General features: G+C 57.9%; 103 protein-coding genes and 2 pseudogenes (2 of these 105 cut by a window edge). 42 read left to right on the top strand and 63 right to left on the bottom strand.

The features are described 5' to 3' along the window. Positions 1–206, top strand: the end of a protein-coding gene (locus ACIOVD_RS02500; RefSeq protein WP_401125937.1) for an SGNH/GDSL hydrolase family protein. The gene continues 1,630 nt to the left of window position 1, outside the view; only the last 206 of its 1,836 coding nucleotides appear in the window; its start codon lies off the left edge, out of view; the stop codon is at positions 204–206. A 25-nt stretch (positions 207–231) separates the two neighbouring features. Beyond that, on the top strand, positions 232–975 hold the full coding sequence (locus ACIOVD_RS02495) for a hypothetical protein (protein WP_401125935.1): 744 nt from the start codon (positions 232–234) through the stop codon (positions 973–975). Between the two features lie 102 nt (positions 976–1,077). On the opposite strand, the gene ACIOVD_RS02490 is transcribed toward ACIOVD_RS02495, so the two are convergent. After that, positions 1,078–1,812 (bottom strand): hypothetical protein, encoded by a 735-nt coding sequence (locus ACIOVD_RS02490; RefSeq protein WP_401125933.1) that lies wholly within the window; start codon positions 1,810–1,812, stop codon positions 1,078–1,080. A gap of 168 nt (positions 1,813–1,980) precedes the next feature. On the opposite strand from ACIOVD_RS02490, the gene ACIOVD_RS02485 reads away from it, so the two are divergent. Then, complete coding sequence (locus tag ACIOVD_RS02485; protein ID WP_401125932.1) at positions 1,981–2,637, top strand: glycoside hydrolase family 19 protein; 657 nt, start codon at positions 1,981–1,983, stop codon at positions 2,635–2,637. A 143-nt stretch (positions 2,638–2,780) separates the two neighbouring features. Further along, positions 2,781–3,476, top strand: a complete 696-nt coding sequence (locus ACIOVD_RS02480; protein WP_401125930.1) for a CatB-related O-acetyltransferase — start codon at positions 2,781–2,783, stop codon at positions 3,474–3,476. Positions 3,477–3,595: 119 nt separating this feature from the next. Here the strand turns inward: ACIOVD_RS02480 and ACIOVD_RS02475 are convergent, their stop codons facing one another. The 3 genes from ACIOVD_RS02475 to ACIOVD_RS02465 are packed head-to-tail and all read right to left on the bottom strand — an operon-like array spanning position 3,596 to position 6,850. After that, positions 3,596–5,470: a glycosyltransferase family 4 protein gene (locus ACIOVD_RS02475; protein WP_401125928.1), complete on the bottom strand. Its 1,875-nt coding sequence runs from the start codon at positions 5,468–5,470 to the stop codon at positions 3,596–3,598. Between the two features lie 16 nt (positions 5,471–5,486). Continuing rightward, positions 5,487–5,756 carry a hypothetical protein gene (locus tag ACIOVD_RS02470; RefSeq protein WP_401125926.1) on the bottom strand — a complete coding sequence of 90 codons (270 nt, stop codon included), beginning with the start codon at positions 5,754–5,756 and terminating at the stop codon, positions 5,487–5,489. A gap of 2 nt (positions 5,757–5,758) precedes the next feature. Next, positions 5,759–6,850, bottom strand: coding sequence for a hypothetical protein (locus ACIOVD_RS02465; RefSeq protein ID WP_401125924.1), 1,092 nt, complete (start codon positions 6,848–6,850; stop codon positions 5,759–5,761). Positions 6,851–7,251: 401 nt separating this feature from the next. Between ACIOVD_RS02465 and ACIOVD_RS02460 the strand changes: the two genes are divergently transcribed. Further along, a complete protein-coding gene (locus tag ACIOVD_RS02460) occupies positions 7,252–7,482 on the top strand; it encodes a hypothetical protein (protein ID WP_401125922.1) in 231 nt (76 codons plus the stop codon). Here ACIOVD_RS02460 and ACIOVD_RS02455 read toward each other — a convergent pair. The 8 genes from ACIOVD_RS02455 to ACIOVD_RS02420 form a co-directional block, all read right to left on the bottom strand. Next, complete coding sequence (locus ACIOVD_RS02455; protein ID WP_401125920.1) at positions 7,479–8,174, bottom strand: SOS response-associated peptidase family protein; 696 nt, start codon at positions 8,172–8,174, stop codon at positions 7,479–7,481. The genes ACIOVD_RS02460 and ACIOVD_RS02455 overlap by 4 nt on opposite strands. A gap of 2 nt (positions 8,175–8,176) precedes the next feature. Continuing rightward, positions 8,177–8,497 (bottom strand): hypothetical protein, encoded by a 321-nt coding sequence (locus ACIOVD_RS02450; RefSeq protein ID WP_401125919.1) that lies wholly within the window; start codon positions 8,495–8,497, stop codon positions 8,177–8,179. Positions 8,498–8,582: 85 nt separating this feature from the next. Further along, a complete protein-coding gene (locus tag ACIOVD_RS02445; protein ID WP_401125917.1) occupies positions 8,583–8,792 on the bottom strand; it encodes a hypothetical protein in 210 nt (69 codons plus the stop codon). Positions 8,793–9,383: 591 nt separating this feature from the next. After that, entirely contained in the window at positions 9,384–9,821 is a 438-nt protein-coding gene (locus tag ACIOVD_RS02440; protein ID WP_401125915.1) for a glycine zipper domain-containing protein, read from the bottom strand. Positions 9,822–10,301: 480 nt separating this feature from the next. Beyond that, on the bottom strand, positions 10,302–11,465 hold the full coding sequence (locus ACIOVD_RS02435; protein WP_401126172.1) for a tyrosine-type recombinase/integrase: 1,164 nt from the start codon (positions 11,463–11,465) through the stop codon (positions 10,302–10,304). Continuing rightward, positions 11,351–11,737, bottom strand: coding sequence for a hypothetical protein (locus tag ACIOVD_RS02430; RefSeq protein WP_401125913.1), 387 nt, complete (start codon positions 11,735–11,737; stop codon positions 11,351–11,353). The genes ACIOVD_RS02435 and ACIOVD_RS02430 overlap by 115 nt, the downstream gene beginning before the upstream one ends. Positions 11,738–11,814: 77 nt before the next feature. Then, a complete protein-coding gene (locus tag ACIOVD_RS02425) occupies positions 11,815–12,006 on the bottom strand; it encodes a hypothetical protein (RefSeq protein ID WP_401125911.1) in 192 nt (63 codons plus the stop codon). Positions 12,007–12,197: 191 nt separating this feature from the next. Next, positions 12,198–12,545 carry a phage protein NinX family protein gene (locus ACIOVD_RS02420; protein ID WP_401125909.1) on the bottom strand — a complete coding sequence of 116 codons (348 nt, stop codon included), beginning with the start codon at positions 12,543–12,545 and terminating at the stop codon, positions 12,198–12,200. 169 nt (positions 12,546–12,714) lie between these two features. On the opposite strand from ACIOVD_RS02420, the gene ACIOVD_RS02415 reads away from it, so the two are divergent. From ACIOVD_RS02415 to ACIOVD_RS02400, 4 genes are all read left to right on the top strand, one after another. Then, the gene (locus ACIOVD_RS02415; protein WP_401125907.1) at positions 12,715–14,595 is read left to right on the top strand and encodes a hypothetical protein; all 1,881 of its coding nucleotides are present in this window, start codon (positions 12,715–12,717) and stop codon (positions 14,593–14,595) included. Positions 14,596–14,676: 81 nt separating this feature from the next. After that, a complete protein-coding gene (locus ACIOVD_RS02410) occupies positions 14,677–15,186 on the top strand; it encodes a glycoside hydrolase family 104 protein (RefSeq protein ID WP_401125905.1) in 510 nt (169 codons plus the stop codon). Between the two features lie 9 nt (positions 15,187–15,195). Continuing rightward, positions 15,196–15,681, top strand: a complete 486-nt coding sequence (locus tag ACIOVD_RS02405) for a DUF1353 domain-containing protein (protein WP_401125903.1) — start codon at positions 15,196–15,198, stop codon at positions 15,679–15,681. Between the two features lie 102 nt (positions 15,682–15,783). Further along, a complete protein-coding gene (locus tag ACIOVD_RS02400) occupies positions 15,784–16,230 on the top strand; it encodes a hypothetical protein (RefSeq protein WP_401125901.1) in 447 nt (148 codons plus the stop codon). Between the two features lie 31 nt (positions 16,231–16,261). On the opposite strand, the gene ACIOVD_RS02395 is transcribed toward ACIOVD_RS02400, so the two are convergent. Together ACIOVD_RS02395 and ACIOVD_RS02390 are read right to left on the bottom strand one after the other, a co-directional pair. After that, positions 16,262–16,468 (bottom strand): hypothetical protein, encoded by a 207-nt coding sequence (locus ACIOVD_RS02395; protein WP_401125899.1) that lies wholly within the window; start codon positions 16,466–16,468, stop codon positions 16,262–16,264. Positions 16,469–16,839: 371 nt separating this feature from the next. Next, positions 16,840–17,163 (bottom strand): hypothetical protein, encoded by a 324-nt coding sequence (locus ACIOVD_RS02390; RefSeq protein ID WP_401125897.1) that lies wholly within the window; start codon positions 17,161–17,163, stop codon positions 16,840–16,842. 678 nt (positions 17,164–17,841) lie between these two features. On the opposite strand from ACIOVD_RS02390, the gene ACIOVD_RS02385 reads away from it, so the two are divergent. From ACIOVD_RS02385 to ACIOVD_RS02375, 3 genes are read left to right on the top strand one after another with little or no spacing between them, the layout of a single operon-like run. After that, positions 17,842–18,882: a hypothetical protein gene (locus ACIOVD_RS02385; protein WP_401125895.1), complete on the top strand. Its 1,041-nt coding sequence runs from the start codon at positions 17,842–17,844 to the stop codon at positions 18,880–18,882. Beyond that, positions 18,879–19,982, top strand: coding sequence for a hypothetical protein (locus ACIOVD_RS02380; protein WP_401125893.1), 1,104 nt, complete (start codon positions 18,879–18,881; stop codon positions 19,980–19,982). The genes ACIOVD_RS02385 and ACIOVD_RS02380 overlap by 4 nt, the downstream gene beginning before the upstream one ends. Further along, positions 19,982–20,680, top strand: a complete 699-nt coding sequence (locus ACIOVD_RS02375) for a hypothetical protein (protein WP_401125891.1) — start codon at positions 19,982–19,984, stop codon at positions 20,678–20,680. Before ACIOVD_RS02380 ends, ACIOVD_RS02375 begins: the two co-directional genes overlap by 1 nt. Here the strand turns inward: ACIOVD_RS02375 and ACIOVD_RS02370 are convergent. Then, positions 20,658–20,872 (bottom strand): annotated as a pseudogene (locus ACIOVD_RS02370) (site-specific integrase); the annotation flags it as partial. The gene ACIOVD_RS02375 and the pseudogene ACIOVD_RS02370 sit on opposite strands and share 23 nt — an antisense overlap. A 251-nt stretch (positions 20,873–21,123) precedes the next feature. Then, positions 21,124–21,333, bottom strand: coding sequence for a hypothetical protein (locus ACIOVD_RS02365; RefSeq protein ID WP_401125889.1), 210 nt, complete (start codon positions 21,331–21,333; stop codon positions 21,124–21,126). 381 nt (positions 21,334–21,714) lie between these two features. Here ACIOVD_RS02365 and ACIOVD_RS02360 point away from each other — a divergent pair, with 381 nt between their 5' ends. Continuing rightward, positions 21,715–21,849, top strand: a complete 135-nt coding sequence (locus ACIOVD_RS02360; RefSeq protein ID WP_401125887.1) for a hypothetical protein — start codon at positions 21,715–21,717, stop codon at positions 21,847–21,849. 12 nt (positions 21,850–21,861) lie between these two features. Here the strand turns inward: ACIOVD_RS02360 and ACIOVD_RS02355 are convergent, their stop codons facing one another. From ACIOVD_RS02355 to ACIOVD_RS02325, 7 genes are all read right to left on the bottom strand, one after another. Next, positions 21,862–22,251 carry a hypothetical protein gene (locus ACIOVD_RS02355; RefSeq protein ID WP_401125885.1) on the bottom strand — a complete coding sequence of 130 codons (390 nt, stop codon included), beginning with the start codon at positions 22,249–22,251 and terminating at the stop codon, positions 21,862–21,864. Between the two features lie 64 nt (positions 22,252–22,315). Next, on the bottom strand, positions 22,316–23,110 hold the full coding sequence (locus ACIOVD_RS02350; RefSeq protein WP_154860589.1) for an SDR family oxidoreductase: 795 nt from the start codon (positions 23,108–23,110) through the stop codon (positions 22,316–22,318). A gap of 59 nt (positions 23,111–23,169) precedes the next feature. Further along, the gene (locus ACIOVD_RS02345) at positions 23,170–24,408 is read right to left on the bottom strand and encodes a thiolase family protein (RefSeq protein WP_401125883.1); all 1,239 of its coding nucleotides are present in this window, start codon (positions 24,406–24,408) and stop codon (positions 23,170–23,172) included. Positions 24,409–24,580: 172 nt separating this feature from the next. Then, positions 24,581–26,137 carry a class I adenylate-forming enzyme family protein gene (locus tag ACIOVD_RS02340; protein ID WP_401125882.1) on the bottom strand — a complete coding sequence of 519 codons (1,557 nt, stop codon included), beginning with the start codon at positions 26,135–26,137 and terminating at the stop codon, positions 24,581–24,583. A gap of 21 nt (positions 26,138–26,158) precedes the next feature. Further along, positions 26,159–27,289, bottom strand: a complete 1,131-nt coding sequence (locus ACIOVD_RS02335) for a trans-acting enoyl reductase family protein (protein ID WP_159995030.1) — start codon at positions 27,287–27,289, stop codon at positions 26,159–26,161. 40 nt (positions 27,290–27,329) lie between these two features. After that, positions 27,330–28,610, bottom strand: a complete 1,281-nt coding sequence (locus ACIOVD_RS02330; protein ID WP_159995032.1) for an acyl-CoA dehydrogenase family protein — start codon at positions 28,608–28,610, stop codon at positions 27,330–27,332. Between the two features lie 61 nt (positions 28,611–28,671). Next, on the bottom strand, positions 28,672–29,646 hold the full coding sequence (locus ACIOVD_RS02325) for an NmrA family NAD(P)-binding protein (RefSeq protein ID WP_401125879.1): 975 nt from the start codon (positions 29,644–29,646) through the stop codon (positions 28,672–28,674). A gap of 161 nt (positions 29,647–29,807) precedes the next feature. Here ACIOVD_RS02325 and ACIOVD_RS02320 point away from each other — a divergent pair, with 161 nt between their 5' ends. The 8 genes from ACIOVD_RS02320 to ACIOVD_RS02285 all read left to right on the top strand — a co-directional run bounded on the left by ACIOVD_RS02320 (position 29,808) and on the right by ACIOVD_RS02285 (position 43,461). Continuing rightward, positions 29,808–30,662: a helix-turn-helix domain-containing protein gene (locus ACIOVD_RS02320; RefSeq protein WP_401125877.1), complete on the top strand. Its 855-nt coding sequence runs from the start codon at positions 29,808–29,810 to the stop codon at positions 30,660–30,662. Between the two features lie 181 nt (positions 30,663–30,843). After that, on the top strand, positions 30,844–33,510 hold the full coding sequence (locus tag ACIOVD_RS02315) for a LuxR C-terminal-related transcriptional regulator (protein ID WP_401125875.1): 2,667 nt from the start codon (positions 30,844–30,846) through the stop codon (positions 33,508–33,510). Positions 33,511–33,682: 172 nt separating this feature from the next. Then, on the top strand, positions 33,683–34,846 hold the full coding sequence (locus tag ACIOVD_RS02310; protein WP_401125873.1) for a thiolase C-terminal domain-containing protein: 1,164 nt from the start codon (positions 33,683–33,685) through the stop codon (positions 34,844–34,846). A 68-nt stretch (positions 34,847–34,914) separates the two neighbouring features. After that, positions 34,915–36,744 carry a DUF1302 domain-containing protein gene (locus tag ACIOVD_RS02305; RefSeq protein WP_401125871.1) on the top strand — a complete coding sequence of 610 codons (1,830 nt, stop codon included), beginning with the start codon at positions 34,915–34,917 and terminating at the stop codon, positions 36,742–36,744. A 33-nt stretch (positions 36,745–36,777) separates the two neighbouring features. Continuing rightward, positions 36,778–38,139: a DUF1329 domain-containing protein gene (locus ACIOVD_RS02300; RefSeq protein WP_159995044.1), complete on the top strand. Its 1,362-nt coding sequence runs from the start codon at positions 36,778–36,780 to the stop codon at positions 38,137–38,139. Between the two features lie 77 nt (positions 38,140–38,216). After that, complete coding sequence (locus tag ACIOVD_RS02295) at positions 38,217–39,281, top strand: WD40/YVTN/BNR-like repeat-containing protein (protein WP_401125869.1); 1,065 nt, start codon at positions 38,217–38,219, stop codon at positions 39,279–39,281. 38 nt (positions 39,282–39,319) lie between these two features. Then, positions 39,320–41,755 (top strand): RND family transporter, encoded by a 2,436-nt coding sequence (locus ACIOVD_RS02290; RefSeq protein WP_401125867.1) that lies wholly within the window; start codon positions 39,320–39,322, stop codon positions 41,753–41,755. Between the two features lie 71 nt (positions 41,756–41,826). Then, positions 41,827–43,461: a 3-(methylthio)propionyl-CoA ligase gene (locus tag ACIOVD_RS02285; protein WP_401125865.1), complete on the top strand. Its 1,635-nt coding sequence runs from the start codon at positions 41,827–41,829 to the stop codon at positions 43,459–43,461. Positions 43,462–43,465: 4 nt separating this feature from the next. Here the strand turns inward: ACIOVD_RS02285 and ACIOVD_RS02280 are convergent, their stop codons facing one another. The 15 genes and pseudogenes from ACIOVD_RS02280 to pchA all read right to left on the bottom strand — a co-directional run bounded on the left by ACIOVD_RS02280 (position 43,466) and on the right by pchA (position 60,932). Then, positions 43,466–44,734 (bottom strand): anaerobic sulfatase maturase, encoded by a 1,269-nt coding sequence (locus ACIOVD_RS02280; protein ID WP_401125863.1) that lies wholly within the window; start codon positions 44,732–44,734, stop codon positions 43,466–43,468. Between the two features lie 58 nt (positions 44,735–44,792). Beyond that, the gene (locus ACIOVD_RS02275) at positions 44,793–47,156 is read right to left on the bottom strand and encodes an arylsulfatase (protein WP_401125861.1); all 2,364 of its coding nucleotides are present in this window, start codon (positions 47,154–47,156) and stop codon (positions 44,793–44,795) included. Positions 47,157–47,235: 79 nt separating this feature from the next. After that, complete coding sequence (locus ACIOVD_RS02270; RefSeq protein ID WP_223509257.1) at positions 47,236–47,712, bottom strand: 2,4'-dihydroxyacetophenone dioxygenase family protein; 477 nt, start codon at positions 47,710–47,712, stop codon at positions 47,236–47,238. Between the two features lie 261 nt (positions 47,713–47,973). Then, positions 47,974–49,362, bottom strand: a complete 1,389-nt coding sequence (locus ACIOVD_RS02265) for a DUF1254 domain-containing protein (protein WP_401126170.1) — start codon at positions 49,360–49,362, stop codon at positions 47,974–47,976. A 110-nt stretch (positions 49,363–49,472) separates the two neighbouring features. Next, entirely contained in the window at positions 49,473–50,285 is an 813-nt protein-coding gene (locus tag ACIOVD_RS02260; protein ID WP_401125859.1) for a transporter, read from the bottom strand. A gap of 24 nt (positions 50,286–50,309) precedes the next feature. Next, positions 50,310–50,768, bottom strand: a complete 459-nt coding sequence (locus ACIOVD_RS02255) for a glycine zipper 2TM domain-containing protein (protein WP_159995060.1) — start codon at positions 50,766–50,768, stop codon at positions 50,310–50,312. Between the two features lie 62 nt (positions 50,769–50,830). Next, the gene (locus ACIOVD_RS02250) at positions 50,831–51,508 is read right to left on the bottom strand and encodes a DUF3313 domain-containing protein (protein WP_401125856.1); all 678 of its coding nucleotides are present in this window, start codon (positions 51,506–51,508) and stop codon (positions 50,831–50,833) included. Between the two features lie 151 nt (positions 51,509–51,659). After that, positions 51,660–53,138 carry a DUF1254 domain-containing protein gene (locus tag ACIOVD_RS02245; RefSeq protein ID WP_401126169.1) on the bottom strand — a complete coding sequence of 493 codons (1,479 nt, stop codon included), beginning with the start codon at positions 53,136–53,138 and terminating at the stop codon, positions 51,660–51,662. A gap of 95 nt (positions 53,139–53,233) precedes the next feature. Further along, positions 53,234–54,493, bottom strand: a complete 1,260-nt coding sequence (locus ACIOVD_RS02240; RefSeq protein WP_401126167.1) for an OmpP1/FadL family transporter — start codon at positions 54,491–54,493, stop codon at positions 53,234–53,236. Between the two features lie 306 nt (positions 54,494–54,799). Next, positions 54,800–55,828 (bottom strand): AraC family transcriptional regulator, encoded by a 1,029-nt coding sequence (locus tag ACIOVD_RS02235; RefSeq protein ID WP_401125854.1) that lies wholly within the window; start codon positions 55,826–55,828, stop codon positions 54,800–54,802. Positions 55,829–56,517: 689 nt separating this feature from the next. Further along, positions 56,518–56,727 (bottom strand): annotated as a pseudogene (locus ACIOVD_RS02230) (hypothetical protein); the annotation flags it as partial. A 55-nt stretch (positions 56,728–56,782) separates the two neighbouring features. Then, positions 56,783–58,351 carry an FAD-binding oxidoreductase gene (locus ACIOVD_RS02225; RefSeq protein ID WP_401125852.1) on the bottom strand — a complete coding sequence of 523 codons (1,569 nt, stop codon included), beginning with the start codon at positions 58,349–58,351 and terminating at the stop codon, positions 56,783–56,785. Positions 58,352–58,364: 13 nt separating this feature from the next. Beyond that, positions 58,365–59,057 carry a hypothetical protein gene (locus ACIOVD_RS02220; protein WP_401125850.1) on the bottom strand — a complete coding sequence of 231 codons (693 nt, stop codon included), beginning with the start codon at positions 59,055–59,057 and terminating at the stop codon, positions 58,365–58,367. 10 nt (positions 59,058–59,067) lie between these two features. Next, positions 59,068–59,403 (bottom strand): cytochrome c, encoded by a 336-nt coding sequence (locus ACIOVD_RS02215; RefSeq protein WP_320334205.1) that lies wholly within the window; start codon positions 59,401–59,403, stop codon positions 59,068–59,070. A 53-nt stretch (positions 59,404–59,456) separates the two neighbouring features. Beyond that, entirely contained in the window at positions 59,457–60,932 is a 1,476-nt protein-coding gene (gene pchA, locus ACIOVD_RS02210; RefSeq protein WP_401125847.1) for a 4-hydroxybenzaldehyde dehydrogenase, read from the bottom strand. Between the two features lie 347 nt (positions 60,933–61,279). On the opposite strand from pchA, the gene ACIOVD_RS02205 reads away from it, so the two are divergent. Further along, positions 61,280–63,127: a sigma 54-interacting transcriptional regulator gene (locus ACIOVD_RS02205; protein WP_401125846.1), complete on the top strand. Its 1,848-nt coding sequence runs from the start codon at positions 61,280–61,282 to the stop codon at positions 63,125–63,127. A gap of 75 nt (positions 63,128–63,202) precedes the next feature. Here ACIOVD_RS02205 and ACIOVD_RS02200 read toward each other — a convergent pair whose 3' ends face one another. The 4 genes from ACIOVD_RS02200 to ACIOVD_RS02185 all read right to left on the bottom strand — a co-directional run bounded on the left by ACIOVD_RS02200 (position 63,203) and on the right by ACIOVD_RS02185 (position 66,497). After that, positions 63,203–64,138 (bottom strand): transporter, encoded by a 936-nt coding sequence (locus ACIOVD_RS02200; RefSeq protein ID WP_401125844.1) that lies wholly within the window; start codon positions 64,136–64,138, stop codon positions 63,203–63,205. Positions 64,139–64,407: 269 nt separating this feature from the next. After that, on the bottom strand, positions 64,408–64,950 hold the full coding sequence (locus ACIOVD_RS02195; protein WP_401126165.1) for a histidine phosphatase family protein: 543 nt from the start codon (positions 64,948–64,950) through the stop codon (positions 64,408–64,410). Between the two features lie 68 nt (positions 64,951–65,018). After that, positions 65,019–66,074: an SDR family oxidoreductase gene (locus ACIOVD_RS02190; protein WP_095169180.1), complete on the bottom strand. Its 1,056-nt coding sequence runs from the start codon at positions 66,072–66,074 to the stop codon at positions 65,019–65,021. A gap of 3 nt (positions 66,075–66,077) precedes the next feature. Further along, positions 66,078–66,497 (bottom strand): ester cyclase, encoded by a 420-nt coding sequence (locus ACIOVD_RS02185; protein WP_401125842.1) that lies wholly within the window; start codon positions 66,495–66,497, stop codon positions 66,078–66,080. A gap of 116 nt (positions 66,498–66,613) precedes the next feature. Here ACIOVD_RS02185 and ACIOVD_RS02180 point away from each other — a divergent pair, with 116 nt between their 5' ends. Continuing rightward, a complete protein-coding gene (locus ACIOVD_RS02180; protein WP_401125840.1) occupies positions 66,614–67,501 on the top strand; it encodes a LysR family transcriptional regulator in 888 nt (295 codons plus the stop codon). A gap of 84 nt (positions 67,502–67,585) precedes the next feature. On the opposite strand, the gene ACIOVD_RS02175 is transcribed toward ACIOVD_RS02180, so the two are convergent. The 6 genes from ACIOVD_RS02175 to ACIOVD_RS02150 form a co-directional block, all read right to left on the bottom strand. Next, positions 67,586–68,614, bottom strand: coding sequence for a LacI family DNA-binding transcriptional regulator (locus tag ACIOVD_RS02175; RefSeq protein ID WP_401125837.1), 1,029 nt, complete (start codon positions 68,612–68,614; stop codon positions 67,586–67,588). Positions 68,615–68,689: 75 nt separating this feature from the next. Next, positions 68,690–70,189, bottom strand: coding sequence for a glycoside hydrolase family 32 protein (locus ACIOVD_RS02170; protein ID WP_401125834.1), 1,500 nt, complete (start codon positions 70,187–70,189; stop codon positions 68,690–68,692). Continuing rightward, on the bottom strand, positions 70,186–71,331 hold the full coding sequence (locus ACIOVD_RS02165) for an ABC transporter ATP-binding protein (protein WP_401125832.1): 1,146 nt from the start codon (positions 71,329–71,331) through the stop codon (positions 70,186–70,188). The genes ACIOVD_RS02170 and ACIOVD_RS02165 overlap by 4 nt, the downstream gene beginning before the upstream one ends. A 27-nt stretch (positions 71,332–71,358) precedes the next feature. After that, positions 71,359–72,201 carry a carbohydrate ABC transporter permease gene (locus tag ACIOVD_RS02160; protein WP_401125829.1) on the bottom strand — a complete coding sequence of 281 codons (843 nt, stop codon included), beginning with the start codon at positions 72,199–72,201 and terminating at the stop codon, positions 71,359–71,361. Beyond that, positions 72,198–73,160 carry a carbohydrate ABC transporter permease gene (locus ACIOVD_RS02155; protein ID WP_095169172.1) on the bottom strand — a complete coding sequence of 321 codons (963 nt, stop codon included), beginning with the start codon at positions 73,158–73,160 and terminating at the stop codon, positions 72,198–72,200. The genes ACIOVD_RS02160 and ACIOVD_RS02155 overlap by 4 nt, the downstream gene beginning before the upstream one ends. 20 nt (positions 73,161–73,180) lie before the next feature. Continuing rightward, complete coding sequence (locus ACIOVD_RS02150) at positions 73,181–74,455, bottom strand: ABC transporter substrate-binding protein (RefSeq protein WP_095169171.1); 1,275 nt, start codon at positions 74,453–74,455, stop codon at positions 73,181–73,183. 169 nt (positions 74,456–74,624) lie between these two features. Between ACIOVD_RS02150 and ACIOVD_RS02145 the strand changes: the two genes are divergently transcribed. Together ACIOVD_RS02145 and ACIOVD_RS02140 are read left to right on the top strand one after the other, a co-directional pair. Then, complete coding sequence (locus ACIOVD_RS02145; protein WP_401125826.1) at positions 74,625–76,190, top strand: carbohydrate porin; 1,566 nt, start codon at positions 74,625–74,627, stop codon at positions 76,188–76,190. Between the two features lie 104 nt (positions 76,191–76,294). Continuing rightward, positions 76,295–77,212, top strand: coding sequence for a carbohydrate kinase (locus ACIOVD_RS02140; RefSeq protein ID WP_095169169.1), 918 nt, complete (start codon positions 76,295–76,297; stop codon positions 77,210–77,212). 16 nt (positions 77,213–77,228) lie between these two features. Here ACIOVD_RS02140 and ACIOVD_RS02135 read toward each other — a convergent pair whose 3' ends face one another. From ACIOVD_RS02135 to ACIOVD_RS02110, 6 genes are all read right to left on the bottom strand, one after another. After that, positions 77,229–78,257: a peptide ABC transporter ATP-binding protein gene (locus ACIOVD_RS02135; protein ID WP_401125823.1), complete on the bottom strand. Its 1,029-nt coding sequence runs from the start codon at positions 78,255–78,257 to the stop codon at positions 77,229–77,231. After that, a complete protein-coding gene (locus tag ACIOVD_RS02130; protein WP_159993740.1) occupies positions 78,257–79,225 on the bottom strand; it encodes an ABC transporter ATP-binding protein in 969 nt (322 codons plus the stop codon). Before ACIOVD_RS02130 ends, ACIOVD_RS02135 begins: the two co-directional genes overlap by 1 nt. Positions 79,226–79,235: 10 nt before the next feature. Continuing rightward, positions 79,236–80,147 carry an ABC transporter permease subunit gene (locus tag ACIOVD_RS02125; protein ID WP_159993742.1) on the bottom strand — a complete coding sequence of 304 codons (912 nt, stop codon included), beginning with the start codon at positions 80,145–80,147 and terminating at the stop codon, positions 79,236–79,238. An 11-nt stretch (positions 80,148–80,158) separates the two neighbouring features. Beyond that, positions 80,159–81,169 carry an ABC transporter permease subunit gene (locus tag ACIOVD_RS02120; RefSeq protein ID WP_159995088.1) on the bottom strand — a complete coding sequence of 337 codons (1,011 nt, stop codon included), beginning with the start codon at positions 81,167–81,169 and terminating at the stop codon, positions 80,159–80,161. 206 nt (positions 81,170–81,375) lie between these two features. Continuing rightward, positions 81,376–82,977 (bottom strand): ABC transporter substrate-binding protein, encoded by a 1,602-nt coding sequence (locus ACIOVD_RS02115; RefSeq protein ID WP_401125819.1) that lies wholly within the window; start codon positions 82,975–82,977, stop codon positions 81,376–81,378. A 260-nt stretch (positions 82,978–83,237) separates the two neighbouring features. Then, positions 83,238–83,804, bottom strand: coding sequence for a helix-turn-helix domain-containing protein (locus ACIOVD_RS02110; protein ID WP_095170098.1), 567 nt, complete (start codon positions 83,802–83,804; stop codon positions 83,238–83,240). Between the two features lie 159 nt (positions 83,805–83,963). On the opposite strand from ACIOVD_RS02110, the gene ACIOVD_RS02105 reads away from it, so the two are divergent. The 3 genes from ACIOVD_RS02105 to ACIOVD_RS02095 all read left to right on the top strand — a co-directional run bounded on the left by ACIOVD_RS02105 (position 83,964) and on the right by ACIOVD_RS02095 (position 87,832). Then, the gene (locus ACIOVD_RS02105; RefSeq protein WP_095170099.1) at positions 83,964–85,181 is read left to right on the top strand and encodes a Xaa-Pro peptidase family protein; all 1,218 of its coding nucleotides are present in this window, start codon (positions 83,964–83,966) and stop codon (positions 85,179–85,181) included. A gap of 554 nt (positions 85,182–85,735) precedes the next feature. Further along, positions 85,736–86,794 carry an aromatic ring-hydroxylating dioxygenase subunit alpha gene (locus tag ACIOVD_RS02100; protein ID WP_095170100.1) on the top strand — a complete coding sequence of 353 codons (1,059 nt, stop codon included), beginning with the start codon at positions 85,736–85,738 and terminating at the stop codon, positions 86,792–86,794. A gap of 87 nt (positions 86,795–86,881) precedes the next feature. Continuing rightward, positions 86,882–87,832 (top strand): PDR/VanB family oxidoreductase, encoded by a 951-nt coding sequence (locus tag ACIOVD_RS02095; RefSeq protein ID WP_159995096.1) that lies wholly within the window; start codon positions 86,882–86,884, stop codon positions 87,830–87,832. A 9-nt stretch (positions 87,833–87,841) separates the two neighbouring features. Here ACIOVD_RS02095 and ACIOVD_RS02090 read toward each other — a convergent pair whose 3' ends face one another. The 4 genes from ACIOVD_RS02090 to mhpT form a co-directional block, all read right to left on the bottom strand. Beyond that, positions 87,842–88,558: a GntR family transcriptional regulator gene (locus ACIOVD_RS02090; RefSeq protein WP_095170102.1), complete on the bottom strand. Its 717-nt coding sequence runs from the start codon at positions 88,556–88,558 to the stop codon at positions 87,842–87,844. An 83-nt stretch (positions 88,559–88,641) separates the two neighbouring features. Continuing rightward, the gene (locus tag ACIOVD_RS02085; protein WP_401125814.1) at positions 88,642–89,892 is read right to left on the bottom strand and encodes an OprD family porin; all 1,251 of its coding nucleotides are present in this window, start codon (positions 89,890–89,892) and stop codon (positions 88,642–88,644) included. A gap of 66 nt (positions 89,893–89,958) precedes the next feature. Further along, entirely contained in the window at positions 89,959–91,293 is a 1,335-nt protein-coding gene (locus ACIOVD_RS02080; protein WP_401125811.1) for an MFS transporter, read from the bottom strand. A 494-nt stretch (positions 91,294–91,787) separates the two neighbouring features. Then, positions 91,788–93,005, bottom strand: coding sequence for a 3-(3-hydroxy-phenyl)propionate transporter MhpT (gene mhpT / locus ACIOVD_RS02075; RefSeq protein ID WP_401125808.1), 1,218 nt, complete (start codon positions 93,003–93,005; stop codon positions 91,788–91,790). Positions 93,006–93,337: 332 nt separating this feature from the next. Between mhpT and ACIOVD_RS02070 the strand changes: the two genes are divergently transcribed. Next, the gene (locus tag ACIOVD_RS02070) at positions 93,338–94,660 is read left to right on the top strand and encodes an OprD family porin (protein WP_401125805.1); all 1,323 of its coding nucleotides are present in this window, start codon (positions 93,338–93,340) and stop codon (positions 94,658–94,660) included. 48 nt (positions 94,661–94,708) lie between these two features. Here the strand turns inward: ACIOVD_RS02070 and ACIOVD_RS02065 are convergent, their stop codons facing one another. Beyond that, complete coding sequence (locus tag ACIOVD_RS02065; protein ID WP_095170107.1) at positions 94,709–95,197, bottom strand: MarR family winged helix-turn-helix transcriptional regulator; 489 nt, start codon at positions 95,195–95,197, stop codon at positions 94,709–94,711. A gap of 211 nt (positions 95,198–95,408) precedes the next feature. Between ACIOVD_RS02065 and ACIOVD_RS02060 the strand changes: the two genes are divergently transcribed. The 5 genes from ACIOVD_RS02060 to ACIOVD_RS02040 all read left to right on the top strand — a co-directional run bounded on the left by ACIOVD_RS02060 (position 95,409) and on the right by ACIOVD_RS02040 (position 102,895). Next, positions 95,409–96,239, top strand: coding sequence for a p-hydroxycinnamoyl CoA hydratase/lyase (locus tag ACIOVD_RS02060; RefSeq protein WP_095170108.1), 831 nt, complete (start codon positions 95,409–95,411; stop codon positions 96,237–96,239). 108 nt (positions 96,240–96,347) lie between these two features. Further along, positions 96,348–97,796 carry an aldehyde dehydrogenase gene (locus ACIOVD_RS02055; RefSeq protein ID WP_320334224.1) on the top strand — a complete coding sequence of 483 codons (1,449 nt, stop codon included), beginning with the start codon at positions 96,348–96,350 and terminating at the stop codon, positions 97,794–97,796. Positions 97,797–97,945: 149 nt separating this feature from the next. Next, positions 97,946–99,829, top strand: a complete 1,884-nt coding sequence (locus ACIOVD_RS02050; RefSeq protein WP_401125801.1) for a feruloyl-CoA synthase — start codon at positions 97,946–97,948, stop codon at positions 99,827–99,829. Positions 99,830–99,837: 8 nt separating this feature from the next. Next, on the top strand, positions 99,838–101,079 hold the full coding sequence (locus ACIOVD_RS02045; protein WP_401126163.1) for a thiolase family protein: 1,242 nt from the start codon (positions 99,838–99,840) through the stop codon (positions 101,077–101,079). Between the two features lie 61 nt (positions 101,080–101,140). After that, positions 101,141–102,895: an acyl-CoA dehydrogenase family protein gene (locus ACIOVD_RS02040; RefSeq protein ID WP_401125798.1), complete on the top strand. Its 1,755-nt coding sequence runs from the start codon at positions 101,141–101,143 to the stop codon at positions 102,893–102,895. 89 nt (positions 102,896–102,984) lie between these two features. On the opposite strand, the gene pobA is transcribed toward ACIOVD_RS02040, so the two are convergent. Beyond that, the gene (gene pobA / locus ACIOVD_RS02035; RefSeq protein ID WP_095170112.1) at positions 102,985–104,169 is read right to left on the bottom strand and encodes a 4-hydroxybenzoate 3-monooxygenase; all 1,185 of its coding nucleotides are present in this window, start codon (positions 104,167–104,169) and stop codon (positions 102,985–102,987) included. Between the two features lie 169 nt (positions 104,170–104,338). On the opposite strand from pobA, the gene ACIOVD_RS02030 reads away from it, so the two are divergent. From ACIOVD_RS02030 to pcaC, 7 genes are all read left to right on the top strand, one after another. Then, entirely contained in the window at positions 104,339–105,190 is an 852-nt protein-coding gene (locus ACIOVD_RS02030) for a helix-turn-helix domain-containing protein (RefSeq protein ID WP_095170113.1), read from the top strand. 32 nt (positions 105,191–105,222) lie between these two features. Further along, a complete protein-coding gene (pcaQ, locus tag ACIOVD_RS02025; protein WP_095170114.1) occupies positions 105,223–106,152 on the top strand; it encodes a pca operon transcription factor PcaQ in 930 nt (309 codons plus the stop codon). Between the two features lie 116 nt (positions 106,153–106,268). After that, entirely contained in the window at positions 106,269–106,988 is a 720-nt protein-coding gene (gene pcaH / locus ACIOVD_RS02020; protein WP_095170115.1) for a protocatechuate 3,4-dioxygenase subunit beta, read from the top strand. Between the two features lie 12 nt (positions 106,989–107,000). Next, positions 107,001–107,603, top strand: a complete 603-nt coding sequence (gene pcaG, locus ACIOVD_RS02015) for a protocatechuate 3,4-dioxygenase subunit alpha (protein WP_159995150.1) — start codon at positions 107,001–107,003, stop codon at positions 107,601–107,603. Positions 107,604–107,671: 68 nt separating this feature from the next. Then, a complete protein-coding gene (locus ACIOVD_RS02010; RefSeq protein ID WP_401125794.1) occupies positions 107,672–109,021 on the top strand; it encodes an MFS transporter in 1,350 nt (449 codons plus the stop codon). A 37-nt stretch (positions 109,022–109,058) separates the two neighbouring features. Next, positions 109,059–110,420, top strand: coding sequence for a 3-carboxy-cis,cis-muconate cycloisomerase (locus ACIOVD_RS02005; protein ID WP_095170118.1), 1,362 nt, complete (start codon positions 109,059–109,061; stop codon positions 110,418–110,420). Positions 110,421–110,443: 23 nt separating this feature from the next. Continuing rightward, positions 110,444–110,833 carry a 4-carboxymuconolactone decarboxylase gene (pcaC, locus tag ACIOVD_RS02000; RefSeq protein ID WP_095170119.1) on the top strand — a complete coding sequence of 130 codons (390 nt, stop codon included), beginning with the start codon at positions 110,444–110,446 and terminating at the stop codon, positions 110,831–110,833. 49 nt (positions 110,834–110,882) lie between these two features. Here the strand turns inward: pcaC and ACIOVD_RS01995 are convergent, their stop codons facing one another. The 3 genes from ACIOVD_RS01995 to ACIOVD_RS01985 form a co-directional block, all read right to left on the bottom strand. Then, positions 110,883–111,623, bottom strand: a complete 741-nt coding sequence (locus ACIOVD_RS01995; protein WP_401125790.1) for an SDR family NAD(P)-dependent oxidoreductase — start codon at positions 111,621–111,623, stop codon at positions 110,883–110,885. 29 nt (positions 111,624–111,652) lie between these two features. Next, complete coding sequence (locus ACIOVD_RS01990; RefSeq protein ID WP_401125787.1) at positions 111,653–112,483, bottom strand: shikimate dehydrogenase family protein; 831 nt, start codon at positions 112,481–112,483, stop codon at positions 111,653–111,655. Between the two features lie 266 nt (positions 112,484–112,749). Then, positions 112,750–113,463 (bottom strand): FadR/GntR family transcriptional regulator, encoded by a 714-nt coding sequence (locus ACIOVD_RS01985; RefSeq protein ID WP_095170122.1) that lies wholly within the window; start codon positions 113,461–113,463, stop codon positions 112,750–112,752. Between the two features lie 284 nt (positions 113,464–113,747). Here ACIOVD_RS01985 and ACIOVD_RS01980 point away from each other — a divergent pair, with 284 nt between their 5' ends. Beyond that, a protein-coding gene (locus tag ACIOVD_RS01980) for a branched-chain amino acid ABC transporter substrate-binding protein (RefSeq protein WP_095170123.1) crosses the window boundary here: on the top strand, positions 113,748–113,934 show its 5' portion. It continues 1,055 nt past the right edge of the window; 187 of the gene's 1,242 nt are visible here — the first part of the coding sequence; it begins with the start codon at positions 113,748–113,750; its stop codon lies off the right edge, out of view.

Below are 113,934 nucleotides of genomic sequence, written 5' to 3'. Positions count from 1 at the left end.
TGGCCGATCCCAAGCTGATCGTGGCGCCGACCTGGGCGCTGACTAACCCAGAAGCTGGCTATGCCTTTTCAGCGGCATCGCCCGGTTTTGACGGGTTTTACAGCGGCGATTGGACGGACGCGATCCACCCGATCCAGTCAACGCGACAGCGCTTGTACGAGGTCGTCGGCGCGTATGCCGCTGCGGCTTCCCAAAACATCATCTAACCAACTCAAGCAAAAGGAATAAATCATGGGCGCAGCAATTATCACTGACGGTGCAATCACTCCGACACTTAAGGTCATCGCGAACGTTGACCGGGGGCTTGAGGGTTGGTTCGAGTTTGATACCAGCGTTTCAAACTTCAATCTGAACAGGGCCCCGAACAAGCCCAATGCGGTGATCATCGGTTCGCCATCGGCCTATTCATCCCACGGCCGCTTCAAGGGGCTGACAAACTTCATTCAGACACCAATCGGTGATTCTGATGAGGTCACGATCATTGTGGTGGCCAGGACCGTCCTCACGCCTACTGGTAACGCCGATGGCTCCATTCTGGTTGGCGGGTACACAGGAACTTCGGTAACCTCAGGTATTACCGGGTCGGCGGCGGGCGCGAACATTTACTTGGCCAACCCAACGTCAGCTACTGGTTCTGCGAGTCGCAATGATGGCGCAGGAGTTGCAACCGCGGCCGGTGTAAGCGGCAACGGAATTATTCCTACGAGCTGGGCTATTCGCTCTGTTCGCGCGAAAACAGGATCCCCTACCATTTTGACCGACCATACGGCTGGCCTATCTTTTACTGGAACCAGCATCCTTCAGCGCGCACTGAACGGTAATAAATACCGTATTGGTTCGGGAACTTCGAGTTTCATAGGCGAGTGTGATATCTCGATGGCGGCCATTTTTTCGGCTTACCACAGTGATGCGGAACTTCAGGCGAACTTAGACATGATCCGGTTGCGACTTACCCGAATCGGCATAAACGCTTAGTGAGGAATACGGATAGGAGCTGCATATATGCTTCTATCCATTTTCTCTTTTGAGGGCGTCAGATGTTAGAGGCTTCTTGTGTGCAGAAGCCTTTGAGTGGTGTCAGGCGGGGTTCGGGAATTTGGTATGTATCCTTCCTGTCATAGCGCGCTGCGTTAGGACAGCGTCCACCATAATATTCAATCCTTTGAGGCCCTCATAATAATACTTATGCTCTGTATCATAAAGGTTGGCCAGTATTAGACCAATGCCTTGAATCTTTCCGCACATGGAAAGAAGAGTGTCGCGGTTTGCAATGTCCATTGGGTGCTGTCCAATGAATGCGCAAATTACAGAGGCCCTTGACTGGTATGGCAGATTATCAATGTTGTGTTTGTTCGGTATAGCGTCAAAGAAGCCGCGCAACTCATTCCATGCATGAGGTCGGCTCACGTCAAAGTTTAATTGCGGGTTGTTAGTGACAGCGTTGGCATTGAAATGCAGCGCCAAATCAATGGCTGCGTATCCAGCCATGGATGCACCGAAAAACACGACGTTTTCCGGAGCGTAGCCTTCCATGGCCTTAGCGAGAACTGCCTTCATGTGGGAGCCGCCATCCTCCCTTAAGTAATAACTGTTTGTGGGGTCTGTTACGCATACGATGTCACCTGGGAAGTGTCGATAGTAACTCAATAGCCCCCCGTATACTCCGTTATTCTTTAATGTAGCCATTGTGATCAAAAGAGTTTTCGAAGGCTTGCTTCTTTTTATATAGATAATATTCTCTCCGAGAATATTTATCTGATGTTTTTCTACGACCTGATCGTAATCCAAATCATTGCAAACATCTTCTAGCATCTAGCTTTCCTGACTCATAAATAATGTATCCGAATGCAAGCGAGCACCTTGGATTGCGGCTGATGGTGCAGCTTTTTAGCCCGCCAGTCTATCTGATGCTGCTGTCAGCATCTACGAGTAAGGGGGCGCTTTATCCGCCCAACCTCAGGATTTTTTACTGGAGAGAATATGCCAATCACCGAGCAGCAGTTGCTTCAGCTCCTCCCTAATGCCCGCCCAGTCGCGTGTATTTTTTTGCCTGCACTGAACCAGGCCATGACCCGCTACAAAATCGACAGCCCCGTGCGTCAGTCGGCATTTTTGGCGCAAGTGGGTTATGAGTCAGGTCAATTGCGCAACTTGGTTGAGAACCTGAACTACAGCGTCGAGGCCCTGCTGATGAAGTTCAATCGTGAACGAATCCGCGAGGCGGATGCCAAAGCCTATGGCCGCGCCGCCGGGCGAGCGGCCAATCATCAGGCCATAGCCAACTGCGTTTACGGCGGTGCCTGGGGCGCGAAGAGTCTCGGCAACAAGAAGCCGGGCGACGGATGGTTGTACCGAGGCCGTGGCCTAATCCAGATCACTGGCCTGGTGAACTACACCCCATGCGGTGCAGCGCTGGGCCTGGATCTTATTAATCATCCTGAGTTGCTTGAGCAGCCGGAGCACGCGGCGATGTCAGCGGCCTGGTGGTGGGCGAGCCACGATCTGAACGAACTTTCGGATGCTGGCCGTTTCCAAGACATCGGCAGCGTCATCAACACCGGCAAGCCGGGACGGTTGCCGCATGGTGCCGACGAACGCAAGGCGTTGTATGACCGGGCGTTGCGGGTGCTGGTGTGATCGGGAATTCACCGAGCTTCAGGTTAGCCCTGGTGCTTAATATAGGGGTTTTCCAGATGGTGCGGGTCGGGGCGTTGCACTCAAAATAGTGGCTTTTCGGGCCATGATATAATCACTATCTGTACGAGATACTAAGGCAGGACATGAAAAGCGAAGATCTGCACCAGCGTGAGAAGCCAGTTGGAATGGGACGGGGGAGGTTGGAGGTCGAGCTTCCTTGCGTTATCGACAAGATTAGTTTCCGCGGTAACCTGAACAGGTTTGGCGCGTTCAGCTATGGCAACGTTGGCGCGGTTCTATACGATGCAGATGTTGCTCGCTATTGCTCAATAGCTCATGAAGTTATGGTTGGCCCTACTGAGCATCCTGTTGACTGGATGTCATCTCACTGCTTTGTTTTCAACGATCGCGGGACCCTTGGTCACTCTTCTGATTTCTTGGATATTGTGTCGGATAATAGTTTTGCGGCGAATAATGCCAGAACTATCATTGGCAATGATGTTTGGATTGGGTATCGCGCTTTCATTCGTCGCGGAGTTGTTGTTGGTAACGGTGCAATAGTGGCGGCAAATGCAACTGTCGTGAAAGATGTGGAGCCGTACACGGTTGTCGGAGGCACCCCTGCGAAAGTGATCCGAAAAAGATTTGATGACGTGACCATAAAGCGCTTGCAGGCTTTGCAGTGGTGGGGTTATTCGATGAGCAAGAAAGCTTTAGGGAGTCTCGATTATGCCGATGTATCGAAGTCTCTGGATGCAATAGAGCGGGCTATTGAAGATGGGCGCCTGAAGGTGCTTGAGCCGAGCTGTGCTATTTTTGTTGATGGAAAACTCGATTAATTAATTTGGTGCTGGTGCTGGTGCTGGTGCTTGGGTACCAGGGGAGGCCAGAAGCAGGCAAACTTTCGCAAAAACTAGAGTAGTTCTCAAAGAGCGAAAGTTTGCTGTTTCTTTGGTTGTTATGCGGCTCGCGACTTAAGGTTGTCTAGCAGTACATCTAGGATGATGAAATGATCCTCCCACCGCGGCGGGGTATAGCTGCTAAGCGCCTTCACTGCGTCGTCGTGAACGTTTTTACTCGGGTCGCTGAAATCAAGGATTGTTTTCTGCCAAGTAATGGCGTCGAGAGGGTTAATGAAGGTGGCCAATGCCGAGCTGGCTTCGTGAAAAACAGGTATGTCAGAGCAAATGACTGGGGTTCCCATCGCCTGAGTCTCAATCAGTGGCATACCCCAGCCTTCGCTGAAGGATGGGAACAGCATTGCTTTTGCTCCGCGAATGACCCGTTTCAGCCCGGCGTCACTGAGATCGCTTAGCTCAACAACATACGGTTTTATGGCCTCGCACTGGTCAATAAAATTGAAAACATTCTGATTTTCCCAGCCTCGTTTTCCAACAATGACTAGTTTTGGAGGCGTGATGCCACGCAAAATCCAGTCCCTCCAGATTTGAAGCAGGAAGAGATGGTTTTTGCGTGGTTCAATCGTGCCGATATACGTGAAATAACTTTGTTGGTCCAACGTCTCAAGCGCAGGAGAGAATTCTTCCGCAGGGCTCTCGAAGAAGCTTTCTTCAACACCAATGTAGGCAACCTCGCATTCCGGCAACCGGAGCTCTTGGCTTTCGCACCAGGACAGGAAGGAAGTTTTAGTCGCTTCGGAGTTGACAATAACCATATCCGCACAGAATGAAACGGTGTCCATTCTTTTTATATGGTCGCTGTAACCGCTTGCGCGTACGTACTCGGGGAAATCAATCGGAATCAAGTCATGGATGTAAAATGCGAACTTCAAGCCAAGCTTCATCTTTAGGGTAAAGAAGCCGTCCTTGTTTGAAATTCCGTGATGAGACGTGTTTAAGTATACAGAGTTTCCGCGCGGGTAAGAGTTGATCAGTCGCGCCAAAGGCCTGCTGCAGTACTTCAAAACCTCATCGTCAATTTCTCGACGATCGCTGGGCGATGATAGGTTTGTATTTTTCAGTTGCTCAGGCTTTTGGTTTCTGTGTAGCGGAAGTAGACTTGAGTACGACTCAGTCAAGTCTTTCGAACTTAATGGTAGCAGAGTTTTGGTTATAAGTTCGATAAAGTCGTTGTAAGATAGCTCCGGCAAGTCACTAAGTGTTTGGCCTGAGGTAACATTCTCAACGAAGGATAACGTTTCAAACTTTAATGGGTTGAAGAATAGGTCTTCCAGCTTTTCTGCAAAAACCTTTGTGCAGCTATCTACGACTATGGAGCCTGGCTTAGTGGTGAATGCGTAGTCAAATGCAGTGTCTGAAGTGTTGTTTTTTGAGTTGTTGATGAGCACCGTGGTGGAAGCCGGGTTCTCATCTTTGTACTCGTTCAATTGATTTGATACGTCAGCAAATTTTTTCTGTAGTATGAACAGGGTTTTGTTTGCTTGGGGGAGTTTTAGAAGTGAAGAACCACTGTGCCGTGTTTGCTTTTTTGACAACTCAATTTGCAGTTGGGACAGGTGTTTAGCGTCCAGTATAAACTGCGTATTGCAAAGAGTGTCGTCTCCTAATCGAAGATAGTTTTCATTGTTGAATGTTAAGATGTCATAGGGTACGGCGGAAATGCCAGAGTCTTTAAACCAGTCATTGGCTTCTTTGGTCAGATACCTCGAGAGGACCAATATTACTACGCTCTTATTAGCCTTAAGGAAATTTGATTTCCCGGTCAGCCAGGTGAGAGGGGCGAAAGTAATTTTGACGGAAGGCAGTCGCGCTGAAATGAAGGCGTGCTTGTCTGGTGGGCAAGCGACAATCATAAGCTCGCTTGCCACTTGATCGTTTTGAGCGACCAATAGGGGGGATGCAATTTCTGTCATTGGATTGGCCGCTTATTTATTCTAAGGCATCAACTGGAATTGAAGGAGGAACTTCCTTCTCTCCGTGATTCCATCGGTTGGCGATGTTTTTAATAAACTCTCTGCTCGACGCATCGTCTAGCAGCACTAATCGAACGCCGTCCTGTCTGACGAATGCTACGTCTTTACCTTCAGCGTTAAACAGTTCAAGCGCATACCTTAGATCCACGCGGTCAATACCAGTTGGGGTCTCAGCATTCCTGCGAGCAATTAACCGTGTGAGGTCGTATACAACCAATTGATTCATGATTACCGTCCCCATTTCTGGTTGATCATGAACTTCATCGCGTCGGAGGGAAGCGGGACGCCTGGGTTCAATTGTTCCTCTGAACCAGAGAATAGGTAGCGCCAAAATGCGGGCGTGAGCGAGATTCCAGATACAGGTAGATAGGTTGTGCTGCGTTCACTCGGTGGAACGTCCGACGGTTTCACTCCCTGCGAAGATGGAGTCTTGCTCAGGCGCAATGTGGTTTTTCCAAAAAGCTCTGCTTCGATGAGGGAACCGGAGGAAATAGAACAGAATGTGATATTTTTATCCATGACAAACAAGTCGTAGATGTTCACATCCAAGATGCTGATGTTGTGCGATTTCAACTCTGCTTCAAAGGGTTGTCTGTTTTTGAAGTGGGGGTGGAACTTATAGTAGACTTTTGGGAAGTAAGATTTGAGTTCGATCAGCGTGGCAATGACTTCCTTCGGCGTAATCATTTTTTTGCCGTCAATCAAAGAAGAGTCGACGTCAATTTGCCCCAGAAATACTGCGGAACCTGGTGAAACGGTTACATTTCGGAAGACGCGCGCGCTACGTCCGAGAGACATGCGTGCATGCGAAACAATATCCTCATGAGGGATTGTCATGGCAGCAATCCGCTCTTGGAATTCTGGAACGTTGGTGCGCATGCCGAACACATAGTCAGGCAAGAAACGAATCGCGTGAAGTGTCAGGTCGACGTAATGTATTGAGGCCTTGTTTAACGCATTTATCAGCAATGGAGAAAGTTCAAAGCCGAAAAAGAGATGGTTTTTATAAGGCTTCAAGGCTTCTGCGATATAATCTGCTTCGTCTTCATCCGAGTGAAACGCAGATGCCCAGCCGGAGCTGTCGAACGGAAGCTGGAAGTCGGAGTAGAATTTAAAACGATTCAATGGATCGCTAGGTTCTGTGCCAGTTAAGGTCGAAATTTTGCAGTTCAGTATTTCTGAGAAAGTGGTACCAAACAAAGAGAAAAGCCAGTCGCTATGAATTTCCTGTGGGTTTTCATATTTTTTATCGGACCGATCATCAACTTTCAGAACATCTGTTGTGAAAACTACACCGTCGTACAGTTTTTCCGTGGACATCAACAAACTCCATGTGTACATATAAATTGCAAGTGCTACCAGGTTGAGATCAGAAAACTGACAGTCGATCTGAAATTGTGTGGCTTTCACTCTGCTGATTATGGCGATTTGCGCCTTCTCAATTTTACCTGTAACGGGGGGGCAATTGGAAGCGAGGGGCGTGCGTGCCCACAGTGTGGTTGGTGGGCGTTACCCCAGAAAGAAGGGGCCGCGAGCGATCTTCTATGCCTTGGCATGGATTGGCGCTACCGTGTCATTTAGCTCAAAACCGCGCTACCCCAGCGAACATCTTGGTGTGAATGCATCACCTTCCTGTGGGGAGAAGGCATGTTTGCCTGTCTGCAACCATCAAGGAAGTATGCCGCTATTCTGCAGCCGATCGTTCAAATAAAGGTGGTGGGATGGAAGGTGTAGAGCTGAGCCCAATGATTGAGCGCGAAGCCGACAAGCTTCTTGCTCAGATTGCCTTGGCGGATTCAATGATTGTTGCGGCGAAAGCGGGCGCACGCGCTGATGGGTTTGTGCTTGGCCTGGAATCCGCCCGCGCCCTGAGTGAGTCGACCATTGATCGGCTCTATGTCATCTTCGATTCGGCGACTGAAGAGCGGTTGAGATCGCTGACCGCAACTTAAAGCCGGCCTTCTTCCTCGGCTGGTTTGATCAAATAAGGCCCCTGATTGCGCACGTTGCCTATTGCCCGATCCACCTTGAACCACTCGAACGCCTCGGTCGGTTCGCCTTGCAGCAGCACCATTTGCTCGGCGCGTTCTTTCGGCGTTGCCGGGTCGAGCCATTCCCGGGCGAGCTCTGGCGATAGCGTCACAGGTCGGCGGTCGTGGATATCGACCATACCGCCAGCGCTGTCGGCGGTGATGATCACGAAGCCGTCGTGTTCGCTGGGCTCATGCTCGGCGTTCGGATATTGGCCGATCGCAGCGCACAGGATTGGCGACCGGTCCCGCCGGCGGATCAGGTAGGGTTGCTTCTTTGGTCCGCCTTCATCTACCCATTCAAACCAGTTGTTGATGGCGATGATTGCCCGATGCGGCCAGATTGCGCGAAAGAAGGGGCCGTGTGCGACTTTCTCCACCCTGGCGTTGATTGGTGCTGCGCGGTCCTTGGCCCAATGCGGGCGCCATCCCCAGCGCACCATATCGGCGTGCAGATATTCGCCTTCCTGGTGAAAGATGGCGAGCTGGGTTGTCGGAGCGGCGTTGTACCGCTCGAAAGGCCGGTCGCCGGTGCTGTTGACCAGAGGGTTGGGCATGCTGAGTGCCGCCACGAATTCGTGGATGCCATCGTATTGGGAAAGTCGTCCGCACATGTTCAGCTCCTCTGATTGCCAGCTTGCAGATCGCGAATGATCCTTTCTTTTTGATCCAGGACCAGTGTCAGGCTTCGGATCTTGAAAAGCTGGTCGGTGGTTTCCGCCTCCAGGTTCGCCATCCATGCCCGCTTCTTTTGGAGTTCGGTCGACAGCTGGTCGTTCATTTCCACCAGGGTGGAAATATTTTCCTTTGCCGCCTTTAGCTGACGCTTTAGATCCTGGACGTCTTCCTCAAGCATGCTTGCGTAATGCTTGACGGTCTCCAGCCTGGTCGGACTGCCGAGCCATTCGCTAGTGTCTTCGATTTCGTAGGGGTCCACGGTGATGCCTTACGGATACTGTTTGGATATACAGTAAGCGAGCCCGGGGGCGATGGCGAATGGCGGCGACGGAATGCAAAGCAAGTCACTCAGGCGTCATCAGCACCGCGAGCGTCAGCTTGATGAATTCTTCGTTCTTATCGATCGTGTCCAAGGCGCCGCGGACGTTATCGGCGACGTCGGCCGCACCGCGTTGCTCAACCCAGTTCGAAAGCTCCAGGATGGCGGCCTCAAGGGCGAGCTGGTTTTCGTTGATCTTGAAGAGCAGGGAAGGGAGCAGGTCTGAGTTCGGCATGGGATTTCCTCTATGTCGGAAATCAGCGTAGCAGCCGACGATGCATTGGCTTGAGGGGAGAGGGGGCGCATTCGGCAGAACGCCGGTAGAAAGGTGAAAAACCTGTCTAAAACTACCTCTGGCTTGCTCGGTTTCATTGACCCGAAAGGCGCCAAAGTCGGGCTAGAGTTTTAGACAATCCACAATGCATATCCTTGAAACACAAGCCCTCTAGGATATTTCCATAAGTACTGCTGCATCAGTGGTGTGTTGGCTTGGATGGTCGTTCGGCAGGACGCCGGTGGTGGGATTTCTTCTGTGGATTTCTTCCCCAAAACGCAACCGTTTGGACCAATGTTTATTGGGTTCTGAACAGTCGCAAAAGTGGGTGGATTTCGGGAGGTATTTCAGGCTCAAGGCCTTGATTATAAAGGCCTTTGGCGATTCCTATGCGGCATCCCAGGCTTTGACACCGCAATTGGCGAGCCGCAAAGTCAGTGCAGAAAGGCGCTCCAATGAGTGCTCGGCTTGAAAGATGAACAAAAGGGAGGAGCCACGTCCACTCCCTTTTGAAATAAAGCAATTCCAATTGCTCAATCGAGGAATCCGATATCAGTCGTCATGTTTGTGTTTATGTTTGTTCTTGTGCTTCTTTTTATGCTTGTGGTCGTAGTGGTCGTTATCGTTATCGTTATCGTTGGCCAGATTGTTGCCGATAGCACCACCTGCTGCGCCGCCCAGTCCAGCGCCGATCAGGCCGCCAGTGGAACCACCAACACTGTTGCCGATTACCTGACCACCCGCTGCACCGAGCCCGCCGCCAATGGCTGATTCGGTCTTGTTGCCACTCTTCGCGGTCATTGCGCCCCCAGCTGCGCCACCTACGCCGGCTCCGATCGCAGCGCCGGTGCTACCCCCCATAGCCTGGCCGACAACGCTTCCAAGGGCTCCACCGACACCGCCACCGATAGCTGTGTTGGTGGTTTCGCCAGCGAGGGAGTACTGCGATACAAGAAGGCTTAATGCAACGACAGTGAATGATTTACGCATCAGACAAACCTATAGAAATACACAGGAAAAGAAAAGTTTGTTGGTACGAATCAGTCAGGTCAACAGATAATTGACGGTGCATAAATTTGGATCAACCAATCTGTGATTAGCGCAGCCTTTTGTTGATCAATTATGACCTTGTTGGCACTCCCCCATAGGCCCTTTGCTTGTCGCTAGATGGCAGTGTGATGAGCTCTTCGTTCGGTCGGCAGAACGCCGTGAGGATTGTGCGCAAAACCTCCTCTGGAGGCCGCGTGTTTTCGTTTGCATAAGCACAAAAAAGCGGATGTTTTGCCACTACCAGAAAGGGTTTTTATCCTTATAAAACAAGTGCTTGGGTCGCTATGGTCCCCAGCATGGGGTGCTAGGGGTCGAGTGTTCGAATCACTCCGTCCCGACCATATAATTCAATGACTTAGGCCAATGTTCACAGCATTGGCCTTTTTCATGTGCGTGACATTTGCGTGACTCCTCGATTTTTCACGCCTGCTTCCTCTTCAAGATTGTCAGGACCGGTCCACGCGAATCGGTTGCTGATACCATGTTCGCAGCTTCAATCAGATGCCCGAGCTCAGCGCCCGAGTAGTGACTGGTGATGCTGCCGTTCTTGTGGCCCAGAAGTGCCTTTCGGTCTTCCTCGGTGACGCCAGCTGCGCGCAGCCGACGGCCAAATGTGTGTTTGAGGTCGTGGATCCTTATGGATGCATAACCTGGGTGAGCGGGGCGAAGGTTTTCCTCCTGCCAGAGTTTCGCCGCTCTCACTCGCGCCTTCTTCCAAGCCGAGTCGTTCATTCGGTGCATTGCGTTGCCGTTGTAAGGAAAAACCCATTCCTTGCTCAGGCCGCGCTGCTGATCAATTATCGACTTGGAAACGCTGTTCAGCACCACCAGGCGCTCGTCGCCATTCTTCACGCCAGACCGTTCGTGTCTGCCGCCAAAGTCAGCCGGGATTAGGAACACACTGGTACCGAGCTCCGGCACCGAAATCTCCCAGCCCCACCTCAGCTTGCAAACTTCCTGCTCGCGACAGCCAGTGTTCACCTTGAACAGCGCCATCGTCTGAAGGTGGGCCGGCAACTCCCCGAAAAGAATCGACTGTTCCTCCCACGACATCGGATAGGGCTTACGACTCGATTTCTTTTCTTCCAGCTTCGTGAGCATTGGCACGCTATCCAGCCATGGCCGCCGCTCATCATCTCGCCACTTCCTGGCACACAACGACAAAACCCGAACCACACGCTCGATCGAGATATTCACCGTCCTGTTGCTCACACCTTTCTTCACCCTGCCATCCGGCAGCGTCTTGGTCGCCAACCTGTCCTTAATGAAAGGCCCGAGGGCTTGGTCATCAATATGGGTTAGCGGCATGTCGCCGATGAATTCGTCCAGCTGTGAAAGATGGTGAGCCGAAAGCTTGATCGAAGGCTGATCCTTAAATTCGACCAAGAAGCGTATCGCCGCATCCCGCCACGTTCTGACCTGCCGAACGCCGTAGACCTTCTCCTGCCGGATCTGCTCCAGTCGGTGTATCAGGTAGCGCTCTGCTTCTTGCCGGTCACTTGTTCCAGTAGATTCGTAAAGTCTTTCGCCGTTGATTTTCTTGTCGATATGCCAGAGACCTTTCCTTTGGGAGAGGCCTGTGATCGTTTTTCGCGCCATTGTGTTTCTCCTTTCTGGCGCTCGCTGCGGGGCAATTGTTGCTCCGTCGCGCCCTTTTTATCAATTGCCTTGGCTGCCACGTAAGACGATGCCCACGCATCAAGCTCCTGCCGATCGAAGCCGACACCGCGTTCCCCGATCGGGAACTCATTCACGAACGGCCTGACGATTTCGTTAAACAAAGGCAAATTCATGCTCAAGTAGGCCGGCGCCTCGCCGGCGCGGATAAAGCGTGGCTGCAATTTTTGTGCGCCCATACAGCATCCTTTTCCCCTGATGGGGCAGTTAAATGATGATGTTCCATGCCGCGCGTTGCGGCAGAAGGTGAGAACGGTTAAAGGGTGACGACTTGGCTATTGGGGTCGAATTGCTTCCCATCAGGGTCAGGCACCAATTTCGGCACATGCTGCTGGATGAATTCTTCGAAACATTTTGGGCAGTAACTGGCTTGTGTGGTCAGGCGCAGTTCGTGCCCGGTGTAGTCGCATTTAGGGCACTTGACGGCGGCTGGAATATTGAAAGCCATACGGATTCCTCGCCCGCCGTTCACCGGCAGGTCACAAGTAGAATTGGTAGCTCTAATTCAGTTGGTGTATCGTTTCTGCATTTCCCCTGCCGCCAACTCTTTACCAGTCCATGGATGGCGAGGTTGTGCGTGCAGGGCGAACACTTTCCCTCTCCCGCCGCTCACCGACTGGCTGGTAGGTGGAAGAGGGGTTAGATGAGTTCCGTCGGGATGTCGATGACGTCGCCCAGGCTGGCAACTGCGATAGCGCGGCAAGCTGCGATGGTGATGGTTGGTCCGCCGGCGACGGTTTCGCCAACCCTTGCGGCCCACTGATGGCCTGGCAGCCAAACGTCAAAACGGACGCAGTGCCGCAGTATCGCCAGCGTCCCCGCCTTTTCATCCGTGGCTGGATTGATCTTTCCGTAAGTGCTTCCGCCCAAGGCAAGGCAAACACCGCTCTTGGTGATCCTGGCCTGCTTCCCTTCGGCCAGGGCCATTGCCCAGTTCAGGGCTTGGCCGATCAGATCGGCCGTCTTCACTCTGACATGTGTATTCATCGCCGCGGCCCCTTGTAGCAGTACACGTAGGCGAATCGCCCGCTGGAGCATAAACGGGTAGCTGAGTCGCGCGATACCAATGCCGCCTTGAGCGGTTTTTTTGTGCCCGAAATTTAATGGCTCGTCGAGTGCAAGTTTTTATGCCAATAGAAATGGAGTAACTAGAGTGATGGACGTAAACAATATGCATGACATTGTTTCGGTAATGGATTTTGGCGCAATTGGGGATGGTGGCTATCATCCTGTGTCTGAATGGTATACCCATGGGACTAGCACCTATCGTGGTTACGCGAACTTGGCCGAAGTGCAGGCTGACTACCCTCATGTCACTTCGGGTGAACAATCTATTGATTGGGCGGCTGCGCAGGCCGCGCTCAACGCTGCAGCAATTTCTCCGCGATATATCGACCTGCATGATCTGAAACTAGTCACTTCAGAAACGCTGATCTGGAAAGGCGGTGCGTTTTTGAAGGGGGTACCAGGCCGAGCTGTAATCAAACTCATGGCGGGTGCTAACTGCACCATTCTGGAAAGCGACCGGTTTGACTACTGGGCTGCCTGGAAAAACGGCTCCAACTTGGGCTACCCCATGGATGGTGGGATTGAGGGTGTCATCCTGGATGGCAACGCAGGCGAGCAGGGCGATGTTTCAAACTCCCTGGAAGATCTGGTTTACGGGATGCGTATTCACTCGCACCGTTTTGGCATCGGTTGGTTGCAAGTCCGACGGATCAAAGGAGTAGGCATCCTAACGCAGTACAACACTGCGCTGATGTACAGCTTCCGCACTGATGGTGTGGATGACTACGGCTTGCAAGGGAGCCCTCTCGGCAGTCCCTCCCCGTATGACTTCCGGCAAATCAACGTGATCGATACGTTGTACGAAGCGTTTGTATTCAAGGGGCCTGCAGATATTCCAATCTGGCATTTGACCACTAACTACTGTGGCTGGCTCGACAACTCCACAATCCCGACCGTCCCGCGTACTTCATTGCTCTACCCGGGGGAGGAGATACACTCTGTTCGAGTACAGACAGCATGCAAAATCGGATACCTAAACTCTAACGGTGCGCTGTATGGACGTTCGCTGTACGTGGCTCCGTTTACCCGATTCCATGGGGATACCATTATCGTCACCGGATCGTGGGGCGCATTACTGATGGATGGAAGTGCTTTCGGCAGCATTGCAGCCCTCAGCATTCAGCAGAATGCCTTTGCTTGGGGTGGGGTGTACAAGCCTGGGCTCGAGATCACGTTTGGTAATGGAAGCGTGATCAATAAAAACCGCTTCTCTTTCCCCCAAGTGTCGCTGAGGCGTCTGACGACGCCCGCGAATCCAAACGCGATTGGCCCTGGAATCGTAGATAGAGCCGGCGCCCAGTTTGGGATCATTGATGGAATTGATAGCAACTCGGTTGCAGGTCACGGTTTAGTGATCGGTGCGACCAATCGTGGTGGTATTTACGAGTCAGTAAACTTCGACAGCATCCAAGGCACCTCACATGACGGAACAGAGAGTGCTGCGGTGATGATCGAGGCTGGGGCGAGGGATTGGCGTATCGCTGAACTGCGCCTCACGAACTGCAATCGCAATCTTGTCAATTTTGGCGAGAACATGCGTGGAGTCGTGCGTGATGGCACTATCGAGATCAATCAGAACCTTGTGACAGGACAAATTGCCCTCGAAGGAGTGGTGCCCGCGAGCCAGCTCAATTCTGTAGTACCGGGTAGTGGGAATATCGCAATCGACAATATCAGTTCATGGGGGCTAGAGATTCTGGATGGGACTAAACGCTACTACAACCGTTCCAAAATCACGGTGACTTTCGACGGTAGCATCGCCGGGGCTCATTCCACCGCTGAAGTTCCGCATGCTATGTGGAGGAAACCACATCTGCGTGATGTTAAGCAGGGGCTTTTTTGGAGCGGAGCTAACTGGCCGAACATCCATGCAGGCGTCCGTACCTTAGAAGCAGGATCATTTTCGGCGGCGGCATTCGTGCACGCTATTGCACCAGGAACGCTTACGTTGACGGTTGATCTTGGGTAAAAAATTCGGCCATTTATTGTGGTTTAAACAAACTCTTTTGAGCCCGCCAACCGCGGGCTTTTTTTCGCCTGGAGAAAAACAATGGCAAGACTTTCAGAGAGCAGGGCAGGGAGCCGCAACGCGCTCGCCTTCCTCGATATGCTGGCTTGGGCAGAGGGTACCGGTACTTCCCCGGCCACGGCCATGGATGGTTATGACGTGATCGTCACTGGCATCGACCGCAAGCCGGAGGTGTTCAAGGACTTAACCGATCATCCGTTCGCCCGAGGCCGCAAGTCCAAGGTGATCAACAGCAAGGGTCTGACCTCGAACGCATCCGGACGGTATCAGCAGATGCTCAAGGACTGGCCGCATTACCGGGCGCTGCTCAAGCTGCCGGACTTCAGTCCGATCAGCCAGGATCTGCTGGCCCTGCAGCACATCCGCGAATGCCGAGCGCTGCCGGATGTGCATGCCGGTCGGGTCGAAACCGCTATCAAGAAGTGCCGAAACATCTGGGCCAGTTTGCCTGGGGCAGGGTATGGCCAGCGCGAGCACCGCCTAGAGGACTTGATCAAGCAATTCCGCCTGGCGGGCGGCACGTTATCGTGAGGGGTAGGGATGCAGTCATTTACCGCCCCGCTGGATATCCGTTACGACGCCGAGGCCAGCAAGATCCTCGGTGCTGATCACTGGCGGGTGATCACGCCATTTCGCTACTACCTGGGCAACAAGTACAGCGAGCAGTGGGTCACCGTGCCGGCGGGTTATCTCACCGATGGGGCCAGCGTACCGCAGCTGGTGTGGAACCTGATTCCGCCATGGGGAAGCTACGGCCAGGCTGCCGTTGTGCACGACCTGCTGTGCGAATACCTGGCGATCGTGGTTGCGGGCGAGCTCGTGAGTATCACGCGTGAGCGCTGCGACGAGATCTTCTGCGAGTCCATGGGCGAGCTTGGTGTGCCGGAACGGAAGCGTTGGGCGATCTTTCAGGGCGTTAGCCTGTACAGAAAGCTGGCTCGCGTCGATAAGCCTTCAACCACTCCGCTGAAGCGCAAGCTCGAAGCGACCTGGCGTCCGACCCTGAAATGGCCTACAGAGAGTTAAGTCATCCCTGCCACTCGTTAGACCTATTCAGCAAGACATAGGCTAGTCTATAAGTCGCGGGCTCGGCGTCCTAAGCTAGATTGGTTCGTTAGGAGAAAAATCATGTCGCAGGAACTTGTAGGTGAACTATCAAAGGAAATAGATCATTGCCAAGTATGGGCGCGGCGCAACTATAACTATGCTCATCTTGTTTTTGGTATTACCGTTATGGCCAGCTTTATTGCGGCGATATTGATTGGTTCAAATGCGAAAGACTGGCCCGAAGTCGGCTTGGGTGAAACAGGATTTCGAATTTTGTTGACCGCTCTTACGGCGATGCCGGCGGCGCTTCTTCTGATTAACAATACACTTCGGTTTGAGGAGCGTTCAAAGTGGTTTTGGCGAAAATGTCGAAAAGCTCAGCGGCTTCTGAGAAAAATGCGAGATTCTAGAAATCCAGATCCAGAAGTTTTAAGTGACGAATTCAGTAAAATTTCAGAAGAAATGGAAAACGAATGGCCAGCCTTCGGCTCTTCTCCTTCCCAGCCAAAAAAAACGGGCCTTGATTAGAGACTGATTGAGCTCAAGTTGATATGGGTTATTAGGGCGCCAGAAGCACCGCCAGAGTCAGCTTGATGAACTCCTCGTTGCGGTCGATGGTATCCAGGGCACTGCGGACGTTTTCGGCGACCTCGGCCGATCCGCGCTGCTCTACCCAGTTAGACAGTTCCATGATGGCGGCTTCCAGAGCGAGCTGGTTTTCGTTGATCTTGAAGAGCAGGGAAGGGAGCAGGTCAGAATGTGACATCGCGAATCCTCGGCTATGGGGTCAGCGTTGCGGGGGCGTTTGAGGTCGGCAGAACGCTGGGGAGGAGGCAAAAAACTGAGTTACTGGTGCATGTGCGAGCCCAGGGCGCCGCGGCGCTGGTCGACCAATAAACTGAACGACCTAGCTGGCGCCGGGCGATTTCAGAATATCGGCAGCCTGATCAAGACCGGCAAGCTGAGGTGTGTTCCGCATGGCGCATCCGAGCGCAAAGAGCTGTATGACCTGCACTGAAAGTGCTCGCGTGAGCTCTGGGCCCCTGCTGGCCGAGCGCCGTCAGCGGATAGGATGTGATAAGAAGTTGGAAGCAGCGGCCAGGGCTGACGATGACCGCGGCCTCCATTGACGAATCCCTAATTAAGGTCCTCCATCAAGTCCTGCTCGGCAACATTGTACTGAGACAGGAAGAGCTCTTTGAGCCAAGCGTAGCCGACATCTTCAAACTCAAATTGGAATAGCTCTCCACCCACAGTGGCGAAAAAAATGACACCTCTACTTGTGTCTGCGTAAGTGTCGACGTCGAATTGGCCAATGTGCTTACTGTGGTATACGGCAATATCTGGTGTTTTAAAGTAGCTTTCAGCATGTAGCTTTGTTCTCGCTGGAACCATCCAGTCACCTAGTGGACCATGTCCGTTACGAGTTTTTATATGGTAGAACCTTGACTTTTTTGCCATGTCGCCATCCTGATCGTTTGGGTGAGTTTTGCTTCACCCTCAGGTCCAATGAGTTGTCAGTGGGAGGGTTGATGCCAAGATGGTGGCATGATGGCCGGATTTCAAGGTGTGTCATGTGAACCTTTCAGGCAAGCAGCTCCACCGATCCTAGGGGGATTTTGGGGTAGTTAGTCCCCTGAATACATTTGAAGGAGCGTTGGCATGCCGAGGTCGCCGAAGATTATCTTCATCGGTGTTTACTGACTTCTTCCGTGCTGGGTTCTGGTTTTATATACAGTGGTTAGACGCGGCGGATTTGTCGAATCGGGGCGACGAGACGCATAGGGGCTTCTGGCAACGCTGCCATTAAGCTAGCACTGCAGAGCCAAAACAGCCCATTTGGACACAAAAAGGCAATTGCGATTATCGCTAAGCGTCTGATTTGTTTCGCTTGTTTGGTGGAGTAGAGGGGGGTTGAACTCCAGGCTAGCCTTTGTATTTCGTGGCTTTCAGTGCCAAGACTTCCATTTTGCTGTCATTCGTTGAGCAGCCTGTTGAACTGGCATGCGAGAACTTTCTTGAGACATAGCAACGCTTAGTCTACTGTCGCTCCTCTAGCATGACGAGGTAGGCAGGAGGCCAGAAAACACCGCCGACAACGTCCTCTAAGGTCACGATTACAGCTATTAAGGAATTGGTATGTCAGGCGGTGAGTTATCGAACATTGGAAGAATAGCGGAAAAAATTTCAAATGAAATATTTTCTTTTTTTAAATGGAAAGTTGTAGGTCCGACTAACCTAAATTACAAGTGTGAGAAAAAAGATCTTCACTCTAAAATAAAAGATGGGGAGCACCATCACCCTACCGATGTGGTTTTTAAATATTTCGACCCGTATGCGAATAAAGAAATTTACATGCATACTGATCTCAAGAGCTATGCTAAAGGCTCAATTAGCTCCACTGAGATAAAAAAAGCGTTGGTTTCATTAGCTCGCTCAATTGAATGTGCGCATGTAAGCACTGAGTGGCGCGACCGGTATGTGGCAATAAAAAGTGAGCGCCGCGTCGTCAAAGGACTATTATTCGTATTTAATCATGATGATCAATATGATCGTGATTTTTATGATCATTTTCAAAATCTCCGCTTTGAGACTATGCATGTCAGGGAAGGGCAACAGTTACATATCGCAGAGCCTGCGCTGATAAATCATATGGCAACTCTTCGTCAGGATATAAACTCTCTAATAGCAGCTGACACCTTCCCCCGGCATCGATACACATTTTTATATCCTGAGATGGTTTTGCACAAACCATCCGGAGACTATTGGTCGAGACCTGCAACTATGGAGTTGATAGCCGCACCTTACATGATAATTCATCATGGTGCTGTTACGTCGGAATCTATTGAAGGTGTTCGATCACAAACTCATAGTGAAGGATACATAATATATTACCGTCGATCGGGTGAGTCTGAATTCGAGTTCATGTATTTGTTCGACGCTCTATCTAGGTTTCAGCTTCTAAAGGGCGATAAGGATTTGAAGATCCGTATTCGTGTGATTTGTCGCAATTCAAGCGCAAACCTTCGCAGTAACTACATGAGTGCTATTGCAAGCTACGTTCGAGACTGGAACGAGGACGAGCACCGGCGTGCTATCTTGGAGCGTATAGAGCTTGAAATAGTTAATATGGCGGTTCACAATTACAAGGCTGAGCAGATAGGGTGGGATCGCGCATGAAAATTGGCAGCATTTATTATGCGTCTGATAAAGCGATGTTTGATGCGCTAACTCAGCGCAAGGTCACTATCGCACACTTGCGCGAGTTGTTTCTTTCTAGAGGTATAATTATTTCTCCTGATACTGACAAAGAAGCTTTGGCGCGACAATTCAGCAGCTTTTTCCATGATTACGCGGACTACCAAAAACTGTCTCTCTTAATCGGCGCTCACAGTGTTAGAGAGCGGACTACCAACATAAGTATTACGACCGCTGTCACTGCCGATGACATGATGAAATCCCTGGAGTCGACTAAGGAGCTTTTCGAAGCAGAAGAGCACGACGTCATTGACATCTCGTCTGTGAATGGGGTTATTACGTGCACTATTCACTACCAGAAAACTGATTTTGGTCAGTCTGAATTTAGGCAGGTAGTTCAGAAACAAGCGGTTATAACGCTCGAGCCGCTTCGCAAGGGTTGGAAAGTTAGCGGTCCAATGAACGATAAATTCAAAAACCTAAGTGCTCAGTTGCAAAGCCAAATTGAAGTTATGACTTCAAGTGAAGTAACAGTCTCGGAAATATCTCTTTCTGCATACCCCGATCCGGAGCTCCGCACCCGCTTCTTTAGAGAATTGATTGAGCGGTTGCCTAAATTTAAGCAAGTCGATGTCATCGATGTGGCTACATTCAATCCTAAAATTAAAGAGGTCGACTTGACTGTCGACGACCTACAGGAAGACGAAGATGAAGAACTTCCACTTGAAAGTCCACGTCCAACTACACATATAACTAAAGCTCAGCTAAGTGGGCAGGGAGTTTTAGAATCTGAGCAGTTGTTGGCGCTTGAGGCTCAAGGTTTTTATATTTGCAAGATTTTATGGCATGCCAAGGATAATAATCAGGTTGATTCCGATATATATGTAATAGAGTCTCAGTTCGGAAATAAGTCGGCTTGTTCTGATTTCTCTTATATACTCAAGGGTGTTAAGCACTATCAGAGTCATGGAGTTTATGGCGCAAGGGTTAAAGCTTCACCCCCGGAGGAAGATCGGATAAAGAAGCTGATCGTTCGCGCTGCGGAAGATACCATTAAATTTCTCACCATAGGGAAAACATAATGCGAAATGTCAGGCTTCGTGCTTTCTCACTGCGCATTGGTGCGGAGGCAGATAAAATTGTCTCCATGCTCAATTCAGCGTCTTTCAGCATCGAAGAAGGCTCAGGTGTTGAGCTAATCGATCAGGAGCTTGGCTTTTCTATATTCAGGTATCACGAGCAGAGTGAAATTATTGATAACATCACCGATGTCTATGGTGAGCCACAGCGTAATGCATATCTTCAATACATTAGTTTCAAGTTTTATTTGGTTCAGATATCTGATGGCTTTCATCACGTTTTCATTGAATCGTCACCGAAAAGCCTCAAACAGTTTGTATCTACGCTACGTCGTGCATTTTCGGGGCCATTCTCGTTCGAGCCCGTGAAGCTTGATGTTTATGAATGGTACAAAAAATTTCAAACATTTCCTGATATTACAAGAGTTCGCATTCTGAAAGCGCAGTCCTCAATCATAAATATTGATGGGGATTCATCTTTTAGAATCGCAGTGGAGTCATCGTCGAACGCAATTATACAAATGGAAAGCATCGTTGGTGATAAAAAACTGTCTTTGGATAAGCTGAGACTATCATTTTTCTATCACCACACTGAAAGAGTTGTTGACCTGTCAGGCGCGTTTAATTTGGCGGTGGTCGGCTGGAAGGCACCTGAAGCATTAAAGTTTATTATGTCTGTCAGGTCTTGCGAGTTAATTTAGTGAGCATTGGTGTGACTCTGGCGAAAGCTCTTTCAGCTTTAAACCCTTTGTCCTCATTACCCGATGGCATCCAACGCCTATAAACCCGGGCGATCATTGTCCAGTCCGATTGCCCATTTGTTTAGCCACCCACATCGGGGGCTCTCCGGCAGACAGCATCATCAATAAGTTGGTGTACCGTGTTTGATACGGTCACATTCCAAGTCAGAATTACTATCGAGCGTTAAGGGTTTGACCTAGGCGTGGGCGATCAAGTGCATCGGATTTGGGGATGATGAACAGTCGGCAGGGCTCTAGATGAGGGAGTTAATCTCGTACCACTTTTTGTACCAAACGTTCGTTTTTTAGGGTGGGGTAGCGGGTGCAACACCCCCTGAAAGCCTTTAAAACCCCAGGACCAAAAAACGCCAGCAAATCCGCACAACATTCCTTGATGTCCATGCTTACTCCGGCGAAATCAACACCGCAAGCGTCAGCTTGATGAACTCTTCATTTCGGTCGATCGTGTCCAAGGCACCACGGACGTTTTCGGCGACGTCAGCCGACCCGCGAGCCTCCACCCAGTTGGATAGCTCCATGATGGCGGCCTCGAGGGCGAGTTGGTTCTCATTGATCTTGAACAGCAGGGAAGGGAGCAGGTCAGAATTTGGCATCGCGAATCCTCCGTGGAGTTTTCAGCGTAGCAGGGGGATTTGGAGTGGTGTTCGTTCGGCAGGACGCCGGGGAGGGAAATGGGTTGCGTGACTTTTGCGTGACTTGTCGTGACTCTATGTTGATCTATAGCTATTCGATTGCAGCGAGCGCCATAGAAATCAACCATGTACCAAGGGTTTGCTAGAGTTCTGCGTGCATGGGGTGCTAGGGGTCGAGTGTTCGAATCACTCCGTCCCGACCATATAATTCAAAAGGGTCGCGAGATTTTATCTCGCGACCCTTTTTTATTTTTGGTCGTTTTTACCCCTACAAAACGACTGGCTCTCAGTGGAATCCTCACTGCGTTCGCGTGAATTGATGCCTTATCTGGCAGTCGTCTCATGAGCAAGGCTGGAGAAAATTTACGCTATTTAGCCGTACCGGCGATGGATATGCATGCATGGATGATCGCCCAGCGTCATCTGGCGTCGACGCAGCAGGCGAGTGAAATCGATCAGTTACTGCCGCATCAGTGATAACCGGTTTAGTTACGCAAGGCATGATGGCCGGACGCATACGTAATAACGCCAGAACAGTAATGCATAGACGATGTCGCCCGATGCCGCTACTGGCAATGGCCAGGGGATGCTGCCCGCCAGCCAGTGACCATAGACCACCACAACAAACAGTACTTTCAGGATTATCCCGAGCAGGATATAGGGACGATACTGCAGCGGATCGCGAGCGATCATCCAATAGGCCCAGCCGAATATGATAACCAGGCACGTGGTGAGTTGAATGAAGAGGGTTGAGGTAGGGGTAATTTGCAGCCCCAACAGTGCAGCTACGGGTTGTAGGGCTACGAGTAATGGAAGACCTGCGAATACGTTGAAGCAGGCGGCAGAAATAAACAGCTTGCGTGTATAACTGTCGGTCATGGAATTGTTCCTGAGAGGTGGTGACGCTTCGCGTCGCGCTGAGACATCTTGTAACTTCCGGGCCTCAGCCAAGCAGCTTGAGTAATGCCGGATAGCTATTGGGGAACAGCCTGCTTATCCAGAACAAGGTGCTCGACTTGTTCCCTGTGATAATGCGTTTGGTTCCTTTGCGCAGCCCCTTGATGATGTCGCCGGCACAATCTGCCGCTGGCGTCAGTAGCATCTTGTCGGCAAGCGCTTTGAACCTTTCTTCTGTACTACCGGCGGCTTTACAGCGTCGTCCGGCCTTTTCAATATTGGTTTTGATTCCGCCAGGGTGCACACACACGGCGCGCACGCCGCTGCCCTCAAGTTCCGACCATAGTGCTTCGGTGAGACCCCGTACGGCGAACTTCGACATGTTGTAAGCGCTTTGCATCGGGAAACCTACCAGGCCAAATACGCTGGAAATGTTGACGATGCAGCCTTCCCGCTGGGCCTGCATCATCGGCAGGAACGCTTTGGTGCCGTACAGCACGCCCCACAGGTTGATACCGAGTTGCCACTCGTACTCATCGATGGAGGTGTTGGCAACTGTCCCGATGACTGCGGCACCTGCGTTATTGATGACGAAGTGCGCCGTGCCAAAATCTCGCTTTACCTCGTCGGCATGGGCCTGGAAGGCGTCCCAGGACGATACGTCCAGGAGGTAACCTTTGGCTTTACTGGCGTCAGGCAATAGCTTCATGGTTTTGTCGAGACCAACCTGGTTGATGTCCGACAGGGCGACGTGCGCGCCAGCTTCCACCATCTGGATAGCCAACTCCCGACCAATGCCTGATCCTGCGCCGGTGATGACGACTACTTTGTTTTGGAACATGTTTTTTATCCTTCTTGTTTTGATTGGTTTGGCCACTACAAGTTTTTGGCTGACAACAACTATTTGCTGAGAATGTGGATCGCGACGGCTGCCTCCTCAATACCCTGCAAACCGCCGCCGTTCTCCTGGATTGCATGGCGTGCGCCATGTACCTGGCGTGCGCCAGCCTCTCCGCGCAGTTGCGTCACCAGTTCGTAGAGTTGTCCGATCCCGGTAGCGCCGAGTGGATGGCCTTTCGATTCCAGGCCACCTGAGGTATTGATCGGGATGCGCCCGCCCAGCGTGAATTCGCCACGTTCAGCCGCAGGTCCGCCCTGACCGAACGGGACCAGGCCCAGGTTTTCGACCTGAATGATTTCGCCCATCGCCGAGGCGTCATGGACTTCGGCGACATGCATGTCTTGCGGCCCCAGGCCCGCCTGTTCATAGGCCTGGTTAGCTGCCAGGTGACCGACGTTCAGTTCCGGCTGATCGAGCCGTCGATGGCTAAAGCTACGGATGACACTGGCCGCTACCTTGATGCAGCGGCTCCTGTCGGCACCGATGCGTGCGAGTCCTTCCTCGGTGCACAGGATGGCGGCTGCTGCACCGTCCGACAGCGGCGCGCACATTGGCAGGGTGAGCGGGTAGGTGATCGGAGGGGCGGCGAGGATTTCGTCGATACCGAAGGCTTTGCGAAATTGTGAGTAGGGGTTATGGACCGAGTGAGTGTGGTTTTTTGCCGACACCGCTGCGATCTGCCGCTGCGTGGTGCCGTAGGTTTTCATATGCTGACGGCACAATGCGGCATAGATGGCCATGAACTTACTGTAAGGCTTGTCCGATTCCGACCCGGCAGGCGGCACCACGCCTTCGCCCATTTTCACCAGCGTCTGATAATTCTCTTCGGCGCGAGAGACGTCCCAACCAGCCTCGAACAGCGAGAGGGCCTTCAGTTTATCCGGGATGTTCATCTTTTCCGCACCCAACGCCAGCGCGATACTGGCTGTACCGGCCTTGAGACTTTGCACGGCCAAATTGAAGGCTGAGCTACCCGAAGCGCAGGCATTCTCGATGTTATAGATAGGAATGCCTTCAATACCGATCTTGCTGAACACGACCTGACCCGGGATCGAGAGCTGACCTTGCAATGGGCCATTGGTCATACCGGCATAAAACGCGATATCGAGATCGGCGGCAGTGCAGTGGGCGTCCTTCAGTGCGCCCTGGAAAGCCTCACGTGCCAAGTCGTCGAGGCTGCGTTCGATGTGGCGACCGAAGACGGTCATGGCGATGCCGGCGATATAGATATTGCTCATTGAAAATTCCTTATATTCAGTGGGTCAGTGTCCAGTTCGCACCCCACGGCGTGGTTGACGTTGGGTGCGCCTGGGCAGCGGCTTACTGAAGTTGCTGGTCGTTACCAGGATCAGGCAGGCGTATCTCGGCCACGTGCGGACCGAGGTTGAGATCGACCTCGATTTTTTCCCGTCAGATCTTCCGAGCTGATTTTTCCCAATAAGGCTGGCGCAGATCTTTCTTCAGCACCTTGCCCACCGGACTACGTGGCAGGCTGGTAGTGAAGTCGACCGACTTCGGTGCCATCACGCTGCCCAGCCTGGCCTTGCACAGCTCGATAAGCTCCTGCTCGGTGGTTTCCTGGCCTGGGTTGAGCTCGACCACGGCCTTGACGGCCTCGCCCCATTTTTCATCGGGCACGCCAATCACGGCGCAGTCCTGAACGGCCGGATGTCCCCACAGCACTTGCTCGACCTGGCTGGGATAGACGTTGAAACCGCCGGAAATGATCATGTCCTTTTTGCGATCGGTGAGGTGTAGATAGCCTTCGGCATCGATATGGCCGATGTCGCCGGTATGCAGCCAACCGTCGACGATGGTCTCGGCGGTCTTCGCCGGCTGCTTGTAGTAACCCTTCATGATCAGGTCGCCGCGCACGCATATTTCACCGGTTTCACCGCGCGGCAGGATCTGGTGGGTGTCGCTCATCACTTCGACGCGGACCAGCGGGTTAGGGCGGCCGACCGAGGAAAGGCGTTCGTCGTCGGCGAATTGGTCACCCACCAGATGTTCGTCGGGACGAAAGTTGGCGATGCTGGCCGGTGCTTCGGTCTGACCATAGCCGCCGGTCATGACCGGGCCGAAAATCTCGATAGCTTTCTTCAGCTTGTCTACCGACATGGGAGCCGCGCCGTACATCAGGTACTTCACCGAGGAGAAGTCCAGCTTCTCGATACCGGGAATCTCCAACAGCCTGTAGATCACCGTTGGCGGCAGAAAGAGCTCGCTGACCCTGTGCTGCGCAATGGCGTTCAACATCAATGCCGGATCGGGTTTGGTAATGACCACTACAGTGCCACCTTGCGCCGTGCAGGGTACGGACAACAGGCCGGCAGTGTGGGTCATCGGTGCGGCGGCCATATTCACCGGCTTTTCACCATTGCGATAAGCACAGGTCAGCATGAAGTGGGCGATGAACGTCTGCACGCTGCGGTGGGTGTTCATCACGCCCTTTGGCGTGCCCGTAGTGCCACCAGTGGGTGAGACCGCCACCACGTCGTCCATGTCATAAGCGACTTCGGGACGGCTGGCCGGCTGGCCGGCACTCCATAGTTCCAACGAAGGTGCATCGACAGCGTCGGCATCGATACAGATCCAGTGTTTGATCTTAGGCAGCCTGGACCGTAGCTCGGTGATGATTTGCGCGAAATCGTTCTGGTAGAACATCACCTCGCAGTCGAATGCGTCGAGGATGTAGTGATTCTCTTCGCTCGAGTTGCGCGCATTGACTGGAATCCAGGTCATGTTGGCGCGCCATAGACCCAGTGTGCAGGCCCAGGCGGTGACGTCGTTACCTGACCAGACGGCACCCTTGGTTTCCTTCGGCAAGCCCAGTGCGAGCAACTTGTTGGCGATGCGACACGAGAGCTCGCCGATTTCGTTGAAGGTGTAAGCGCGCTCGCCCTGGATGTAGGCGACCCCGGCAGGGTTGATGCCCCAGCCGCGATCGTAAAAGTCGATGATGGCCATAAGTGGTTCCTGTGCCGGTAATCAGAGTTTGGTAACGGTGGCACGGGCCAGGCCGCGTTCTTCCAGGAAACCGAGCAGATACCGGTGTCCAAAAGCCTTGGAACCGGAAGCGAAGCCGACCTTGTTGGTGTCGTCGTCGAGCAGCCTGATCGCCGCCGCGGCCTGTAGGGCACCGGTGGAAATATAGGGTGTGACGCCATGCACGGTAGCGCGCACGGCGGCCAGGTGACCGCGGCCGATAGCGATGTCGACGCTGCGTTGCAAGGTGGTGCGTTCGCGGGGCGGCATGCTCGGCGTGGTGGCCTCTACCAGGCTCTTCACCACCGCGTCCTGCTGCTCCTTGGACAAGTGCTTGTATTCCGCTTCCCACTTCTGGCTCAGGCCATGCACCATCGGCATCACATTGTTGTCGTAGAAACCGACTGCGGAGGTGCAGGCGCGCACGCGCGGATCATGCTCGAAGTAAATTGGCAGCGAGGTTCCCCCCCAAGGCAGGCAGAAAACCGGTTGCATGAAGTTGGGGTCGACAATGTTGAACGAAGCGGTGGCTGGGTGCTGCACCAGCTTGTTTTCCCACAGGTAGAACTGCTCCCGGTGGAACAATTCGAAAATCGAGGCCGCCGAGCCCAGGCTGACCCCGGCGACATCACGCGGGCCGCGGCACAGGGCGGCGGTTTCCAGCACGTCGATGCCGGGGGTTTCCAGCGCCAGTTCGGCGGCGATCTCGGAGAAGCTGAACATGTAGGACAGCGATGGCGAAACCAGCAGGCCAGCCTGACGATAGAGCTCGCCAAATTGCTCGCGAACCTGACGGACGTAGCTTTGCTCGCCGGTGGTATCTATGTGGTGGCAGCCGGCCTTGAGCGCGGCCTCGACGGTGGTCAAACCGAAGTTGACGAAGGGGCCAACGGTGTTGCAGACCACTTTGGCCCCCTTGAAGGCGGCGCTCAGCGATTCGACGTTGTGCTCGGCCTCGATGATTTCATAGGTCGCGGACTCCAGGCGTACCACACGTTGCGCCATCATTTCCTGCGCGCGCTTGGCATCGCGCGCCACAGCGGTGAAGGGGATGTTCTGGTCGATCAGCCAGTCCATGGTCAGCATGCCGGTGTAGCCACTGGCGCCATAGACAACTACGGGATACTTAGCCATTTCTATTGTCTCCAAAGTTTATTGTTAGTCGGGTTTGGGATCAGTACTGGGGCCAGCCGTCTTCGTAGAGCTCCTGGACAAGGAAGCCAAGGCGGGTGGTGAGCATCATGTTCTCGCCGTCTTCGATCAGCGCGGCGCGGGCATCGCGGAACAACTTCTCCATGGGGTACTCGCGGGTCAGGCCGTTGCCGCCGAACATCTGCAAGGCATCGCTGACTACGCGCATGGCCTCTTCGGTCACGGTGACCTTGCTGGAAGCCGTGGCACAGGGGTGCCCCTGCGGGGACAGGCGCGCATAGGCCAGGGAGCGGCGGGCGACAGCCCGGCAAAGCTCGACACGACGCATCATGTCGCCGATGCGGTAGCGGGTAAGCTGGTGGTTGATCAGCAGTTGGCCACCCTGCTTGCGCTCATGGCAGTAAGCCAGGGCCAGTTCGAAGGCGGAACGTGCCACGCCAGTGAACCATTGCGCCATGTGGGTGCCAGCGAACGACCAGGTCGAAACGACGTTGCCGTAGTACTCGTCCTGCAGGGCTACGGCGAAGCGCTTGGGAATCCGCACGTTGTCGAAATACACCTCGCCCTGGGGCAGGGCGCGCTGACCGATCTTCTCCAGTGGCTTGCCCTTGCTGACACCGGGCAAGTCCAGGGGCACGATTACAGAGATGCCATAGGGCAAGCCATTGGCATCGTAGAAGCCGTTGCCATAGTCGGCGGTCATGTAGGCCAGAGCCACCTGGGCCACCGCGCCGTTGGACACCCAGGCCGAGCACTGGCCGTTAATGACGATCTCGTGCTCGCCGACCTTGGCGAAGAGATTGCCCTTGTTGCCTAACTGCCCCGGCACCCAGTCGCGCTGCATGTCGAAGGCGCCGGCGTCAGTACCCTTGTCCGGATGGGTAATCATCCAGCAGCCGATTTTCCCGGCACTCAGATCGATCAGCTCCTGGTTCCCTACGGCTTTGGCCATCTCGTTCGGGAAGGTGCTGACGCCCAGGGAAACCGCCAGGCCGGCATCGCCCCAGCCCATTTCCTCGCCGATCATGGATTCGACGCGTACAGCCGTTTCCGGCGGCAGTTCGGCCAGCAGATCGGAATCCAGGCCCAGCTTGGCGGCTTCGCTGAACACGCTGTAGTACGGCGAGCCGGGGGCGACCACCTGCTCTGCGGTCATCTTGTCGAGTTCCTGACCCAGGGGGCGCATGAAATCCTTGGCAAAGCGATGCACGCTGTCCTGGATGCCGCGCTCGACCTCGTTCAGGGGCGTTTCAAAGCCGGTTATTGAAATGTCAGGCAGGTTGATCCGGTTACTTAGTTTCATGATGGGCCTCGTCATATCACTCGGTTTTTCTTATGGCCTGCACTTTGGTTTTCGAGATGCGTCAGGCGTCGGCCGGCAGTTCGCCGGCGGCGATCAGCGTGGCGCGCGTGGCCTCGACGAAGGGCTCAACGGTGTCGACGAACAGCTCTTGCAGCGGCGTCCCCTTGAACTCGGGGAGGAAGGTCTTGTTCCAGTGGCCGCACAGCGACATGCCCGCTGGGGTATCGACCATGGCGACGCCGATCGCCAGCAGGGTCTGGATGGCACCGGGACGGGAAGCCGCGTAGGCTGCGCGCCACTGCTCGGGCGTCAACTCGTTACGCTCGATCGGGCGCCCCATGGCTTGTTCGCGCGCGGCCAGCAGCTCGTTCCACGAACACCAGGCCGTGGCCGCGACTGGACAGATCGCATTGCGCGAGGCCGGGTGGGCCAGCACATGCGCAATGATGCGACCGACATCCGCGCCGGTCGACCAGGCCAGCTTGACGTCGGGATCGCCCATCACCATCACCGGCTCGAGCATGTAGTACTCGATCCAGGCACCAGCCGGAATGATGGTGTAGTCCATGCCGGCCAATTCGATCATGCGCCGGATGAACGCCTTCTGCCGGGCCATCAAGCGGTGCGTGGTGTCGGTTTGCCAGAACTGTTCGAATTCGTAGATCGCGCCGTACTCGGATGGCACGAAGCGTTCGACCCCGGCTTCCTTGGCGGCAAAGATCAGCGGCATCTGCGATTCGGTTGCATAGAGCGGCACGCAGGACACCAGGTAGTCGGTGCCGCGCAGCGCCGGGACCAGCGCTTCGGTAACGGTGACGTCGACCTCCTTGATGGTCACGCCCTGACGCGCCCATTCGGCGTACTGCAGCTGTTTTTGCGCCTCACTCTTGCTGATGCCCGACGATGAGCGTTCCACCTGGCCGGAGCGGCGCGCCAGTACATTGATATTGACCAGGCCCTGGCGAATGAACTCATTGACGCAGGCGATGCCCGCAGTCCCGGTGGCGCCGAATACAGTGACGGTCTTCTTGCTCACGCTGTTCTCCTGGCTGTGATCAGTTATGCGGGCGAGCGGTTGTGCCCGCCTCGCATTAAGGCGAGTGGCGGAATATTTGGCCGATTATTGTTCTTCCCGACATCGACAACTCACCTGAAAAGCGGTCATATTTGTCAAAATATGCTCATCCCGAGATGCCCATGAATCCGCAGCAACAGGTCCATGAAACACTGGGATTGCCCTTGCTGGGCGGCCTGGTGTGCAGGGAAATCCCCTTGTATGCGGAGCGCTACTTCCTGCATACGACTGATCTATCCGTCCCGCCCGTTGACTTCATGGCCCTGTTGACCCAGTTCGGTGGCTCGCGGGCGGATGAGGGGGCAGGGGGCGAGTTGCGCTCAACCTCGATGCCCCGCTTGTCGATGCTGCTGCCTGCAGGTTGTGCCACTCAATGGCACTATTCCGGCAGCATTGATTTCGCGGTCTTTTATCTGCCCGAGCGCACTGATGGCGTGTTTCGACAATTGCGTGAACTATGCGCTGGCGCGCAGGCACCATTGCCCGTCAGTGATGGCTTGGTGAGCGCAGCGGCCCGGCAATTGATGGATGAGCTAAGTCTTGGGAAAGGGGCTGATCAGGGGTTCATGGCAAGATTGGCCATGGTCATGCTTGAGCAGGTGTATCGTGCGTTACGGGTTGACGCGAGCAGAGGTATTTATCCGCCGCATATTCATCTGGCGCGCCTGCATACGGTACTGGTCTACATTCGCGAGCATCTGGGGCAGGAACTCTCGATCAGCACGCTGGCTGGCCAGGCGGGTGTCAGCCCGGCTCATTTCCGACGGCTGTTTCAGCGTGCCATGGGTATGCCGCCCCATCGCTATGTGATGAATCTACGACTGGAACATGCACGTGATCTGCTCATGCAGACCGATCTACCCATTTTGCATGTGGCATTGGAGTGTGGCTTCAGCTCCCAGAGCCACCTGACTGCAGCCTTCAAGGTTGCGCACGCCAGTACGCCGGCCGAATACAGAGTCCTGGCTGGACGGTAGCGGGTTCTTTGGCGTAGCGAGCAGGTCACTCCGCCGAAGTACGCAAGCGGCTTGTGTTGGATTGCACCGGTGTTCAAGTCATCGGACTATTCCATGGTAGTGTTCGGCCGTTTGGAACTGTATCCAGCGATCTTCAGACGCTCCTTGGGTAAGCGTCGCTCAACCACTCAGGTCTGAAACAATGGACTGCATAGAGCCCCAACTGATCCTCAAAACGACACCGCCGCGTAGTCAGAAATCAGCACGGATGCGAAACCGCCTGGGTCTCCATACCCAGGAACTGACCGACAAAGTGGTGATCGCCGTTCAAGCGCCGGCAGGCTTTGGCAAAACTTTTCTGCTGACCCAGTGGCGCCGTGAATGTTTATCTCACGGCGCCGTGGTGGCCTGGATGACGCTGGATGCACAGGATGATAGTGCGCGTTTTGTCCAGGGGCTGGGAGTTGCCATGGCAATTGGCAGCGGTCGGCCGTCGTTTGCCCGCGCATTCGAGCCTATTGCGGGACTGGGGCGTGACGAACAGGAAGGGCTGACGCAGTGGTTGGCGGAAGTGGCTGATCTGGGTAGTGAAACCGTATTGATTCTGGATGAAGCGGATACCTTGCCCGAGCTGACGATCCGTCACTCCCTGACGTACCTGTTGCACAACGCGCCGGCCAATTTGCGCATCATAATGGCCTCTCGGGTACGGTTGAATCTGCAGGTGGCGGACCTCGCGGCAAGAGGGCTTTTCACGACGATCATGACAGCAGCTTTACGACTGAATGTGGAAGAGGCGCTCGCCATCCTCAATGACCGTTTCGGTGCAAGGGTCGATGCCGACCTCTGCGTGCGGTTGCACGAGATAACCGAAGGTTGGCCGCTTGGCCTGCAATTAGCGATTTCGGCGTTGGAGAAGAGCTCGAATCGGAGTGCTGCAGTCGAAGAGTTGTCGACTTGTCTGGGGGATATCCAGCGTTATTTCGTCGACAGTCTGTTCGCACATCTTCGGGAGGAGCAGGTTCGCTTTCTGACCGGCATTGCATTGTTGGAAATGGTCCAGCCCTTGTTATGCGAAGCGCTGACGGGTAACGCTCGCTCGGGTGAATTGCTGAAGGAATTGTGTGCCTCGACACCGATTTTTGTTGAAAGTATCGACAGTGACTGGGTGCGCATCCATCCATTGGCGCGGGAATTTCTGCTCGGCCGTTTTGCCGACTTGCCGTTGGAGGAGCGGCAGGGTTATCACCGGCGTGGCGCTGTGTGGCTGGAACAACACGGATTCCTGGAGCAGGCCGCCCGGCAATATCTGTTGGCCGGCATGCCCCAACCGGCCTATACGTTGATCGGCAAATGCCTGTACGAAGTCATGTTGCAAGGGCAGTTCAGTCGGGTGCTGGAATGGGTCGAGGAGCTTGGCCCCGCTGACGTGTTGTCGCATCCGCGCATCTGCCTGGCGGCGGCCTGGACATTGGCATTGGGAGAACGTCAGGCAGAAGCGGCGCAATTGATTGCTGCTATTGAACAGCATCCGTCCGCCGACGAGGCGACACGTTGTGAAGCTGCCGCCATCGCTGCCGCAGCCGCCTACTTTGCGGATCGTCCGGATGAATCGCATGGACTCATCATGCCTTGGGTCGATCGATTGCCTTCGTTCTCGAGCAAGGTGCAAGCCATTGTCGCGACCCAGGTCGCCCGTCTGACGCTATTGCAGGGACAACCGGAGAAAGCCCGGCGAATCTTTCAGCGAGCAGCGCTTTACGCGGGTAGTCCTGGCCTTGATGCCGTACGCGGGTATGGCGAGTGGGTGGTCGGCCTTGCTTATTTATACGAGGGTCGAATGGTGTCGGCGCGCACGGCGTTGCACGACAGCCTGTTGCATGCCGAACGGGACATCGGTCGGCGCAGTCCGGTGGCGGTCATGTTAGCGAGCGCTCTGGCGACGGTGTTGCTGGAACAGGGGGAAGTCCAGGAGACCGCTACGGTGCTGGCGAACAGGCTGGATATCGTTGAGCGATTGGCCTCCCCCGATGCCATTGTGCAGGGTTTCCTCGCGGCCTCTCGACTGGCCTCGCTCCAGGGGCAGGGGCATCGCGGGCAGGATCTGCTCGAAGCGTTATTCGCCCTTGGAGAAGAGCGAAATATTCCACGATTCTGCATTGCCTCCCTGGGAGAGCAAATACGCCTGCATGCCTTGCAGGGACGCAGCGATACCTGCCAGGCATTATGGCGACGACTGGACAGTTTCACGCCGGTTATTGCCCGTGAGCGAGCAGGGTTGCTGGGTCCGGAGCTGGACTTGCTGGCCGGGGTAGCCAACGCTTATGCCTTACTGGCCCAACGTGACTGGGAGGCTATGCTGGCGGTGCTGGACAAGGTTGGCGAAACAGCCGAACACCTGCGTCGTGGGCGAGACATCGTACAGATCAAGCTGCTCAGGGCACTGGCACTGCGGGCGACGGGGCAGGGCGGCACTGATTATTTGCTGGAGGCTGTCAGCCTCGCGCAAGAAAACGGTATGTTACGCGTAGTGCAGGACACCCATCCGGACCTGATCAAATGGGAGCGGACGCTTCAGGGTGAAACGGTCCCATTGCTTACGGCGACCGCTACGCCCGCACCTGTTGCGCGACCGGAACCCACCCCATTGAGCGTGTCCGCGAGTCGTCTCCTGACGCCCAAGGAACGCGAGGTGTTGCAGCTATTGGCTCGCAACCTGTCCAACAAGCAAATCGCCCTGGCGCTGAATGTCGGCGAGGAAACCGTGAAGTGGCACTTGAAAAACCTGTTTGGAAAATTCCAGGCCGGTACCAGACAGCATGTTGTCGCGCGTGCATACATGCTGGGAATTCTCGAGACAGCGGGCTGATGCGAACTCACCACCCGAGGTGATCCGTTCGGATCATCTTTCAATCCCCCCCGCCCCCCCAAAAAAAACGATTTCCAGCCGCCCCCCCAGTCAATGGGGGGGTTCGCTTTTCGACTTCGCAATAGTCTGAACCCACAAATGCGCCAACGTATCGGCGAGTGGGAGCAGGTTTATGTCTGAAAAAGTGCTGATCGCCGGTGCAGCAATGGTGCCGTTTCTACCGCTGGGTGGCTCTGACAGTCATGCGGCGTTGGCGGGGCAAGCCATCCGTGCGGCGCTGGCCGATGCGCGGATCGACTATGACCTGGTCGACCAGGTGTTTACTTCCTGCGTACACGCAGAAGCCGGTGTCGCCGAGCAAATGTTGTCGCAGATTGGCTACTCGGGCGTGCCGATTTTCAGCCTCGGCGATGGCTGTGCGTCGGCCAGCAGTGCTTTCCAGTTGGCCCGCAATAGCCTGCTGTGCGGCCAGGCTGAATGTGTCCTGTTGGTGGGTGTCGAGTGCATGCCGGCAGGCATTTCCAATCGTGAGTTTTTCGGTTTGAAAGATCTCGCTCGCGATGATTTGGCGACGGTCAGGCAGGCTGAGCACCCCATCGGCTTTATCGAGCGTCGACAACAACCGGCACTGTTGTTCGCTGCCCAAACCAGCTGGTTGTTGACACGCATGGGCATTGCTCAAAGCAGCTTCGATCAGGTGCTTGAGCAGGCACGGGCTCAGGCCGGGCGCAATCCCTACGCCGTATTGAACCGCATGCCGGATCGCGACGACTGGCTCGCGCCTTATCTGTGCCCGCCCGCCTGCGGTGCTGCGGCCATCCTGCTCTGTACCCCGGCCTTCGCCCTGCGCTTCGGCGCTCGGGTGGACGTCACCGTGCTGGCCAGTGTCAGGGGCAGTGACAGCGCTTCAGAGCAGGAATCGGGTTGCGTGCTGGATGTGCTCGGACAGGCAACTACCCGACGAGTCGCGCAACTGGCCTATCAGCAGGCGGGCCTCGGTGCGGAAGACATCGACGTGGTTGAACTGCACGACCAAAGCGTCGGCGACTTCATGGTCAATAGCGCCGCGCTGGGCTTTTGCCGGGAAGACGAGATCGATCGATTCGTGCAGCAAGGACGCCGCCTGAAAGGACAGATGAATGCGGTGTGCCCATCGGGTGGCTTGCTGGGACGTGGTCACGCCCCGGGTGCCACCGGGTTGGCGCAACTGGTCGAGTTGGTCTGGCAACTGCGCGGCGTGGCCGAGGGCAGGCAAATTGCTGGTGCCCGCACGGCTTTACAACATAGCACCGCCCTGGGCCGGGCGGTGTCGGTCACCCTTTTGCAGCGCACCTGAGAGGAGGCTCACTACGCCGTTATTCAACCCATGACTTTTCGTAAACCATAGAGCAGGTGGCAAGCTAGATGAACAAAAATAATAAGATCTGCCATGCAAACCTTCGCAAAGGGTTGTTGGCCTCCGCCATTCTCACCGGCCTGGGCATTGCGCCCGTAGGGGCTGTGGAGATCAACACGGGGAATGAAGACTTTGCGGTTCGCTTCGACAACACGCTGAAGTTCAATTACGCCCAGCGCGTGGAAGCCCCCAACAGCAAGTTGGCCAATTCGTGGAACAACAATGACGGGGATCGCAACTTCTCCTCCGGCAGTCCCGTTTCTCAACGACTGGATGTGCTGACCGAACTGGACGTGGTTTACAAAGAAAAAGTCGGTTTCCGTGTCAGCGCCAACACTTGGTACGACCACGCCTACGACGATATTGGCAGCGATAACGCCTCGACCAATCAGCTCAACAACGGTAAGCCGGACTCTCATCATCAAAGCGGTTACGCCGATCGGTATTACAACGGTCCTTCTTCGGAAATCCTTGATGCCTTCGTGTTTGGCAGCACTGAAGTCGGCGATGAGTCACTGCTCAGCGGCAAGCTCGGCAAGCACACCGTTTACTGGGGCGAAAGCATCCTCGCCTTTGCCCATAGCAATAGTTATGGCCAATCCGGCCTGGATATTTCCAAGTCGCTGGCGGTCCCGGGAACAGAAGCCAAAGAACTGTTCATTCCGCGTAATCAGTTGTCCACCAGCCTCACGGTCAACCCGGAACTGACCCTCGCCGCGCAGTACTTCCTGGACTGGGACGCCGCGCGGTTGCCGGAGTCGGGTACTTATCTGGGGTTCAACGACGGCATTCAAAATGGCGGGCACAACCTGTCGTTGATCGGCGGCCGAAACCCGCTGTTCGGTACACCTGGCCCACTGGGTGCCAACCAGTTTTTACGGCTGTCCAACGGGCATACGTTTACCCCGGACAACCAGGGTGACTTTGGCCTGATGGCCAAGTGGAGCCCGGAATGGCTGCAGGGTACGCTGGGTTTCTACTACCGCAAAACCTCCGACATTCTGCCCAACCTGGTGTTGCAGCCAACGGCGGTCGGCCCTGCGCAACTGATCTCCGGCAATGCCGGCAGCTACAACCAGTTCTATGTCGACGACATCAATATCTACGGCATCAGCCTGTCGAAAAGCATCGAAGGTGTCAGCGTCGGTCTCGACCTGAACTATCGCCACAACATGCCGCTGGCCAGCGTGCCGGCAACGGTCAATCCGGTGGCCGGTGCCGCCGGTTTGCCTGGCTTCATCAGCAGCTTTGATGGTGATAACGGCGTGGCCCGGGGCAACACCGTGCACGCGGTGCTCAACGGCTTGACCACTTTCGGTGCGACACCGGTCTGGGACAGTTCGACCTTGCTGGTTGAACTCGCCTACAGCCGCTGGCTGGACGTCACCGAGAACAAGCAGCTGTTCAAAGGCGAAGACTGGTATCGCGGTGTCGATAAGGTCACCAGGGACAACTACGTCCTGGGCGTCAACTTCAACCCGACCTGGTACCAGGTGTTCCCCGGCATCGATATGTACCTGCCGGCCAACTACAGCGTCGGCCTTGCGGGCAACTCGTCGGTTCAGCTCGGGGGTAACAAGGATTCCGGCAGTTACTCGGTGGGCGTTGGCATGGACGTGCACAACCAGTACCGGTTTGACCTGAAGTACGTGGACAACTTTGGTCCGTTCGACACCTGCGGCTCAGCCGGTGGTGCAGGTGCACAGGGCGAGGGTGCCGCACCAGGGGCCAATGGCCAATACAACTGCGTACCGGGGCAGACCACTGCTTTCGGCGGTACTCAGCCTCAGCTCAAGGATCGGGGCATGGTCACTTTTACCTTCAAAACGACCATTTGATCGAAGTCTTTGCTTGATAGCAGGAGTCACTCCATGAAGTTCGTCAATACGCTTTTGTCCACTGCCTTGACCGTTGCCATCGCGGGTGCGGCACACGCAGCCGTGTCCCCTGATGAAGCAAGCAAACTCGGCAACAGCCTGACAGGCGTCGGCGCTGAAAAGGCCGGCAATGCCGACAACACCATTCCGTCCTACACCGGCGGTCTCACCACGGCGCCGGCCAGTTTTCAACCCGGTAGTTCGTTCCGTCCGGACCCTTACGAGGCCGACAAGCCACGCGTCGTCGTCGAAGGCAAAAACCTCAGTCAATACACCGACAAACTGACCGCGACCACGCAAGAACTGCTCAAGCGTTACCCGACGTTCCGGGTCGATGTTTTTCCGACCCATCGCAGCGTTGCGCTACCTCAACGGTTGCTGGACAACACCGCAAAAAATGCCGTCGGCACCAAGACACTCGAAGGCGGGGTAGCACTGGAAAACGCGTTGCCGGGCGTTCCGTTTCCGATCCCGAAAGATGGCTATGAGGCCATGTGGAACCACCTGCTGCGTTATCAGGGTTATGCCACCAATATCAAATATGACTCCTGGAACGTCGACAGTTCCGGCCGGGCGATACTGGCCACGACCGGTAATGGCTATCTGGAGTACCCGCTATACGATCCGAAGCGTACGGAACCGGCGAAAGAGACGGATCTGTTCTTCAAGACCAAACTCTACTACCAGGCCCCGGCCCGTCGCGCAGGCGAAGCTATCCTGGTGCAGGATGCCGTCAACCCTCTGAAGATGGAGCGTCGTGGCTGGCAATACCTGCCTGGTCAGCGCCGCGTGAAACTCGCACCGGATATCGCCTACGACACACCAAACCCTGGCTCGGCCGGTGCTTCGACCTATGACGATGCCTGGGTATTCAACGGCGCAATGGACCGTTACGACTTCAAACTCGTCGGCAAGAAGGAAATGATCATTCCTTACAATACGTACAAGTTGAACTACCACAAGGTCGCTGCGGATATCACCACGCCGCATCACGTCAATCCGGACCTGGTGCGCTGGGAGTTGCACCGCGTGTGGGTGGTTGAAGCCACGCTGAAACCGGGCAAACGCCACATCTACAGCAAGCGCACCTTCTACCTCGACGAAGACAGCTGGATCGCCCTGGCCTCGGATGAATATGACGCCAGCGGCAAGCTGTACCGCGGGTCCTTTGCACATTTGGCATACAGCTATGACGTGCAGGCGCCGAATTCCGATAACCACATGATTTATGACCTGGTCTCTGGCAGCTACAACATCACCGGCATCTACGGCCCGTACGGCGGCGTCAAGTACATCGACCCGCTTTCGAAAGCGCAGTGGGCACCTGAGTCATTGGCCGGCACGGGTATTCGCTGAGCCATAACGCAGGTGTTTTTTTGTCGCCGACAGTGTGTATCGCACTGTTCGGCGGCTTTTTTTGCCGAGTAGACCTCATGAATACATTTAGATGGATTGCGCTCACTGCGCTAATTTTGGCGTTGGCTGCCCCATTCACCAGATCCGTCGTCGCCGCTGACTTTGTCGACGTGCTGTCGAGCCCCGCGATTGAGAGTGACAAGGCGATTGGCGGGGTGTTCACCGGGTTGACCCGTGCAGGTCAGCGCCTGGTCGCCGTGGGCCAACGCGGCCATATTTTTTATTCCGATGACAACGGCGTCCGCTGGCACCAGGCAGACGTGCCGGTGAGTTCCGATCTGGTGGCCGTGCATTTTCCGAGCCCGACGCAGGGGTGGGCGGTCGGGCACGACGGCATTGTGTTGCACAGCGACAACAGGGGTGAAACCTGGAAGCGTCAGCTCGATGGCCGTCAGCTGGGGCAGATCATGCTCGAACATTTTCAGAGGCATGAAGGGCAACAGCCCAATGAGGCGTTATTGGCCGAGGCTCAACGAATGGTCGATGAAGGGGCTGACAAACCTTTTCTGGACGTTTGGTTCGCCAATGATAAAACCGGCTATATCGTCGGCGCGTTCAATCTGATTTTCCGCACTGAAGACGGCGGCCGGAACTGGGTTCCGTTGATGGATCGCACCGACAATCCGGGAGCGCTGAATTTCTACGGGATACGAGCAATCGGCGATGACCTGTTCATTGTCGGCGAGCAAGGCCTGGTATTGAAACTGGACCCGGCAACGCAACGCTTCATCAACCTCCCGACGCCCTACGGCGGCAGCTATTTCGGCATCACCGGCAAGCCGGGCTCGGTGCTCGTTTATGGCCTGCGGGGCAATGTTTATCGCAGCGTCGATCACGGCGTGAACTGGGACAATGTTGAACTGGGGCTGTCCTCAAGCATCACCGCGAGCACGATCACCGCCGACGGCCGAATCATCCTGGTCAGCCAGGCCGGGCATGTGCTTGTCAGCACCGACGACGGCGCCAGTTTCACGCTAAAGCCTCAAGACCGCCTGGGGCCCGCCGCTGCGGCGCAGGCCATCGCATCAGACGTCGTGGTGGTCGCGGGCGCACGGGGCTTGCGCCAGTTGCCCTTCGAATGAGCCCACATCCCACATAATAAAAAGAGACGAGCCATTTCATGGGTAACTACAACCTCGATACGATGCCGGTGATCCGAGAGCTGAAGGGCTTCGATGCACGCTCCGGCAATGTCCTTGAACGCCTGATTTTCAACAACCGCCTGCTGGTGGTGCTGACCTGCCTGATCGTGACGGTAGTGCTGAGCTATTTCGCGGCCACTGGGCTGACGCTCAATGCCAGCTTCGAAAAGATGATTCCACAGAGTCAGCCGTACATCAAAAACTACCTTGAGAATCGCCAGTCGTTACGCGGTCTGGGCAATACGGTTCGGGTGGTGGTGGAAAACACCGACGGCGACATCTACGACCCGAAATACCTGGAGGTGCTCAAGCAGGTTAATGACACGTTGTTCCTGACCCCGGGCGTGGATCGGGCCTGGATAAAGTCATTGTGGACGCCTGCCGTGCGCTGGACCGAGGTCACGGAGGAGGGCTTCCGTGGTGGCCCGGTCATGCCGGACTCCTACAACGGCTCGGCCAGTGGGGTCGAACAACTGCGCTTGAACATCGCCCGTTCCGGGATCATCGGCAGTCTTGTCGGCAATAATTTCAAATCGAGCATGATTGTGGTGCCGCTGCTGGAGAAGGATCCGGTCACGGGCGCCGCCATCGATTATCACCATTTTTCGCGGATGCTTGAAGAGCAGCTACGCAACAAGTTTGAGTTTGCCGGCAGTAGCGCGGTACACCTCGCCGGTGAAGAGGGCAAAGGCCCGATCAAGATCCGCGTGATCGGTTTCGCCAAACTGGTGGGCGATCTGATCGATGGCCTGATGCTGATCATGATGTACTTCGGCGCCGCAGCGCTGATCGCTACTGCCATCATCTTTGGCTTTACCCGTTGCGTGCGCAGTACCGCGCTAGTGATTCTGTGCTCGGTGGTTGCGGTGGTCTGGCAACTGGGCCTGATCACCTTGTTCGGTTATGCACTCGACCCGTTTTCGATTCTGGTGCCGTTTCTGGTATTCGCCATCGGCGTGTCCCACGGTGCGCAGAAAATGAACGGGATCATGCAGGACGTCGGACGCGGTACCCATCAGTTGGTCGCCGCGCGTTACACCTTCCGCCGTCTGTTCCTGGCCGGACTGACCGCATTGCTGGCCGATGCCGTGGGTTTTGCGGTGCTGATGCTGATCGACATTCCGGTGATCCAGGACCTGGCCGTCACCGCCAGCATCGGTGTGGCGGTCTTGATCTTTACCAACCTGGTGTTGCTGCCAGTGCTGCTGTCTTATTGGGGTGTCAGTCCCAAGGCGGCGGCGCGCAGCTTGCGTCAGGAAAGTCAGGAGCTGAAAGGGAAAGGGCTGGGCAATGTGTGGAGCCTGCTTGACCGCTTTACCGAGCGTCGTTGGGCAACAGTGGCGGTGGTGGTGGCCGGGTTGCTGGCGGTAGGTGGCTTCATGGTCAGCACGCAGTTGAAGATTGGTGATCTCGATCCGGGCGCCCCCGAACTCCGTGCCGACTCACGTTACAACCGCGACAACGCCTACATCACTGCCAACTATTCGCTGTCCAGCGACCAGTTTGCGGTCATGGTCAAAACCGCCAGCGAAGGATGCCTGAAGTACGAAACCCTGGTGGAAGCCGATCGTCTCGGCTGGCTGCTGCAACAGCAACCGGGTGTGCAGACTACCGTGTCGCTGGTCAACGCTGTGCGCCAGATCACGGCGGGTTCCTATGAAGGCAACCCGAAAATGCTGACCGTCGCGCGCAATCAGAACGTGTTGAACTACGGCGCGCAACAGGCCTCGGTGAACAACCCGGAACTGTTCGACAGTGACTGTTCGATGATGCCGGTGATCGCTTATCTCTCCGACCACAAGGCCGAAACCCTCGATCACGTGGTCAAAGTGGCCGATCAGTTCGCCCGTGAACACAGCAACGACGATCGGCAGTTCATGCTCGCCGCCGGTAGCGCCGGGATCGAAGCGGCGACCAATATCGTCGTGCGCGACGCCAATCGCACCATGTTGTTCTACGTGTATGGCGCGGTGATCGTGCTGTGCTTCATCACCTTCCGCAGCTGGCGAGCGGTGGTGGTGGCGGTCGTGCCGTTGATGCTGACGTCGATTCTCTGCGAGGCGTTGATGGTCTGGCTGGGCATGGGCGTGAAGGTCGCGACCTTGCCGGTGATTGCCTTGGGTGTCGGCATCGGTGTCGATTACGCGCTGTACCTGCTCAGTGTTCAGTTGGCTCAGCAGCGTGCCGGTCTGTCGTTGACCGAAGCCTACAAAAACTCCGTGGCGTTCACCGGCAAAGTGGTGGCGCTGGTCGGCATCACCCTGGCGGCGGGCGTCATCACCTGGGCGTGGTCGCCGATCAAGTTCCAGGCCGACATGGGCATCCTGCTCACCTTCATGTTCATCTGGAACATGGTCGGCGCCTTGGTGCTGATCCCGGCGCTGTCGCATTTCTTGCTCCGTCGTGCCCCTTGAAACGGCTACCTGTGAGTCTCTGCCGCGTCTGAAACATCGACATCAAACAAGAATAAAAGGAACACAAAACCATGCTGGGCTTGATGCAAGATCAACCGCTGTTGATTTCTTCCGTTCTGGAACATGCGCTGAAGGCGCATCCGCACACCGAAATTGCCTCACGCATGGCAGATGGATCGGTGCATCACTGCACTTATGCCGACATCGGCGAACGCGCTAAACAAGTGGCCAGTGCGCTGGTTGCGTTGGGTGTACAACCCGGCGAGCGAATCGGCACCCTGGCCTGGAACGATTACCGGCACATGGAGTTGTATTTCGGTGTGTCGGGCATGGGCGCGGTACTGCATACGATCAACCCGCGGCTGTTCGCCGAGCAGATCGAATTCATCGCCAACCACGCCGAGGATCAGTACCTGCTTTTCGACCTGTCGTTCGCTGAGTTGGTCGAGCAGATCGCGCCGCGCCTGAAGACAGTCAAGGCGTTCATCGCTCTGTGTGAGCGGGAGCAAATGCCGGCAATCGATGTGCCTGGTTTAATGTGCTACGAAGACCTGATCGCCGGGCACAGCAATGACTTCATCTGGCCTGAGTTCGATGAGCGCACGGCGTCGTCCATGTGCTACACCTCGGGCACCACTGGCAATCCCAAGGGTGTGCTGTATTCGCACCGTTCTTCGATCCTGCATTCGCTGGCGCTGTGTACCTCGGATGGCTTCGGTCTATCGGCGGCGGATTCAGCGTTGCTGGTCGTGCCGATGTTCCACGTCAATGCCTGGGGAATGCCGTATGCCGCCGCAATGTGTGGCGCAAAATTGGTGTTGCCGGGCGCCGCACTTGACGGCGAGAGCCTCTACACGCTGATGCGGGATGAACAGGTGACCCTGGCGCTGGGTGTGCCGACGGTGTGGATGATGCTGCAACAGCATGTTGAGGCGCAGGCTTTGCAACCGGCGACAGAGCTGTGCCTGAACCGGGTGGTGATCGGCGGAGCCGCCGCGCCGCGCAGCCAGGTCGAGACGTTTGAAAGCCGTTTCAATGCGCGTGTGCTGCATGCCTGGGGGATGACCGAGATGTCCCCGCTGGGCACCATCTGTAATCCGCTGCCCAAACACCGTGATGCTCCGCTGGAAGCAGTGCTCGACCTGCAGGCCAAACAAGGGCGGGCGTTGTTTGGGGTGTCAATGAAGATTGTCGATGAGCAAGGCGCTGAACTACCGCGAGACGGCAAGGCAAGCGGTCTTCTACTGGTCAAGGGACCATGGATCGCCAGCCAGTATTACGGCGGCGAGGGAGGGCAGATTCTTGATAGCGAGGGCTGGCTCGATACCGGTGACATCGCAACGATCGACACTGACGGCTACATGCAGATCACCGACCGCGCCAAGGACGTTATCAAGTCGGGTGGCGAGTGGATTTCCTCGATTGATCTGGAAAACGCTGCCGTCAGTCACCCGGCCGTCGCCGAAGCGGCGGTGATCGGCATCCCTCATCCCAAATGGCAGGAACGGCCGTTGTTGGTGGTGGTGCTCAAACCTGGTAGAACCGCGAGCAAAGACGATCTGCTGACGGTGCTGCAAAGCCGCGTGGCGAAGTGGTGGCTGCCGGACGATGTGGCCTTCGTCGAAGCGCTGCCGCATACCGCCACCGGCAAATTGCAAAAGATGAAGCTTCGCGAGCAGTTTCGCGACTTCAGATTTCAGAGCTGAAAGGTTATTTATCCAGGGGCACGATCAGCGGGCCGGTGAAGGCCTGCATGATCAACGCCACGGGTTGGTTGTGGCTGACCAGTTGGGCCATGGCGTTCATGTAGGGCGTCAGGTGACGAAAGTATTTCTTGTAGCTCGGACACAGATAGTTCAGACCCGGCTCGCCGTTGGGCGCGTTCATGAAGCGGTTTTTCGGGCATTCGCCATGGCAGGCGAAGCGGTAATCGCACTGCTGGCAATACGTCGGCAGTGTCTCTTCCTTGGCGGCGCCAAAGGCTTGTTGCGCAGCAGAGGCGAGTAGCACGGCAGGATCATCGGTCTTCAGGTTGCCCAGCAGATACTCGGGATACATGTAGTGATCGCAGGAGTAGACGTTGCCGTCGTGTTCCACGATCGCTGCTTTGCCGCAGCGCGGGCTGAACAGGCACACCGAGGCCGGCAGTTGGCACCATGAGGCCAGTGCCCATTCGAAGTTCATGACATGAACCTCCCCGACATCCTGGCGTACCCACTCGTCGAAAATCGTGATGAGAAAATCGCCATAGGCCTCGGGGGCAACCGTTTGCTGCGTCACCATCGCGGGCTCCGGCACCACGTGCAAGCGCAATTCCGGCGGGATAGCGAAATGCAGACCCAGACTGACCTGTGAGGCGCTTGGTACGCGTTCCACCACGGGATTGAACTGAATATGACGAACGCCCTCAGACTTGAGGAATCGATAGATTTCCAAGGGGAATCTAGCGATATCGCGCGCCACGGTAACCAACACATTGAAGTCGACGCCATGCTGCTTGAGCAGTTTGAGACCGTGCATCACCTCATCGAAACTTGAGCGTCCGCGCTTGTCGGGGCGATAGAGGTCGTGAACGAATCGCGGGCCATCGAGGCTGATCCCCACCATGAAGCGTTCACGGGCGAGGAACGCGCACCAGCCGTCATTGAGTAACGTGCCATTGGTCTGCAGCGTGTTGCGAATGACTTTGTTCCCTGCGAACTGGCGTTGATACAGGACCGCGCGTTGAAAAAAATCCAACCCCAGTAACGTCGGTTCGCCGCCTTGCCAGGTAAATTCGACCTCAGGCGTGGGCTGGGCCTCGATGTAGCGCTGCACATACAGACGCAGCACCTCGTCGGTCATGCTGAAGCGTTCCCTGGGCGGGTAAAGCTGTTCTTTTTCGAGGTAGAAACAGTAGCTGCAATCGAGGTTGCAGATCGGCCCGACGGGTTTGGCCATCAGATGCAAGCCCTGGGGCGGGGTTTCGTGGGTAGGCATGGGGGCAGGGTCCGGGAGTCATCAGTCTACCGCCCGGTTATCCGGGCGGCATTGAGGGTCAAGGCAAATACGTCACGTGTACATCCTTGACCTTGCCATTGAATGCGAAGGGCGCGCGCTCGAAATAGTCCAGGGTGACGGGGGAGCCGAGGTCTTGAGCGACGTCGAAGGTTTCGCTGGCGGTGAACGTCAGTGCCGGAGTGAACGGTGTCACCCCTTTGGCGGCTTCCTGCCCGTCAAGTCGCAGGCTCAGATTGGCCGGCGCTCCGGGCTTTGCTGACGACAGGGTCGTCAGCACTTCGATACTGACTTTGCCTGCGGGTACTCGTTCGGCCGAACGCAGTTTGACTCGAGAGATAGCCAGCGCGTTGTACTCGTAGTTCAGGAAACCGTCATCCATGTACAGGCTGACCCCGCCACCGATACCGCCCAAGGCATACAACACGCCGGTGGCGTTAGCTGGAACCTCGGCGTCGACGACGACTTTACTGTTCTGATTGCGCAGGTTGGGGGCCGCAAACTCCGGAAAACGCTGGACGCGATCACTGAAGTGCCATTCGCGTTGGCTGCTGGAGATTCGTGCAGTCGGATCGAGGAAGGGGTAGAGACCGGCGCCAATCGGATAGACATGGTTTGCCTTGGCCTGCAGGTCAAACTCGGCCTTCAGCTCCGCAAGTTTTTGCGGATTGCTCGCGGCTACGTCGTTGGCCTGGGAGTAGTCGTTTTGCAGGTTGTAGAGCGACCATCGGTCATTCGCCGGATTCCAGCCCATGAACTGCGCGAAGCCTTGCACCCAGGGTTTGCGCGGGCCAAAGACCGAGGCCATCCAGCCATCCTTGTAGACGCCGCGACTGCCGAAGACTTCGAAGTATTGCACCGGTTTTTTCGACTTCACCTGAGCGTCGTTGAAGGTGTAGCGCAGGCTGACGCCATCCATTGGGTCCTGAGCGATACCGTTGACCTCTTTGGGTGGCGTGATCGACAGCACGTCGTAGACCGTCGGGGCAATGTCGTTGACATGGTGGAATTGTCCGCGAACCCAGGCGTCGGCCTTGATCTGTTTCGGCCAGGAAACGGCCAGCGGCGTGCGCGTACCGCCGAAGTAGCCGGCGACCAGTTTAGTGCCTACGAATGGCCCTGATCCTGCCCAGGCCCACGCGGCGTTGTACATGCTTTCAAGTTTGGGACCGCCGAGCGCGGACAAGCCGCCATACATCTCGTCGAGGACTTTCAGCTGCTGCTCCTTGGGAACTGGAATCCCGTTTTGGGCCAACAACTCATTAATCGTGCCCTCCATCCCCTCGGAAGAAGCGCCGTTGTCGCTGAAGACATAAAAGATCAGCGTGTTGTCGCGCTTACCTTCACGCTCCAGTTCGTCGAGGATCTTGCCGGCCTGCGTGTCGGCATGTTCCAGGAAGCCGGCATACACCTCCATCAACCGTGCCTGATACTGTTTCTGTTCGGAAGACAAGCTGTCCCAGGCTGGAAGCTCCGCCGGGCGTGGGGTGAGGACGGCGTCCCGGGGGATAAAGCCCAGGGCTTTCTGGCGAGCGAACGTCTGCTCACGATAGGCGTCCCAGCCTCCGTCGAACTTGCCTTTATATTTATCGGCCCATTGCGCATTCACTTGGTGCGGGCCATGTACGGCACCCGGTGTCCAATACATGAAAAATGGTTTTGCCGGCGCGTAGGTCTGATGGTCTTGCAACCAGTTTACGGCCTGATTGGCGAGGTCTTCGCTGAGGTGATATTGCGGATCTCGCACCGGTTCGATTGGCGTTGTGTCGCGGTACAGGCGCGGTTCGTACTGAGAGGTTTCGCCGGCCAGGAAACCGTAGAAACTTTCAAAACCGTAAGCCGTCGGCCAAGTATCGAAAGGACCGGCCGCCGTGGTGTCCAGGGGGGGCGTGTTATGCCATTTGCCGAACGCGGCGGTGCTGTAGCCATATTGCTTGAGCACTTCGGCCATGGTCGCCGAGCTTTTGGGGATCTTGCCGGTGTAGCCTTCCCAATCGGTGGCCAGCTCTGCGATGACGCCGTTGCCAACCCGGTGATGGTTGCGTCCGGTGAGCAATGCGGCGCGAGTAGCGGAGCTGATGGCCGCGGTATGAAAAGCGTTGTAGCGCACACCGCTGTCGGCGACTCGACTCAGGGTCGGCGTATGGACTGCGCCGCCGACGGTATCGGACTGCGCGAAGCCGGCGTCATCGAGCATGATCACCAGGATATTGGGGGCCTCGGCAGGAAGCCGGGATTGCTGCTGACGTTTCTGGTGTTTCGATTCTTGCAGCGTCGGTTTGGCGTCACTGGCCGAAGGCGTCGGGGGGAAGGGCAGTGAGTCTTGTGCGGATGCGACCGAGCTGGCCAGCAGTGCGCAGAGTTTCAGGGTGAAACGTCCGGCGGGTTGCAGCTTCTGGGACATGGGTGTCTCCGTTTTTTATTCATTGCAACGGCGCAGCCGCCCGGTCGAACACCGGACGGCCGAGAGATTGGAAGGCTGGTCAGACCGCAAAGCTGGTGATGTCTTTGGGCTCGATATCATTGGCTTTGCAGAACGCCAGGTAACGATCCACGCTGGATTTCCAGTTCTCGATGGCCACGACGTTGTTGTTATCGTCGTAATACAGCAGGTCGCCCTGGGTGATGTTCAAGGTGATCAGTTCATCGCCATATTCACTCAGCACGATTGGCGTATGGCTGGAACCTGCGGTTTCGAACACCACGCCGCCCGGTTTTGAGATCCAGTCGTGCTCCAGGTATTTCCAGCCACCCTTGATGGTGTAAACGATGACCGTGCCGGAGTGATGGTGCTTGGGCAGAGAAGACCCGGCCGGGGCCTTGAGCAGGGTGATGGTTTCCCCGCGAATCGGGTCGCACTTGATGTATTTGATGAAGATCTCATCGCTGTAAGGTGCGAACGGAACCCACGGCAGGTCCTCGTCGTTGATGGAGGAGGTGTCGATGTTTTCATAAAACATGCTTGTTGTTCTCTGTTGGACGGTGGAAGGATATACACGGTGCGTCAAGAGCATCGTGAACAGGCCGTGCTCACACCGCCCCCCTCTTGAGGAGGGGGTTCCATCCAATGGCGTTGAATCGCGGCATGCGGAGTGCCGTGCAAATAACGCCAAAACAACAACATCTACGGTTTGCGGCCACCGTCGGCCTTTGGGTATCACTGCGCACGTCAGGGCCTGTGCGAAACCCTGACGCCCGCTACAACCGATCGTCAGGTGAACTCAATTGATTTTAACGATCGCGGGCGGACTCCACGTGCCTTTGCCAGGAGGCAGGACGGAAGGGGTTTGCGTCTTCGGCCAATACAGGCGCATCACCATGTAGATCAGATCATTCGGTGCAGGCAGCCAGTTGCTTTCCTTGTCCGCGCCGGGCGAGTCCTTCTGGATGTAGAGCGTCAGCGAGCCGTCTGCATTTTTCTTCATGTCAGGCAGCATCGGCGAGTTGATGAGGTAGCGATTGATCGGATTCTTGATCAGCAGTTGCGACTTGCCGTCGTACATGGTCACCGACCAGAAGGCATTGACCGGCGGAAGCTGTCCGGCAGGAAAGGTGATGGTGTAGTTGTGCTTGCTGCCGTCAAGCGGCGTACCATCGGACAGGACCTTGGCCATCGGATACGTGGCCTCTTCGGCGTCGTTGGCGTAGATACCCGCTTGCGCGATGGCGGCACGCTTTAGCCAATCACCCTTGTAGAACGCGGCATTACCGCCGGAACTCACGATGTTCCAGCCATTGACCTGTGTGCCGAGATGATTGACTGCATCCTGGACCTTCGCATGCCCAGCCTGCATGCCTTCAACCACTGCGGCCTTTTGCTCGGCGGACAGATCCTGGAAGTTGAAGTCCTTGCCGGCGCCAATGCCCAAACGGGCGAGCTTCGCGCGGATCGCCACTTCTTCCGGTGTGGCCGGGGCAAACTGCAACGCAAAGCCCAGATACTTGAAGAAGTCGGTCTTCGCCAGGGCCTTGTCGAACTTCGGAAAGTTGATCGCCGGCGCGGCAGGCGGCGCGGGCTGCTTGAGATATGCCGATAACGGCTGGGCCCCATAACCGGACTGGATCTTTTCTACGTTTGGCATGTCCGCCGGATTGTAGAGCTGGGTGCGAAAGATCGCGAAGAGGAGTTGTGTATTGGAATGAAACACCTTCTTGATACCAGGCGGGGTCACGCCTTTCCAGTCTGGGCCGACCAGCATGTAATCGCCGGCTTCGCTGCCGGTGGTACGGCTGCCGATATAACCGAAGTTGTTGGTGTTGTTATCGACTAGCTGCACCGAGTAGTACCGCGGTTTCTCCACCGTCGGTACCGATAGCACGATCGGCTCGCTACGCAGGTCCATGAACATCATGGAATACGGTGTGTCGCTGTTCGGCGAGACGATGGCCGTGTCCTTGTAGCTAAAGACATTGTGCATGCTGTGGATCTGGTTGAACGGCGCCTTGTATTGGCCGGAGTTCTTGTCCACGGCATAGTCGTACATGGTCGCGTAGTTCATCACGATGGGCAGACCGTAGATGTAGCCTTCCTCGGCAATGGCTTTCGTTTCGGCAGGAGTGATGTCCGCTGCCTGGGCGTGCGTAAATCCAATGGACGCGAGCAATACCATCGCACAGCTAAATGTTCTCGGTAGTGGGGTTATCATGAACTTGAAACTCCATTTTTCGTATTGGATGAGTGAATCGGACAGTCAACTGCCGGTCCGCTGATATTCTAGTTTCACTTAGGAAAAAGTAGGGTGTACGCCACTCGAAAGCCCCAGCCGTGTGCACCCTCTTCAGGACTGTCCGCCCAATATCGCGGTCCCATCTGAAGGCTCATGGGCTGCTTGCCGACTTTGAACAATTGCGTCACGAACAAGTTGATCGGCACATTCCACTCCCTGGCTTCCCAGTTGTAAGTGGATTCGGTATTAATTCCAAAACTGGTGTACGACGTTGTCGTATAAACCAGGAAGGGTTGTAGATACGTCTGGTTGACCTTCTCCTTGTCATCGGCCGGGTCGTTGTCCAGTGACCAGATGTGGTTCGCCAGAATACCGGTCGTCCAACCGTTGGCTTGTTTCAATGCCACCGCTGTCGGCCCAATTCCCCATTGTTCGCTACTCAGAAGCTCATCACTGCCGGTCGGTAACAACAACGCGGGGCCTGCGCCCCAGATCCAGCCGTCCTCGGTGGGCTTTTTGGGCGAGAAAAAGAAGCTTTGCGAGGTGTCGCCCACTCCGCTTTTATCGGCGATACCCCTCGGTGCCAACCCGCGCTGATCAATGATCGGGAGGATCGTGCGAGAAATCAGATTCCAATCTTCATTAAGTGTGAAGGGTAATACCGGCTGGATATTGGTTACGCTCTGGATTCCATTACCGGAGGGACCCATTTTCTGATTCCAGTTGTATTGAATGGGCAAGCTGTACAGTGCCGCGACTGGATTTAATGACTGCTTAGCCAGTTCCGCCTGATCGTCAGCCTGGCTGGAAACGGAAATACCTAAAAACAAAGGTGATAGCAAGAGTCGTTCAATGTACTTGTTCATGTCGAGTCCCGTTTACAGTCAGCCTTAACTGCCTTGCGGCACAACGCGGGCATCATTGCCTGAGCCTTGGATATACACCTTCGAGCCCTTGGCCAGGGACGGATTGATCGGTTGGGTCACCGATACGAGCACGCCACTGCTGACCCGCACGATGATCTGTTGCGCTTCGACCGGTTGGTCATACTTTTTCTTCTCGGCGTAGTTACCGCCAGCAGCACCGGCGAGCGCGCCGGCAACCATGGCAACGTCACGCCCGGTGCCACCCCCGATCAAGCTGCCAAGCGCCAGGCCGCCAAGGCCACCGAGTACGGCGCCGACACCACTGTCGTGGTTGGTCTGCATCTGCGTCAGCGATATCTGCTCGATCTTCCCTGAGCGAATCTCGATTTCACCAGCGCCGCCATCGGTTGAGCCGACGGCGGAACAGGCACTTATCAGCACCGCCATCAACATGACTGACAGCCAGGACAGGACTACTTTCATTGCGGTGCGCCTCGTTATTGGTAGTGTATTGAGCCAACGTTTGTTGGCAGTTCAATCAAGGTTTAACTGCGAATGAACGCCCAGAGATCGACATTCAACTTATCGATCGCCGCTTTGAAGTCCTGGGCGGTGATCTTCTGGCTTTCGTTTTCCAGCGTTGTACCAAATACCTTGCGTACTACCTTGGCGACCGTCTGGTTGGTTCTCGCATCGATAATCTCGGCCTCGATGAACAAAGTGCTGTCCTGATCACGGTGGCCGGTGGCGGCCTGTGTTGCTCCGACCACGGCGGCGATCGGCACCACTTCGTACCATTTCATCCCTTCGTTTTCAGCATTCACCCCGGTGATCGCCGCACGCATCAGCAGGGTGTTGGAACCCACCGGCGCGGCGCTGGTATTGGAAACCACACGGTATTTCTGACCCAGGGTGCCTTTGACCTTACTGGTCATGTAGTTCTGGATCTCGGTCAGCGTTTGCTGGTTGACCCGCTCATCGGGCTTGGGCGCGGGATAGAGCTCCAGCTTGTTGAACACTACCGTGTCATAGGCATTCGAGTTCCACGACGGACTGACCCAACGCATTGTTGTACCGCCGCTTGCCGTTTTGACTTCCTGCAAGTTGTTGTAGTTGGACAGGTAGCCCGAGTATTGCTCGGCTTCAGTGACTTTCGATACGCAGCCGGTCAATAACAAGCTGCTCAGTGCAGCACTCGCTATCCATGTGTGCGAAAAATTCATATATCGGTACTCCTTGGGGGATATGTTCCTGAATGTCTTTTATTCAAGGTCAGACCCTGTGGCCTTAGCCCCTTCGGAATAGGCCCCACTGGATCTCAGCCTGAGCAATCGAACGACTGCTTGCCAACCGCAAGCAGTCGCAAGCGTCGCGTTACTTCGATGCCACCACTGCCGGCGGCTGCCAGCTGCCGCTGCCTGCGGGAAGAATTGAAGGCGGCGTGGCCTTCGGCCAATAGAGGCGCATCACTAGATAGGCCGTGTCGTCAGGCGCGGGCAACCAGTTGGACTCCTTGGTCTTGCCCGGCGAATCTTTCTGGATATACAGCGTCAGTGAACCGTCCGCGTTCTTTTTCATGGCCGACAGCATCGGCGAATTGATCAGGTAGCGGTTGATCGGATTCTTGATCAGCAGTTGGCTCTTGCCGTCGTACATGGTCACCGACCAGAAGGCATTGACGGGCGGCAGTTTGCCGGCGGGGAAGGTCAGCGTGTAGTTGTGCTTGCCGGTATCCAACGTCTGGCCGTTGCCATCGGTACGCGTAATGGGATACATCGCCTCGGCGGCGTCATTGCCGTACAGACCAGCCTTCGCGGCGCCAGCCCGCATCAGCCAGTCGCCTTTGTAGAACGCCTGGTCGCCGAAGAACGCACCGACGCTCCAGCCGTTGATATTTTTCATGCCGCTGGAGAGGAACTTGTCGACCTTTTCGTCGCCGGCTTTCATTCCGAGCAGGACCACGGCCTTGTGCTCGAGCGAGAGGTCCTTGAATTCGAAGCTGCGACCGGGGCCTACCCCGATGCTGGCCAGCTTCGCACGGATCGCCTTGTCCTCAGCCGATGGCGGCACATACTGCAGCGCCGCCGACAGGTACTCGAAGAAGTTGGCCTTGATGCCTTCCGTGGTGGCTGGCACGAAAGCGATCTTCGGCGCAGCGGGCGGCGCGGGTTGATGGAGGAAAGCGGACAGCGGCTGTACCTGGTAACCCGCCTGCACCTTCTCGACATTCGGCATGTCGGCCGGATTGAACAGCTGGGTGCGGATCAACGTCAGTGCGAAAGGGGTCGTGGAGCTGAACACCTTGTCGATGCCTGGAGGTGTCGCTCCCTTCCAGTCGGGGCCTGCAATCAAATAGCTCCCGGGTGCGCTGGCCGTGGCCCGACTGCCGATGTAGCCGTAGTTATAGGTATTGCCGTCGATCAGTTGCACCGAGTAGTAGCGTTTTTTGGCAACGGCAGGCACGGTGATCACCAACGGCTCGGCGCGCAGGTCGGTCCAGAGAAAGGAGTACGGCGTGTCGCTGTTGGGGGTAATGATGGCTGTGTCAGCGGGGGTCGCGACTTTATGATCGTGGTGCAGTTGGTTGAAGGGGGCCTTGAACTGGCTGGACTTGGAGTCCACCGCGAATTCGTTCATTACGGCGTAGTTCATGACCAGCGGCAAGCCGTAGATAAAGCCTTCCTCGGCGATCGCCTTGGTTTGCTCCAGGCTCGGCGCGGGAACGCCCTTGGTCACATCGGCCTTGTCGGCCTGTGTGATCGGATCGAGCTTGCTCGTGCACCCGGTGAAAAGCGTTGAACCTACGACGACCGCCGCAGCCAATGTCCAGCCACTGTGAGACTTCCTGTTCATTTTCACCTCGTTAGTTTTGTACAAGCTGGCGTCGTGAGCGTTCATGCCCGCGGTTAGATACTAGGCATGACACCGGAGTCGCTCTTGGATCTTTCTCAGTAGCGCCAAGTCATATTGGCAGTCAGGGCTTGAATCCAGGCGTTGTCGAACTCGCCTGAGACACGATTGCCTGACAGCGTTTTTTGCTGATCGACGGACATGTCCCCCATCCACACCGTGACCCAACTGAAATTCACGTCTGTCTCTTTATTCAGTGAATAAGTAAAGCCTGTGGCGAAGCGCCAGGCGGCGCCCATGGGCACGGTGAGCGTACGATTACCGTCGGACACGGCGGACGTGTCATAGGCGACACCGAAATCCCAGATCCAGTCCTGGTTCATCTGGTATTGAGCGCCAAGCGCCAATTGATACGTGTCTTTGTAATGCGCATCGATTGAAGCGGCCCGGGAACCGGTTCTGGACGTGTCTACGTCAATGCCGATGTCACCGAATTTCGACCAGTCCTGCCAATTGACCGAGGCCAGGACAGCCCATTGCGTATCCAGTTGCTGGTACAGGCTGAGGGTCGCCGTTTGCGGTACTTTCAGGTCGATTTTGGTGTTGAGGCTGTTGAGGCGACTCACCAACGGAGCACTGCTCTTCACATTCAGACGATCCTCGAAGTCGAGGTCAACCTGACTGGTGTAAGCCAAGCCAATCCGGGTACCGGGCTTTGGGGCATAAATCACGCCTGCGTTGGCGCCGTAACCCCAGGTGCTGTCCCGGTATTTGTATTGGCCGTCACCCCGTTGTGTCAGTCCGAGCGGCGCCTGATCGATGGCGGCTTCGCTCTTCAGCATCCCGTACATGGCTTTCAGTCCGACGCCGACGGACCATTGATCGTTGAAGCGATAGGCGACACTGGGTACCAGTGACAGTCCCGCAATGCTCGCGTTCTGTACGAAATAACGGCCGGACCAGTCATTGTCGTAGTTTACAGCCAGACCGAAATCGCCATAGGAGCCGAAACCGACGGACCACCGATCATCCAGTTGATGGCTGATGAAGAAACTGCCACCCGGTATGGGATCGAGCGCGTTACCGCTGCCAGTGCCCGGCGTATTGGTTGCACTGTCCCGATCGAACGATAAGTCACCAAAAAGAACCTGAGCGCCAGCGGAGATCTGTGTTCCGCTGAGGTAGCTCAAGCCGGCGGGGTTGCTGGCAATGGTCGAAGGGCCTTGTGCCCGGGCCGCTGCACCGGCATTGGCCAGTCCGACGTTGTCGGTGGCGATTTCGTACAACATCAGGCCACCGGCAACACTGCGACCACTGGTAAAGAGTGTCAGCGCACCAAGAACAGTAATCGATAACATACTTTTATTTAATGGCATGAAATCCCTCTCTATCAGATCACTCAATCGATATGGCTTAGATCGCCCCAAGGTCGAGGCGCCGACTTTTATTCGTGCGGCTTTCTTGAGTGTCTGTACGGAACTCCAACCGCAGGTGCAACTAATCGCCAGCCTCATGAACAGCACAAAAAACCGAAGATCAGCTTTGCAGCCAGCCTGTTGTCGCGTTCACTTTACGGCAATCATCAGAAAGGTATCTTGCATTTTCGGACACCGACGCGCGGTATCACGGGTGTATGGAAATTGTTGAATCACCCTCAACGGAGGCTACGCCAGCCCATTTCTCCAATGCTGTGGTGACGTATTTGTCCATGTTTTGAATGCACGGGAGAAGGCGTTTGGATCCTGGTACTGAAGGGTCTGAGAGATTGTGGATATCGGCAAATCGGTATTTTTCAAGAGCTGCCGCGCGAAGTTGCTTCTGGAGTCGGTGATCAGTTCTTTAAGGTGAGAACCTTCCGCATCCAGCCGGCGTCGCAGCGTTCTTTCATTCAATGAGAATTGACCGGCGATGTGCTTGGAATTTGCCTGGCCTTTCAATAATAGAGCGTATGTCTGGCTCTTTATTTGTTCTGAAATTGTCAAAGGTGACGTGGCGGTCGAAATAGCCAGTTTAAGTAGTTGGTGTAAGCGTGGATTCGCCGTACATTGAATTTGTCGGAGTCTCTGATTGTTTATTACCAGTCCGGAAATGCTTGCATTGAACTGAATATTACAGCGAAATTTTCTGACGTACGGGGTGATGTCTGATGGCTTGCGATATGAAAACTGCACACGAACGGGCGTCCAGTTAGCGCCTAATAAGGCCCGCAGCATTTGCAGGCCAACCATGACGGCAGTGTCAACAAGTAATGATTGATTGGGCAGGTCGTGGCGATAAATGACATATCCCAACAAACTGTGTTGGCCCGCCAAGGGAAGAAGCAGTGGGGTCGCGCCACGATCGTAGAGATTGGCATGCCCGACCAGATCGTTCAATGCATCGCCTGGTGTAGTCGCAAGACGCATAAGCTGACCCACCGGACCCAAATTTTCCAGCGAAAAGCGCTCACCGATCAACAGGCCAATATGGGGGCACTGAGTGTGTTCGAACGCCGTGTTGAACAGACGAGCAACGTCCATGTAGCCGAGATGGTTGTCTTCATATGCAAATTGCTCAAGGCTGATACCAGCGTCTTTGAAAACGCCTCGCGAGGAACCCCCTATCGCGTCAACTACTTCCGGGAACCTACGGAATGGGCTTGTACTAATTTCTCCAGGCCCGCCCATTCTTAAAGATGATTTTTTGGAGGGCATATTAGCTCGCTATCATTCCTGAAACTGGCGCATTGGCCACGCTGGCAAACATCTGACACATGACGAGCAAAAAAGCGTAGCGCCCATGAGCCGGCGCCTGGCACCTCGCGGCCGTTCTGCGCTGCCAGTCCTTGGACCCAATCATCGAATACACGAATCGTTCGCATTAATTGAATCCAAAAATACATAATATTGAATACATTGGTTTAGCACGGATGCGCTTTTTTTCAAATGGTCCATAGAGACTCTGCTCCACCCTAATAGCCGCTTCCATATATCGACGAAGCTTGGTTGGAGGGCATTCTTCTGATGGTTTCGTTTCGAGTACTTGGTCAGAAATAAAAAATGAAGTGGAGCCAACAGAGGGAGTGGGCTAATGCTGATCAGTTAAGATTTTTGTAGGAGCGGGTGCCCGCTTGCGGCCTGCTCGCGAAGAACTCAAAGACGCCGCGTTTATACTGAATACACGCGTTATCGTTGACGTTTTTCGCGAGCAGGCCGCAAGCGGGCGCTCGCTCCTACAGTGGTCTGCATCGCTTAACTGATCGGCATTAGGGAGTGGGCCCTCTTTTTCTGGAATAGCAAGACGACTGTCCGCCCTCAAGGGTTGTCGCTTGCCGGCGCTTTGGGAACGCAGATGTGTCCGATGTCGTTTATCTGCGAAGACTGTATTGGCCGATTTCTACCGGTCATGAAGCCGAAATCAAACTGAAGAACGTGCTCGACGATGTTTGCGCACTATGAGGGCTCAACACTACGGCACTGAGTCGATCGCCCAGCAGATTCCAGGCGTGCTTCCGCTCTTCGGCATAGTCGTGATGCAGGTAGTGGCGTCTCACCCGAGAGCCGGCCAGTACGTGGTTTTGGCAGTGATCGATGACCTCCAGGCTGACCCCCATGCTGGGCGCACATAAAAGCCCCGCCAAGACAGACTTGGCGGGGCCTCAAGGGCAATCAGAATGTGTTGGCGAGGTCGATGCCCGACTTGCCCGGTGCCAGAATGTTGTTCGGGTCCAGCGCACGCTTGATGGCATGTTCAAGCTTGCGTTTGACAGGGCCGTAGCTCTGCGCAACTCGATCCTGGAATGCGGTGTTGACGCGGTATACGGCGTAGCCTTCCTTCTCGAATACATCCAGCAACTCGGCAAAGCAGGCGTTAGCGCGCTTGGTTTCTTGCGGGTTGGTGCGGTCATACAACACGTCGATTACGTGGTGCATGTCGCGCCAGCCGACGATGAACTCGCCGACATAGTCCAGACCGTGCTTGTTGAGGGTCTTCTTGGCCAGCACCTGCTGTTTGTCGCACTCGCTGCCTCGGGCCTGGCTCACCGGTGCAAACCACATCGAGCCACCACCGCCGCGCCAGTTGTACAGGCCAAATTCCTGCAAGTTAGGCACCCCGGACATCAACTGGGCGCGGTACTTGAACGGCTGGGTTTCACCGGCCTCTTCCTGGGTGACGATTCGGCCCTTGCCCAGTTGCTTCAGGGCTCCAATGACGATATTCCAGTTGACGTCGACCTGTTCCTGAGTGCCGTACAGGGCGGCGTAAACGTTCCAGGCGCCGAGGTTCTTGTCTTTCTGGATCTGCTTGAGGATCGCGTCGGAGGTTGCACCCGGCTCGCTGGTGTAGTCGGAGCGGCGGGTGTTGCAGGTGGATGCCTCCCAGAGCACGCCAGCGATCACTACCGAATTGGGAATAACCTGGGCGATGCGCAGCGGACGGATAAATTCGACGATCTCGGCGATGTCCGACTCGTTCTCGAACTTGATTTCGAACGGTTTGAACACGGGCGGTTTTGGCATCAACCAGAAGCCCATCTTAGTGCAGATACCGTAGTTGGCCTGAGTGAACATGCCGTCCAGGGTCGGGCCATAGCCCCACTTGAAGACCTGCCAGGCGTTGTCGCCTTTCACTGCGCCCATGCCGGTTCGGTACACATCGCCGTTGGCCAGCACCACTTCCATACCGCACTGCATCAGAAAGTGTTCGCCGTAAGGCGTGTAGCCCACGCCGCGATCCATGGTGTTGCCCAACGGCCCGGCAATGGCCGACGGCGCGGAGAACGACAGCATCAACGGCAGGTTACGTTCCTGGATGTAGTCGTAAAGCTGCTGATAGGTCACGCCCGGCTCAACCAGGGCGGTACACAGTTCAGGGTCGACGTGGAGAATTTTGTTCATCTTTTTCAGGTCGAGAATGATCTGGCCACGCTGGCCTGGTGCTGCAGAGCCGTAACCGAAGTTGCGACCTGTGGAGATGGTCCACACCGGGATCTTGTGTTCGTTGCAGATCTTCACCACGCCTTGCACCTCTTCGACGGTGGTGGCGGTGACGGCGGCAGACGGCGTGTGCTCGGCATTGTCCACGGCGATCATGATCTTGGAGTAGGGGATCAGTTGATCGTCTTTGACCAGAACGTTTTCATCGCCCAGCAGTTTGCGAAACTTGGCGATTGCTTGTTCGAAGTTTGCGCTGTCGACACCGCGCGGGAGCAGGGTCTTGTTGATTTGCTCAGTCATTTGGTTAGCTCCTTCAAGCCTCGATCGAAAACGAAACGAAATTACCGGTAAGCGGCGACGTTCGGCGGGTGACCTGTGGTGCTTGCCCGTTGCTGGTGGTGCCCAGGGCGGCGAGGGTGTAGCCCAGCGTGGCCAGCCATTGGTCCGAGCCGCTGCTGTGGCGGGCAGTCGCGGACATTTGCAACGGAGCTTGTAGGCCATGCATGCGGTGTTCTGTAAGACTGAAACCGGTCCCGCAGGTGTTCAGGCTCAGGCCAAGTTGTGGAGCACAGCCGCTGGCCGCTTCGGCGCTGAGCAGTCGGTGCTGTGAGGTGTTGGCCGTGGCCCGATGCTGGCCGAGCCACTGCACACGAGCGCCGGCACTGCGCGCCAGGTCAATGATCAGCGCGGCACTGGCATCGTCGACCAAGCCGATCATGCGTTGCGGTTCACCGCTGCTCAGGCGTTGTTCCAGGCCGAGAATGAAGTCCAGGCTGAGGTCGCTGCGCTGCACCTTGACTTGACTGCCTCCCGGGATTGCAGCCATACCCTCGAGAAAGGCCGATTCGGCGACTTCGCCACTGACAAGGGCCAGGATCGGCAGCGCTGCACGGGCCTGGTTACCCAATACCGTTTTGGCCATGGTCAGGCCGGAGCTGCCCATGGCTATACCCGCCAGGCTGCCCAGAGCCATGCCCTTGAGCAGTACACGACGTTCGACGTTCATGGCTGGCTCCTCAAGGCTTGGCCGCTGGGGCGGGCGTTTTGGAAATGTATTCGGCGACCTGTTGCAGCGAGTGATCGTCGATGAACGAGGCAGGGAAGGCCGGCATGGCGCGAAAGCCATTGCGCACAATTGCCGTGATGTACTGCGGTGGCAGCTGGCGGCCGGTGATTTGCGGGCCGACCTGTTTCTCGTGGCAGTGGCCGCACACCTTGGCGTAAACGTTTTCTCCGCCTTTCCAGACGCCATCGCCATCGGCGGCAGCATTTCCGGCCAGCAGGACATACGGCAACGCAAAGCAAGCAGCGAAGGTCCGTTTCACAACCGGGTTGTTGAGCAGTGAGGACATTTCGTACTCCTTATTCTTATTGGTAGGTTGGTTCGTGGGAGCCTTGGTCCGGATCAGAAGGGGTACTGCCGAGGCGTGTGTTGCAAGGTGATCCAGTGGTCGGTGGTGAACTCGTCGATCGCCCAATCGCCATTGAAGCGACCCAGGCCGGAATTCTTTTCGCCGCCGAAGGGGGCGTTGGGTTCGTCGTTGACCGGGATGTCGTTGACGTGGGTCATGCCGGCATGGATGCGTTTGGCGAACTGCACGCCGCGCTCCAGGCTCGCGCTGAATACAGCACTGGAGAGCCCGTATTCACTGCTGTTGGCCAGTTCAAGGGCATGCTCGGCGTCACGCGCCGACTGGATGCCAACCAGAGGGCCGAAAATTTCTTCGCGGGCAATCTCCATGTCAGCCGTGACCCCGCCGAACACGTGCGGCGGCAGGACGTTGCCCTGGGCCTGCCCGCCTGCCAGCAGCGTTGCACCTTCGGCCTGCGCCGTGGCGATCTTCTCTTGCAGGCCTGCCAGTTGCTTGCTGTTGATCACGGGACCGATCACGGTTTCAGCTCTATTCGGGTCGCCATAGGGCAGGGCCTTGACTCGCTCGACGAATCGCCGGGTGAACGTTTCCAGCAGCGGCTGCTCGACGATGATGCGGTTGATCGCCATGCAGATCTGGCCCTGGTGGAGGAATTTGCCCACCACGGCGGCGCTGACGGCCTGCTCGACATCGGCATCGGCCAGGACCACGAACGGACTGTTCCCGCCAAGCTCCAGGGCCACGTGCTTGAGGTATTCACCGCCGCTGGCGATGCGGCCGATGTTGCGTCCGACCTGGGTCGAGCCGGTAAAGGAAATGAAGGCCGGTACCGGATGCTCGACGAAGGCGTCGCCGATCTCTGCGCCGGAGCCCACCACCACACTGAGTACGCCCGACGGCAATCCGGCTTCCTCGAAGATGCGTGCCAGCAGCAGGCCGCCGGTAACGGGGGTATCGCTGGCTGGCTTGACCACCACGGCGTTGCCTAGCGCCAGGGCAGGTGCCAGGGAGCGGGCTGTCAGGTGCAGCGGGAAGTTCCATGGGCTGATCACACCGATCACGCCCAGCGGCGTGCGGTAGACCCGGCTTTCCTTGCCCGGAACGTTGGAGGCAATAATACGGCCATGCACGCGGCTGGGCAGGCTGGCCGACTCCAGGATGATCGCGCGCGCGGCGCCCCATTCGATCTGTGCCTTGATACGCGTACTACCGGATTCGCGGATGATCCAGTCGATGATTTCCTCGCGGCGCTCGTCGAAAATCTTCACGACGTTGAGCAGCACCTGGCCACGGGCGGCAGGCCCCCGCGTGGCCCATTCGACCTGGGTCTCGCGTGCAGTGAGGTAGGCGGCGTTGAGGTCTTCGCGGTTGGCCAGGGTGATCTGCAGCAAGCGCGACTGAGTAAAAGGGTCGAACACCTCCAACGAGCGACCGGTGCCGCCGGCACGCCATTGTCCGGCGAGCGGTTGCAGTTCAAGGTTCTGATAGGCAGGACGAGTAGCGGTCATGACGTTCTCTCTTATAGGTGTTTTGTCAGCGTGCACATGACCTGATGTAACAATTACTGTGCCAAGCTCTGTTTCGTAGTTGAAAACCCTTATAAAACAAATGCATATGCTGTTTTTGGTGGTGAGTGACGATCGCCGCCCAACAGTGACAAACCAGGGGGTGCAGAAATTTATGCAGAAGAAGTCGCAGGCTTGTTGAAAGCTTTGCAACCGTTGGGAGGGACAGAATATGTGCGATTATCGAGCGAAGGGCGCGGCTGAAGCGCCGAGTCACCCGCTGGCAGATTGACCCCGCGGGGTGAGTGAGCATACTGAAAGGCTACCTACCTGCCTCTTGTTGATTGCCCATGATTCGTACTCCGTCCAACAAGCCCGGTCGTCCAGCGGACGAGGAATTCCTCAAGCAGATGCTTGGCCGAAAGAAGCGCTTGCTCGTCGACCGGGCGAGCCAGTTCGGCGCCAGCGGTCTGCCGTCTGCCGAACAGTTGGCAGAGACCGTGGCCTTCGCCCCAGAGGATGGCAATATCTGGTTGTGTGGCCAGCGCATGATGTTGCTGCAAGGCTCTGCGTTCGGTGCCATCCGCCGCGAGCTGATCGAGGCGCTGGGGTTCGACAGGGCCCGTGGCCTGTTGACGCGAATCGGCTGGCAGGCCGGTGCGCGGGACGCCGCGCAGGTCAGCGAACAGTGGCCGCAAGGCGATCACGCCAGCCTGTACAGCGCCGGGCCGCGACTGCACATGCTTGAAGGCATGGTCAATGTCGAGGTGGTGCGTTTCGAAATCGACTCCGGCGTCGGTCACTTCTACTCTGAGTTCCTTTGGCACAATTCACTCGAAGACGACGAGCACATCGCGGCCTTTGGCCTGGGGGGCGAGCCGGCTTGCTGGATGGAGATCGGTTATGCCAGTGGCTACGCCTCGTCGCTGCTCGGACGCCTGGTGGTGTTCCGCGAGCAGGAATGCCGCGCAATGGGTCATCAGGCCTGTCGCATTGTCGGAAAGCCGGCCGACCAGTGGGACGATATCGATGTCGACCTGGCTTATCTCGATCCGAGTGACTTCCTCAGTCGCAGCACTTACGCCTCGGGCATTGAAACCACCGTTGCCGATCTGAAGGAGCCCGCCGACAGCAAACAGTTGGTGGGTATTTCAGCCTCGTTCGTCGCTGCCAGTCAGTTGCTGCAACGGGTGGCGCCGACCCAGGCAACGGTGTTGTTGACCGGGGAATCGGGCGTGGGCAAAGAACTGTTCGCGCGCACCCTGCATCAGGCCAGTGCTTGCCGGGATATGCCGTTGGTGGCGCTGAACTGCGCGACCTTGCCGGAGAACCTGGTGGAGGCCGAGCTGTTTGGCGTTGAGCGCGGTGCTTTCACCGGCGCCGATCGTTCGCGCCCAGGGCGCTTCGAGCGGGCGCATGGCGGTACCTTGTTCCTGGACGAGATCGCGACCCTCGGCCTCAGTGCCCAGAGCAAGATTTTGCGTGCCTTGCAGGAGGGCGAGATCGAGCGTGTCGGCGGCACGGCGCCGATCAAGGTGAATGTGCGGGTGATCGCCGCGACCAACGTGGATCTGCGTCGCGAGGTTGAGGCGGGGCGTTTTCGCGAAGATTTGTTCTATCGCCTCAATGTCTTCCCCATCCACCTGCCGCCGCTGCGTGAGCGCCGCGAAGATATCCCGTTGCTGATGAGTTACTTCCTGCGCACCTTCAGCCTGCGCCACGGGCGCCAATTGGCCGGCTTCAGCACGCGGCTGGTCAACGCGCTGTTGACGTACCGATTCCCGGGAAATATTCGCGAGCTGCAGAACTTGATAGAACGGGGTGTGATTGCCGCCGGTGACGGCGAGGTGATGGATGTCGTGCACCTGGCCGAGGCCGGGGCGTCGTTGATGGCAACAGCCATCGGCCTGACCTCGCAGGGGCGCTTGTCGGCAGCCCAGCGCAGTGAGAAAACGACGGGTACTCCGTCAGCGTCAGCCGAGGACGATAGTGTCATGGGCGCGCTCGCTGAGCCGGCGCTGGAAAGCCTGCAGGACTTCGTCTCCGGACGCCAGCGGGTATTAAGCACCTCCTTGGAGGAAATCGAGTTACGCCTGGTGCGCCTGGCAATGGAACGGTCCGGGGGCAACATTACGGCGGCGGCGCAGATGCTCGGCATGAGTCGCGCACAAGTCAGTTATCGTCTCAAGGGGAGCTGAGGCGGCGAGCGACCTGGGCGCTTCCAACAAGCAATGCCCCGCGACCTGTTGAAGGTCGTGGGGCGTGGGTCTTGATCAAAATGCGGTGGTCAACTTCAGCCAGTAGGCCTGGCCCTCGGCACGGTTGCGCACACCCGATTCATCCTGCCATTTGGCACTGAAAAACCAGCCGTTTTTGCTGGTGTACTGTACCGCCGGGCCAATGGAGAAAGAGCGGCCACGGTTGCCATCGGCGGCATCGACCAAGGCTGCGGCGGCGCAATGGGAGGCGCTGCACTGGTCATCGCTCACCTGCTTGTAAGCGTGACCACCAACGCCGAGCACCCAGCCATTGCCCAAGCCCCAGCCTAGGGTGTAGTCGGCATGGAGCTCGCGGCCGGACTGGTAGTGGGTGTCCTGATTTTCGAAGTTGTAATCGTACATCAGGCGCACATCGGCGTTAAAACCCGTGGGGTCCATATAGGTCATGGCATACACCGCTTGTACGGTGTAATAGTTCGTGCCGAGGTTGACCAGGTCGTTTTTGTCGTACTCGCTGGCGGTAGGCAGTACGAAGTCGACACCCACGGCGGTGTGGAATTTGTCACTGTGGTGGAAACCGACCACCGGGCCGAGGTGAGCGTCGCCGATGCCGCGCTTATGGTCGTGTGGACCGTTCTTGATGTTCAGCTGTATGTCATTGAGCGGGAGCAGTGCGTGGAAGCCCAGGTTGCCACCGAGTACCTGCTGTTCGGTGACCCAGATGAACCGAGGCACGACAGTGGTGACGCGCAGATCGACGTCGGCCACCTTGTCGCCAGCGTTATCGCGCAGGGTATCGGCCAGGTAGTCGCCGACGAATACCTGACCGTAGGTGCCGGGTGGCGGCAGGATACCCATGCCGTAGATTTCAATGCCCATCGGCCACGACGACACACCGACTTCGGTAGCCTGGGCAAGTGAAGTGCTGCCGGCCAGCAACAGGGCAGCGCTGAGCGTAAGGGGAGTGCAACGAGTGAGTGAATGGTGCATGAGAGGCCAACCTTATTGTTATGAGCGGCGTGCAGCAGCGTTTAACTGCGCAAGGTTGTCCTTCTCAACTATTGTGCCAGTTTGTATTTTTTTGATTTTTTTTTGTAAATCAATAATTTGTATTATGTCTTTGAGTTGATCAATGTCTGGGCGGCTCGACTGTGGCGGTTCTTGTTAAGAGAATTCGACTGAGTGTAAAAAGTTCGTGCTGGTTCACTCGCTGCCTTGCTTCCAGCGGCAGGCAGTTACTCTGAATCAACTAGCGCTACTTACACACCAACATAGCGGTACACCGCTGCGCTCCAGTACTGGCTACCGTTACGCTTATGGCGAATCCAACCATCTTTCACCAACTGTTTGGCGATCATTCGGTTGATGAAGCCATGACCGAGCAGCAGGACGGATCCTTCGCCAGTAAGGGACTGCAATAGCTCAGCGGCTTTGCTGGCCCGCATCCTCGCAGTGTTAGCCGATTCGACGCTGCCTGAGTAGCCACAAAGCCATAAGATTCGAAGGATAAATGCCCAGGTAAAGGGCGAGAGCCGTGGTCGTTTCCAATGACCAAAAGGTAGTTGGGCTTCGCAGAAAACGGCGTCGACCAGTACCGGTTTCAGCCCGAGCGCTTGCACGGAGCTACGCGCACGAGGCGCCGTGCTTGAAGCAATCACCGTAGCGGATGCAGCGAGTCGTTGACTGGCATCCGGAACCGGCTGCTGGGTGATTTCGGATCGGTTGTAGTGTTCGATCCAGTCTTGCATCTCGAGTGCTGAGACTTTATCGACGTTTGCCAGTTGTGGCTGGCCATGTCGCATCAGAATTATTTCCCTGTTCACAGTGAATTTACTTCCTTGTCTGGTGCGCTTTGAAAGTTACTTTTCGACTATGTCGAACGAGCGTTTTTGTTCGAGGTCCGCGCATTGTGTTTTTCAAACCAGCCGTGATCGCGGTACCACGCTACGGTGTCAGTGATTGTCAGCTCTAGCGACCGGAAACTGAGGCCAAGTTCTTGTTCGCTCTTGCTGTGATTGAAGTGGGTGCGGTACTCCTCTCGTATCATCAGGCGTAAGGTGGCCATGCTCAACAGTATGGGCTTGCCGGTAAGACGCGCATAGATCTCCTGCACAGCCGCCAAGGTGTATAGAAGCACGAGCGGTAGTTCGCGCGAGGGTGTTTTGACCCCCGCTATACGGCCCAGGATAGGTACCAGCTGGCGCATTGTCATGTGCCGGCCTGCCGCGAGATAGCGCTGGCCGCGCCGCCCATGTTCGGCGGCGGCTATCAGCGCCCGAGCGACATCACGTGCATCGACCACTGAGACGCTACCGGGGATCAACCCGGGTAATTTGCCGTTCACGACATCCTGTACCAACTGTCCCGAGGAGGTCGGACCGATGTCGGCGGGGCCCCACATCCAGCCAGGCAGCACCATGCAGGCATGCATATCAGGATGTGCTTCCAGGAACGATAAGATGACTTGGTCGGCGAGTATCTTGCTGCGGTAGTAGTCGTCTGCGTCGGCGTCGGCGCGCAGACACGTCTCATCGATGGAGGTGCCAGGCGCACCGTCGAGCACGGCAATCGAAGAGGTGTGGATAAACTGTCGTATACCGGCGCGGTAGGCCTGATCAATCAGGTCCTGCGTACCAATGACATTGACCTTTTCCAGTTCTTTCCAGTGGCTGCCGCCCTTGTAGTTGTCGCGAAAAAAGGCCGCGGTATGAAACACCACATTGCAACCTTGCAACGATGGTGCGAATGCGCTGACGTCGGCCATGTCCCCAACGACCAGTTCCACCTTCGGTAGTTTGTTGAACTGCTGTTCACCTTTGGCTCTGGAGCGGACCAGGGCTTTGACGGAGTAGCCACGAGCGATCAGTTCTCGTACCAGATTGTTGCCCAGCAAGCCGGTTGCGCCAGTAACAAATGCGTTGCGCATGGATTAACTCTCCCCCTGTTGGGCTAACGACATCAACACAGCACTGTCGAAGAACGCCTCCTCACGGATCACCAGCCCATCCTTGAAGGTGAAATGCGCAGCATAGTGGAGGGTGAGAGGTCGGCCGTGGGGGGCAATCACCCGGCCAGGCAGCATCAGCGGGGCGGTGAAGGTACCGCTCAGCAAGGCCGTCAACGCCAAACGATCGTCCGCGACCATGAATGGGCTGAGAGTCACTTGCGCATCGGGCAGTGCGTCGAGAATCGCGGTCTCGCGTTTGCGCATGGATTGGCGACCGACTTGAATCCCCATGCTATCGAGGTAGATAAAGTCTTCATGCACCAATGCAAGCATTGTCTCTACATCGCGGCGATTGAAGGCTGCCGCGGCGCGTTGCGCATAGTCGTTGGGGCCAGTAGTCATACAGTGCATTCCCGTTGTTTCAAAGGCCAGTAGATATACCGTTGAGATCTCTCCTGAAAAACAACCACTACGGCATAATGGATTTGCATATCTGCAAACCAAGGAAGGAAGAGCGCATGGCGGTGCAAGCAAATTGGGATGATCTGCGGCTGTTGTTGGCAGTCTCGCGGCGTGGCAGCTTTCTTCAAGCGGGCCAGTTGCTAGGTATCGCGGCGTCTACCCTGTCTCGTCGCCTGAGCCAACTTGAGGCGGCTCTCGGCGAGCCACTCCTCGAACGTGGTGTCGAGGGATGTCGGTTGACCTCGCGGGGTTTATCTCTGGTTGATGTCGCCCTCGCTGCGGAGGCAGGCTTGAGGCGTCAAGCAGTGGCTGATTTGTCCGGTGTGCAGACCGAGCTATCTGGCAGTGTTCTGGTCAGTGCGGGAGAGGGGTTCTCTTCTCGGGTATTGGAGGCTGCGCGTCGTTTCACCACTGCGCATCCGCTTTGCTCGGTAGAGTTGCTGGTCTCAGCCGACTTTCACAAGATTGTCCGCGGTGTGGCCGACATTGCTGTACGCACGGTACATCTGGGCGAGCCATCGCTGATTTATCGACCCATAGGCAAGCTTGCCTATGGCATCTTCGCTGCTGCAGGGTACCTGAAGCGCTTTCCTGAGTTGACCCCGGCCACAGCAGGCAATATCGCCTTGCTTCCTCCTCAAGACATGTTGCCGCAAATGCGTGCAGCAAAGGCGGCGGGTTTGGAACGTACGCAGATCAGCGTGAGTTCATTCGCCGTGCAACTCGAGTCGGTGAGAGAGGGATTGGGAGTCGCCGTGCTGCCTCGAGTCCTGGCGAAAGACTTGATTGAGTTGTTTGCGGATATCGATCTACCCGATATGAACGTCTACCTGGTGACCCGCCCTCAGGCATTGAAGCAGCCCCACATCAAATGCTTCTTCGCTATCTTGGAGCAGGTGCTGCTCGAAGCCCTGTGCGTTGAAAGCGACCAAATGCGACTCTGAAGTCGCCGGGTGTTTTCCCGCGACAGCCCCGAGTCACGGTCACCCAGATAACCATTGATCATGCCGAGAATCCCAGTCGCCAACTCATGCTTTTCCAGCAGGGGAGGGAAGTTGAGTTTCCTGGAGCGATGACCTGACCACCAATGGACAATCAACCGGCTGGGTTCCCGATACCTCAAGGGTCTCGATCAGGTGCCGGGCAGCCTGGCGACCGATCTCGTAGTAGGGCAGTTGCACCGTGGTCAGGGGCGGGATGAACAGCTCGGCGATACCGATCATGTTGTCGTAGCCGAGCACGGCGACATCGTCGGGGATTTTCAGGCCGCGGCCGAACAACAACTGATAGGCACAAAAGGCAATACGGTCGTTGCCACAGATCAGGATGTCGAATTGCGGGCGACCGTCGAGGATGTGCCGGTCGAGGATGGCTGCGGTTTCACCATAGGCGTCATGATCGGAAAGGTCGTATTGCAGGAGTGAGTCAGGCGCCAGGCCGAATGCCTCACAGGCACGCTGCAGGCCTTTCTGTCGCAGGCCCCAGGCCAGGCTTTGCTTGGGCAGATTGATACACAGCGGGCGCCGATAGCCCTGGCTCAACGCATGGTGTACGGCTCGATACTGGCCTGATTCGTCGTCCGGCACATAACTCACCAGGTGGCTGTCATCTGCCAGGCAATTGGCGAGTACCAGGGGTTTGCTCTTCAAACGCTCCGGAATGCTCACCTGGCGAAAGCCCATGGCGCTGAAGATCAAGCCGTCGGGACGGTGCGACAACATCAGGTCGATGTTCTGGTCGGTGGGCGGGTTGCTCAACAGGTTGAGGATAAAGACGTTCCAGCCGGCTTGCTGTGCGGTCTGTTCGATGGACAGCAGCAACTCGACCGCAAACGGTGTGGTCGCGGTGTCCAGCGCGAACACACCAATGGTTCGCGACTGCAGATTGTCGCCGCGCATTCTGCGCGCCGACAAACTCGGCACGAATTGCAGTTGATCAATCGCCTGGCGCACCCGCTGCAAGGTTTCGGGGCTCAATTTTTCCGGATTATTGAGCGCTCGAGAAACCGTCATCAGGGACACGCCGGCCAGCTGTGCAACGTCTTTCACTGAAGTCATGCGAGGCGAAACCTGTCAGGTTGACGCGCGATCATGCCACAGGGCCCGCGCTTCTCGCGACTCCAATGACGCGGCTCATAACCAGCCCGAGGCAAGAGGCCAAGCGTTGGGGATGGAGACGCGCCCGCCACTGCCACTGGCAAGCAGCTTCACGCCCAGACTGTCTGGCCGCGGATAAAGGCGACTGCTGAGGGTGAATTGACCGTTTTCGTCGAACACCTCGATCGACGAGCGATCGAGGAACACATGCAGTTCCAGGTGCTCTTGTGCCGGGTCTATCGCCACGCTGCGCTGCCCGCTGACTTGCGCACCCGAGCGGCTGCGGTCAAGCACCAGACGATGCAGGGCCGCATCGTAGTACAGCAGCGTTTCCTCCTGGCCGTCCTCACTGCAACGCAAGGCGACCCCCACCTGCCCGGTGCAGCCGAGCAGGTCCAGATGCACATGGATTTCCAGCATGTCACCCTTCACTTCCGGCACCCAGCGGGTTCCCGATTCATCCCACCACGGCGTACCCGGCAATGGCGCTTGGCGCAGAGCGGTGAGTTCCCGTGCCGGATACATGTACAGGCGATCGGCACACAGTTCCAGCTCGCGCGGCAAACCGAGCATGCCGCACCAGTGATGGGCCTGGCTCGGCATCGGGCTTTCCCACATGTCGAGCCACGCCCACACCAGGCGCCGACCGTCGGCGGCAAGTAGGGTTTGTGCGGCATAGAAATCATGGCCGTGATCCAGCTCGATAAACGGCCCGCCCGTGAAGTGCCATTCGCTGTCGAGTCGGCCCACTCGATAACCGGTCTGGTACTTATTGAGCCGTTCGTAGCCCTGGGGATGCATGCCTTGCGGGGAGTACAGCAGCACATCGCGTCCGTTCAGGCGGAACAGATCCGGGCACTCCCACATATAACCATCACCCTCGCTGCCGCTGGACACATAGTCGAGGAACTCCCAGGTATGCAGGTCCGTGGAACGGTACAGCGGGAGCAACGGCACATTGCCCAGGCGGGCGCCGGCAATCAGGTACCAGCAGTCATTCTCCTGCCAGACCTTGGGGTCGCGAAAGTGCATGATATCTTCTTGCGGCGCGCTCTCGATGACGACGCCATGCTTGACGAACCGGTTGCCGTCGCTGCTGGTGGCCAGGCACTGGACTTGACGGATGCAACGCTCGTCACCGACTTCCCCAAGCCAGGTATGCCCGGTGTAGATCAGCGCCAGGGTATCGCCGCAGACTACCGCGCTCCCGGAAAAACAACCGTCTCGGTCGAACTCATCGCCGGGCGCCAATGCAATGGGCAGATGCTGCCAATGGACCAGGTCGGCACTCTTTGCATGCCCCCAATACATCGGCCCCCATTTCGCTTCGAAGGGGTAGTGCTGATAGAACACGTGATATTCGCCACGAAAGTACACCACCCCGTTAGGGTCGTTCATCCAGCCCACAGGGGGGGCAATGTGATACCCGGGTCGATAATCGTGGATGACGCGAGACAGGCCGTCACGCAGCGCATGCTGCGCAAGCTCGAGGGCGCCAGGCATGGGAGCGTTCATGGGATTCAAGGACTCAGTCATAGGGCGCCTGCTCGTGCCGAGCGCAACGGGACGCCATCCGATGGGGTTTCAATCGTCTGTGGGTAGCGCTTCAAGGCGCTGCCGTCGGCGTCGAACAGGTGCAGATGGGCGACCTCCAGTCGCAGCTCGACCCGATCGCCGACCTGCCATCCGGCGCTGACCTCGCAACGACAGACCAGCGGTTCGTCCTGCGCTGTCTTGAGGTGCACATAGGTTTCGCTGCCCAGGTATTCAACCCCGGTCACGGCGATGCCGCTGCTGCCCGTGGCTGCCTTGAGTGACATGTGCTCCGGGCGAATCCCCAGGCTCAGCGGCGTGCCCGGCGCCAGGTTTGAGCTGTCGAAGGGCAGGGACGTGGCGCCCCAGATACCGGTATCGACCTGGCTGTGTTCACCGGGTGCCTGCAGGAGCGCGGGCAGGAAATTCATCGTGGGCGAACCCAGGAAGCCGGCGACAAAGCGGCTGGCCGGGCGCTCGTAGAGTTCGCGCGGTGAACCGACCTGTTCGACGCGACCCCCATTGAGCACGACAATTTTGTCGGCCAGGGTCATCGCTTCAACCTGATCGTGGGTCACATAGATCATGGTCGAGCCCAGCCGATCATGCAGCCGGGCGATTTCGTTGCGCATCTGTACGCGCAAGGATGCATCCAGATTGGAGAGCGGCTCATCGAACAACAGAATGTCCGGTTCCCGCGCCATGGCCCTGCCCATGGCCACACGCTGGCGTTGTCCTCCGGACAGTTCCCTTGGCTTGCGTTGCAGCAGTTTGTCCAATTGCAGGATCTGCGCGGTTTTCAGCACGCGTTCGCGCAGGCTGCTCTTTTGCGTCTTGGCCAATTTGAGACCAAAACTGATGTTGTCGTAGACGCTCATGTGTGGGTACAGCGCATACGACTGAAACACCATGCCGACCCCACGTTCGCGGGGCTCCAGGTCGTTGGCTCGCTGCCCATCGATCAGCAGGTCGCCGCCGCAGATCGAATCCAGTCCGGCGATCAGTCGCAGCAGGGTCGACTTGCCGCACCCCGAAGGACCGACGAACACCACGAATTCACCCGCCGCGATTTCGAGGCTGACGTCGCGCAGAATCCGCGCGCCGCCCAGTTGTTTGTTGACGTTGTCTAGTTTCAGTTTGATCACGATGCTGTTCCTTGTCTTTGTTGGGCATCAACCCTTTAACGCGCCGGCAGTGAGACCGGAAACGATTCGGCGCTGGAAGATCAACACCAGAATCACCAGTGGGACGGTGACTATCACCGAGGCCGCCATCAACAACCCCCAAGGCAACTCGTGGGGGCTGCCGCCGGAAATCAAGGCGATGGCGACCGGCACTGTGCGTTGCGTGTCGGTGAGGGTGAAGGTCAGGGCAAACAGGAACTCGTTCCACGCGGCAATGAACGCCAATAAGCCAGTGGTAACCAGTGCGGGCCAGAGCAGCGGCAACAACACTCGGGTCAGCGTGACCCAGGGGGACGCGCCGTCCATGATTGCCGCTTCCTCCAGTTCATGGGGCAGTTGTCCCATGAACGTGGTCAGCACCCAGACAGTGAAGGGCAGGGTGAAAATCGTGTAGCTCAGGATCAACGCCCAGGACGTGTTGTACAGGCCCAGCGCGCGGATCACCTCGAACAGCCCTGACAGCACCGCGACCTGGGGAAACATCGACACCCCCAGGACCAGCATCAAGACCGTGCCACGGCCACGGAACTTGACCCGGCCCAAGGCGTAGGCGGCGGTCAGGCTGAGGAATAGCGCCAGCGCCACCACGCACAGGGCAACCACCAGCGAATTGCCGATGGCCTGCAAGAATGAGGCTTGATGCAGGACCACCGAATAATTGGAGAAGTCGGGGTTCTTGATCCAGTAGCTCACCTCGAACAAGGCGCTGGACGGCTTCAGCGACGTCACGATGGCGTAGTAGAAAGGGAAGACCGCATACAGCAGCAATATCCCGATCAGACACCAGAACCCGAGGCGCAACAGGGCTTTTTTCAGTAGACGCGGGCTCATGCGCGCACCTCCAATTGACGACGTCCGAGGTACAGGTAAAGCAGGGCGATGACCGCAACCACCAGGAACAGCAGCGTCGAAGCCGCGCTGCCGTAGCCAACGTCCTGGAACTCCACCAGATGCTGGCGGGCGTAGACCGACATGCTCATGGTGCTCGATGAGTTCGAGGTCAGCACATAGATAACGTCGAACACCCGCAGCGAATCGAGGATGCGGAAGATCGCCGCCACCAGCAGCGCGGGCATCAGCAGCGGCAGCGTGACACGCCAGAACACCTTCAGCGGGTGAATGCCATCGACCCTGGCAGCCTCGTAGCAATCGCTCGGCAACATCTGCAAGGCCGCCAGCATCAGCAGCGTGACAAAAGGCACGGTCTTCCAGACATCGACGATGATCACCGCCCACATCGACAGATCCGCATCGGCCGTCCAGGCCAGGGGCGCGTCAATCAGGCCGAGGCTGAGCATCATGTGATTGATGATGCCGAACTGGTCGTTGAGCATCCACGACCAGATTTTCGCTGAGACAATGGTCGGAATCGCCCAGGGAATCAGAATCAACGCACGCACCATTGAGCGTCCGGTGAACTTGATGTTGAGCAGCAACGCCACCAGCAGTCCCAGGACGATTTCCAGGCCCACCGACACCACGGTGAAATGCAAGGTGTTACGCACCGCGTTCCACCATTGAGGATCGACCAGGATGCCCGACCAGGACGAACCGTTGTGGAACAGGTAATTGCTCAAGCCAACGAAGGATCCGCCATCGGTGTCCGCCAGGTTGGCGTCGGTCAGGCTGAACCAGAATGTGCGCAGCAGTGGCCAGGCTGCCACCAGGGCCAGACACAGCAGCATGGGTGTCAGGAACAACCAGGCGGCGCGCACTCGGCGACGTTGTACGGGCGTTTCCCGGGTGAGCAGGAGCTCGTCACCGGGGGCGTGGGTAGCAGAGACAGACATGCTGATTTCCTTCCTTTGACTTACCAGTTCCGGCGTTTGATGCGCGTGAGTTCGCTTTCCAGGTCGACCAGCGCCTGATCGACAGGCAACTCGTCCGCCAGTACGCCATGTACTCGATCGAAGAACGCATTGGAGACTCGTGGATAGCGATCGGCAGTGATCGAGGCGGGGCGCATCACTCCAGCGTTGAGAATGCTGTGCAGCTGGCTGTAGTAAGGCATTGCCGCGAGCAATTCAGGGTCTTGGTAGAGCGACTCGATAACCGGGTTATAGGCGCCGATCAGCGCACGACGTTTTTGTTCTTGGGCACTGCTCAGGTAGCTCACCAGCTCGGCGGCAAGTTTTGGCTGGGCGCTGTACCGCGACACCGCCAGGCCCCAACCACCGAGGGTCGATGCATGGCTGCCAGCGTCGCCGCCGCGGGGCAGGGGAGCGACGCCAACCTTGTCTTTTACTGCGCTGTCCTGGCTTTGTACCAAGGCCCAGACATACGGCCAGTTACGCATGAACAGCGCATTGCCCGACTGGAATACGCCGCGACCTTCTTCCTCGGTGTAATTGAGCACGCCCCGTGGGGAGATGTCGCCGACCCAGCTTTTGGCCAGGGTCAACGCCGTTCTCGAGGCCTGGCTGTTGACCACGATATCGCCTCGTGAATTGACCAGCCCGCCTTCCGGATGGCTGCTGATCCACTCCAGCGCATTGCAGGTCAGGCCTTCGTAGGCACGCCCTTGGAAGATGTAACCCCAGGCATTGGGATTCCCGGCCGTGCGCTCTGCCTGCTGGACACTCCTGGCGGTCGCGGTCATTTCCTCCCACGTCTGGGGAACCGGCAGGTGGTACTTCTCGAGCAAGTCCTTGCGGTAATACAGCAGGCCCGAGTCGGTGAACCACGGCATCGTCACCAGCCGTCCGTTCACCGTGGCGTTATCCACCTGTGCCTGGAAATAGCCTTGGGTGGCGTTGGCTGCAAGCACCTCGCGCAGATCCATCAGGTGTTTGGCCAACATCCCTGGCCAGACCATATCGATTTGAATGATGTCGATGTCGGCGGACTGTGCACTGAGAATCTGCTGGTAGAACGACAACCTTTCGGTTGCCGAATTAGGCGTAGAAACCACCTCGACGTGGTGACCGGTCTGTTTTGACCACGCCTCGACAGCCTCCTTGCACAGTTGCAACTCCGCACCCACGGCACCGCAGGAGATCGTCAGATCGGCTGCGTTCGAGAGGGATGGAAGCCCGGCACAGAGGGTGAACAGTGCTGCTGGAAAGATCGATTTGAGCAGTTTCATAAAGGCCCCTTTATTTTTGTTTTTATAAAAGTTAACGTTAACATCGCCAAATGTAACAGCGAATTTGCGATGAGGCATCTTTTTTTTCGTGGTTTTTGACAAATCACCCTTCGCGAAAAAGAGCCCAGTCACGGCAGCAACGACAATAAAAACAACACAGGAAATCGACATGCAGAAAGCATCAAGCTGGCTACTCGCAGGTGTGCTTGGCACCTCGGCGGCAACCTCCCAGGCCGCGACATTGGAACAACGCATGGCCGCGTTTGAAGCCCGTGCCAGTGCCGCGGAAAAACGCGCTGCCGCTGCCGAGCAGCAAACCCAGGCACTTGCCAGGGAATTGCAACAGCTCAAGCTTGCCACTCCCGCCTTGCAGCCAGCAGCGTCGACGGCTGCAGCCAGTTCGGCGCCGGCCCTGGACACCCGTGTGGCAAAACTCGAAGCCCGTCAGCAAAGCCTGGAAAAGCAGGGCAGCAGCGGACACCTCACCGACGGCTTCAGCTTCAAGGGCTATGCCCGTTCCGGATTGCTGGTCAACGATGGGCTCGGTGGTGGTCGCGGCGGTCCCTACACAACCCCGGCCGGTTCAGTCGGTGGTGCCGTCGGACGACTTGGCAACGAAGACGACACGTACATGCGCATAGACCTGTCGAAAGAGACCTATGCGCAAAACGGCACCCGGGCCAAATTCACCGTGTCCATCGCCGACGGTGTGGAGAGTTCCAATGACTGGACGGCCGACGAGAGCAACCTCAACGTGCGTCAGGTGTTCACCGAACTCGATCATCTCGCCGCCTTCAAGGGCAACTCAGTGTTCGAGAACTCCACCTTGTGGGCAGGCAAACGATTCGACCGGGATAACTTCGATATCCACTGGCTGGACTCGGACGTGGTCTTCCTGGCCGGCACCGGCGGTGGCATCTACGATGTGCAGATGAACCAGGACTGGCGTTCGAATTACTCCCTGGTCGGGCGTAACTACGGCGATTTCAGTGAGGACGGTGTCAATGCCGATGTGGAAAGCTACATCCTGACCTCCAACCAGTTCTTCGACAGGGGGCAGTGGCAGTGGATGTTCAATGCCATTGGTGCAAAGAAAAACGACATTTCCATCCGCAGCAATGAAGCGGGTCTGTCGCCTGCGGATTCCGGTTTGCAGAGCATGCTGGCCAATCACCAGAAAGACTTTTTCGGCCGGCAAGGCTTCTTCAAGACGGCGCTGCTCTACGGGCAAGGCCTGGGGGCAGAGGTCAAGAATATCGGCTCGGATGGCGAACTGATCGATGACGCCCGCGCTCTGCGACTGGCGGTTTACGGCGAGACGCCAATCGCACAAGGCTGGCGCATCGGCCCCAGCCTGTTGGCCGAGCAAAGCAAGGACCGGTACGTCAAGGGTGACGATTACCGCTGGATGACCCTGAACGTACGGTTGGCCAATGAAATCAACCGCAACTTCGAGATGGCCTACGAAGTGAGCTGGCAAACCATGGACCTCGACCCCAAGGGCTACCTGCAACGGAATGCGGTCGACGGTGACTTCTGGAAATTCACCATTGCCCCGACGTTCAAACCGGATGTTGGCGACCTGCTCACACGTCCCGAGTTGCGCGTGTTCGCCAGTGTCATGGACTGGTCGTCGGACCTGGACAGCTACAGTACCGCTGACTCCTTCGGCAAGTCGGACTTCAATGCAGGTGGCGTATGGCAGTACGGCATCCAGATGGAAACCTGGTTTTAATATCTGAACCCGTCCGGCCAACAGCAAGGCATAGTGCGTCAGTGATTAACGGTCCAAGCTAGTTGGCCAGCAGTTACCTACAACACAGCATTGAGGAAATGAGCATGGGATTGCCTCGCGCAGTCGTATTTGGCGAAGCGCTGACCGACCTTGTCCAGGGCACTCCTGGGCAGTGGCAGGGCTACCCGGGTGGTGCGCCCTGGAACGTGGCACGCGCGCTCAGTCGCTTGGGTGTTAGCTGCGCTTTTGCAGGTTCGGTGAGCATGGATTCACTGGGTGACGAGATCGTGGCGCAGTCGCAAGCGGCAGGGCTGGATAGGCGGTTTATCCAACGGGTAGACCGCACGCCTTTGGTCGCCATCGTTCCATCCAGCCGCCCCCCACAGTATTTTTTTGCGGGAGAGGCCGATCTGTTTTTTGATCCGCAGTTGATGCCTGAAGGATGGATCGACCAGGCGCAACTGTGTCATTTCAGTTGCATCAGCCTGGCGCGACAGCCACTGGCCGGCAGGCTGGTGAACATAGCTCAGCAGGCCAAGGCAGCGGGCAAGCGGATCAGCTTTGACCCGAACTGGCGCAATTTGATGGACAGCCATTATCGCGAGCAGACCTTCCCGACGATGACCGCCCTTGCCGACATGATCAAGCTCTCCGACGAAGACCTTCGGCATATCTATCCAGGACTGTCTGAACAACAGGCAATGGATGAGCTGCGTGCGCTCAATCCTCACGCGCAGATCCTGTTTACTCGAGGCGAGCACGGGATGATTCTCCACACCCCGGACAGCCAATTCGAGCAGCCGGCGATTGCCGTGAACGTGGCAGACACGGTGGGCGCAGGAGACGCGTGCATGGCCGGTTGGCTGGCGGCGCAGTTGCTGGGGATCTCCGACCTGCGCGCGCGCCTGCGATTTTCAGCGGCTTGCGCATCCATATCTTGCCGCCATGCCGGCGCCCATGCGCCAGCGCTGACGGATGTGCACAGTCTGCTGCAACTGCTCGACCGCAACGACTCACGGTGAACAGTCTGTCGGCAAGCTAGGACGCGTTGAGTGGCAGAGCTACAGATACCCGTGCAGCAGTTTGTCGGGCCGCCCCCTCGAGAAATTGCTCGGCGTAATGACACGCCACCTGCCGATTGTCGAGCAAACGCAAGGCCGGCTCTTCACTGCTGCAACGCTCGGTGGCGTACGGGCAGCGCTTGTGGAAGGCGCAGCCGGACGGTGGGTTCAGCGGGTTGGGCAACTCGCCGACGATCTTGATTTTCGGCTTGTCCGGGTCCGGGTGGATGGTCGGTGTGGCCGACAGCAGGGCCTGGGTGTAGGGGTGCAGCGGGCGGGTGTAGATGTCCTCTTTCGGGCCCATTTCCACCGGACGGCCGAGGTACATCACCATCACGTGGTCGGCCACATGGCGCACCACCGCCAGGTTGTGGGAGATGAACACGTAGGCGGTGTTGAATTCCTGCTGCAGGTCCATGAACAGGTTCAGCACCTGGGCCTGGATCGACACGTCCAGCGCCGAGGTCGGTTCGTCCGCCACCAGCACTTTCGGTTGCAGCATCATTGCCCGGGCGAGGGCGATCCGCTGGCGCTGGCCACCGGAAAACATGTGCGGATAACGCTGGTAATGCTCGGGACGCAGGCCGACCTGCTTCATCATCGCCTGGACTTTGTCGCGCCGTTCGGCAGCGCTCAAGTTGGTGTTGATCAGCAGCGGCTCGGCCAATTGGTCGCCGATTTTCTGCCGCGGGTTGAGCGACGCGTACGGGCTCTGGAACACCATCTGCACGTCTTTGCGCAACTGCTTGCGCTCGGCCTTGTTGGCCCCGGTGACTTCCTGGCCGGCGATTTTCAACGAGCCGGAGGACGGCTCTTCGATCAGCGTCAGGGCGCGGGCCAGGGTCGACTTGCCACAACCGGATTCGCCGACCACGGCCAGGGTCTTGCCGGCTTCCAGTTCGAACGACACGCCGTTGAGCGCACGCACGGTGGCGTGGCCCTTGAACAGGCCGCGGGAGACTTCGTAGTGTCGGGTCAGGTCACGGGCGGTGAGAACGACGGCCATTACGCCACCTCCTGATTCAAAGGATAGAAGCAGCGAGCGAGGCTGTTGCTTTTCGGATCGAGGGCCGGGCGTTGGGCGCGGCAGTTGTCCTGCACGTAAGGGCAGCGTGGCGACAGCAGGCAACCCTGCGGGCGGTCGTAACGGCCGGGAACGATACCCGGCAGCGTGGCCAGGCGCGATTCGCCCAGGCTGTGCTCCGGAATCGCCTTGAGCAGGGCTTCGCTGTACGGGTGCGCGGGAATGTCGAACAGCTGCGGCACCTGGCCGACTTCCACCGCTTGGCCGGCGTACATCACGCACACGCGCTGGGCGGTTTCGGCGACCACGGCGAGGTCGTGGGTGATCAGCACCAGGCCCATGTTCTGCTCTTTCTGCAGGGCCAGCAGCAGGTCCATGATCTGCGCCTGAATGGTCACGTCGAGGGCGGTGGTCGGTTCGTCGGCGATCAGCAGCTTGGGTTCGCCGGCAATCGCCATGGCAATCGCCACGCGTTGGCTCATGCCGCCGGAGAGCTGGTGCGGGTAGGCGTCCATGCGGCTGGCGGCCCCGGGAATCTCGACTTTTTCCAGCAGTTCGATGGCACGCTTGCGCGCCGCGCGGCCGGACATTTTCAGGTGCAGGCGCAGCACTTCTTCAATCTGGAAACCGACGGTGTAGCTCGGGTTCAGCGCGGTCATCGGGTCCTGGAAGACCATGGCCAGGTCTTTGCCGACGATCTGCCGACGCTGCCGGTTGCTCAGCTTGAGCATGTTCTTGCCGTCGAAGTTCAGGGCGTCGGCGGTGACGATACCGGGGTGCTCGATCAGGCCCATCAGCGCCATCATGGTCACCGATTTACCCGACCCCGACTCGCCAACGATGGCCAGGACTTCGCCCTTGTCCACGCTAATGTCGAGCCCATCGACCACCGGAACGGCGGTCTTGTCGCCGAAACGCACGTTGAGATTGTTGATTTCTAACAGTGACATGGGAATCTCCTCAGGCGGCGTTCTTGAGTTTCGGGTCCAGCGCATCGCGCAGGCCGTCGCCCATCAAGTTGATTGCCAGCACGCTGAGCAAAATGGTCAAGCCAGGCAGGCTTACCACCCACCAGGCGCGTTCGATGTAGTCGCGGGCCGAGGCCAGCATGGTGCCCCACTCAGGGGTTGGCGGTTGCACGCCGAGGCCGAGGAAGCCCAGGGCGGCGGCATCGAGAATCGCCGAGGAAAAACTCAGGGTTGCCTGGACGATCAGCGGAGCCATGCAGTTGGGTAGCACGGTGATGAACATCAGGCGGGGCAGGCCGGCACCGGCCAGGCGCGCGGCCGTCACGTAGTCACGGTTCAGCTCGCCCATCACCGCGGCGCGGGTCAGGCGCACGTAGGACGGCAGGGACACGATGGCGATGGCGATCACGGTGTTGATCAGGCCAGGGCCGAGGATGGCGACAATCGCCACGGCCAGCAGCAAGGAGGGCAGGGCCAGCATGATGTCCATCAGGCGCATGATGGTCGGGCCTAGAAGTCGCGGGAAGAAGCCGGCGAACAGGCCCAGCAGGATCCCCGGGATCAACGACATCACCACCGACGACAAGCCGATCATCAGCGACAGGCGCGAACCCTGGATCAAGCGCGACAGCAGGTCGCGCCCCAGTTCATCGGTGCCGAGCAGGAACTGCAGTTGCCCGCCTTCGAGCCAGGCCGGCGGGGTCAGCAGGAAGTCGCGGTACTGCTCGCTGGGGTTATGCGGGGCAACCCAGGGCGCGAAGATCGCGCAGAAGATCACCAGCAACATGAACATCAGGCCGGCAACGGCGCCTTTGTTTTTGGAGAACGCTTGCCAGAATTCTTTGTACGGGGACGGATACAGCAGGCTTTGATCGACTGCTACCGAGGGTGTTGGAGTACTCATGGGTAATGATCTCAGCGCTGATGACGGATGCGTGGGTTGGCAAAGCCGTAGAGGATGTCCACCACGAAGTTGACCAGGATCACCAGGCAGGCGATTAACAGGATGCCGTTTTGTACGACGGGGTAGTCCCGGGCGCCGATGGCTTCGATCAGCCATTTACCGATGCCGGGCCAGGAGAAGATGGTCTCGGTCAGGACTGCACCGGCCAGCAGCGTGCCGACCTGCAGGCCGACCACGGTCAGTACCGGAATCAGCGCGTTGCGCAGGCCGTGGACGAACACCACCCGCGACGGCGACAGGCCTTTGGCCCGTGCGGTGCGGATGTAGTCTTCGCGCAGCACTTCGAGCATCGAGGAGCGGGTCATCCGCGCAATCACCGCCAGCGGGATGGTGCCGAGCACGATGGCTGGTAGGATCAGGTGGTGCAGGGCGTCGAGGAATGCGCCCGTGTCATCGGCCAGCAGGGTGTCGATCAGCATGAAACCGGTGACCGGCTCGATGTCGTAGAGCAGGTCGATCCGCCCGGAAACCGGGGTCCAGCCCAGGGACACCGAGAAGAACATGATGAGGATCAGGCCCCACCAGAAGATCGGCATCGAATACCCGGCCAGGGAGATGCCCATCACCCCATGGTCGAACAGCGATCCGCGCTTGAGGGCCGCGATCACCCCGGCCAGCAAACCGAGGATCCCGGCGAACAGCAGGGCAGCCATGGACAGTTCGAGGGTCGCGGGGAATAGCGAAGTGAACTCGCTCCAGACACTTTCACGGGTGCGCAGCGATTCACCGAGGTCGCCCTGGGCCAGTTTGCCGATGTAGTCCAGGTACTGGGCATACAGCGGCTTGTTCAGGCCAAGGCGTTCCATTGCCTGAGCGTGCATTTCGGGGTCGACCCGGCGTTCGCCCATCATGACTTCCACAGGGTCGCCAGGAATCATGCGAATCAACGCGAAAGTCAGCAGGGTGATGCCGAAAAAGGTGGGGATCAACAACCCCAGTCGGCGGGCAATAAAACTCAGCATTTGGGCGACTCACTCCTTATCTTTTTTGTAATGCCGGTCATCGTGCTGGCCGTTCTCAGCAGTTCAGGCTGCATGGGTAAAGGCTTGGGCTCGACGTGTCCCGGTGTGGCGCTGGATATTTTTGGTTGTAGCAGGTGAGACCGTCCTCGCCGGTCTGGCGCCGGCTCGAGGAAGGCGAAGGGGGCCGTTTGGCCGGCCCCAGTTGCTCACTGCTGGTTGTAGACGCCGTAGAAGCTGCTGAGCCCGAAAGGGCTGATCTGGAAGTTCTGCACACTGGCGCGCATCGGCTGGTAGACCGTGGAGTGGGCGACCGGGGTCATCGGCACCTGCGCTTTCAGGAGATGCTGCGCTTGTTTGTACAGCGCGGTGCGCTGCTCCACATCGGCGGTGGCCTTGGCGGCCCCTACCAACTTGTCGTAGCCATCATTGCACCACTTGGAGAAGTTGTTGCCGTTGACCGCGTTGCAGGTGTAGAGGGTGCCCAGCCAGTTGTCTGGGTCACCGTTGTCGCCAGTGAAGCCAATCAACATGATGTCCTGCTCGCCGGCGTGGGCGCGCTTGATGTACTCGCCCCATTCGTAGCTGACGATGTTGGCCTTGATGCCGATTTTGGCCCAGTCGGCCTGGAGCATTTCGGCCATCAGCCTGGCGTTGGGGTTGTAGGGGCGCTGCACCGGCATGGCCCAGAGGTTGATTGCCGTGCCTTCTTTGACGCCTGCAGCCTTGAGCAACTCCTTGGCCTTTTGCGGGTTGTAGTCGGCATCCTTGATGGTCTCGTCGTAGGACCACTGGGTCGGCGGCAAGCCGTTGACGGCCAACTGGCCGGCGCCCTGGTAAACGGCGTCGATGATGGCTTGCTTGTTTACCGCCATATCTAGCGCCTGGCGTACTTGGAGCTGGTCGAACGGCTTGCGGGTGAAGTTGTAGGCGATATAGCCAAGGTTGAAGCCTGGTTGGCTAGGCATCTTGAGGTTCTTGTCTTCCTGCAGCGGCTTGATATCGGCCGGGCGCGGGAAGGAGGTGATCTGGCATTCGTTCTTTTTCAGCTTTTGCATGCGCACCGAGGCGTCGGTGGTGATGGCGAAGATCAGATTGTCGATCTTCACGTCTTCAGGCTTCCAGTAATCCTTGTTGCCCTTGTAGCGAATCTGGGCGTCTTTCTGGTATTTGCTGAACACGAACGGGCCAGTGCCGATCGGCTTCTGGTTGATGTCCTGGGCCTTGCCTTGCTTGAGCAACTGGTCGGCATATTCGGCCGATTGGATCGAGGCGAAGCTCATGGCCATGTTCTGGATGAAGGCTGCGTCGACACCCTTGAGGGTGAACTTGACGGTATGGTCGTCGATTTTTTCGACCTGGGTGATGTTTTCGTTCATCCCCATGTCGGTGAAGTAGGGGAACTCGGTGGGGTAGGCCTTGCGGAACGGCATGTCCTTGTCGAGCATGCGCTTGAAGGTGAACAGCACGTCGTCGGCGTTGAAGTCGCGAGTCGGCTTGAAGTAGTCGGTGGTGTGGAACTTGACCCCATCACGCAGGTGGAAGGTGTAGGTCAGGCCGTCGGGAGAAACGTCCCAGCGGGTTGCCAGCCCCGGGATGACCTTGGTCCCGCCACGTTCAAATTGCGAAAGACGGTTGAAGACGGTTTCGGCTGAGGCGTCGAAGTCGGTCCCCGTGGTGTATTGGCCTGGGTCGAAGCCAGCAGGGCTGCCTTCGGAACAGAACACCAGGTTGCTGGCGGCGTGGGTGAAGCCGGAGCCGAGGATCAGGCCGGCGGCAATCATGGTCTTGAGCGTGGTTGTTTTGCGCATGCGAACCTCATTGTTGTTATTTTTGAGGGCGGCAGATCAGGTCGTTCATTCCAGGGGAGGGGCACCTGACCCTGCGGCTTTACGGGCTGTAGGCTGCCCGTCATGTGCGACAGGGAGCCAAAGGCCGACGTGCTGGCTTGGGCGGTGACGCTGAAGGGGAGAGGGAAACTCGCGCCGTCAGCGGCCGAGGCAAAACTTAAGTTATTCTAAAATTAAATACAACTTAAATTCAGTGACACTTACTTATTCGGCGTGACCGCTCAAGTCGCGGGGTGGTCGTCGAGCAGGCCGCCCATGGTGGTGACAACCAGCACTTCGGCAACATCGTCGCCAGAGTTGGCGATGGAATGGTGCTTGGTGGAGTCGAAATGCACCGATCCCCCCGGGCCGAGCGGGTAGGTGTGGCCTTCGATGGTGTAGACAATCTGCCCGGAGAGCACATAGGTAAACTCTGCGCCTTCGTGGGAGATGAGTTCGGACTGGTAGCCCACCGCCATGGTCATCTTCATCGCGTTGATCAGGTTGCCGGGAAAGCTGCTGGACAGGCGCTCGTAGACCAACGGCTGGCTGCCGACCGTGTACCGCACGCGCTGGCCCTGGTGGGAGTCGGGCTGGGGCTGGGGAGGCTGTTCGAACAGGGAGTTGAGCGGAATGCCCAAGGCACTTGCGATTTTCGCCAGCGAGGAGATGGACACGCCAGTGAGGTTACGCTCCGCTTGGGACAGGAAGCTGGCGGTGAGGCCTGTTTCAGTGGCGACTTGGTTCAGGGTCTTGTTGGCGGCACGGCGGTAGCGGCGCAACCGTTCCCCGATCTGTTCTACGGTCATTGGCGTGGCTCGTATTCTGGAAGGCGCCAGTATAGCGGGCGACGCATCGCTGAGAAGGCTTTTCGCCTAACTGAAATTAAGTAGCACTGAAAATAGGCGTTGACTGGAGTTTAAGTCAGGCTTAAATTTCGAGCATTACACATAATTCAGGAGAACGAGATGACAGTCGGTGTTGGTGGCAAAACTGCGGAACAGGCGCTGGCCGGCCTGACGAAGATGACTGCGGGCATGCAGCCCATCGGCCTCGACGAATACCTGTCACGCATTGCCAAGGCCCAGAGCCTGATGCTTGAGCAGGGCATTGCTGCCCTCTATCTGAACGCCGGCAGCAACCTGTACTACTTCACCGGAGTGAAGTGGAATCCGAGCGAGCGCATGGTCGGTGCCGTGCTGCCCGCCAACGGCCCGCTGGCCTATATCGCCCCGGCTTTTGAAGAGGGCACCATCCGCGACTTCCGCGAGGTGGATGGGGTTATCCATGGTTGGCAGGAGCATGAGAGTCCTTACCGCCTGCTGCTCGACATGCTCGCTGGAATGGGCATCGCCGACGACGCAGTGGTGGGCCTATGCCCGTCCCTGGCGTTCTGCATGTTCGAGGCAATCCGCCGCCTCGAATCGCGCTTGGAGTTTGTAGATGCTTCTAGCGTGATCAACCAGTGTCGCTATCACAAGAGTGCTACAGAATTGGCGCTGATGCAGCGCGCCAAAGACATGACCTTGCAAGTGCACAAGGCTGCCGCCAGCATCCTGCGCGCAGGTATCAGCACCACCGAGGTTGCCGAGTTCATCCGCGAGGCGCACCGCAAGGTGGGCGCGCCGGGTTCGACCTTCTGCATCGTGCTGTTCGGCGAGGCCAGCGCCTTTCCCCATGGGGTGAAGCACGCGCAGGTGCTCAAGGACGGCGACATGGTGCTGATCGACACGGGCTGCCTGCTCCACGGCTACCAGTCGGATATCACTCGCAGTTACGTGTTCGGCACCCCGAGCGACCGCCAGCGCGCGCTGTGGAACCTGGAAAAGGCCGCCCAACTGGCTGCCTTCGACGCCGCACGCCTGGGCGAACCCTGCCAGGCGGTGGATGCCGCCGCACGGCTTAGCCTGGAAGTCGCCGGTCTCGGACCGGACTACCAGTTGCCCGGCCTGCCGCACCGCACCGGACATGGCATCGGCCTGGACATTCACGAGGGTCCCTACCTGGTGCGCGGTGATCAGACGCCGCTGGCCGAGGGCATGTGCTTCTCCAATGAACCGATGATTTGTGTGCCAGGCGAGTTCGGCATTCGCCTGGAGGATCATTTCTACATGACCGCCACTGGCCCGCGCTGGTTTACCCAGCCGAGCCACTCCGTGGACGACCCGTTCGGGTTGCAGGCCTGAGCAGGCGATTGTCCGAGGGGCTGGCTGCCTGAAGCGAAGGGGCGGCAGCGGCCCTTCACTTCAGGTAGTAATCGGCCTGAAGCAGCGTGAAGTCGTGACGAGCACTGCCAAGTGCGTTCCTGCGTGTTATCGAAACTAGAGTTGAAGCGGTCGTTGACCAAGGTGCCGCCACTGGCACCGTTAACCCGAACCCAGGCGGTATCTGCGGCTTCTGCAAGCCAGCATGTAACGTGCTGCTCCCCTGTTTTGTTGTCCGTGTCGCCGGCCAAGCTGGCACCCTCTTCCTTGCCAATGAAGTAGCCCATGGTTAGCGGTTGCCCACTTGACGGCGCAGCAGGTCGTCAACGGTCCTGAGTGCCACGGAATAACCATCGACCCCCAAGCTGAAGATCACCGCATCGACCACGCCAGGCATGGGGTTAATGCTCAGGATTAAAACACTGCAAGCGCATTAATGGATCCATTAAGTGCTTAATTAGGCAAAATAGCTTGACTTGTCTCAGGCAAAATCGATCAAATGGATCCATAAGAATAAACCTGGCCTGGAGATCCCCATGTATCCGAAAAACACCTGGTATGTCGCCTGTACCCCCGACGAGATCGCCGAGAAGCCCCTGGGGCGGCAAATATGCGGTGAGAAAATCGTTTTCTATCGCGGCCATGAAGGGCGTGTTGCCGCCGTCGAGAATTTTTGCCCGCATCGCGGCGCTCCCTTATCGCTTGGCTATGTCGAGAACGGCAACCTGGTCTGCGGCTACCACGGCCTGGTGATGGGCTGTGACGGCAAGACCGTCGAAATGCCGGGGCAGCGCGTACGGGGCTTTCCGTGCAACAAGACCTACGCCGTTGAAGAGCGTTACGGTTTTATCTGGGTCTGGCCTGGGGAGCAGGACAAGGCCGACCCTGCGCTGATCCACCATCTGGAATGGGCTGTCAGCGATGAGTGGGCCTATGGTGGTGGGCTGTTCCATATCGGCTGCGACTATCGCCTGATGATCGATAACCTGATGGACCTGACCCACGAAACCTACGTGCACGCTTCCAGCATTGGCCAGAAGGAAATCGATGAAGCAGCACCGGTCACCACCGTTCAGGGTGACGAAGTGGTCACCGCGCGGCACATGCAAAACATCATGGCGCCGCCGTTCTGGCGCATGGCCCTGCGGGGTAACAACCTGGCCGACGACGTGCTGGTGGACCGTTGGCAGATCTGCCGCTTCAGCCCGCCCAGTCACGTATTGATCGAGGTGGGGGTGGCCCATGCCGGCAAGGGCGGTTACGACGCCGAGCCGCAACACAAAGCCGCGAGCATCGTGGTCGACTTCATTACACCGGAAACCGACACCTCGATCTGGTACTTCTGGGGTATGGCACGCAACTTCAATCCGCATGACGAAGCGCTGACCGCAAGCATCCGTGAGGGCCAGGGCAAGATCTTCAGCGAAGACCTCGACATGCTCGAGCAACAGCAGAAAAACCTGCTGGCCAACCCTGAGCGCAACTTGCTCAAGCTCAATATCGATGCCGGTGGCGTGCAGTCCAGGCGAGTGCTGGAGCGCATCATCGCCCGAGAGCGGACCCCGGCGGTCGAGCTGATCACCTCGGTCAAATAGCGACGACGAGCGCCCTCCAACATACCGCGGTCCACTCCCATTCCCCTATATCGCGGCCACTGCGGTGGCCGGTCTTGAAGGTGCGACATGATTGAAGTCGTCGTGACATCCCGCAACAACGAAGCGCTGGATATTTGTAGCTACGAGCTGACCTGTGCCCAGGGTGGGGAGCTGCCCGGCTTCACTGCCGGCGCCCACATCGATGTGCACTTGCCTGGCGGGCTGATCCGTCAGTACTCACTGTGCAATCACCCGCAAGAGCGCCATCGCTACCAGATCAGCGTACTCAAGGACGCAGCCTCGCGCGGTGGTTCCCAGTGCATGCATGAGCAGGTCAACAGCGGCGATCGGCTGTACATCAGCGAGCCGCGCAATCTCTTTCCGCTGGTGGCTGAAGCGCGGCGCAGCCTGTTGTTCGCCGGCGGTATCGGTATCACCCCGATTCTCTGCATGGCCGAGCAACTGGCCGACAGCGGCGCCGATTTCGAACTGCATTACTGTGCGCGCGCCGGCGACCGTGCGGCTTTTGTCGAGCGACTCAAGGGGTCACCCTTTGCCGACCGCGTGCACCTGCATTTTGATCAAGACCCCGATTCGCGCCTGGATGCGGCCAGCGTTCTCGCCGGTCCGGCACCGGACTTGCACCTGTATGTCTGTGGTCCTTCAGGCTTTATGCAGCATGTGCTCGACAGCGCCAGGCTCCAGGGCTGGAGTGAAGCGCAGTTACACCGTGAATATTTCGCCGCAGCGCCGGTGGATACCAGTGCGGATGGGTCGTTCCAGGTGAAGCTTGGCAGTAGCGGCCGGGTGTTCGACATTCCGGCCGACAAGACGGTGGTTCAGGTGCTGGAAAGTCACGGTGTCGAGATCGCGATTTCCTGTGAGCAGGGTGTTTGTGGAACCTGCCTGACCCGTGTGCTGGAAGGGGTGCCCGAGCACCGTGACCTGTTTCTCACCGAAGAGGAGCAAGCTGCCAATGATCAGTTCACACCCTGCTGTTCGAGATCCAGATCGGCGTTGCTGGTGCTGGACCTCTGAGCCAAACGATCATTCGCCGCGCGCGATCACTTTAATCCCTTCGCTACTGGTGCCGCTCGCACCGAACACCTCGGCGTAACGCAGGGTCGCATTGGCATGTTCGCGCATGATGGCTTCGGCGCGAGCACCCTGGCGACTGACCAGCGCGTCGACCACCGAGTGGTGTTGCATGTGAGCGAAGTTGAAGCGCCGGTATTCGCGTGCCATGTCCTCGCGATCGAAAGCCAGCGCCGACACTGAAGCGAAGGGACGATGGTCATTGCGCGCCAGGGCTTCGGCGATAGCCGGGTTGGCGCTGCTTTCGACGATCACCTGGTGAAAGCGCATGTTGAGGTCATGAAACGCCTCAAGGTCTTCTTCTGTCACGTAGCCTTTGTCGAACAGTGCATCGCCTTGCACCAGGCATTCATGCAGTGCCGCCCGCGCTTGCTCGCTCAAGCCACGTTCGGCACTCTGCCGGGCGGCCAGCCCCTCCAGCACCCCACGCACTTCCACGGCGCCGGCAATATCGTCGGCACTCACCGAGCGCACCTGATAACCCCGCCCGCCGTGGCGTACCAGCAAGCCTTCCTGTTCGAGGGTCAGGAAAGCCATGCGTACCGGCATGCGCGAGACGCCGAAGCGATCCGCCGTCGGAATCTCCATCAGCCGTTCGCCCGCCGCCAGCTCGCCCGAGGCAATCATTTTGCGCAGTGCCACTAGCACCATTTGACCGGGTTTACTCATGCAGGCGACTTCCAGAGAGGGGGTTCGCCATAGTAACGCAAGGAGGGGGAGAGCTGCAGGGGCGAGCGCCCCTGCAGGGAGGATCAGAGTGACAGCGGGTAGTTGATGATGATGCGGGTCTGATCGAAGTCACTGTTGAAGCTGCGACGGTTGGTGGCGTTGTTGACGCGCACGCTAAGGCTTTTCAGTGGACCGCTCTGCAGGGTGTAGCTGACTTCAGTGTCGCGCTCCCATTCCTTGCCATCGGTGCCGGCCTTGGTGGTGGCGTTTTCGCCGTGACCGTAGCGGGTCATCAGCAACAGGCCGGGGATCCCGGCGGCAGCGAAATCGTAGTCATATCGAGCCTGCCAGGAGCGTTCGTCGGCATTGCTGAAATTACCGTTGAACATGTCATTGCCCAGGGTTCGCCCGCTACTGCCATATACCGACATCCAGGCGGTGTCACCGCTGACCTTCTGCAGGCCCAGGTACAGGGTGTGGCCGCCAAGTTTGGCCGAGAACAACCCGTAGGCGGTGTGGCTTTGCACATTGCCGATCCGTGCGCTGCCGTCCTCCTTGTCGATGAAATAGCCCAGGTTCGCGCCGAGGGTCCAGTCAGCGAACTGCTGTTTATGCAGCAGGTTCAGATAGCTTTGCTGATAGATGTCTTCGAGTTGCGAGTGCCAGGCGCCGATCAGGGTTTGTTGTTGGTTGAAGCGGTATTCGGCGCCCATGTAGTTGAAACCGTCCGACATCACGGTGGGGGCTGCCCACGCCGAGAGGTCTTGCATGTTCGAGGAATTGCGCAAGCTCACGTCGGTGTATTGACCTGCTTGCAGGTTCAGTCCCGGCAACTCTCGGGACACCAGCATGGTGCCCTGAAAGGTCTGTGGCAGCAGGCGGCCGTCATCGTAGCGCAGCAGCGGGATGTCCGGCATGAGCTCGCCGAGCATCAGTTCTGTGGCGGATAGGCACATTTTGGCGGCCACGCCAATGCGCCCGTAATCGTCGGCGGAGCGTCCGTCGTCGTGCACCGGAAGCAGTTCCGAACCGCTGCGTTGTGGGCCGCTGTCGAGCTTGAGGCCAAGCATCGCGATACCGTCAAGGCCAAAACCGAGCACGCCAGGGGTATAGCCAGAATTGAACTTGAGGATAGCGCCTTGGGCCCATTCTTCTATCTTGCTCTTGCTGGCGCCCTGGTCGTTGAAATCACGATTGAAGTAGTAATTTCGCAGCACCAGGCTGGTCTTGGAATCCTCGAAAAAGCCACCGTCCTCAGCATGCGCTGAAGGTAGGAGGGCGATCAGGATTGCACCGCCGAGCAAGGCCCGGGGAGGGAGGGGGGAGCGAGTCATTATTATTGTATTCCTGGAGGATGTAGTCAGTAGCGAGGGCGGCCCCTCGCTACTCTTGGCATAGGCTCAAGCCTGGCTGAATTGGGCGTCAGGTTGCTGTTTGGCTTCAGGTCGCAGTAGTAGCAGCACGGCAGCGGCGATGACGAAAACCACAGCAAACACCCCATACAGATGCAGTGGCTGCCAGCCGCTATCGAGCAACAGGCCGGCCACGGTCGGCGACAGAATCGCGCCGATCCGCCCGATACCGATGCCCCAGCCGACGCCAGTTGCTCGTACCGAAGCGTCATAGACAATCGGTGACAGCGCGTACAAGCCCGCCACGCAGCCATTGGCAAACAGCCCGATCAACAGACCCAGTCCGAGGGCCATGGATACTGATGAGGCCGAGTCAACGAACAGCACCAGCAAACCTGCCGTAGCCAGCATGAACAGCGACAGCACACGGGTCAGGCGCCAGCGCGAGGCCAGGGCACCAATCAGGGCTGCGCCGAAAATACCGCCGACGCTCAGCAACACACCGCCGCTGATCCCTTGCTGTGCCGATAGCCCTGCCGATACCAGCAGCTTGGGTGTCCAGCTCATCACGAAATAGAAGCCGAACATCACCAGGAAGAACAGCAGCCAGATCAGCAGGGTCGTGCGCCGTGACGCCGGTGAGAGCAACTGCGCCAAGCGCCCGTGGCCTGAAGTCGGCGCCGAGAGGGCGGCGGGCAGCTCGCGCAGTGGTGGCTGACCGAGGCGGGCGGCCAGGCGATTGATACGTGCCAAGGCGTTGTCGGGGCGGCGGGCGAGCAGAAAGTCCAGCGATTCGGGCAAATACACCAGCACCAGAGGAATCACCGCCAGGGTTACGGCACCACCGAAGATGAATACCGAGCGCCAGCCAAAGTGCGTCAACAGCCATACTGAAAGCAGGCCACCGAAGGTCGCACCCAGGGCATAACCGGTGGATTGCAGGCTCACCGCTAACCCACGCCAGCGTTTGTTGGCGTATTCACTGGCGATCACGTTGCTGCTGGCCAGGATCCCGCCGATTCCCAGGCCGGTCAGCCCACGCAGTAGCGCCAGTTGCACGGGCGTCTGGCTCAGCGCCGACAACAGCATGCCGACCCCCGAGAGCAGCAGGCAAAACAGAATCAATGGTCGACGACCAAAGCGATCCGCCCACGGTGCAATAAACAGAGAGCCGGCCGCCATGCCAAACAACCCGGCACTTAACAACAGCCCGATCTGAGCGCCGTTCAGACCCCATTCGGCAGAGACCGAGGAGGCCGTGAAGGCCATCACCAGCACGTCGAACCCATCGATCATGTTCAGGACAATACAGATACCCACGGCCAACCACTGGAACGACGCCATCGGCCGTTCATCTACCACGTTCTTCAGCGCGACAGTCATAGCTGCTGCCCCTTGAGACGAGGCTGCGTACAGGTAAAACGAGAAAGGCACACGAAGGTGGGTACAAGCCAAGACTTGAGCCCGATTGAGAAGTCACTCATCACGACACCCTTGTTATTTTTATGAGCGGGCAGGCGTTTACCTGACACCGTGTGGCGCCAGTCAATCGATTTATGGATCCATTGAAAAGTGGCCGTTAGAGGGGTTTGCTCTGTTTTTTAATACATGTTTGTAAAATCCCTTAAAAAACAAATACTTATAGTTTTTTAAAGTGTTCGATTATCGAGCGTTTCGTGGATTTCATCGCAAAGGATCCAATAGAGGAGTGTAATGGGCTGATGGGGTAGAGCCTGGGACATGCTTTGCGATTCGGGACGTTGTAACTGCACGCGCCCAGTCCCAGTGCACGCTGGCACTGGGAGAGGACGGCGGTGGTGAAACCACCTCTTACTCGATTGGATTTTGCTGCAAGGTTGAAAACTTCGCAGTGATGCTCAGTTGGCGGTATTCAGCGGTGCTTCAGTGGTCGAACTGGAGCGGGCAATCACGGTGATGATCGACAAGGCGGCGATCACCAGCCCGGGTGAAGTCGCCAGCAGCACGCCAGTAGTGCCGGCACCGGCGGCAAGGATCTGCCCGGCGGCCAAGGGGCCTGCCACTGAGCCCAGGCGACCGATGGCCACGGCCGCACCGACGCCGGTGGCGCGCACTGCGGTCGGGTAGGACGGTGGCGCCAGGGCGTAGAGCACCAGTTGCGCAGCCATGACGAAAAGCCCGGCGGCAAACCCGGCGATCGACATTGGCACGATTCCGCTAGACAGGCCGACCCCGGCCAGCGCCGCCAGCAACCCGGCATACACGAACAGCACGACCTTGAGGCCGTTGCAACGGTCCAGAAGCAGGCCACCGAGCAGCGAGCCGAGGGCGCCACCGATGTTGAACAGCATCTGGATCATGCCCGCTTGGGGTTTGCTGAAGCCCTGTTCCAGCAGCAATGAAGGGAGCCAGTTGAGCAGCATGTACATCACGGTCAAGGTGAAGAAATAGCTCAGCCACAAGGCCAGGGTGTTGCGTGTCCGGCCTTCGCCGAACAGCGCCTGTGCGGTGGACTGCCGTGGGCTGCCAGTTGCTGAACGTTGCTGGCGGAAGGCAGTGGACTCGGGCAGCAGCAGGGCCATCAGCGGTACAACCAGCAAGGGCACCAGGCCGCCGATGATGAAGGTGGTTTGCCAGTGTTCACTGGAAAACATCGCCACCACTGCCGCGAGCGCACCGCCCAGGGGCACGCCGCAGTACATGACACTGATGGCGGTGCCGCGGTTGCGTTCGCTTACGGCCTCGGCGCACAGGGCTATCAGGTTGGGCAGGGCGGCACCCAGGCCCAACCCGGTCATGAAGCGCACCAGCAACAGGCTGGAGTAGCTCTCGACATAGGCAGTGCAAAGGGAAAACAGGCCGAACAGCAGCACTGCACCGACGAGGATTTTCTTGCGGCCGATGCGATCGGCGACCCAGCCGCCAAAAAACGCCCCGGGCAGCAGGCCGATGATCCCGGCACTGAACACCCAACCCATCATTTTCGGGTCCAGGGCAAAACTCTGGCGCAGCCCGGCGGCAGCAGTGCCGGCGGCCTGCAGATCGAAACCCTCGATCAACGCAACGATAAAGCACAAAGCGATTGTCAGCGTCGAACGACGCGATGGGCTGTCCATGGGGGGAACCTCATTGTTGTTTTTGTTGTGGAGTCGAGCCGTCCCATCGCACGAGGTACGCTGAAGATGACTGCTGATTAATAAGATAACAAAGATAACTAAAAAATGAACTGACCCATAAAAATCTATAAAAACAGGATAAAAGTTATATAAATCAATTGATAAAGAGCTTATCGCAAGATCTGATGAAAAATAGATAACAATATTAATGTTCGATTATCGGTCAGTTACCATTGACAGGAGTCATGGGCAATTTCCATTCTCTGTCCGCGAAGCCGGCTGTGCTGCGCTCTCCTGGCAGCACAAACAATAATAAAAAATGGAAATCGAACATGCCCAATCTCCCCACGTACGACGTTGCGACGGCGTCAGCCACCTGTGTACCCGGTATCGGTCGCGGGTGGGTCCTGGCGCTGCTCGGCTTGAGCGTTCTGCCCACCCAGCTTCGCGCCGGGGGCTTTATCGAAGACAGCCATGGCACCTTGACCCTGCGTAATTACTACCTGGACCGCCAGTACAAGGACGATGGGGCCAAGACCGCTGCCCAGGAGTGGGCCCAGGGTTTCATCATGAGCATGGAGTCGGGGTTTACCCAGGGGCCGCTGGGTTTTGGACTGGACGTCCGCGGGCTGCTGGGGGTCAAGCTCGACTCCGCGCCGGATCGCAGCGGCACCGAGTTGTTGCCGGTGTCGGCCAGCGACAATCGGGCGGCGGATGAGTACTCGCGCCTGGCCCCGACCGCCAAGCTGCGTTTTGCCCAGACCACGGTGAAGTCCGGGGACGTGTCGATCTTCCTGCCGTTTGCGTTTGCCAGCCCCTCGCGACTGCTGCCGCAAACCTTTCGCGGCACCATCCTGAGCTCCAGGGACATCGATGACCTGACGCTGAACACCGGGTACATCGATCGCATCGACAAGCGCAATTCCACCAACTATGAGGCGATGACCATCGCGTCGCCCAACCGGCGCTTCAACGCGACTGCCACGACCTCGCACATGGCCTATGTGGGGGGCGATTATCAGGTCAGCAAGACGCTGAGCCTGCGTGCCTACCACGCCGAGGTGGCCGACCTGTACCAACAGGATACCTTTGCCTTGCTGCATGACCTGCCGCTGGGCGGTGGGACATTGACCAGCGACCTGCGCAGTTTTTTCAGTCGCGAAGATGGCAGTGCCAAGGCTGGTGAAGTGGACAACCGCAACGTCTCGGGGCTGTTCAGCTACCGCTATGGCGGGCATCGCCTGGGCCTCGGCTACATGCATTCCAGTGGCAACTCGGCGACGCCCTACATCTCCGGGACAGAGTTGATGGGGATGAGTGAGCTGACCATGGCTTCGGACTTTCTCAACGCCAAGGAGCGCACGTGGCAGGCCATCTATGACTATGATTTCGCAGCGTCCGGAGTGCCCGGGCTGAGGGGGCGGTTGCGTTATTTGCGCGGTGACAATATCGAGCTGGCAGCCTTCAACGCCGAAGATCGCAAGGAGCGCGAGTTCCAGATGGAGCTGGGCTATGTGGTGCAGAGCGGGCCGCTGAAAAACGTTGGACTGGTGGCGCGCAAGGCGATTTATCGCAACGATTTCCCGTCCGGCGCAGCATTTCGCGATGAAAACCAGACCCGCTTCCTGGTGACCTACACCTTGCCGATCTGGTAACCCCGGGGACTGCAGGCTTCTCACCGACACGCCCGTTGGGGGCGTGCGTCACTCCTGATAAATCTTCTTCAGCAGTCGCAGCAGCTCTTCGCGTTCCTGATCGTCCAGTGCCGCGGTGGCATCCAGGTCGCTTTGCGCGGCGATCTGGTTGAGTTCCTTGAGCAGGGTCTCGCCGGTCTTGCTCAGGAAGATCCCATAGGAACGCTTGTCCGGCTTGCAACGCACGCGAACCGCCAGCGCACGGCTCTCCAGTTTATTGAGCAGAGGTACCACCTGGGGCGGCTCGATGGTCAGTGCCCGGGCCAGGTCGGCCTGCATCAGGCCGGGGTTCTGATTGATGATCGCCAGGGCCGAGAACTGGGCGGGTCGCAGATCGTGGGCCGAGAGGCGGCCAATCAGGTTCTGGAACAGTTTGAGTTGTGCGCGGCGCATGGCGTAGCCGATCAGGTCGTTCAACGCCGAATCGAGTGGTGCCTGCATCTCGACGTTGGTCGACGCTGCCTCGATCGACTCGGCGAGGGGGGAGGGCTTGGCCATTGCAGGTGAGTCCTGAAGGTTGGAGGTTAACAAGACTATCTATTTTGCCGGCGTTGACCGGTGATTGCTATGACCAATGTTGCCTGGCGTTTGGGGGATGGAAGCTTCCAGTGCGAGGAAATTGGTTAATTCTATTAATAGTTAATTGACATAACTAATTGGCTGATTTAATTTCCAGTCATCTTCAAACCAAGAACAAGAGAGCATCGTCATGAGCAATTACGAAGGTCGCTGGACAACGGTCAAAGTGGAAATCGAGGAAGGCATCGCGTGGGTCATCCTCAACCGCCCGGAAAAACGCAACGCCATGAGCCCGACCCTGAACCGCGAGATGATCGATGTTCTGGAGACCCTGGAGCAGGATCCGGACGCCGGTGTGCTGGTACTGACCGGTGCGGGCGAAGCCTGGACTGCGGGGATGGATCTCAAGGAATACTTTCGCGAAGTGGACGCTGGCCCGGAGATCCTCCAGGAAAAAATCCGCCGCGAAGCCTCGCAATGGCAGTGGAAGCTGTTGCGCATGTACGCCAAGCCGACCATTGCCATGGTCAACGGCTGGTGCTTCGGCGGCGGCTTCAGCCCCTTGGTGGCCTGCGACCTGGCGATCTGTGCCGACGAAGCGACCTTCGGCCTTTCGGAGATCAACTGGGGTATCCCGCCGGGCAACCTGGTCAGCAAGGCCATGGCCGACACCGTGGGCCATCGCCAGTCGCTGTACTACATCATGACCGGCAAGACCTTTGGCGGGCAGAAGGCCGCCGAGATGGGCCTGGTCAATGAAAGCGTACCCCTGGCACAACTGCGGGAAGTCACTGTGGCGCTGGCGCGTAACCTGCTGGAGAAAAACCCGGTGGTGCTGCGTGCGGCCAAGCATGGTTTCAAACGTTGCCGCGAACTGACGTGGGAGCAGAACGAGGATTACCTGTACGCCAAGCTCGATCAGTCACGCCTGCTGGACACCGAAGGCGGCCGTGAGCAGGGCATGAAGCAATTCCTCGACGACAAGAGCATCAAGCCGGGCCTGCAAGCGTACAAACGCTGAGGTGCCGCGCCAGGCAGCCGGGCGCATCCTGCTACGGGCGGATGCGCCGGGAGCTGCGGTTACCTCGTTCCTATGTATTCCCGACAAAGACTATAAAGAGGAATCACCATGCTGGACGTGCCCCTGCTGATTGGCGGCCAGTCGTGCCCCGCCCGCGACGGTCGAACCTTCGAACGCCGTAACCCGGTGACTGGCGAGTTGGTGTCGCGGGTCGCCGCCGCTACCCTGGAAGATGCCGACGCCGCGGTGGCCGCTGCGCAGAAGGCGTTTCCCGCCTGGGCTGCCCTGGCCCCCAATGAACGCCGGAGCCGTTTGCTCAAGGCGGCCGAGCAATTGCAGGCACGCAGTGCCGAGTTCATCGAGGCGGCCGGCGAAACCGGCGCCATGGCCAACTGGTACGCGTTCAACGTGCGGCTGGCGGCCAACATGCTGCGTGAAGCGGCGTCGATGACCACGCAGATCAATGGCGAAGTCATCCCCTCGGATGTGCCTGGCAGTTTCGCCATGGCCCTGCGCCAACCCTGCGGCGTCGTCTTGGGTATCGCCCCCTGGAACGCCCCGGTGATTCTCGCCACCCGCGCGATCGCCATGCCATTGGCGTGCGGCAACACCGTGGTGCTCAAGGCCTCCGAGCTCAGTCCAGCGGTGCATCGCCTGATCGGTCAGGTGTTGCAAGACGCCGGCCTGGGCGATGGCGTGGTCAATGTGATCAGCAACGCACCTGAGGATGCCGCGGCGATTGTCGAGCGGCTGATCGCCAACCCGGCGGTACGCCGGGTCAATTTCACCGGATCGACCCATGTCGGACGTATCGTCGGTGAACTCGCCGCGCGCCACCTCAAGCCGGCGTTGCTGGAACTGGGCGGCAAGGCACCGCTGCTGGTGCTCGACGATGCCGACCTGGACGCCGCGGTAGAGGCGGCCGCCTTTGGCGCTTATTTCAACCAGGGGCAGATCTGCATGTCCACCGAGCGTCTGATCGTCGATGCCAAGGTTGCCGATGCCTTTGTCGACAAGTTGGCGGCCAAGGTCGCCACCCTGCGCGCGGGAGACCCTGCGGCTGCGGAGTCGGTGCTCGGTTCGCTGGTGGACGCAAGCGCCGGAACGCGCATCAAGGGCTTGATCGACGATGCCCTGGCCAAGGGCGCGCGGCTGGTGGTCGGCGGGCAACTGGACGGCAGCATCTTGCAGCCGACCCTGCTCGACGGCGTCAACGCAAGCATGCGCCTGTACCGCGAGGAGTCGTTCGGACCGGTGGCCGTGTTGCTGCGCGGTGAGGGGGATGAAGCGCTTCTGCACTTGGCCAACGACTCCGAGTTTGGTTTGTCGGCGGCGATTTTCAGCCGCGATAGCGGGCGTGCCCTGGCCTTGGCCCAACGGGTCGAGTCGGGCATCTGTCATATCAACGGCCCGACCGTGCACGACGAGGCGCAGATGCCCTTTGGCGGGGTCAAGTCCAGCGGCTACGGAAGTTTCGGTGGCAAGGCATCCATCGAGCACTTCACCCAGTTGCGTTGGGTCACCTTGCAGAATGGACCGCGGCACTACCCGATCTGAACAGGCGGGCATTGGCTTCCCCCGCAAGTCAAATGCCCGTGTGCAAGGCCGAAATAACAATAACAAGGCTGCAGCCAACGGCTGCCATGCTATCGCTGAGTCGCCTGTGTGTGGCTTGGGTTTAGCGTGCCTCGACGGAGAAGAAACAGGTGAGTTCCGAATTCAGTTTGCAACCCCATGCCCAAGCCAGCGCACCGCGCTATCGCCACGTGTCCATCGGTTGCGCGGCGGTCGAGGTTACCGAGCAGCAGGGCGTATTGCACATGCGCTCCCTCGAACCGTTGGCCGAGATGCCCAGGCGGTTGCTCGACCGTCTGGTGCATTGGGCCCAGGTGCGTCCCGAGCAGACCTTTATCGCCGCCCGCCAGGACGACGGTGAATGGCGTCGGGTGAGTTACGCGCAAATGCTCGCCAGTGTCCGGGCTATCGCCCAATGCCTGCTGGGCTATGGCCTTTCGGCTGACAAACCCCTGGTGCTGCTTTCGGGTAATGACATCGAGCATTTGCAAGTCGCCTTCGGTGCCATGTATGCGGGCATTCCCTACTGCCCGGTATCGCCAGCCTATTCGCTGCTGTCCCAGGACTTCTCCAAGCTGCGCCATGTGTGCGACCTGCTGCAACCAGGCCTGGTGTTCGTCAGTGATGCCCCGGCGTACCAGCGCGCCATCGAGGCTGTGCTGCCGGCCGATACGCCACTGATCAGCGTCCGTGGCCAGGTCGCGGGCCGCCGCCAGGTGAGCTTTTCCAGCCTGCTTGAGCAACCGGGCGGCGCCGAGGCTGAAGCCGCTTTTGCCGCCACCGGCCCGGACAGCATCGCCAAGTTTCTGTTTACTTCCGGCTCGACCAGGCTGCCCAAGGCCGTAATCACCACCCAGCGCATGCTCTGCGCCAACCAACAGATGTTGTTGCAGACTTTTCCAGTGTTCGGTCAAGAGCCTCCGGTGCTAGTGGATTGGCTGCCGTGGAACCACACGTTCGGCGGCAGCCATAACCTGGGCATCGTGCTCTACAACGGCGGCAGTTTTTACCTGGACGACGGCAAACCTACTGCTCAGGGCTTTGCCCAGACCCTGCGCAACCTCAAGGAGGTATCTCCCACTGCCTACCTGACCGTGCCCAAGGGTTGGGAAGAACTGGTCTCGGCCCTGGAACAGGACGCGGAGCTCCGGGAGTGTTTTTTCAAGCGCGTCAGCCTATTTTTCTTCGCCGCTGCCGGGCTGTCGCAAAGCGTCTGGGACCGCCTGGACCGGGTCGCCGAACAACACTGTGGCGAACGCATCCGGATGATGGCCGGGCTCGGCATGACCGAGGCCGCGCCTTCCTGCACCTTTACCACCGGGCCATTGTCCATGGCCGGTTATATCGGCTTGCCGGCGCCGGGTTGCGAGGTTCGGTTGGTACCCAAGGACGGCAAGCTGGAAGGGCGCTTCCGTGGGCCGCACATCATGCCCGGTTACTGGCGGTCACCGCAGCAGACCGCCGAGGTGTTCGACGAACAAGGCTTTTACTGCTCCGGGGATGCGCTCAAGCTGGCCAACGCGCATGACCCGCAACTGGGGCTGATGTTCGATGGGCGCATCGCCGAGGACTTCAAGCTGTCTTCAGGGGTGTTCGTCAGTGTCGGCCCGCTGCGCAATCGTGCAGTACTGGAGGGTTCGCCCTATGTCCAGGACCTGGTAGTGACCGCGCCGGATCGTCAATGCCTCGGCGCGCTGGTGTTCCCGAGATTGTACGAATGCCGACGCCTGGCGGGGCTGGCGGCCAGTGCCAGCGACGCCCAGGTGTTGGCAAGCGCGCCGGTACGCGAGTGGTTCGCCGATTGGTTGCAGCGGCTCAATCGCGAAGCCGGCGGCAATGCCAGTCGCCTGGAATGGATTGCCTTGCTCGACGAGCCGGCCTCCATTGATCGGGGGGAAATCACCGACAAGGGCTCGATCAATCAGCGTGCGGTGTTGCAGTGGCGCGCGGAGCAGGTCGAGGCCCTGTATCGCGGGCTCGATCCGACCATCCTGCGGGCCGGGGCGAAATCGTGAGCGAAGTGCTGAACACCGGCGGGCAGTACTCGGCCTTTGCCGATGCAGCGATTTTCGATGCAGTGCGCACGCCGTGGGTGGACCTCGGTGGTGCACTGGCCGAAGTTTCGCCGATCGACCTGGGCATCAAGGTCGGGCGCGAAGTACTGGCTCGTGCGGGCGTCGATCCACTGGCGGTAGACAGCGTACTGGCGGGCTCCATGGCCCAGGCCAGTTTCGATGCCTACCTGCTGCCACGGCATATCGGTCTGTATAGCGGCGTGGCGCAATCGGTTCCGGCACTGGGCGTACAGCGCATCTGTGCCACCGGATTCGAATTGCTGCGCCAGGCCGCCAGGCAACTGGATGACGGTGTGCAACTGGCGCTGTGCGTGGCCACCGAGTCGATGTCACGCAATCCGATTGCCGCCTATACCCATCGTGGCGGTTTCCGCCTTGGCGCCGAGGTACAGTTCAAGGACTTTCTCTGGGAAGCGTTGTACGACCCAGCGCCCGGGGTGGACATGATCGCCACTGCCGACAAGCTGGCACGGCGCTATGGGCTGAGTCGCGAAGCCGTGGACGTCTATGCCTGTGCCAGTCATCAGCAGGCGTTTGCAGCGCAGCAGACAGGGTGGCTGGCGCCGGAGATTGTTGCTGTGGCTCCACAGATCTTCGAACTTGAAGGCTATCAATCTCGCAGTATTCGCTTGCCGCGGGGCGTCGACTCAGTGAGTAAAGACAGCCACCCACGACCCGCAAATCTCGCCGCCCTGGCCCGGCTGCGCGCCGTGCACGAGGGCGGCGTACAAACCGCCGGAAACAGCTGTGCGGTAGCCGATGGTGCGGCAGCGGCGCTGGTCGGACCTGCTTCGGCTAGCTGCGGCACACCGTTAGCCTTGCTGCGGGCCAGCGCGGTGGTGGGAGTGGCGCCGGAGTTCATGGGGATCGGACCTGCACCGGCGATTCGTCTGTTGGTGCAGCGCAGCGGCTTGAGCCTGGATCAGATCGACAGGTTTGAAATCAACGAAGCCCAAGCCGCCCAGGTCCTCGCCGTGGCTCAGGAGTTGCAGCTGGACCGCTGCCGTCTCAACGTCCAGGGGGGCTCGCTGGCCCTCGGTCACCCGTTGGCTGCCAGTGGCCTGCGCCTGGTATTGACCCTGTCCCGGCAACTGCGCGAACACAACCTGCGCTATGGGATTGCCGCGGCCTGTGTCGGCGGCGGGCAGGGCATGGCCCTGCTGATCGAGAACCCGACCTGGCGCGCCTGAGGCATCAGTAGCCCGCCCGTAGCGACGGATGTCACCTGTTCACTACCCTATGAGGTTTCACATGTGGAGCTATCAGGCACCCTTGCGCGATATGCAATTTGTTCTTGAGCACTGGCTGCAGGCGCCCGAAGCGTGGCGTCGGAGTTTGGTATTCGAGGCGCTGGATTTGCCGCTGGCCGTGCAGGTACTGGAGCAAGCTGGGCGTTTCAGCAGTGGCATCCTGGCGCCGTTAAACAGCATTGGCGATCGTCAGGGTTGCCGTTTGGTCGAGGGGCGGGTCACCACTGCGGATGGCTTTGCCGACGCGTATCGGGCCTATGTCGAAGGCGGTTGGCCGGCCCTGGCCTGTGCCGAGGCGCTGGGCGGACAAGGCTTGCCGCAAGTGCTCGACGCGGCGCTGCAAGAGATGCTTTACGCCAGTAACCACGCGTGGGCCATGTACACCGGCATCGCCCACGGCGCCTACCTGTGTTTGAAGACCCACGCAGCCGCTTGGCTGCAGGAGCGCTATCTTCCCGGGATAATCAGTGGCGAAACCTTGGCCACCATGTGCCTGACTGAGCCCCAGGCTGGCAGTGATGTCGGCCTGCTACGCTGTCGCGCCGAACCTCAGGACGACGGCAGTTATCGGCTCAGTGGCAGCAAGCTGTTTATCTCGGGCGGCGAGCACGACCTCACCAACAACATCCTGCATCTGGTGCTGGCTCGCGTGCCGGGAGCGCCAACCGGCAGCCAAGGGGTTTCGCTGTTCCTGGTGCCGAAGTTGTTGAATCAAGGGCAGGCCAACGGCGTGGCCTGCGACGGTATCGAGCACAAGATGGGGATTAGGGGCAGTGCCACCTGTTCCCTGGTGTTCGAGGCGGCCCAGGGCTGGTTGATTGGCGAGGTCAATCGTGGCTTGAAGGCGATGTTCGTGATGATGAACTCAGCACGTCTTCACGTAGGCCTGCAAGGCCTGGGGCACTGTGAAGCGGCCTGGCAGAACTGCCGTAGCTACGCCAGTCAACGCCAGCAGATGCGTGCACCGTCAAGACCGGCCGGGGTCGTGGCGCAGGCAGCCGACCCGATCCACTACCATCCGGCAATGCGCCGCGTCCTGCTCGAGTTACGCGCCACCAGCGAAGGCATGCGCGCTATTGGCTATTGGGTCGCACACCTGTTGGACCAGGCCGAACATGACCCGCAGCTGCTGGCTCGGCAACACGCCGGGCAACTGGCGCAACTGCTAACGCCGATCATTAAGGCGTTTTTCACCGAACAGGGTTTTCGCCAGGCCAGCAACGCCTTGCAGGTGTTTGGCGGTTACGGTTACGTCACCGAATTTGCCATCGAGCAAACCCTGCGTGACAGCCGTATCGCCATGATCTACGAAGGTAGCAACGAGATTCAGGCCAACGACCTGCTGCTACGCAAAGTACTGGGCGACCAGGGCCAGGCTTTCGACCTGTTGTTGGCGCAATTGCGCGAGGAGTCCAGGCTGGGCGCCGAAATGCCACAGTGCGCCGACTTTGCTGCACAACTGGCGAACCTGTGTAGTGCGCTTCACGTGCTGGTTGGCGAGGTGCGTGAGCGATCACTCGAAGATGTCGAGTACCCCTATCGAGCTGCAGGGAGTTTTCTTCAGCTATGCGGCCTGACCTTGCTAGCGCTGGCCTGGGCACGGGCGGCTCGGGTCTCGCGGCAATTGCCTGAAGACGATCCGCTGCGCGCCGTCAAACTGGAAACCGCCGGGTTCTTTTTCAGCTACCTGCTGCCCCAGGCCGAGCAGCACATGGCTGCGGTGCGTGGGGCGCGAGCAAGGTTGGCGTTTATTTAACTGGATTCAACGGGTCGATCATCGTGCCGGTCGCAGTGGTGTTTCCTGCACATTGACCTGAGCACCGGGCTCAGGTCACGACTTGCCCATTACTCTATGGCTTCGTAGGGCAGGCCGACGTAATTCTCGGCAATGCTCTGGCGCCCGGCGGGCGAACTAACGAAGTAGTCGAGCTCGGTTTGCTGCATGCGCAGGCCAAAGGCGTCGGTGTCTGGGAACCGGTGTAGCAGCGAGGTCATCCACCAGGAAAAACGCTCGGCTTTCCACACTCGGCGCAGGCAGATCTGCGAGTATTTCTCCAGCAGATCGGTGCGACCCTCGCCATAGACCTTGAGCAAAATTCGATACAGCGTGCTGACATCGCTGGCGGCGAGATTCAGGCCCTTGGCACCGGTCGGCGGGACGATGTGAGCCGCATCACCGAGCAGGAACAGGCGGCCATATTGCATGGGTTCGACGACGAAACTGCGCAGCGGCGCGATACTTTTTTCAATGGAGGGGCCGGTCACCAACTGGTCGGCGAGGTGCGCGGGCAGGCGCAGTTTGAGTTCGCCCCAGAAGCGCTCATCGGGCCAGTCCTCGAGTTTTTCCTCGGTTCCCACTTGCACGTAATAACGGGTGCGAGTTTTCGAGCGCATGCTGCACAGGGCGAAGCCGCGCTCATGGTTGGCGTAGACCAGCTCCTCGTGGACGGGTGGGGTGTCGGCGAGGATACCGAGCCAGCCAAAGGGATAGACGCGCTCGAACACCTTCAGGGTGTCTGCCGGTATTGACTGTCGCGAGACGCCATGGAAACCGTCGCAACCGGCAATGTAATCGCAGTCCAGGCGGACGATCTCGCCGTTACGCTCAAAGGTGACGTAAGGGCTGTCACTCTTCATGCCGTGAGGTTGCACGTTCTCGGCGTCGTAGACGGTCGTGGCACCGGCGCCAACGCGGGCCTCCATCAAGTCACGGGTGACTTCGGTCTGACCGTAGATCATCACGGTCTTGCCGCCGGTCAGCTGTTTGAGGTCAATGTGTTCACAACGTCCATCGAAGGCCAGTTCGAAACCGTCGTGTACCAGGCCATTGGCATCCATGCGTTCACTGACGCCAGCCTCGCGCAACAGATCGACCATGCCTTGCTCCAGCACACCCGCACGGATACGCGAAAGGATGTACGGCGGGTTCTTGCGTTCGATGATGACGTTGTCGATGCCGGCGCGATGCAGCAATTGACCGAGCAGCAAGCCGGAGGGGCCGGCGCCGATGATGGCGACTTGAGTTTTCATTGTTGTAGTCCTGTCTGTGCGGCTGAAGGCGTTACGCCTTACAGAACGCTGTTATTTTTGTCTCCTGTATTTTTGATGACTAAAGTACCGATAAGAAGGCACTATCCGGCAAGATCCATGGACTTTTCGTGGATCGCCATCATTGGGGGAAATCGTGAAATCTTCTGCCATGTCTGTTCCAGTGTTCAAACTCTATGGTGAGACCACGGTCTGGCCGACTCCCGATCTGCTGCATTGCGAGTCCATTCCAGAGCGCAGTCAGCTGCACAGTTGGGAAATAAAACCGCACTGGCACAGCGATCTGGTCCAGCTGTTGTATGTGCAGGCGGGACAGGCGGTACTGGAAGTCGAAGACCTGAGCACGCAAGTTCAAGGCCCGGCGTTACAGGTGGTACCCGCATTGAGTGTGCACGCCTTCAGGTTTTCCGAGGATATCCAGGGCCATGTCATTACTCTGGCCGTGCCCTTGGTCGAGCAGCTCGGCGCTGCGCTGGACAGCACGGCGCTGAATACCCCGGGCTGTTATTTGCCAGGTCCTGAGTCTGCTTACCTGGACACGCTGTTCGCCGCGATCAGTCGGGAATATAGCCAGGACCAACCTGGCCGCGATCCTATGTTGCACTCGTTGATCACGTTGCTGGTTGTCTGGCTCAGTCGTCGCAGCCTGGCGCTTTCACCGCCCGACACCAAACTCCGTGAGCGTGGTCGAGAGCATCTGCAGGGGTTTACCCGAGCCTTGGAGTTACGCTTTCGCGAGCACCTGCCCATCGAGCACTATGCGACGGCGCTGGGGATCAGCGCTGCTCACCTCAATGCCCTGTGTCGGCGCTTGTGTGGGCAATCGGCATTGGCGATGATCAACCAGCGACTGCTGCTCGAAGCCAAGCGCAATCTGGTGTATACGGCGATGACCGTCAATCAGGTGTCGGACAGCCTGGGCTTTTCCGAGCCTGCCTACTTCTCGCGCTTCTTCAAACGCGGAACCGGGCAGTCACCGAAACAATTTCGCATCCCGCGTTAGCGGATGCCAGACCTGCAAGGCAGCCAACTGCGGTGAATATCGATACCCGGATAAAATTTCGTCATTTGCTGTGTTTTCTCGAAGTAGCGCGCCAGGGAAGCCTGGCCCGTGCCTCGGATAAATTGGCAATCAGCCAGCCAGCGCTTTCCAAAACCCTCAAGGAACTGGAAACCTTGCTGGCCACCCGCTTGTTCACACGCAGCAAGAGTGGCGCCGCGCTGACCGACGCTGGGGTGGCTTTTCTGCGCTATGCCGGACCGAGCGTGCAAGCCCTGCGCGAAGGGGTCAATAACCTGCGTTCTGGTGAACATGCGCCGATCACCGCAAGGCTCGGGGTGCTGTCCACAGTGGAAAGCCTGCTGGTACCGGAAGTCATCTGCCGCTTGCACGCCCGCCATCCGGCCTTGGTCGTGAGCGTGGTGACCGGACCCAGCGCGTACCTGCTGTCGCAACTGCGCGTCGGTGAGTTGGATCTGGTGGTCGGGCGGATGACCGATAGCCCACAGATTCTTGGCCTGGCATTCGAGCACCTGTACAGCGAATCCATGACCCTGGTGGTGCGTAGCGGCCATCCGCTGCTGAGCGATCCCCACGGTCACCAAAGTCTTGAAGACTATCCGCTGGTACTGCCATTGGCCGGGACGACGATCCGCAAGTTCGCCGACAGCCTGTTTGTGCAGCACGACATCAGCCCGCCGCGCCGGCGTCTTGAAACCTTGTCGCTGACCCTGAGTCGGCGTTACGTGGAGTGCAGTGAGGCGGTCTGGGTCGCGCCGTTGGATGCCGTCAGGCAAGACCTGAGCCGCGGTGCATTGGTCGAATTGGATTTGGGCATTCGTGAACCGGGCGGCTCGGTTGGCATGTGCAGCAACCCCGCGCTGCACATGCCCCTGGCGACCCAATGGTGCGTGGAGGTACTGCGCGAAGTGGGGGAGGAGTATCGCGAGGGACGCTATCCATAACCATTTGGATATGGATAGCGTCTGTTTTTTCAGTTTTGGATCAGCTCTTGCCGGGAGAGACTGGGCGACAGGCTGTTGCCTATCAGCCGTTACCCATAACAATCAAGGAGACTGATATGTCTGATGCGGACAATGCCCGCTTCGTCATTCGTGACCGCAATTGGCATCCCAAGGCCCTGACCCCGGATTACAAAACCTCGATCTTGCGTTCCCCCCGGCAGGCCCTGGTCAGCATTCCTCAGTCTCTCTCGGAAACCACCGGGCCGGACTTTTCCCACCTGAAAATGGGCCAGCACGATAACGATCTGCTGCTCAACTTCAACCACGGTGGGCTTCCCGTCGGCGAACGCATCATCGTCGCCGGACGGGTCTGTGACCAATACGGCAAGCCGATCCCCCATACCCTGGTCGAGATGTGGCAAGCCAATGCCGGTGGTCGCTACCGGCACAAGAAAGACAGCTACCTGGCAGCCATCGATCCGAATTTTGGTGGCGTTGGCCGGGCCTTGACCGACCGCGACGGCAACTACAGTTTCCGCACGGTCAAACCTGGCCCGTACCCATGGCGCAACGGCCCCAATGACTGGCGGCCTGCGCATATTCACTTCTCGATCAGTGGCCCGTCCATTGCGACCCGCTTGATCACTCAGCTGTACTTTGAAGGCGACCCGCTGATCCCCATGTGCCCGATCGTCAAGTCGATCGCCAATCCGGATGCGGTGCAGAGCTTGATCGCCAAGCTCGACATGAGCATGGCCAATCCGATGGACTGCCTGGCTTATCGCTTTGATATCGTTTTGCGCGGTCAACGCCAGACCCATTTCGAAAACTGCTGAGGAGGCTCGCGCATGCCCGTTCAACTTTTACCAGAAACCCCTTCGCAAACGGCTGGCCCTTACGTGCATATCGGCCTGGCGCTGGAGGCGGCTGGCAATCCACCCCGCGAGCAGGAAATCTGGAACGAGATGGCCAAACCCGGAGCCCCGGGCGAGCATATTCTGCTGCTGGGCAATGTCTATGACGGCAATGGCCACCTGATCCGTGACTCGTTCCTGGAGTTTTGGCAGGCCAACCACGAGGGTGTGTACGAGGTCGAATACAACCTTGAAAACCCCTTCAATAGTTTTGGCCGAACCGCCACCACGGATGTCGGCGAGTGGCGGTTGCATACCATCAAGCCGGGCGTCGTTCGCAACGCAGCCGGCGTGCCCATGGCGGCGCATATTAATCTGTCGTTGTTTGCCCGTGGCATCAACATTCACTTGCAGACCCGCCTGTACTTCGACGATGAGGCCGAGGCCAATTCCCGCGACCCGGTACTTAACCTGATCGAGCAGCCGCAACGTCGGGAAAGCTTGATCGCCAAGCGTTGCACCGTTGACGGCAAGCTGGCCTACCGCTTTGACATTCGTGTCCAAGGTGAGGCGGAAACAGTGTTCTTCGACTTCTAGGGTTGCAAGCCTGCGTGCGCTGTACCGGTAGTTTTCCAAGCGTCTAATAAAAATAAAGGAAATTTTGCATGACTGTCTCCGTACCTGCGCCGGTGGCCGGCACGCTCGATGTCGAGGCGTTGATCAACACCAAGGCACTCTCCACCTACCAATGGCGGATCGTCTTGCTGTGCTTTCTGATCGTGTTCCTGGATGGTCTGGACACGGCCGCCATGGGCTTTATCGCACCGGCGCTGAGCCAGGACTGGGGCATTGATCGCGCCAGCCTGGGGCCGGTGATGAGTGCGGCATTGATTGGCATGGTCTTCGGCGCCCTGGGTTCCGGGCCACTGGCGGACCGTTTCGGGCGCAAAGTGGTGCTGGTGGTCTCGGTGTTTCTGTTCGGCTTGTTCAGCTTGCTCTCGGCCTACAGCAACAACGTCGAGCAGTTGCTGGCTTTGCGTCTGCTGACCGGCCTGGGGTTGGGCGCAGCGATGCCCAACGCCACCACATTGCTGTCCGAATACACCCCGGATCGACTCAAGTCACTGCTGGTGACCAGCATGTTCTGCGGTTTCAACCTGGGAATGGCGTGTGGCGGATTCGTCTCGGCGAAGATGATTCCGTTGCTGGGCTGGCACAGCCTGTTGATGCTCGGCGGGATCTTGCCATTGGTGTTGTCCGTGGTGCTGTTGCTCTGGCTACCGGAGTCGGCGCGCTTTCTGGTGGTGCGTAATCACAGCGTAAAGCGGATTCGCCAGGTTCTGGCACCGATCGCCCCGCAGGAGGTCGCCTCGGCGGCGGGCTTCAGCGTGCCGGAGCAGGGCGTGGTGCAAAGCCGCAATGTGCTGAAAGTGATTTTCTCCGGCACTTACAGCCTCGGCACCTTGTTGCTCTGGCTCACCTACTTCATGGGGTTGGTGATCGTTTACCTGTTGACCAGTTGGCTGCCAACCCTGATGCGTGACAGCGGCGCGAGCATGGAGCAGTCGGCGTTCATCGGTGCATTGTTCCAGTTCGGTGGCGTGCTCAGTGCAGTGGGTGTGGGCTGGGCGATGGACAAGTTCAATCCGCACAAGGTCATCGGCATCACCTACCTGTTGGCTGGCGTCTTTGTCTGGCTGGTCGGGCAGAGCCTGGGCAATGTCACCTTGCTTGCGACCCTGGTGCTGTTGGCGGGTATGTGCATCAACGGCGCACAATCGGCGATGCCATCGCTGGCGGCGCGTTTTTATCCGACCCAGGGGCGCGCCACGGGTGTGTCGTGGATGCTCGGTGTTGGCCGTTTTGGGGCAATCCTCGGTGCTTGGACTGGGGCGACATTACTGGGGCTGGGGTGGAACTTCGAGCAGGTGTTGAGCGCCTTGGTGGTGCCCGCGGCACTGGCCACCGTTGCGGTCGTGATCAAGGGGCTGGTGAGCCATGCGGACGCCACCTGAGATGACCTGACTGATTTCTGAATTCTGGAGTAATGGCGTGAATAGACCCACCAATCAACTCTTCGATAGCTATTTCACACAGTCGGCCATGCGCGAGATTTTTTCCGACCGGGGCCGGGTGCAGGGCATGCTGGATTTCGAAGCCGCCCTGGCCTGCGCCGAAGCCGGCATCAAGCTCATTCCCCCCGAAGTGGTGGCGGATATCGTCGCGGCCTGTCGCGCCGAACGCTACGATTTCGATGCGTTGGCCATTGCCATTGGCAGCGCGGGCAACTCGGCGATTCCCTTGGTCAAGGCGCTGGGCAAGGAGGTGGCGGGGCAAAATCCGGCGGCTGAACGTTACGTACACCTGGGCGCGACCAGCCAGGACGCGATGGACAGCGGCCTGGTGTTGCAATTGCGTGCAGCCATCGAGTTGTTGGAAGGCGATATGGCGCAACTGGCCGACGTGCTTGCGCAGCAGGCGCTGCGTTATGCGGGCACGCCGATGGTCGGACGTACGTGGTTGCAACAGGCAACGCCGGTGACCCTCGGTATGAAGATCGCTGGCTGGCTGGGCGCCATCACCCGTCATCGCCAACGCCTGGTTGAAATCAAGCCGCGTTTGCTCTGCCTGCAGTTTGGCGGTGCCTCCGGCAGCTTGGCGGCGCTAGGTGATCAAGCCTTTGTTGTGGCGCAAGCCCTGGCCACTGAACTGAAATTGAACCTGCCCGAGCAGCCCTGGCACACCCAGCGTGATCGCCTGGTGGAATTTGCCAGCCTGCTGGGAATGATCGCCGGCAGTCTGGGCAAGGTCGGCCGGGATCTGAGCCTGCTGATGCAGACCGAAGTGGGGGAAGTGTTCGAACCCACTGCGCCGGGCAAGGGTGGTTCTTCGACCATGCCGCATAAGCGCAATCCGGTTGGCGCAGCGGTGATGATCGGTGCGGCGACCCGTGCACCGGGACTGGTGTCGACCATGTTTGCCGCCATGCCACAAGAACATGAACGTAGCCTCGGGCTCTGGCATGCCGAATGGGAAACCTTGCCGCAATTGTGCTGCCTGGTATCCGGCTCATTGCAACAGGCGTTGCAGGTGGTTCCCTGGCTGGAAGTCGATGCCGAGCGCATGCTGCACAACTTGCAGCTGAGCCAGGGGCTGGTGCTGGCAGAGGCCGTCAGTATCGCTCTTGCCCAGCGCATCGGTCGCGATGCTGCCCACCACCTGATAGAGCAATGCTGTCGCCGCGCCGTAGAGCACGGCGTGCATTTACGTGAAGTACTCGACAGCGAACCGCAAGTCAGCGCGCAGCTGTCCGCGGATGAACTGGAGCGGCTGCTCGACCCCTCCCATTACCTGGGGCAAGCGCAGTGCTGGGTCGAGCGCGCGGTTGCCGATCATCAGGCTTTTACCCTTTGAACGCTTGGCAAGAGGATTGTGAAATGGACGAAAAGCAACGTTACGAAGCCGGCATGCAAGTGCGCCGCGAGGTGCTGGGCGATGCCCATGTTGATCGCAGCCTGGAACAGCTGACGCCCTTCAATGCGCAGTTCCAGGAAATGATCACTCGACATGCCTGGGGCGACATCTGGACCCGTCCCGGCCTGCCGCGCCATACCCGCAGCCTGATCACCATTGCCATGCTGATCGGGATGAACCGCGAAGGTGAGTTGCGCCTGCATCTACGTGCGGCGAAGAACAATGGCGTGACCCGTGATGAGATCAAGGAAGTCCTGATGCAGAGTGCTATCTACTGCGGCATTCCTGCTGCCAATGCGAGCTTCCATCTGGCCGAGTCCATCTGGGACGAAGTGGGCGTGGAGTCGCTGTGAAACTCCAGGCTTACTGACTGGCAGTAAACCTGGACTATTACGGTGTACCTCATCCCGCAATATACAACCCGCCATTCACATGCAGCACCTCACCCGTCATGAAGCTTGACCCGTTGCTGCACAAAAATGCGATCACCGAGGCGATCTCGCTGGGTTGACCCAGGCGTCTGAGCGGGGTTTGTTCTACCGAGTCGCTGCCACGGTTAGCGATCAGGTCCTGGGTCATTGGGGTTTCGATGATGCCGGGGGATACGGCGTTGACCCGGGTGTCCGGGCCCAGCTCGCGGGCCAGGGCACGGGTCAGGCTCAGCAGGCCGCCCTTGGAAGTGCCGTAGTGGGCGTTGGAAAACGCGCCACGGTGTGCGGCCACGGAGGTCAGGTTGACGATTGCGCTGTTGCTGCGCAGTGCCGGGATCGCCCGGCGGCACAGGTAAAATACGCCGTCGAGGTTGATGCCCAGGGTCTGGCGCCATTGCTCATCGGTCATTTCGCGAATCGGCTGCGACTGGTACAGGCCGGCCGATGGCACCAGGAAGTCGATGCCGGCGAAGCGCTCGACGGCCAGTTGCACGGCCTTGCTCGAGTCTTCAGGGTCGGCGGCATTCATCCGCAGAGTGGCGACGCGCTCGCCGCTGGGGTCAAGTTGCTGGGCGAATGCTGCGAGGCCGTCGCCGTCCAGGTCGGTGAGAACCATCGAGGCGCCGTATTGATAGAACAGTTTCGCCACTTCACGGCCAATGCCACCGTTGGCGCCTGTCAGCAGGAGGACGCGGTTGTTGAAGTCGTACATGGTCGGGGTCTCCGGAAGAATGCCAGGGCTCATGGGCCGAGAATGCGGGCCAGGTGTTCATGTTGCAGGTCAACACCGAGAAAGCGGCAGATCTGCACGATCTGGCCGTAAATCATGTGTTGCCCGTGGTGCACGCGGCAGCCGCGCTCGCGTGCCGCTGCCAGCAGGGCGGTATCGCCGGTGCGCATCACGGCTTCGCAGACCAGGGCATCGGCTCGTAGGGTGGCGGGATCCAGGGGCAGGGCGTCGTCGTCCTTGAGGCCCAGGGCGGTCGCGTTGATGATCACGTCGAAGTCCTGCGCATTGCCGTCGCTGCTGCTCAGGTCGACCTGGGGGAACTGCGCTCTGAGGCGTTCGAGCAAGGCTTCGGCACGTGCCGGGGAGCGGTTGTAAATTGCCAGTCGGGCCGGTTGTTGTTGGGCAATCGCCCAGGCAATCGATTTGCCGGCACCTCCGGCGCCCACCAGCAGCACCCGCTTGCCTTCCAGTCGGTGACCCTGCTGATGCAGCCCGGCGAGCATGCCCTCGCCATCGAAGTTGCCGCCGATCAGGCGACCGCTCTCGGAGTCGATCCGTACGGCATTGACCGAGCCGACCTGGCGCGCGGTGTCGGTCAATTCGTCGCAGTACTCAACGATGCTTTCCTTGTACGGGATGGTCACGACCAGGCCGCGCAGATTGGCGATGCCGGATACCCCGAGCAGCACTTTTTGCAAATTCGTGCCACGTACATGCAGGGGCACGCAGGCCAGGTCCAGGCCCTGGTTGGCGGCGCTGTGGTTGATCACTTGCGGGGTTTTTACGTGGGCGATCGGATCGGCAACGATGCCGATCAGTTGTGTCTGGCCACTGATGTGCATGGGAAATCTCAACGGTAGGGTTGGGGACGGGCGCTGGCGTCGCTTTCAAGCGGGGCAGGGCCGAAAAAGGCATCAAGCGCAAACAGCAATGGAGGAGGCTGGGCAGGTGCAGCGGGTCTGTTGGAAGGCAGATGGGCCAGTGAAGCCAGTCCTTGCAACAGCGCTCTGATGGGAGTCATGAGTATTAACCTGTCTGACATATTTTATTGTTGTCTGACAGGATGGTAGAAGGCTTGGCTTTTCGGTGTCAAGGTGCTGCAGGGGGATCAGGCCTGCAGGTACATGTTCATGCGCTTGGCGGCATTGCGCAGATGACGCTCGGCAGCTTCACCGGCCAGCACTGGATCGCGCGCCTGGATGGCCTGGAATATGGCCTGGTGTTCGTCCTGCACGTCCTGGATCAGCTCGTTGTAGATTTCCGCGGTGTTGCTGCGGGCCTCGCGAATCAGCCTGCGGACACTGTGGTCGAGGTACTCGTTGAGCGACTTGAAATGCGGGTTGTGCGTGGCCGCGACAATCGCCTGGTGGAACGCATAGTCCTCTTCGTCGCCGAGTTGGTCGTTGACCATGGCGTATTCCATGCCGACCAGGGCCTGGCGGATCTTTTTCAAGTCTTCAGGGGTATGACGCAAGGCCGCCAGGCGCGTGGCGCCGACTTCAATGGTGATCAGGAATTCGAGGATGTGCAGCAGTGCGTCTTCTTCACCGAGCGAGACCTCTTTCAAGCGAAACGCATGGCGCTCGCCGCGCTTGGCGACGAAGGCGCCCTTGCCCTGCTGGGTAGTGATCAACTCCTCGAACTTGAGTTGCGACAAGGCCTCACGCACCACCGCTCGGCTGACCGAAAACTGTTCGCACAGTTGCCGTTCGCTGGGCAGTTGATCACCGGTAGCCAGCCGTCCGGACTGGATTTCGCCACTGAGCCAGTGAACGATCTCCATGGGCAGGGGCTGGTAGGGGGGCACGTTGTCGCTTTTCATTGTTCAGTCCTCTGCCGAGAGGCAGCACGGGTACAGGTATCGAAGTGATGAGCTGCGATAGTGAAGGATTGAGTTGTGGTCTTACAAGTGTTTGAAAAAAATAATCTCGGGTTAGGCCGGCTGTTTTCAAGGCCTTCAAGTAAATCGATAAAAAATAAATGGGTAATTTTTGGCTTGGGTGCTTTGACTTCGGGGCATGGTTGACGTAGTTTTCGCCAACTGGTCAGACAAGATGTGGCTAATGTTCTACCAGACTGTAAATAACAATAAAAAACGAGGTTTCCATGCACACCAAGACCACGCTGCGTCTGCTCACCCTCGGCACGACCCTGTTCGCCGGTATCGCCTGCGCCGATCCTCTGAAAGTGGCGTTGGTGGAGACCCTGTCGGGGCCGTCGGCTGCCACTGGGCAAATGTTCCGCGCTGCCACGCGTTTTCAGATCGAACGCTTGAATGCCGAAGGTGGCTGGA

Source organism: Pseudomonas sp. NPDC087626 (assembly GCF_044743405.1).
Taxonomy (GTDB): domain Bacteria; phylum Pseudomonadota; class Gammaproteobacteria; order Pseudomonadales; family Pseudomonadaceae; genus Aquipseudomonas.
Note: the sequence above shows the minus strand (reverse complement) of the source record. Positions and strands in the feature narration are given on the sequence as shown.

Excerpts from the sequence above, each read along its gene's own strand:
- ACIOVD_RS02495 (WP_401125935.1), top strand. The coding sequence starts at position 232 with ATGGGCGCAGCAATTATCACTGACGGTGCAATCACTCCGACACTTAAG.
- ACIOVD_RS02490 (WP_401125933.1), bottom strand. The coding sequence starts at position 1,812 with ATGCTAGAAGATGTTTGCAATGATTTGGATTACGATCAGGTCGTAGAA.
- ACIOVD_RS02485 (WP_401125932.1), top strand. The coding sequence starts at position 1,981 with ATGCCAATCACCGAGCAGCAGTTGCTTCAGCTCCTCCCTAATGCCCGC.
- ACIOVD_RS02480 (WP_401125930.1), top strand. The coding sequence starts at position 2,781 with ATGAAAAGCGAAGATCTGCACCAGCGTGAGAAGCCAGTTGGAATGGGA.
- ACIOVD_RS02475 (WP_401125928.1), bottom strand. The coding sequence starts at position 5,470 with ATGACAGAAATTGCATCCCCCCTATTGGTCGCTCAAAACGATCAAGTG.
- ACIOVD_RS02470 (WP_401125926.1), bottom strand. The coding sequence starts at position 5,756 with ATGAATCAATTGGTTGTATACGACCTCACACGGTTAATTGCTCGCAGG.
- ACIOVD_RS02465 (WP_401125924.1), bottom strand. The coding sequence starts at position 6,850 with ATGTCCACGGAAAAACTGTACGACGGTGTAGTTTTCACAACAGATGTT.
- ACIOVD_RS02460 (WP_401125922.1), top strand. The coding sequence starts at position 7,252 with ATGGAAGGTGTAGAGCTGAGCCCAATGATTGAGCGCGAAGCCGACAAG.
- ACIOVD_RS02455 (WP_401125920.1), bottom strand. The coding sequence starts at position 8,174 with ATGTGCGGACGACTTTCCCAATACGATGGCATCCACGAATTCGTGGCG.
- ACIOVD_RS02445 (WP_401125917.1), bottom strand. The coding sequence starts at position 8,792 with ATGCCGAACTCAGACCTGCTCCCTTCCCTGCTCTTCAAGATCAACGAA.
- ACIOVD_RS02440 (WP_401125915.1), bottom strand. The coding sequence starts at position 9,821 with ATGCGTAAATCATTCACTGTCGTTGCATTAAGCCTTCTTGTATCGCAG.
- ACIOVD_RS02430 (WP_401125913.1), bottom strand. The coding sequence starts at position 11,737 with ATGGGCGCACAAAAATTGCAGCCACGCTTTATCCGCGCCGGCGAGGCG.
- ACIOVD_RS02425 (WP_401125911.1), bottom strand. The coding sequence starts at position 12,006 with ATGGCTTTCAATATTCCAGCCGCCGTCAAGTGCCCTAAATGCGACTAC.
- ACIOVD_RS02420 (WP_401125909.1), bottom strand. The coding sequence starts at position 12,545 with ATGAATACACATGTCAGAGTGAAGACGGCCGATCTGATCGGCCAAGCC.
- ACIOVD_RS02415 (WP_401125907.1), top strand. The coding sequence starts at position 12,715 with ATGGACGTAAACAATATGCATGACATTGTTTCGGTAATGGATTTTGGC.
- ACIOVD_RS02410 (WP_401125905.1), top strand. The coding sequence starts at position 14,677 with ATGGCAAGACTTTCAGAGAGCAGGGCAGGGAGCCGCAACGCGCTCGCC.
- ACIOVD_RS02405 (WP_401125903.1), top strand. The coding sequence starts at position 15,196 with ATGCAGTCATTTACCGCCCCGCTGGATATCCGTTACGACGCCGAGGCC.
- ACIOVD_RS02400 (WP_401125901.1), top strand. The coding sequence starts at position 15,784 with ATGTCGCAGGAACTTGTAGGTGAACTATCAAAGGAAATAGATCATTGC.
- ACIOVD_RS02395 (WP_401125899.1), bottom strand. The coding sequence starts at position 16,468 with ATGTCACATTCTGACCTGCTCCCTTCCCTGCTCTTCAAGATCAACGAA.
- ACIOVD_RS02390 (WP_401125897.1), bottom strand. The coding sequence starts at position 17,163 with ATGGCAAAAAAGTCAAGGTTCTACCATATAAAAACTCGTAACGGACAT.
- ACIOVD_RS02385 (WP_401125895.1), top strand. The coding sequence starts at position 17,842 with ATGTCAGGCGGTGAGTTATCGAACATTGGAAGAATAGCGGAAAAAATT.
- ACIOVD_RS02380 (WP_401125893.1), top strand. The coding sequence starts at position 18,879 with ATGAAAATTGGCAGCATTTATTATGCGTCTGATAAAGCGATGTTTGAT.
- ACIOVD_RS02375 (WP_401125891.1), top strand. The coding sequence starts at position 19,982 with ATGCGAAATGTCAGGCTTCGTGCTTTCTCACTGCGCATTGGTGCGGAG.
- ACIOVD_RS02365 (WP_401125889.1), bottom strand. The coding sequence starts at position 21,333 with ATGCCAAATTCTGACCTGCTCCCTTCCCTGCTGTTCAAGATCAATGAG.
- ACIOVD_RS02360 (WP_401125887.1), top strand. The coding sequence starts at position 21,715 with ATGAGCAAGGCTGGAGAAAATTTACGCTATTTAGCCGTACCGGCGATG.
- ACIOVD_RS02355 (WP_401125885.1), bottom strand. The coding sequence starts at position 22,251 with ATGACCGACAGTTATACACGCAAGCTGTTTATTTCTGCCGCCTGCTTC.
- ACIOVD_RS02350 (WP_154860589.1), bottom strand. The coding sequence starts at position 23,110 with ATGTTCCAAAACAAAGTAGTCGTCATCACCGGCGCAGGATCAGGCATT.
- ACIOVD_RS02345 (WP_401125883.1), bottom strand. The coding sequence starts at position 24,408 with ATGAGCAATATCTATATCGCCGGCATCGCCATGACCGTCTTCGGTCGC.
- ACIOVD_RS02340 (WP_401125882.1), bottom strand. The coding sequence starts at position 26,137 with ATGGCCATCATCGACTTTTACGATCGCGGCTGGGGCATCAACCCTGCC.
- ACIOVD_RS02335 (WP_159995030.1), bottom strand. The coding sequence starts at position 27,289 with ATGGCTAAGTATCCCGTAGTTGTCTATGGCGCCAGTGGCTACACCGGC.
- ACIOVD_RS02330 (WP_159995032.1), bottom strand. The coding sequence starts at position 28,610 with ATGAAACTAAGTAACCGGATCAACCTGCCTGACATTTCAATAACCGGC.
- ACIOVD_RS02320 (WP_401125877.1), top strand. The coding sequence starts at position 29,808 with ATGAATCCGCAGCAACAGGTCCATGAAACACTGGGATTGCCCTTGCTG.
- ACIOVD_RS02315 (WP_401125875.1), top strand. The coding sequence starts at position 30,844 with ATGGACTGCATAGAGCCCCAACTGATCCTCAAAACGACACCGCCGCGT.
- ACIOVD_RS02310 (WP_401125873.1), top strand. The coding sequence starts at position 33,683 with ATGTCTGAAAAAGTGCTGATCGCCGGTGCAGCAATGGTGCCGTTTCTA.
- ACIOVD_RS02305 (WP_401125871.1), top strand. The coding sequence starts at position 34,915 with ATGAACAAAAATAATAAGATCTGCCATGCAAACCTTCGCAAAGGGTTG.
- ACIOVD_RS02300 (WP_159995044.1), top strand. The coding sequence starts at position 36,778 with ATGAAGTTCGTCAATACGCTTTTGTCCACTGCCTTGACCGTTGCCATC.
- ACIOVD_RS02295 (WP_401125869.1), top strand. The coding sequence starts at position 38,217 with ATGAATACATTTAGATGGATTGCGCTCACTGCGCTAATTTTGGCGTTG.
- ACIOVD_RS02290 (WP_401125867.1), top strand. The coding sequence starts at position 39,320 with ATGGGTAACTACAACCTCGATACGATGCCGGTGATCCGAGAGCTGAAG.
- ACIOVD_RS02285 (WP_401125865.1), top strand. The coding sequence starts at position 41,827 with ATGCTGGGCTTGATGCAAGATCAACCGCTGTTGATTTCTTCCGTTCTG.
- ACIOVD_RS02280 (WP_401125863.1), bottom strand. The coding sequence starts at position 44,734 with ATGCCTACCCACGAAACCCCGCCCCAGGGCTTGCATCTGATGGCCAAA.
- ACIOVD_RS02275 (WP_401125861.1), bottom strand. The coding sequence starts at position 47,156 with ATGTCCCAGAAGCTGCAACCCGCCGGACGTTTCACCCTGAAACTCTGC.
- ACIOVD_RS02270 (WP_223509257.1), bottom strand. The coding sequence starts at position 47,712 with ATGTTTTATGAAAACATCGACACCTCCTCCATCAACGACGAGGACCTG.
- ACIOVD_RS02265 (WP_401126170.1), bottom strand. The coding sequence starts at position 49,362 with ATGGTATTGCTCGCGTCCATTGGATTTACGCACGCCCAGGCAGCGGAC.
- ACIOVD_RS02260 (WP_401125859.1), bottom strand. The coding sequence starts at position 50,285 with ATGAACAAGTACATTGAACGACTCTTGCTATCACCTTTGTTTTTAGGT.
- ACIOVD_RS02255 (WP_159995060.1), bottom strand. The coding sequence starts at position 50,768 with ATGAAAGTAGTCCTGTCCTGGCTGTCAGTCATGTTGATGGCGGTGCTG.
- ACIOVD_RS02250 (WP_401125856.1), bottom strand. The coding sequence starts at position 51,508 with ATGAATTTTTCGCACACATGGATAGCGAGTGCTGCACTGAGCAGCTTG.
- ACIOVD_RS02245 (WP_401126169.1), bottom strand. The coding sequence starts at position 53,138 with ATGAACAGGAAGTCTCACAGTGGCTGGACATTGGCTGCGGCGGTCGTC.
- ACIOVD_RS02240 (WP_401126167.1), bottom strand. The coding sequence starts at position 54,493 with ATGTTATCGATTACTGTTCTTGGTGCGCTGACACTCTTTACCAGTGGT.
- ACIOVD_RS02235 (WP_401125854.1), bottom strand. The coding sequence starts at position 55,828 with ATGCCCTCCAAAAAATCATCTTTAAGAATGGGCGGGCCTGGAGAAATT.
- ACIOVD_RS02225 (WP_401125852.1), bottom strand. The coding sequence starts at position 58,351 with ATGACTGAGCAAATCAACAAGACCCTGCTCCCGCGCGGTGTCGACAGC.
- ACIOVD_RS02220 (WP_401125850.1), bottom strand. The coding sequence starts at position 59,057 with ATGAACGTCGAACGTCGTGTACTGCTCAAGGGCATGGCTCTGGGCAGC.
- ACIOVD_RS02215 (WP_320334205.1), bottom strand. The coding sequence starts at position 59,403 with ATGTCCTCACTGCTCAACAACCCGGTTGTGAAACGGACCTTCGCTGCT.
- pchA (WP_401125847.1), bottom strand. The coding sequence starts at position 60,932 with ATGACCGCTACTCGTCCTGCCTATCAGAACCTTGAACTGCAACCGCTC.
- ACIOVD_RS02205 (WP_401125846.1), top strand. The coding sequence starts at position 61,280 with ATGATTCGTACTCCGTCCAACAAGCCCGGTCGTCCAGCGGACGAGGAA.
- ACIOVD_RS02200 (WP_401125844.1), bottom strand. The coding sequence starts at position 64,138 with ATGCACCATTCACTCACTCGTTGCACTCCCCTTACGCTCAGCGCTGCC.
- ACIOVD_RS02195 (WP_401126165.1), bottom strand. The coding sequence starts at position 64,950 with ATGCGACATGGCCAGCCACAACTGGCAAACGTCGATAAAGTCTCAGCA.
- ACIOVD_RS02190 (WP_095169180.1), bottom strand. The coding sequence starts at position 66,074 with ATGCGCAACGCATTTGTTACTGGCGCAACCGGCTTGCTGGGCAACAAT.
- ACIOVD_RS02185 (WP_401125842.1), bottom strand. The coding sequence starts at position 66,497 with ATGACTACTGGCCCCAACGACTATGCGCAACGCGCCGCGGCAGCCTTC.
- ACIOVD_RS02180 (WP_401125840.1), top strand. The coding sequence starts at position 66,614 with ATGGCGGTGCAAGCAAATTGGGATGATCTGCGGCTGTTGTTGGCAGTC.
- ACIOVD_RS02175 (WP_401125837.1), bottom strand. The coding sequence starts at position 68,614 with ATGACTTCAGTGAAAGACGTTGCACAGCTGGCCGGCGTGTCCCTGATG.
- ACIOVD_RS02170 (WP_401125834.1), bottom strand. The coding sequence starts at position 70,189 with ATGACTGAGTCCTTGAATCCCATGAACGCTCCCATGCCTGGCGCCCTC.
- ACIOVD_RS02160 (WP_401125829.1), bottom strand. The coding sequence starts at position 72,201 with ATGAGCCCGCGTCTACTGAAAAAAGCCCTGTTGCGCCTCGGGTTCTGG.
- ACIOVD_RS02155 (WP_095169172.1), bottom strand. The coding sequence starts at position 73,160 with ATGTCTGTCTCTGCTACCCACGCCCCCGGTGACGAGCTCCTGCTCACC.
- ACIOVD_RS02150 (WP_095169171.1), bottom strand. The coding sequence starts at position 74,455 with ATGAAACTGCTCAAATCGATCTTTCCAGCAGCACTGTTCACCCTCTGT.
- ACIOVD_RS02145 (WP_401125826.1), top strand. The coding sequence starts at position 74,625 with ATGCAGAAAGCATCAAGCTGGCTACTCGCAGGTGTGCTTGGCACCTCG.
- ACIOVD_RS02140 (WP_095169169.1), top strand. The coding sequence starts at position 76,295 with ATGGGATTGCCTCGCGCAGTCGTATTTGGCGAAGCGCTGACCGACCTT.
- ACIOVD_RS02135 (WP_401125823.1), bottom strand. The coding sequence starts at position 78,257 with ATGGCCGTCGTTCTCACCGCCCGTGACCTGACCCGACACTACGAAGTC.
- ACIOVD_RS02130 (WP_159993740.1), bottom strand. The coding sequence starts at position 79,225 with ATGTCACTGTTAGAAATCAACAATCTCAACGTGCGTTTCGGCGACAAG.
- ACIOVD_RS02125 (WP_159993742.1), bottom strand. The coding sequence starts at position 80,147 with ATGAGTACTCCAACACCCTCGGTAGCAGTCGATCAAAGCCTGCTGTAT.
- ACIOVD_RS02120 (WP_159995088.1), bottom strand. The coding sequence starts at position 81,169 with ATGCTGAGTTTTATTGCCCGCCGACTGGGGTTGTTGATCCCCACCTTT.
- ACIOVD_RS02115 (WP_401125819.1), bottom strand. The coding sequence starts at position 82,977 with ATGCGCAAAACAACCACGCTCAAGACCATGATTGCCGCCGGCCTGATC.
- ACIOVD_RS02110 (WP_095170098.1), bottom strand. The coding sequence starts at position 83,804 with ATGACCGTAGAACAGATCGGGGAACGGTTGCGCCGCTACCGCCGTGCC.
- ACIOVD_RS02105 (WP_095170099.1), top strand. The coding sequence starts at position 83,964 with ATGACAGTCGGTGTTGGTGGCAAAACTGCGGAACAGGCGCTGGCCGGC.
- ACIOVD_RS02100 (WP_095170100.1), top strand. The coding sequence starts at position 85,736 with ATGTATCCGAAAAACACCTGGTATGTCGCCTGTACCCCCGACGAGATC.
- ACIOVD_RS02095 (WP_159995096.1), top strand. The coding sequence starts at position 86,882 with ATGATTGAAGTCGTCGTGACATCCCGCAACAACGAAGCGCTGGATATT.
- ACIOVD_RS02090 (WP_095170102.1), bottom strand. The coding sequence starts at position 88,558 with ATGAGTAAACCCGGTCAAATGGTGCTAGTGGCACTGCGCAAAATGATT.
- ACIOVD_RS02085 (WP_401125814.1), bottom strand. The coding sequence starts at position 89,892 with ATGACTCGCTCCCCCCTCCCTCCCCGGGCCTTGCTCGGCGGTGCAATC.
- ACIOVD_RS02080 (WP_401125811.1), bottom strand. The coding sequence starts at position 91,293 with ATGACTGTCGCGCTGAAGAACGTGGTAGATGAACGGCCGATGGCGTCG.
- mhpT (WP_401125808.1), bottom strand. The coding sequence starts at position 93,005 with ATGGACAGCCCATCGCGTCGTTCGACGCTGACAATCGCTTTGTGCTTT.
- ACIOVD_RS02070 (WP_401125805.1), top strand. The coding sequence starts at position 93,338 with ATGCCCAATCTCCCCACGTACGACGTTGCGACGGCGTCAGCCACCTGT.
- ACIOVD_RS02065 (WP_095170107.1), bottom strand. The coding sequence starts at position 95,197 with ATGGCCAAGCCCTCCCCCCTCGCCGAGTCGATCGAGGCAGCGTCGACC.
- ACIOVD_RS02060 (WP_095170108.1), top strand. The coding sequence starts at position 95,409 with ATGAGCAATTACGAAGGTCGCTGGACAACGGTCAAAGTGGAAATCGAG.
- ACIOVD_RS02055 (WP_320334224.1), top strand. The coding sequence starts at position 96,348 with ATGCTGGACGTGCCCCTGCTGATTGGCGGCCAGTCGTGCCCCGCCCGC.
- ACIOVD_RS02040 (WP_401125798.1), top strand. The coding sequence starts at position 101,141 with ATGTGGAGCTATCAGGCACCCTTGCGCGATATGCAATTTGTTCTTGAG.
- pobA (WP_095170112.1), bottom strand. The coding sequence starts at position 104,169 with ATGAAAACTCAAGTCGCCATCATCGGCGCCGGCCCCTCCGGCTTGCTG.
- ACIOVD_RS02030 (WP_095170113.1), top strand. The coding sequence starts at position 104,339 with ATGTCTGTTCCAGTGTTCAAACTCTATGGTGAGACCACGGTCTGGCCG.
- pcaH (WP_095170115.1), top strand. The coding sequence starts at position 106,269 with ATGTCTGATGCGGACAATGCCCGCTTCGTCATTCGTGACCGCAATTGG.
- pcaG (WP_159995150.1), top strand. The coding sequence starts at position 107,001 with ATGCCCGTTCAACTTTTACCAGAAACCCCTTCGCAAACGGCTGGCCCT.
- ACIOVD_RS02010 (WP_401125794.1), top strand. The coding sequence starts at position 107,672 with ATGACTGTCTCCGTACCTGCGCCGGTGGCCGGCACGCTCGATGTCGAG.
- pcaC (WP_095170119.1), top strand. The coding sequence starts at position 110,444 with ATGGACGAAAAGCAACGTTACGAAGCCGGCATGCAAGTGCGCCGCGAG.
- ACIOVD_RS01995 (WP_401125790.1), bottom strand. The coding sequence starts at position 111,623 with ATGTACGACTTCAACAACCGCGTCCTCCTGCTGACAGGCGCCAACGGT.
- ACIOVD_RS01990 (WP_401125787.1), bottom strand. The coding sequence starts at position 112,483 with ATGCACATCAGTGGCCAGACACAACTGATCGGCATCGTTGCCGATCCG.
- ACIOVD_RS01985 (WP_095170122.1), bottom strand. The coding sequence starts at position 113,463 with ATGAAAAGCGACAACGTGCCCCCCTACCAGCCCCTGCCCATGGAGATC.